This window comes from Nostoc sp. (assembly GCF_036919595.1).
In the GTDB taxonomy this organism is placed as follows: Bacteria; Cyanobacteriota; Cyanobacteriia; order Cyanobacteriales; family Nostocaceae; genus Nostoc.
This window is the reverse complement of record NZ_JBALCO010000141.1, coordinates 1-115,343: the sequence shown is the minus strand read 5'-3', so window position 1 is coordinate 115,343 and position 115,343 is coordinate 1. Positions and strand designations below refer to the sequence as shown.

Sequence of the window (115,343 nt, the reverse complement as noted above, 5' to 3'; positions counted from 1 at the left end):
GGGGATCAAACTAACTAACGATCGGGATAGTATGCGTCCGAATATTGTTGGATTTAGATCAAACAACTTTGAATTTCCTTCTACTGTGGTAGTGATTTATATTACACCTGACTATTTGCTGGTCAAGAGTTAGAGCTAGCTTAACCCATAATTGGACGTTATTTACAATACTTCGTTAGGCATACTTTTATAATCGGATTTTTTCTAATTCATCAAAAAATGGGTGAGCTGAGGGTTACAAACAAAGGCAGAGCGATCGCTTTCACAAATCGAAAAGTCTTCAAGTCGAACGGTGCTTATATTACCACAACCTAGTCATTCAACCATTGTGCAGAGGGTCTTCACAGCATTCCTTCCTGGTCAAAAAGCTAAATTTATCCTTGACAAACGCAACACTAAAGGCTAAGTTTTTCTCAAAAAATTGATTGAAGCAGGTAAAATTCGTGCAGTGATTGCACATATCCCTAACTAGAACTAGCGGCGTCATGGTTATAGCGTGAGCGTGCTGTGGGGATTGCGTTGGCGCAGCCCGTCGTAGACATCGCAGTTTTCAGTTGATTTGAAAAACCAACGCGAAACCTAACCCCCTTCCCGACGTGGGAAGGGTGGAAAATTCAAAGTCTCTCTCCTTTTAGGAGAGAGATTTAGAGAGAGGTTTTCCAGATTTCCTGAAATTCGGAAACATTACTCAAGCTAATGTATATACTCATAATCAAACTCTCAGTAAAAGCGAGTATTATGCCAAACAGTCGCAGTCGGCTTTGATGGAGGTAAGAATATTAAAGGACGTAAGCGATTTATGACAGTTGATACTTTAGGATTGGTTTTGCGAGTCTTGAGTGGTTGTAAACTATCAATACGTCCATAACTTGCGGCTTCTGTCAGTTGGGCGCGAGAAAAATTGGAAACACCAATCGCCCGAGTTTTCCCTTGCTCTTTAAGTAGATTTAGAGCGCTCATAGTCTCTTCAATAAATACTATTTCATTATCGAAAGCGCCGGAAGGCTAATGAATTTGGTAAAGGTCGATGTAGTCAGTTTTTATATTTTTTAGAGAGCGATCGCAAGCTTCAAATACTATCAAAGTCTCCGACGAAATTATAGAGTTTATTGCTGCTATAACTATTCCCCAAAGCGTTATCGATTTCAAACTCTCGGATGCAGCTAAAGACCGTTTAGAGGATCGGGTTTATCGGGCAAAAACTGAAGGTCTTACAGGAAATGATCAGCGAGAGTTAGATTATTTCCTTTAGCCGATTGTATTGCGTGCGTTACGCAACGCTTTCACACCCTACTAAACTAAAAATTATCAGAAAATGTGCGATCGCATCCACCAATGGGAATTCTATACTTGGCAACTATTGCTACTTCACCATTAGAACTCCCAAGGTAAATATACAATGTCCTATCAAAATATTGCAGCCACCCTTTCGCCACAAGATATCCAAGAAATTAAAGCCGCGCTACAGACAGTCCAAAAAAAGCTGCCCTTTCTGATTACTCTCAGCACTGAAGAACGGCGTAAGTTAGTAAAAATGGGCGATAAAAGCCTAGCCTTTGTGAACAATAGCATTACTGCTGCTCAATCTAACCGCGAAATTTTTCCAGCCATTTTTGACGTTGAAGAACTGGTTCAAGATTATCAATTAGCTGCTACCCTTAGCGAACTTTTAATCTCAATGCAGCAACTCACCGAACAGGTAGATGATACCCTAATGGCTGTCGGTAGTGAAGCGATGACTAGCAGTTTGACAGTTTATGATTACGTGAAGACTGCATCGAAAAAGACTCCAGGGTTAAAAACTGTTGCTGAACAGTTGGGCGAACGTTTTAAAGCTATTGGTAAAGGCAAATCTGCTAAAACTCCCGTCTCTTGATAATTTAATACTCTTCGGCAAACTGTAGGGGCGTACATTTGTACGCCCCTATTCTGTTTATCCACCTTTGAACTCCGTTAACGAGTCTTTGAACTGGATGAATCCACCTTTGAACTCTGTTAACGAGTCTTTGAATTGGATGAATCCACCTTTGAACTCCGTTAACGAGTCTTTGAACTGGATGAATCCACCTTTGAACTCCGTTAACGAGTATTTGAACTGGATGAATCCACCTTTGAACTCCGTTAACGAGTCTTTGAACTGGATGAATCCACCTTTTATCTCCGTCAACGAGTCTTTGAACCAATACAGTTCAGTTAAGCATCTCTTTCTTCTCTCTGCGTACTCTGCGCCTTGGCGGTTCGTTAAAAAATTGACTTTGGTAACAGACTTTTAGCCTTAACTGAACCGTATTAGTCTTTGAACTTCATTAATCAGTCTCGAAAATCGAAATGTTCAGCTTTGGCGAAGGTCATTCGCGCACCGCCAAGCCTTTTGCCATCTGGGCTATATTTGGTTTTGTTGATTTCTAGCCAGTTGCAGAGCGGGAACTGAACTCTGTTGAGCGCTGTATAAATTATGTAGAGCTATTCTACAGCACTCATTTGACAACTGGCATAGCTGGGACACCAGAAGCGGGAAGTTTTGCCTTATCCCTCGTACAACTTCTTCACTGTCCCATTGTGTTGATATCTCCATTTAAACTGCAACTTGAAGTCATGAAATGCCAAATTGCCAAAATCGCTTAGGGCGGTATCTCATCCCCATATTCTTTTCGTAGAACAGCTAATCTTCGCCCAAGATTTGCTACTACACGGCACTCATTACTCTAATAGCCCCTTGTACCATCGCTTGACTAATGCTGTGGATACCTGAAGTTACAGAGATGTCACAGAAGGGTGTTGCACGCTATTGTTAACAGTTTTTGCTTCTACAATAGGTTCTCGACCTGTAATCAATCTAGAGCGACGATTACGAGTGATGTAATTCCACGCCCACTGAAATACTACTAGGAATTTAGTGTCAAACTCGATTAAGAAGTAGATGTGAACTAATAGCCAAAATGCCCAAGCAAGGAAACCTGTGAGTTTGATTAAGCCTAAATCTACAACAGCTAAATTTTGCCCAATCATCGCCAAACTACCCACATCGTTGTAATGAAATTGTGGCAAAGTATGACCTTTAAGCCGTCGTTGAATTAGTTTACCTACATACTCTCCTTGTTGTTTAGCTACAGGTGCAACACCAGGTAAGACTTTACTATCTTGGTGGGAGAAGTTAGCTAAATCTCCAATTACGAAAATGTTGTCATAACCCTCGATAGACAAGTCAGGTTCTACAATTACACGCCCAGAGTAATCGCACTCTACACCTGTACTTTCTGCTAAGACTTTCCCCATTGGGGAACCTTGGACACCTGCTGCCCACAATATAGTTTTTGAGGTAATTTCTGTAAATTCATTGCCTTTCTTGAAAGTAACGATATCACTTTCAATATTTGTCACCCTGGTGTGAGTGTGGAGTTCGACACCCAACTTTTGCAAAGCTACTGCTCCTGATTTCGATAACTCTGGCGCAATGTGTGGAAGGATGCGAGGGCCCCCTTGTAATAGTAAAATTTTCGTTTCTGAAGTGTTGATGCTGCGGAAATCTTCTTTGAGAGTTTTGTGTGCCAACTCGGCGATCGCACCTGCTAATTCTACACCAGTCGGGCCACCCCCCACAATTACAAAAGTCAAGAAAGCACGGCGAATTTCTGGATTAGTTTCTTTTTCTGCTGCTTCAAATGCGCCAAATATCCGGCGACGCATTTCTATCGCATCTTCCACACTTTTCAAACCAGGAGCAACTTTTTCCCAGTTCTCCTTACCAAAATAGGAATGGTTAGCACCTGTGGCGACAATTAATGTATCATAAGGTACTACTTCATCACCCAAAAAAACTTGTTGCGCTTTTGGATCAATATTATTTACTTCTCCCAACAACACCTTTGTATTCTTGCTTTTCTTAAATACAGATCGCAATGGTGCAGAAATATCAGAAGGTGATAGGGTACCTGTGGCAACTTGATATAAAAGCGGCTGAAATAGGTGAAAGTTACGTTTATCAATGAGAGTAACATTTACATTCGCTGCATTCAGACCCTTTGCTGCATACAATCCACCAAAGCCACCACCAACGATAACTACCTGATGCGGTGTATTATTATTAAGCGCAACTACCATAAAAATATTTCCTTGTGTTAATAAGCTGTAACTATTCTTAACAAAAATCTAACAGCATTATGATAAAGGTTGCTGTTTATTTAGAACAATTGAAAAAATAATAAAAGTAGTAAAAGTTAGTTTTTAGCCCTCAGTTTCGGATTGCCCTCAGCAATAATTTGGCACACTTCGCCAATTTGGTAAGTAGATTTCTCCATTATATAATTTGCTGCACAAAGAAAAACTCTGTTGCTTTACTCAAAGTTTTATTTTCTGACTCAATACGCCAAACTAATTCAAAAACCTTTGAGTTCGCATTGCTGATAGTTGGAAGCAACTCGGCAACCAGGTATATTTGCACTTATTGAAATGCTTTCTTTCAACATATCTATATAATAAGATATTCACTATGAGCTATAACTATATTTTGAAACGTATATATACATACAGACAGCAAAACCTAAAAAAAAATAAAGAAACCTGTTGTTCGCCTAACCAAATAATAAGATACTAATAGTAATAGTATATACAAAAAATTGAGTTTTCTTCTCATCTAACTAATATTTGAGTGCATCTGAGTACAGCTTAATAGATTGCAAAATATCTTGATTAAATGTTTGCAAAGGCTTACAGGTAAAGTTTATTGTAGCGATTACAGAAATTCTTCAACCCTATCCCAAAAAAACTAGTACCCCCATTATTAAATACTAGCGCCCCTACCCCAAGACATATTTTAAGTCTATCTGAAGTCGGGGTTTTGGCGTTTGAGTACAACCTTAATCAATCCAATAAATCCAATCAGCATTGGGTTTCCTATCGAGTTGGAAGTCGCCTGATATAAGCATGAAAATAGCACAAGGCTCTTTCAACCAGATAGACAGTACCGATGCAACAGTCTTTAGACAATATCAAGAATCCCCAGACTATCAAAACGCAGGATTCTGCACATACATCCCTGCTGAAAAATCTCTACTCTGGCGTTTTTTTTGAGCCATTATTGAGTGATTTTCGCATTATCTTTGAGCGCGATCCAGCAGCATGTAATTGGCTAGAAGTGGTGTTTTGCTATCCTGGATTGCACGCACTCTGTTTGCATCGTCTTGCTCACTGGTTACATGGTCGAGGAGTGGGTTTTATCCCCCGCTTAATTTCTCATTTGGGGCGATTTTTGAGCGGAATTGAAATTCACCCAGGCGCAGAGATTGGTCAGGGCGTGTTTATCGACCACGGAATGGGTGTTGTGATTGGCGAAACTGCGATCGTCGGCGACTATACACTGATTTACCAGGGTGTCACCCTTGGGGGGACTGGTAAACAAAGCGGTAAGCGTCATCCCACAGTGGGTAAAAATGCAGTGATTGGGGCGGGTGCGAAAGTTTTGGGTAATCTTGAAATTGGCGATCGCGTCCGTATTGGTGCAGGTTCGATTGTCTTACGGAATATCCCCAGCGATTGCACAGTCGTGGGAGTTCCGGGCCGAATTATTTCTCGAAATGAAAACGCCAGCCTTTCTCCTTTAGAACATGGAAAGCTACCCGATGTGGAAGCAACCGTGATTTATTCTTTACTCTCACGCATTGAGCAACTCGAAAAACAACTGCAAACTTTAGAAGTCAGCAAACAGCAGGCTGGAGTTAGTAGTAAGTAATTATTTTCCTTTATCCCCGTCATCTTCCCCACTTTGCCAATATGAGAGAATTAAATGCCTCACAACTCAGTTCTGAGCCTTTAAGCGATCAAGTTTTGCAAATTCCTTTGAGCGATCGCTGGCGAATCTATCACCGTTTGCAAGAGTTAAAAATTAATAGTTCTTGTCCCCCGGATGGTTCTTTACGAGTGCAAGTGAACAATTTGCTAGAAATAATTCTAATTCGCAGTACGGTTATGCAATTTCTTGCTTGTCGTCAGGAATTATTGGAGTGGCTAGAGCGTTGCTGGCATTACAATGATGAAAAATGAAGTGTTTTTGTTAAACCTAATTCAGAGACTATTAATCTTGAATTCATGACGCAAGCACTGCACTTCATACTTTTTGTTCATAGATGCACAAATCTATTCGATATTTAGAAGTTGAAGCTACTGTACGCTAGCAGATTTTGTTGCAGACTGAGAAGGATTAACCGAGTTTTAGATTTTGTTTAGTCTACTAAATCTGAAATTTTCCTGACATTTAGCAACAATTACAAGAGCGAAATTACCAAACAAGACTGGAAATTTTTGATTTTTAATTCTTTCCCAAATTAATAACTTGAAAGTTAAATCAATTATGCCTACTCGGAACAGAGATATAAAACTCCTCAATTTTTTGCACAAGGAACTTGAACTTTCAAATGCGGATATTGCTGTAGCTCTGCGACACCGTGAGTCAGAAAATGGCCCGTTAGCGATGCTCCTCTGGCAGTATGGTTTAGTTAACTTGGAGCAGCTAGAAAAGATTTTTGACTGGTTAGCAGAACACAGTTAGCTAATTTGTACCCATCATCTGCCTAAATTACACCCCAATGCTCTAGAAAATCTGAGGTTACCAAGATGATTACATCCTTAATTGCTGGATTCTGTGTCTTACTTTGTTCCGGATTTGCTAATAGCTATATTAGTTCATTGCTACTCGAACAAACTTCAACTGACATCGGTAAAAACGATTAGTAAAATATACATGGTTTTAGTTCCCTGTCATACAGATGTAATGCTGATAATCGGTCAATAATTAAGGATCATGTATCCTACATTATGAATTGTGATATTTTTAGCATTTACCATCGCTGGGGATTGTAGAGAGAAAGGATATTAAGAATACTTCCAAGAGAGGGATATTTGCAATGAATCAAATCATAATTAATGACACTACATTGCGTGATGGCGAACAAGCAGCAGGTGTTGCTTTTAACCTAGAAGAAAAAGTAGCGATCGCTAAATTTCTCGATGCCATTGGTATTCCCGAATTAGAAGTTGGTATACCAGCAATGGGTAACGAAGAAATACGAGCGATCACAGCAATTTCTAAGTTAGGTTTACAAGCAAAACTCCTGGGCTGGAACCGTGCTGTCATCTCAGATATTAAGGCTTCTATCGCTTGCGGTCTTAACCGGGTGCATATCGCCATTCCCGTCTCTGGTATCCAGATCGCCGCCAAATTCCACGGTCAATGGCGAGTAAGTTTGCAAAAACTCAAAGACTGTATCAGCTTCGCCGTCGATCAAGGTCTTTGGGTAGCAGTCGGTGGAGAAGATTCTTCTAGGGCTGATGAAAACTTTCTTTTAGATGTAGCACTTTATGCTCAAGAATGGGGTGCATCCCGGTTCCGCTTTTGCGATACCGTAGGAGTTCTAGACCCTTTCACGACCTACACAAAGGTCAAACGGCTGGTTTCAGCTTTGATGATTCCCCTAGAAATCCATACCCACAATGATTTTGGTCTGGCAACAGCCAACGCCCTTGCGGGTATCAAAGCTGGAGCCTTATCAGTGAATACCACAGTTAACGGATTGGGTGAAAGGGCGGGAAATGCAGCGTTAGAAGAAGTTGTGATGGCGATCAAACGCATCTATGGCGTTGATTTGGACATCAACACTCGTAGTTTCTTGGAACTGTCTCAACTAGTTACTGCTGCATCAGGTGCTAGCGTACCACCCTGGAAAGCGATCGTTGGCGAAAATACCTTTGCTCACGAATCTGGCATCCATGCTCACGGGGTATTACAAAACCCCATCACCTACGAACCATTTGCTCCCGAAGAAGTGGGTTGGGAACGGCGTTTAGTAATAGGCAAACATTCTGGACGGCATTTAGTTTCAAACTTGCTAGAGCAGCATGGAATTTTCTTGAACTCCCAAGAAACCCAATCTGTTTTAGACGCAGTGCGCCATCAATCGGTACAGAAAAAACGCAGCCTGACGACAGAAGAACTATTGAATTTGGTCATAAAACAGAGATACTCTCATGCAACGCGATGAATTAGAACTAAATTTGCCACCTGCTTTTGAAATTGGTGAAAAAGTTAGAGTTCGCAAACTGCTCAAAAACGATGGTACTTTTCCTGGTAAGGAAGTCGGGCAAGTTTTAGTGAAAAAAGGAGATATCGGTTACATCGCAAGTATAGGCACATATTTGCAGAGTTCATATATTTATGCTGTGCATTTCTTAGAAACAGGGTTCGTCGTCGGCTGTAAGAAAAATGAACTAGAATCTGTTGAGAAATCTCATGAAAGTAATGCTACGCATGAATGACGCCGGTACCTTAGTAGTCTACGTTGCTAAAAAAGACCTTGAGGAAGAAGTAGTCAAACAAACCGATGGAAATGATGGGAAGATTCTCACTCTAGCAAATGGTTGGGAATTGGAATTTCGTGATTTGCCAGACGCAGCAAATTTACCCCAAACTGTAGAAGCTAAACGCCTCTCATAAAAAAGTTAGGAGTGATGAGTTATGAATGATAATTTATGATTATTAACTCCTAACTTTTAACTCCTAACTCTAAACTCTAAACTCCTCACTCCTAACTTTTTATCAATCATGGGTAACAAGTATTTGACGTTATCAGAATTGAATCTTGAGGGACAGTTACTAGGTTTTGTTGGTGGTGATCCAGGAAAATATAAATACTTGCAATTGGCAGTTCCATCTGGAAATGTGGAAATTAAACTGCCTAAAGAGTTACGCCGTTCTCTAAGTTTATCCTTAGTTCTTGGCCAGCAAATTCGCGTTTGTGGTCATAGTAAGGTAGACTCACGCACAAGTAAAATAAAAATCAAAGCCTATCGGGTGACACCAATCGATGCGTGTCCAAATCAAGATTTACCGCCTGTAACCAAAGCGAGGATTATGGTATGTCAAAAGTCAGGTTGTCTCAAACGTGGTGGTAAAGGGTTTTTATCAGAATTAGAAAAAACTTTGAGCGATCGCGGTTTGTTAGACAAAGTTACCATTGAACAAACTGGTTGCCAAAAATGCTGTAGCAGCGCCCCCAACTGTGTTTTAGAACTTGGTAAAAAGAAATACAAGAATATTCAACCTGAAGCGATCGCATCTTTGCTAGAAAGTCACTTAACTCAAGAGTAATAACCTTCTCTAGCTATTCTTAAAATAATACACAACTTTGTAGGGGTAAAATTTTACCCCTATTTATTGGTATCGTCTGTGTAGCACCCTTGTCAATTAGGATAAAAATAACTCTGCATTTTCGTAGTTGTTATGAGCCTTACCACTGCTAAACGCTTTACTATAGGTGAATATCACCGTCTAGCTGAACTCGGCTTCTTTGAGGAGGATGAGCGAGTTGAGCTAATTAAGGGTGAAATAATCCAGATGGCAGCAAAAGGTACACCGCATTCTGTTTGTGAAACACGCCTAGAGCAAGAGTTATATAAACTAGTAGGCGATCGCGCAACCCTGCGAGGACAACAACCAATTACTTTGTCTAACAACAGTGAGCCTGAACCACATAGAGGAATTGCAAAAAATAGAGATAATGACTCATATTTTTCAGATTGTTTTTTTAGACTATATTTGATGTCATCATCAAAATTAGATAACGAATATTATGAGCTTTACCAAGATTGTTTGGATAATTACCTGAGTAGTTTTTGTATTTGATAACCATCTTAGAGAAAAAATGCCCTTACTTTCTAGTAAGAGCATTTAAATTTACTTATTTAATGTTTAGTGGGGAAATCTATACAGCTTGGGATACTTTTCGCTTAAGCTTTATCCAAACTTCCATTACTCCAGCTATTATTTTTCCTGAGGAAAATGTAGTCTTTTCTCTTGTCCATAATCACTGAAGATAAATCAAGCTGTATTGCGAATAGTCCTTACCCAATTGCTACAATAGACCTTTTGCGCCGTTTGCTGCCAGCTAAGGCCAGACCGACGATTCCTAAACCAGTGAGACTAGCAGGCTCAGGAGTCGATTGGACAATACCAGATTTCTTGAATTCAAATGCAATGGTTTGTGTGCCGTTGAATTTGTTGGCATCATAGCCAGTAGTTAGCAACTGCTGCGTTACATCACCCTGTGCTAGAAACGAGATTCCATTAAGATATTTTCCAGAGTCAATGACATTGAGATTAAATGTATTGTCATTGCCGTTATTAGTAAAGTAACTACTGGTCAAATCACCATAACCGACAACACCACCACCTTGTTTTACCTGACTTTCGTAAGAATTCCCTCCTCCTGTCAAACCACCATATGTAGCAACAGTGTAGCCTTCTTTGATATCAGTAACTGTCTTTGCCTGAACACCACTATAAACACCTAGTTGTTGTACCCCTGAAGCATTCACTGAGGAGAAGTGAATACCAAACAAATCCCCGCTGCTCATTGCATTATCAAAGGTCTTACCGGCCATGTTAAAAAACAAATCACCATATCCAATCTGACCACCTGCTGCACCCTGTTCAGCCTCTCCTGTTAACTTCATATTGCCATTGATTGCCACAATGACGCTGGTAGCAGTTTCTTTGATAGCCATACCAGAGATATCGTAGGGATTTACTGTCCCTGGTGCAGCACCAACCCAGTAATTCCCGTTCATCCCATCTTTGTTTGAATCAAATGCATACTGCCAACCGCTAGCATCATTGGGGTTTTGACCCACCAAAAGACCGGTAGTGTCGTTCAAACACTCCAAAGATATGCTAAATGCTGTTCCCTTTAAGTCGGAGGCATATGCTCCTTGACCAGCCACGAAGAAGATTCCAAAAGTGGTAATGCCAATCTTCAGTAAATTGAATAAGCTGTGAGTTTTCATTATTTATAACCTGATTGATTTAGGGAATCACAATTTCCTGGACTTATCTATTTGTAATTGGAATTACAAAAACAAAAAAGCGTGATTCTTCTGAAAATATAATTGGGAAAAATTAACGGTAATTTTATAAAAATCAAATAACCAATTACATATTTAGTTGAAATTACTTTGATTTTACCTAATTGTCTTCAATGTGAAATAGGAGTAAAGCCAAGTAGGCCTAGTTGCCTAAGGTTTTTTGCACCCTTTTACTTAGATAGTTTTGAAAAATTTTTGGGTTTGTGTAAACTTAATAAACCATATCGTGCCAGCATCTCCGTACAGGGCATCTAAACCCGCGCTCGCTAGAAATTTGTTGTCTGCATTGATCTACTTTAGAAAGTAATATGCGCTTACCCTGCCACTTGGGCATTTACATTGCACTCTTGCTAGTTAAAAGAGTCAGGAGCCAAGGGGTCGAAATCAATAAGCCTGCTGACGAGTGACACCTTTATTCTGCTTTTTAGCTAAAGATGCAACTCTCCTAATCAAATCAATCCTTCCAACGCGTGTTGCAAATCATTCGTCACTTCAGCAACAGCTTGCCTAGCACCCAAACGATTTTCTTTATAGGCTGGATAGTGCTGAGAAACAGATATCGGTTCACCCACAGTAATTTTGACTTTTTGCTTACCCAATTGCGGACGCTGGATAGCTTTATCACCTTTGATTTTAGCGATCATCTGCCATAAAATTAAAGTTGTCTCAGCAAACCTTTCTACCGTAGGATTTTCACGAATATAATTACCAGAAACTGCCACAAAACTTTCTACTAAACGCATATGCCACATTCGCGCATTCGCTTCTTCCGCAACGCGATCGCCTAAAGCTTTCTCTACAGCGGATATTCCTTTTACATCCTTAAAATCTTCTCTAAATATATAATTCCAACCTGCTTGTTCTACCCGCCGACAGCGGTCACTCAAAGTACCTTTTGACTGCAAATCAAAATAGTGTTCTGATATTAGTAACGCTGCATTTAACAAGGCTTGTAAACGAACTGCTAGCACTTCATTTCTATCTTCAATTTCTCCTACTACTGTTTTGGCATCCGGCAGCTTGAGATGATAAAACCGTGTGTAAAATTGTTCCATCAGCGAAAGTAAATGTTCTGCCAAAGTCAACAACCGGGGATAAAGCGACTCCACAGAAGCATGTTCCGATGGATTCACAGGTAAACCACTAGCCGCTTCCAATTCACTTAAAAGATTTGCGATCGCATTCCAAGGAGCATCAACGTAACTATATTTAATCCCAACTGGTACAATTAAAACCTGTTGGTCGCGTCCAGCTTTGTGCAAATCTTCAGCACACCAAAAGCCTAATTGGGCGATACCAGGTTCTAGGGGGCTAATATTCTCTGATAAACCATTGGTAGCACCTTCTGGCGCAGCAGCCATCGGGAATTTCCCATTGGCAAACAACTCACGCGCCGAACGTAACCCCGTCCAGTCAGCCTTACCCCGCTGAATCGGAGTACCACCTAAATGAGACATAATCCAGCCAACGTGGGCACCTGCCCATAGAGGAATGCCGCGATCATAGATAAAATGAGCGTGAATCGGAAATTCTAGCGCTGTACCTTGCGATCGTGCTACCTTTGGCACCAGTTGAGACAGCAAGTAGCCCAAACAAAGTGGATCATCTGTTTTAGGATGGCGAAATGCCAGCATAAAACGGATCTTACCTTCCTGAAACTGGCGATAGACATCTACCAGAACCTCTACATTGTCTGCTTCAATTTGGGTAATAGCTGTTTGCCAGTTTATCCAACTGGGTAGCAATAGATGGACAACTCGTAGTAATAAGGGGTTAAACGCCGGCGGAATAAATTCTAAGGGTGCTTGTGCTTGATAAATTACATCTGCCAAGGTAGTTCTCTCCTAAAGTTGTGATCAAAAAAGGCGGAAAGCTATAAATAAAAATGAAAAAGAAATAACACTGTATACTTTGTACTTCATCCTTAATACTTCATACTTTAGTTGACATAGAAATTAGTGAGCAAAGAAAGGCTAGAAACGATGCGACTGTCACAAATGTTATTCGTTACACTCCGGGATGATCCAGCTGATGCTGAGATTCCTAGCCATAAATTATTACTCCGTGCAGGTTACATTCGTCGCATCGGAAGCGGTATCTATGCTTATCTCCCACTGATGTGGCGGGTACTGCAAAAAGTTTCCCAGATTGTGCGGGAAGAAATGAACGCTACAGGCGCACAAGAATGTCTTTTACCGCAATTACAACCTGCTGATTTATGGAAGGAATCGGAACGCTGGGACACTTACACCAAAGCTGAGGGGATTATGTTCTCCCTAATTGACCGCCGTGAGCAACAATTAGGATTAGGCCCAACTCATGAGGAAGTAATCACAACGATCGCTCGTGATATGATTCGCTCTTATCGCCAACTACCACTGCACCTCTACCAAATTCAAACTAAATTCCGCGATGAAATTCGTCCCCGCTTTGGTTTGATGCGTGGACGAGAATTTATTATGAAGGATGGCTACTCCTTCCATGCCGATGAAGCCAGCCTCAAAGAAACTTACCAGGATATGTATAAAGCGTACAGCAATATCCTGCGACGTTCTGGTTTAGCTTTTCGGGCAGTGGAAGCCGACTCTGGGGCAATTGGTGGTTCTGGTTCCACAGAATTTATGATTTTGGCGGAAGCTGGTGAAGATGAAGTTCTTTACACTGAGGATGGCAAATACGCCGCTAACGTAGAAAAGGCTGTTTCTTTACCAATTGATGCTGAAACCTCACGGTTTACAACCTACGAGAAACGCGATACACCTGGAACAGAAACGATTGACAAGCTCTGTCAACTCCTCAACTGTTCTCCCACTCAATTAGTGAAAAACGTCCTTTATCAGACAGTTTATGATAATGGGATAACGGTGTTGGTTCTGGTGAACATCCGAGGCGATCAGGAAGTTAATGAGGTCAAATTGCAAAATGAATTGACCAAATTAGCTTTTAAGTATGGTGCTAAAACTATTATTAGTTTGAATGTACCAAATGTTGAAGCGCAGCAAACATGGACAGCTAAATCTCTACCTTTAGGATACATTGCGCCAGACATCGCAGATGAGTATATTACTGCCAGTAAACAGATTCATCCCAAGTTTTTGCGCTTGGTGGATCAAACAGTCGTTGATTTAAAAAACTTTGTTACAGGTGCGAATGAAGCTGGCTATCACGTAGTTGGTGCTAATTGGGGTGAGCAATTTAATTTACCAGAGAAAGCAGTAGATGTGCGGAAGGCAAGACCAGGCGATCGCGCCATCCATAACCCAGAACAAACCCTTGCAAGCGCCCGTGGAATTGAAGCAGGTCACATCTTCCAATTAGGTACTAAATATTCCGAAGCGATGGGAGCAACTTATACCAATGAACAGGGTGAAGAAAAGCCGCTAGTTATGGGTTGTTTTGGCGTAGGTGTGTCACGACTAGCACAAGCCGCCGTAGAGCAATCTTACGATAAAGATGGGATTATTTGGCCAGTAGCGATCGCACCTTATCAGGCGATCATCACAATTCCTAACATTAAGGATGCTCAACAAGTTGAAATCGCCCAAAAACTTTACACAGAAATGAATCAAGCGGGAATTGAAACCCTACTAGATGACCGCGATGAACGGGCGGGAGTGAAATTTAAAGATGCTGATTTGATTGGCATCCCTTATCGGATTGTAACCGGGCGTGCGATCGCTAATGGCAAAGTCGAAGTTGTAGAAAGAGCCACCCGTAAATCTCAAGAAATTGTCATTGATGAAGTTACAACTACACTTCATAAGTGGATTACCGCAGCGATAGAGGGTAAAAATTAAACGTATAGGTGCTTCACCTTCCGGCAGGGTAAGGGTGCAAAGGTTTACGCAGAGGAATAAATACTTTACTTTACGTTCCTCTGTGTTTTCCAGCCTGCGGCAAGCCGCGAAAGCGTCTACAGCGTTCCTTTGCTTTGTAAATAAAATTATCAATCATCTCCAGGAAGAATCAGATTTACATAATCTGGAGGTAACGGATTAGAAGTAAAAATTCTAGAATTGAATAAGGGACTTGCAGAATTAAAAATAATTGTATTTTGATGCATCAAGCCTCCTCCAAGTTGTGGGAAACTCTCCACTTATAAGTATCGTCTTTAACCAGGCTGCTCCTCACATAACTCCCATATCAGCCCTCAGTCAGGAAGGTTTTGAACATGAAAGACCAACAAGGATCTAATCGTATTTCTTCAGGCGCAATTGCAGCCGTGTCAGCAGTGGTTGTAGCGGTGGGTGGCGGCGTAGCTTGGTTTACTTCCCACTCCAGTAATACTCCCATACCGTCAAACCCCTCTCAACAGATCGCTCAACCAGTACAGCCATCAACTAGGCAGCCAGTTAATGAGCAAACGCCTAACGTTTATTGGCTAAGACCAAAGGAGAAAAATATTGCTTTGGTTCCCCAGCCTGTTCAAGTGGCTTCTGTACTACCCAACCAGCCTTTAAAAGCAGCTTTTCAAAGTTTGTTAGCAGGCCCACCAACAGGAGGGACAGATTCAACAACAATCCCTAAATCAACCAAACTCTTGGGTTTGAAGTCAGAAAATAACGAGGTTCACGTTAATTTATCTGAAGATTTTACCAGCGGTGGTGGTAGCACCTCAATGATCGGTCGCGTGGGACAAGTTGTTTATACTGCGACAACTTTAAATCCTAAAGCCAAGGTGTACATTGACGTGAACGGCAAACCGTTGGATGTTTTAGGTGGTGAGGGTCTAGAGTTAGAACAGCCATTAACTCGTGAAAGCTTTCAGAAAAATTATCCGCTTTAGAAAAGTTAGGAGTAGAGACGCGATTAATCGCGTCTGTGCAGGAGTGAGGAGTTTTAACTCATAACTCATAACTCTTATTAAGCTTACCGATTACCATTTAACACACGAAAATTACGGGCTTGCTGTTCTAACCTTGTGGCGAGGCGATCGCAAACCCGATTACACAAATCAAAAATCATTTGATCTTCCACCCGGTAATAGGCGCAAGTTCCTTCACTGCGGCGGCTAAGGATACCTGCTTGCCACATTACCTTCAGGTGTTTTGACACATTTGCCTGAGAAGTCTGGGTTGCCTCTACCAATTCTTGCACGCATTTTTCTTCATCCCGTAATAAGTGGAGCAGCCGCAGGCGCATCGGCTCACTTAACAGGCTGAAGTATTCAGCTACTTGTTGCACCACTTCTGGCGGTAAAGGCAACGTTTGTTTCATCAGGATTAACCCGCAAGGACTGAAAGTTTTAACGATGACTCATTTGAGATGACTCATTTCATATATAGATTAATACTTAATCAGGGTTAATTCGCATCAAAGGTTGACCATATTCTACAGCGTCACCATTTTGGAGGAGAATTTCCATCACCTGTCCAGAGACTTCGGCTTCGATTTCATTCATCAGCTTCATAGCCTCAATGATACAGACTGTTTGACCCTTGCGGATGCGATCGCCCACTTCCACAAATGCCGCTTCCCCCGGTGCTGGAGCGCGATAAAACGTTCCCACCATTGGGGAAGGCACTTCTACTAATCTCTGGTCAATGATTGAGGGAAGATTTACTGACAGATGTAATTGTGTCCCAGTTCCAGTATTCTCAAATACGCGACCTGTGGCCACCTCCGTTACCGGACTCGTGGTGACCTGATTTGCCCCAGATGAACCCGATGTCAATCCCGAACCTACCACACCGCCTAAAGTCGCTTGACCTGCCGACAACACCTGATTGCTGACACTCACAGCCTTACGGACTGTTAGTTCAAAGTTATCGCTTTTGAGTGTAACTTCTACAATATCTGTTTGTGCGATAGTTGCCAGTAGTTGGCGGATTTCATTAAAGTCCAATGGCACAGTTTTTATTACCTCGACCTATCCGTAAATGAGCATCTTAAGTGTGGCAGGGATTTAATCCCTATGTAGGGATTTAAATCAGCAGCAAGCATCTCGTGGAGATGAAAGTTATTCCCTGCCTAAGTATTTATCCTCACGCGTATCAATCTTGATGCGTTCTCCTTGGGTGATAAACAAGGGAACCATCACAGTTGCCCCAGTTTCCACAATTGCTGGTTTTGTACCACCTGTAGCCGTGTCACCTTTAACACCTGGGTCTGTTTGCACTATTTCTAGAACCACAGAATTGGGCAGTTCCACTTCAAGCACTTGCTCGCCCCAACGGATGACGCTGACTTCCATACCTTCTTTGAGGTATTTTATGCGATCGCCAATCTGCGTTACGCTCAATCTGCCTTCTTCGTATGTTTCCATATCCATAAAGACAAACTCATCGCCCTCTTTATAGGTATGCTGCATTGTGCTTTTTTCCAGAGTAGCTTGCGGCAATGTTTCACCTGCTCGGAACGTTTTTTCCATCACGTTCCCACTCTGAACATTTCTCAGTTTGGTACGTACAAAGGCAGAACCTTTGCCTGGCTTAACGTGGAGGAATTCGAGCACTCGCCATACAGACCCGTCTAATACAATTGAAACACCAGGTCGAAAATCGTTACTGGAGATCATGAAACTTTCAAATTTTGGAAGACAATCGGCATTTATTGTACCCTTCAAGCGGGGTAATTAGTTATTATTTAGTCATTGGGTATTGGGCATTGGCGTGGGTTATTCTTTTTGTCCCCCTTGTCTTGCTACTCCCTACTCCCCACTCTTTCTTAGCTTCCCATCTGCTAATCTAGCTCTTTGCATTTAATTTTGACTCAGCACCCAGCACAGGCTAAACGCCCCGTTATCGCTAACAGCACTCTTACTGTGGGAAGATGATTGATGGGTTACGTCCAGTCAACAATTTAATGCTGCATTTGAGTTATCCCATGTCTAACCTATTAAAATCCTGGCTGAAGAACAGCCTAATGGCAATATTGCTGGTAACAATATTTTTAGGCATAACTACAGCTGGGTGGACTCCCTCCAGTAGCGCCGCGTTGCCAGCCGGCAACGCAATTACCGATGGCAAGGCTCTGTTGCGGTATGCACTCCCGATAGATAACAAACCTGTACGGGAACTACAAGCCAGTCTAGAGGACATCTCTGCCCAACTGCGGGCGAATCGGCGGTGGGGTGCTATTTCTAAAGACATCAGCAAAGCATCCCGCATTCTCGATAAACCCTCTCAAATATTAACAAGCGTTCCCGAAGAACGCCAACCCCAAGCTGAAGCTTGGATTACCGAATTAAAATCTGGGGTGGGTAAATTGCAACAATTGGCAGACAGCAAAGATAAAGAACAAATTCTGCAAGACAGAGGCAAACTTCTGAATCTTATAACTGGGTTAGAAGAGTCAATGGTGAAAGAATTCCCCTTTGAAGTACCTGCCCAGTACAGTAACCTACCACAACTTAAAGGTCGTGCTACTGTAGAATTCAAAACCAATAAAGGCGATTTGACCCTCGTAGTGGACGGTTATAGCGCCCCTGTCACTGCTGGTAATTTTGTAGATTTGGTGCAGAGGGGTTTTTATAATGGTTTAGAGTTTACCCGTTCTGAAGAATCTTACTTTCTGCAAACTGGAGATCCAGCCGGCAAAGACGTGGGTTTCATTGATCCAAACACGGGCAAATATCGCGCCATTCCCTTAGAAGTCTTAGTTCAGGGTGATAGAGCACCTACCTATGGTATTACACTAGAAGAAGCTGGTCGTTATATCGATATGCCAGTTTTGCCTTTCTCTGCTTTTGGTGCAGTGGTGATGGCTCGTCCCGAAAGTGAAGTAAATGGTGGTTCATCACAATTTTTCTTTTTTCTGTTTGAACCAGAACTCACCCCCGCCGGACGCAACCTATTGGATGGCCGTTATGCCGTTTTTGGCTATCTCACCGAAGGCAGAGAAATTTTAGATAAACTGAAGGCGGGTGACAAAATTGAATCGGCAACTGTGGTTCAGGGAATAGAAAATCTGGTTGAGCCGCAAGCAGCATAAGAGAAGAGCAGGGGAAATAGGAGATTAGGCAGATGAGGGAGAATAATTACTAACTCTTAATTTCTAACTCCTAACTCCCCTGACTCAGATTCCCAGAGGTGAACACCTGATCAACTGCGATCACTAATTCTGGAAAAGTCCGTGCTCCAATTTGCTCATTGGCAGTAAAAATTGTTTTTTCATAAAATCCGTCTTCCAGTAGTAATACTGAAACTTTGGCTTCTAAAGGGTCTACAATCCAATATTCAGGAACCTCTAAGGCTGCATATTCGGAGCGTTTATGACGATAATCCCGTTTCAGCGATTCTGGACTGACCACCTCGACAATTAGTAACGGAGGTGACTCAAATACTGCTGAGGCATTCAACAATTCTCTAGCTTGCTCCAGTGTCACTACACACAAATCAGTTAACCTAGATTTATTTCTACCCGTTCTCACCCCGCTTTCCCGAAAACACAGCCAAGTAGAGTTACAACGTTTGATTTCTGCTTTCAGGGCAGTATCCAAAAAATCCACAATCAGGAAATGTTGAATAGTCAGTGGGTTTATTAGCTCCAGCTTGCCATCCACCAGTTCATAATGAAAATCGTTACCATCATCATAGGTTAAGTATTCCTCAAATGTGATGCTGGTTACTGGTGTTGTTACCATCCCAACTGACTCCTATACGATACTTTTATATTAAACAGTAAAGCAAATCATCAGTTTTCTTAGTAATTTTGCAACACGGAAAACCGATTGTGAACAGTGAATTATCTTCCCTACAAGTACAAGATATTGGAGAACAAGGTCTTTTAGAAAGATTGCAGCGCTTCTGTGCTTCAGAAATTATTGGAGATGATGCAGCAGTACTTGTGACTGCACCAGAGCAATCTTTGATGGTGACTACAGATGTGCTGGTTGATGGCGTGCATTTTAGCAATGTCACCACTTCCCCGGAAGATGCTGGTTGGCGAGCTGCTGCTGCCAATTTATCAGATTTAGCAGCAATGGGTGCTTCCCCGTTGGGAATCACCGTCGGGTTGGGACTCCCCGGTGAAGTTAGGGTGAGTTGGGTTGAGCGACTATACCAGGGAATGACAGAATGCCTGCAAAAATACAATACCTCAATTGTCGGGGGTGATATTGTGCGATCGCCTGTAATTACTCTGGCAATTACCGCTTTTGGTCAAGTTAACCCAAGTCAAATTATCCGCCGTTCTGCTGCTGTTGTCGGGGATGCGATCGTCGTTACAGGTGTTCATGGAGCCTCCCACGCTGGCTTAGAATTACTCTTACATCCCGAATTGGGACAAAACCTCAACAACGAAGAAAAGACGGCTCTAATCCGCGCACACCAACGCCCACAGCCACGGTTAGATGTCTTACCAATCCTCTGGAAAATCTTAGCATCCCCATGCCCGATGCCCATTGCTGGTATGGATAGCAGCGATGGTTTGGCGGATGCGATTATCCAAATTTGCCGTGCCAGTGGCGTTGGCGCTGTGCTAGAACGCAGACAAATTTCCTTCCCAGCAGCTTTTGACCATTGGCTGACACCAGAGCAAGCGCTAAAATATACTTTATACGGTGGCGAAGACTTTGAATTAGTGCTGTGTTTGCCACAAGAGCCAGCATTAGCCTTGGTGCAACATCTTGGTGAGAGGGCTGCGATCGTGGGCAAGATTACGCCCGGATCAACAGTACTATTTCACGACGAAGAAAAAAAATTCCCTGACCAAGTTCTAAGTCTTAGCCAGGGATTTCAACACTTCAAAAGTTATGAGTTATGAGCTTTAACTCCTCACTCCTAACTCTTTAATTAAACCCACTTCTGGGCTACCAATTCTGCCAAATCCAAGACTCGTTGGCTGTAACCCCACTCGTTGTCATACCACGCCATAACTTTTACTAAGTCATTGCCCATAACTAAAGTCAAGCTGGCATCAACAATCGAAGAAGCATCACTACCTTGATAATCGGAAGATACCAGTTCTAGATCGCTATAGTCCAAAATACCTTTGAATGAACCTTCGGCAGCATCTTTGAAAGCTTGGTTAACTTCTTCAGTAATAGTACGCTTCTCAACCTGAACTACGAAATCTACCATTGAGACGTTCGGGGTAGGTACACGTAAGGCAACACCATTTAGCTTGCCTTTGAGGTCTGGGATAACCAGTGCCACTGCTTTTGCTGCACCAGTGGAGGTAGGTACAATATTGATCGCTGCTGCCCTCGCCCGTCGCAAATCCCGGTGAGAAGCGTCTAGCAAGCGTTGGTCACCTGTATAGCTATGGGTGGTGGTCATCGTACCTTTGATGATGCCGAACTTATCGTTCAACACCTTGGCGATCGGCGCCAAGCAATTGGTAGTACAGCTAGCGTTACTGATAATGTTGTGTATGTTGTGATCATAGTCGTGATGATTCACACCAATCACAAAAGTGCCATCCTCGTTTTTACCAGGAGCGGTAATCAGAACTTTCTTAGCTCCAGCATTCACATGCTTCAGCGCTCCTTCTTTACTAGTAAACACCCCCGTTGCTTCGATAATTAGGTCAATTCCCCAATCTTTCCAAGGCAACTTTTCTGGGTTGCGATCGGATACGCACTTAATGGTCTTACCGTTAACGATGATAGAGTTATCATCGGCACTAATCTCAGCATCCTTGATCTTCCCTAGCATCGAGTCATACTTCAGCAGATGAGCATTGGTTCTAGGGTCTGACGTGTCATTAATAGCCACAAGGTCGATTTTACTATTCTCTCTACCCACCCAGCAGCGCGCAAAGTTACGTCCAATCCGCCCGAAACCGTTGATTGCAACTCTAATCACAGTGTCTTGCCCTCTGTATTTATGCTTATATGTTGATATCGTTGACCCCAATCATATCGCAAAGGGGGGGAGCAATAATAACCATAAACTGTTAGATCAATAAAAAAAAACATAATTTATTCAGATTTATTCGAGTAGAGATTGTTGTTAGTGATATATGATCTGACCGATTCTGGGACTAAATAACGAATTGACTGGTGTTTGCGGCAAAGTTTGCGAATTAGACTTGACGAAACTCCTACTAAAGGTATATTTAAGAGTTGCCAGTGAATGGTGAAAGACTGCTCCCTGAGTTGTTGCTCCACTTGCTTGCAGATTAATTTGCTTTGAGTTATAGTCTCACCACCTAGCAGTCGGGGTGCGATTAACCAATCACACATTTGTGCTAGTTCGTGTCCACGGTACCAACGGGGTAAGGTTTGGAAAGTATCCAAGCCTACAATCCAGTACCAGTGAGTATTTAGGTAAGAAGCAGATAAGTCGATCAGGGTGTTAATGGCATAGGAAGTCCCAGAGCGATTTGCCTCCACTAGTGAGACAGTAAACGCTAGGTTGTCTTTTATGGCTAATTGCAGCATTTCCACACGATGCTCAAACAAAGCTGCTTCTTTATGAGGAGGATTTAGGGATGGCACCCAAATTACCTTTTCAAGGGATACTTCTTGTATTGCTGTCTCAGCTACGAGCAGGTGTCCCCAATGAATTGGATCAAATGTGCCACCAAAAATTGCTAGTTGCTGCATCCAGTTATGCTTGGGTTTTATGCAATTGAAAAATAGTTTCATTACCAATGTACTATTGTAGTCAATTCACGCCTAGACTTGACGCAATTTAAAATCAGTTTCACTAAACAATGTATTATGTAGCCAATTCCAGTAAGGTAGCCAAAAATATGTATTTGACATTACAAGAATTTCTTTCCCGATGTGACCAAAATTTTGAGAATAATCTTAAGAACAATTCAGAAATAGCAAAAACCTCCAACCAAGGTAAAATCATTCTCAACCAGCAAAACCAGAGTACAAAGGTAATCTGGGCATTAAACATGAACATAAGATAGGAGCAGTTACGGTAAAAATCAAATTCCTGTTATGATACGCGTGTCATTTGTGATTATGGTGTGGTGTGGTGTAAGAGGAGCAATAAATGACTAATTCTGTAGATTTTAGTGGTAGACCATTTCATTTCATTGGCATCGGCGGCATAGGTATGTCTGCTCTGGCATACGTTCTTACCAAGCGTCAATTTCCAGTATCAGGTTCGGATCTTCGTCCCAATCACATTACGCACAAATTGGAATCTATTGGTGCTCATATTTTTGGTAGACAAGAGGCAAGCAATCTCGAATTATTTCGCCCTCAGGTATTGGCGAATGCAGTAGTATTAAATTCACAAGAACAATTACCTACTGCCACTAAGTCAAAACTACCTCAAGTCATTTGTTCAACAGCAATTAACACGAATAATTTAGAATACAAAGCAGCGCTGGAATTAGGTTGTCCAATTTTACATCGTTCAGATGTACTAGCCGCCTTAATTTCCGATTACTACAGTATTGCAGTGGCAGGAACACACGGCAAAACTACAACCAGTAGCATGATTGGCTATATGCTTCTGGAAGCAGGTCTAGATCCAACAATTTTAGTGGGTGGCGAAGTCAATGCTTGGGAAGGTAATGCTCGATTAGGACAAAGCCAATATTTAGTGGCCGAAGCAGATGAATCTGATGGTTCTTTGGTAAAACACGCTCCCGAAATTGGCATCATCACCAATATTGAACTCGATCATCCTGACCATTACGATACATTAGAAGAAGTCATTGACATCTTCCAGACATTTGCTAAGGGTTGTAAAACGTTAATAGGTAGCATTGACTGTGCTACAGTGCGCGATCGCTTGCAACCCACAATTACCTACAGCTTACACTCAGATACAGACGCCGATTACACCGTTACCAATATTGATTATCGTGCTGATGGTACCACGGCTTTAGTTTGGGAAAGAGGCAAAGCTTTGGGCGTGTTGACGTTGCGGTTGCTCAGTCGGCACAATCTCAGCAATGCCCTAGCCGCAGTAGCTGTTGGTCGCGCCTTGGGCTTAGAATTTGGAGCAATTGCCAAAGGTATCGCCACCTTTGAAGGAGCAAGACGACGCTTTGAGTTCCGAGGTGAAGTTGATGGTATTACCTTCATCGATGACTATGCTCATCACCCCAGCGAGATTCGTGCTACTCTGGCTGCTGCACGCTTACAGGCAAGACCAGGGCAAAGAGTGGTTGCCATCTTCCAACCCCATCGCTATAGCCGGACACTGACCTTTTTAGAAGAATTTGCCGAGTCCTTTACCTATGCTGATTTGGTTGTGCTGACTGATATTTACAGTGCAGGCGAACCCAATTTAGGGCAAATTAGTGGTGAACATCTAGCGGCGGAAATCGCTAAACAGCATTCGCAGGTAGTTTATCAACCAACTTTACTTGCAGTGTGTGAGTACTTGCTACAAACACTACGCCCAGGAGACTTGGCGCTGTTTTTGGGAGCTGGAAATTTGAACCAGGTAATTCCTGAAGTGATTACGACACTCTGTGAACCGGCTAAAGCCACATCCTACTAAGTGGATACTTTGCGAAGTTTTATTTCCAAACAAAGTGCCCCTCTAGCAACGGTTTCATCTGTGAATTATATTACCGTGTCTTGGCGGTAAATTAATGTAAAAATTTTACCAAAACAAAGTAAAGATGACCATTTCCCAGGCAGCTGGAAACGTCTGTACAGTTCCTGCTTTGAATACAAAGAAACATCAAACAGCTAATTCAGTGGAGAGCGAAGTAATTTACTTACCCAGTACTGATTGTGCGATCAAGTCCCAGGCTTCTTTGTCAGGATTCACTTCCTATAGAGTTGGAGGAGCAGCTGATTTATACGTTGCCCCCCGAAACTTAGAAGCACTGCAAGCAAGTCTTAAATACGCAAAAGAACGTAATTTAAAGGTGACAACACTGGGAGCAGGTTCTAACTTGCTGGTAAGCGATGGTGGTATATCAGGCTTAGTCATTGCTACTCGTCATCTCCGCTTCAGCCACTTTGACCCAGAGACAGGTCAATTAACCGTTGCTGCCGGAGAATCAATTCCCAGCCTAGCATTGGCGGCAGCAGAATTAGGGTGGCAAGGATTGGAGTGGGCTGTTGGCATCCCTGGAACAGTCGGAGGTGCCGTGGTGATGAATGCAGGGGCACATAATAGCTGTATCGCAGATATGTTAGTTAGTGCCCAGGTACTTTCACCCGATGGGACGCTAGAAACTATTACCCCGGAACAGTTAAGTTATAGTTACCGGACTTCATTATTGCAAGGTGGCGATCGCATAGTCACCCAAGCCACCTTACAACTCGCGCCAGGTGCGGAGCCAGCAAAAGTTGTAGCAATCACCAAACAACACAAAAAGCATCGGTTGAACACCCAACCATACAACTTCCCCAGTTGTGGCAGTGTGTTCCGCAATCCAAAACCTTACACCGCAGGCTGGTTAATTGAACAAACTGGTCTCAAAGGCTACCAAATTGGCGGAGCTCAAGTAGCACTACTCCATGCTAATTTTATCGTTAATCGTGGTGGGGCAAAAGCTAGTGACATCTTCTGTCTCATTAGTCACATCCAACATCAGGTACAAGAACGTTGGTCTATTCGGTTAGAGCCAGAAGTCAAAATGCTTGGAGAGTTTCAAGCAGCTTGAAACTTTGAATCTCGGAAATGGAGCGTTGGGGATTTGGAACTGGAAAGATGAGGGAGATGAGGTGTAACCAATGCCCAATGCCCAATGCTAGAATGCATTAATTATTGGTAAAAAAAGAGGCAAATTACTTACCGCATCTATAATTGAATTTGATTTGTTATTCAACGTATAAGCGTACAACTAATTATGACAGGAAAAGGACAGGGATTCGGCTTTGGCTTAGGAAAAATGAAGGAACTGGCCGAAGCTTTTAAGAAAGCCCAACAAGTTCAAGAAGGCGCAAAGCGACTTCAAGAAGAATTGGAGCAAATGGAGATTCAAGGAGAATCTGGCGGTGGTCTGGTGAAGGTGATTGTCAGTGGTAACCAAGAACCCAAGCGGGTGGAAATTTCTCCAGATGCTTTAGCCGAAGGTGCAGAAGTACTTTCTGATCTGGTGACAGTGGCAATGAAAGAAGCCTATACCAAATCCACTGCAACAATGCGGGAACGTATGGAAGAATTGACCAGTGGACTGGAACTTCCTGGATTTTAGTCAAAAGTCATTGGTCATTGGTCTAATGACTTTTGACTTTTGACAAAAGGCAAAAAATATCTATGGCTTACAAGTTGCTATTTGTCTGCTTAGGTAACATCTGCCGATCGCCATCGGCAGAAAACATCATGAATCATCTAATTGAGCAGGCTGGCTTGAGCGATAGCTGTGTCGATCCCAAAGGTGTCCGCATCCTTTGTGACTCTGCTGGTACATCTAGTTATCACATTGGTAGCCCACCTGACAGACGCATGAGTGCTGCGGCTGCTACAAAGTTGGGAATTAAACTGCGTGGTCGAGCCCGCCAGTTTCAAGAGTCAGATTTTCAAGACTTTGATTTGATTTTGGCGATGGATCAAGAAAATTATGAGAACATCCTCAGTCTTGATCAAACTAAACAATATCAGTATAAAGTGCGTTTGATGTGCGAGTTTTGCTCTCGACACACTTTAAAGGAAGTTCCAGATCCCTATTACGGTGGTCAACAGGGATTTAATCAAGTTATTGATTTACTGATCGATGCTTGTGAAGGTCTGCTTACAAAAGTTATGAGTTATGAGTTATGAGTTAGGAATTAGGAGTTAGGAGTTTTAATTCCTGACTCATAACTTCTAACTCCTCACTTTTTTTATTCCACCAGACCATGCTTAATTGCAAAACGTACTAATTCCGCTCGGTTGCTAGTTGAAGTTTTTCTCAATAAACTGCTAACATACTTTTCCACTGTTCGAGGACTCAGATATAGCTGATGACCTATATCGGCATTAGAAAGACCATGAGTCAATAACTCTAAGACTTGCTGTTCTCTATGAGTTAGGGATGAGTGCAAGTGGGATTTCTGAATTTGAGTGGACAAAGAATTATGGGCGTCCACTGCTTTTGTCGAGGTGGAAAGACCCAAACTATCTTTATGAGAAAAGCGGTACTCTGATTGAATGATTTGCGATCGCTCCAAAAGATTACGGATTGCTGCTGCTAACTCTTCCAGTTCAAAAGGTTTAGGTAAGTATAAATCGCACCCTGACTGGTAGCCCATAATTCTTTCCTGGGTCTTAATTCGGGCTGTTAATAAAATTACAGGCAATAACCGAAATACTGGTTTTTGACGCACCCGACGCACTAGTTCGTAGCCATTCATCTGTGGCATGGCGATATCCGTGACAATCAAATCCGGATGATACTCATCCACCATAACCAAAGCCTCTTGACCGTCATTAGCCGTAATCACCGAGTAGCCAGACAGTTCAAGATAGTCGCTAACATACAGACGAGTGCCCAAATCATCATCCACTACAAGGATCGTCAAGGGCATAGACAATACACCCCTAGCATTTTTTTACTTGTAAATTTATTTTCTTCTACGTACTCCATCAGTGAACACAGGCAAGAATAGTGTTCTTATGTTTCATCCTATGACAGGATTATTAGCTAATGAATGCCTTCAGAGTTGATTTATAAAGGAAATCTAAATCTTCATGAAGGGTTAGCGATTTTAACTCACCTTTCACTTACTGTGCTGGGGAGGCACAGAAAGCTTTGTAATTTGTAACAATTCATCAATAAGGCAGAGCAAATACTCACTATAGTGTAAATTAATATTGACATAATTAATAATTTTCTCAAAGCGAAGTAAGAATAAATATCTTTTATCTTTTATCCTTTATGATTAGTTTTTAGCTAATCACTAATGATTATTGGCTCCAGGTAAATTAAAGTTGCCAAAAAACTTTTAATTACGAACTTAGAAAAGTTAAATTAGTGATATACAGTTCAGCATTTATAGCAGTTATAAGATATACCCTATATTTTAGAAGCCAATCCAAATATTTTTTTATAATATTTTTGGGAACTCTGCTATAATTACCCTCTGTCTAAAATGCCAACAGGGCCTAAAAACAAAAGCTAGGATGTTACTGAATTACCAGTATCGCGCTTACTGGAATACCAATCAAAAACTAGAACTGAATAGTTAGTTGTAAGTTTGCCGATACTAGTACAACAATAAACTAGGTGATAAATTTAATTGGTGGAGAAATAACTGCAAGAGTGTCAATGCTTGTCGCCTTGTTTGCTCTTACCAGAACTGAGGAATAATCCCAATTTCTCCTCTCAGAAAAAACAGCTTCCTATTATTAAGGAGGACTTGGCTTATATTGAATATTCTAGTGAATCGTTAAAAGAAGTGTAGGTAGTTCACGTACATTTAAAGCACAAAAAATTATCAATGAGCGACAAAAACGAAGGTTACAAAGTTATTAGCGACAACCGCCAAGCCCGTTATTTGTATGAAATTCTGGAAACTTACGAAGCTGGAATTGAATTGACAGGAACTGAGGTGAAGTCGATTCGTGCGGGTAAAGTCAATCTTCAAGATGGCTATGCTTTACTTCGCAATGGTGAAGCATGGTTGATCAATGTGCATATCTCACCTTACAACGCTAGTGGACAATATTTTAATCATGAACCACGCCGTACACGCAAGCTGCTACTGCATCGCCAAGAACTCCGCAAGCTAATTGGTAAAGTAGAACAACAGGGTTTAACTTTAATCCCTTTGAAAATGTATCTCAAACGAGGCTGGGTAAAAGTGAGTATAGCCCTTGGCAAAGGTAAAAAGCTCCACGATAAGCGAGAAGACCTGAAACGACGCCAAGACCAGCGTGACATTCAACGGGCTATGAAAAGCTATTGAGGATCGGTTTGCTAAACTACCATAGTAAGAGTGAGAAACTGATTGCTGTGAAAATTATGTTGTATGTCTACAGCGTGAGTTCTGAAAATGCCTAGTTTATAGCCGCAGATTGATTCTGTTAAGGTTGAGACTCGATACAGTGGTGAGTAACTTCGGATGGCATCAGGAATTTTCAGATTTATGAAAAGTAATTTCATTACATTTGTTGGAGCTGGCGTTCTCAGCTTGAGTATGGGAATTTTACCCTTAACTCTATCTGCACAAGCTCAGACAACTAATGACTCTGGGGCCACTACTGCTCCAACAACAACCACTAATGAGCGCAACGATTTTAATTGGGGTTGGTTAGGATTGATTGGTTTATTTGGTCTAGCTGGGTTGGCTGGCAAAAAGCGCGATCCTCAACCGACTGCTTATCGCGACCCTAATGCCCCAAGTGCCACTACCTACAGAGATTAGACAATTAGACAATTCAAAATTTAAAAGTTGTCAGTTGTTCAGTAAGACAACAACTGACAACTTATTGATGTTAGTTTATTGCTGGTTCTGAGTTAGTTGAACTTATCTGGTTTTGAGCTAAAGGTGTCCAATAGCTGGCAATCAAGGCAACGATGAGCCACCAAAGAGTATTGACCTCAGGACGATACCAAACAGTATCTACGGTGCCGTGAGCTAGCATACCCAACAAAATAGCGATCGCCCCAATTAACCAAAACCCCTCTCCACTTCTCAATCGTCGCAATCGTCGCACTTGTAGTAATGCCGTATTAAATGTGACAATTATTAGCCAGAGGAAGCAAGCTAAACCAACAAAGCCAGTTTCTACAGTCACTTCAAACAAAATTGAATAGGCACTTAAAGCAGTGTAACGAGGGCGTTGGTAGAGGGGATAAACTTGATTAAAAGAGTTGTGACCAGGGCCAATGCCGAAAATCGGGCGATTGCGAATCATCTCAAAGACAGCATCCCACACATTTCGGCGAAAATTATTACTGCTATCTTGACGGTCGGCAAAAATACTGAATACTCGCAGGCGGACTGGCTCTACAAATATCACTGCTAGTATTAATACCCCGATCAAACTCCCCAAGACAATCGGTAGTGACCAAGTACGCCAAAAACGAGGCATTTGGTCGCTTTTCCAATAAATTAGCAAAGCCATCACAGCTAAAACTGACACCACTAGTCCAATCCAACCGCCACGACTAAAAGTCAGAATTAGGCAGGAACTATTGACAATTAGCATCGTTAACCCAAGAGCTTTTTTAGGCCAGCTTTGCCATGCAAAAATTGCCACTAAGCTAAAAATTACTGCTGGTAAGAGGTATCCAGCCAATAAGTTGGGATTGCCTAAATAACTGTAGACTCTTGTAGTCTTAGAAAGAGGAGATTCTGGATCGACCCAAGTCGCCAGTGCTGTGGCTCCAAAAAACCATTGCCGCAACCCATATACACTAACAATTAACGATACGTGTAGATAAAGGATGATAATCCAAGAACGGAGGCGAGGTAACCTTAATACCCTGGCACAAAGGACGAATAGTAGCAAATACAAGGTCAAGGTTCCCAAGCCGTTAAGTGCCGCTTTTTTCACTGGTGATGATGCTGTTGCGACTGCGGCAACTCCCCAGTAAAGCAATATCAGCAAGTGAATGGGAGTGACTGACGAGACATTTGCTGGTGTTGCTTCATCAGATAAAGTCAACAACAGCCAAAATACCACACAAGCCATTAGCAACAAGCCTACTAATGTACTCGAAGCAAAAGGTGCAAGCGCATATACTAAACTGAGTAAAGCCGCTGCGATCGCATCTCCCCACTGAATCAAGACGCTGGTTTGCCGCCAAGAACTTAACAGTCCCACCAAAGAACGGTGTACGTAACTGCTAGCAAGATATTCTTTGAGCGGTAAAGATGATAAAGTAAATCGTTGCCAGACTAAATTCATAAAAAACATTGCGATCAATTAGCCTGCCGACGCAGAACTTGGAATTGATCATAATGCGTATGGCTATAAAAAGGTAATAATCTAGATTGCAATTTAGTGATGATGCTCTTACTTATGGGTATCAGCCTACCACCTATAATCTAAAGCTCCCTGCTTTTCTCTAATGCGAAAGTGAATAAATGTCAGTAATTGTTAGCTTTTTAACTACTGTTGATTAACCCTTCACGTACTTAGTACACAACTCAAGTATGAATTTATCTTTTCCTATCCCCTATCACCTGTAAGATGTTCCCTACTGGCTGCAATCAGACATCGCTAATTGCTTGTGAGGAAGTCGCCAGCTGCAATGGTAAACAAAGCACATAACGATATCCTGATTCTGGTGAACCTTGAATTAAAATATGTCCACTATGCAATTCTGCCAGTTGACAACTTAGCAATAGACCCAAGCTTTCACGAGTAAGGCTTCCGTGTGATTTAGCTAAATTTATACCTGAACTAGCAGCAAATAAATTTGCGTGGGAATCACTCAAGTTTTTTGAATTGTCCACTTCTACTGATGAAATATCTGGTTGCTCCTGGCTTTGTGCACGAGTATTGTAACTTGCTACTTCACCTGTCAATTCCAGCAACGACAAAGAATTGAGACGGAAGTAGGGATCAACCTCAGTGATCCCGTCCCCTAGCCAGGGATGGGAAACCCAAATAGTAATGTTGAGCGTATCTTCCTTGTAAGAGACATGAATGCGAACAATACTACCTGTAGCCGAAAGTTGAATTACACTGAAAACCAGGTGGTAAAGGATTTGCCGCACCTTGTCTTTATCTAAAGGCAAAATGCGATTGCGTCCCGGTTCTATAGAGAGGCGAATATCTTGCTCACGGCGATTAGCCGCTTCTTCTAGGGTATTGATAGCTTGTTGACACAGCATTTCGATATCCACAGGAGCTAGATTCAGCACAGTTGAGTTTTCATCCATAGCTCCTAGTTCGGTAATTTCGTTTACTAAAGAAAGTAAGTAGCGACCACTGTGTTGGATAATTTCTAAATATTCTCTCTGTTTAGGCATTAAAGGCCCATAAATCTCACGTCCTAAAACACTAGCCATACCAAGTACAGATGTTAAGGGTGTGCGTAACTCCTGAGTTAGTTGAGCCAAAAGTTCCAGTTTCAGCTGCTTGGTAGAAATAGAGTCGCTATCTTTAGTGCGTGGGGTGATTTTAATCTCAGCGTTACGTTCGTCATTGAGTGAAAATATTGGAGCGCTCTTGGAAGTGCTTGATTCGAGTTTCCTTTGCAGGAGTCGGTTACGTTCAAATTCACTCATGCTCCAACGAGCTATGATTTGTAAAAACTCAATGTCTCGGTTTGTAAAATTGCGCGGCACTAAATCCATCACCTCTAATGCACCCAAACAATGTCCCTCAGCATCAATCAGTGGCACTCCTAAGTAAGCACGAATACCATAATCCTGCACCAACTTACTGCTAGCAAGTGCTGGATCTATAATGTTATGTGTATCATTAATTACAAACGTTTGGAAACTTTCTACTACCTGAGTACAAAAGGATTCCCGAGGTGACAGTTGGCGGCTTTGTGCCAAATGGTTCATTAGTCCCAGCCTAGATAAGCCCACTGCCGACTTAAACCAGTGGCGTTCTTGATCTATAAATCCCAATATGGAAATTGGTGCTTCCAAAAAGTGGGCAGCAGTCTGTGTGGCTTCTTCAAAAACCGGAATCGTTTCTGGTTGTCGCAAACCTAAATCTGACAAAGCTTTGAGGCGTTGTTGTTCTCTTGATTCATGAGAATCCCAACCATCCTTTAGGGCAAATAATTTGTTTTCAGGCTCTATCATTGCCACTGCTACCTTAATAATTTCTCGATACTGTAATTGATATAAGCCCTATTTCTGGGTTATCAATTGCTATTTTTAAGCATTCCCTAATTTTGCCTGTGACAAACAAATTTGGGGCAAAAATTTTTTATCCGTTCCATTAAGTCGGTAACGTGGTATCTACAACTTCTTAGCTACTGATGCTGAATGTTCTTTATTTAGCACTAGTGTAGTCTTTAATGCTTGAGATTTTGCAATCAGACTGCGTTAGATTTGGATTCAGCTAGGGTAACCTAATGCTAAGGATACAATACAAAGGGGCTGTCATTTTTTATGTCCAGAAGAAAAATTTCTGACTGGCATATTGGAAGTAAATTTACTTATAAAAAATATGTTTATGTAATTTCTGTAGCCATTTTTACTGATAACAGTTAGCACCGATGGTTGACAATCCTAGATAGTTAATATAAGTCTCTATCGAATAGATTAAACCTCTTACAATTTCATCCTGAAAACTGTGCAGCTTTTTCTATTTTTTCCATGTAAGGAATATTTTTTTAAGGACAACTGGTAATGAATAAAATGACTATTAGAGTTCCTTTTGTAAACCTAAAGTTACAACATGAACCAATTCAAACGCAATTGCAATATGCAATTAAATCTGTACTGGAACAGGGAGATTTTATTTTAGGGCAAGCCCTCTCAGATTTTGAAGCAGCATTTGCGGCAGTGTCTGGGGCAGAATATGGAGTTGGTGTTGCATCAGGAACAGATGCGATCGCTCTCGGATTGCAAGCGTGTAATATTGGTGCTGGTGATGAAGTGATTTTACCAGCAAACACTTTTATAGCAACCTTGATTGGGGTACAACGGGCTGGTGCGAAGCCAATTTTAGTAGATTGCGATCGCCAAACAGCTTTAATTGACTTAAGAAAAGCAGCAAAGGCAATTACGCCTCATACCAAAGCAATTATCCCTGTGCATCTCTATGGTCAGATGGTATCACCACGCGAATTATTAAACTTTGCCGATACGTATAAACTACTAATTTTTGAAGATGCAGCACAAGCACACCTCGCCGAAAGAGATGGATATCAGGCTGGTTCAGTAGGAATAGCAGCAGCTTTTAGTTTCTATCCCAGCAAAAATTTGGGAGCATTTGGGGATGGGGGAATGCTGCTGACACGAAATTCAGATGTAGCCGAAAAGATGAGGCGCTTACGAAATTATGGGGCATCGCAAAAGTATTTTCATACTGAAGCAGGTACAAATAGCCGTCTGGATACTTTACAAGCAGCGGTATTGCACGAGAAACTACCATATTTGCCACAGTGGAATCGCGATCGCCTGACTGTTGCCCAGCAGTATGATCAGGAACTAGCACCCTTAGCAACTGCTGGCATTATCCCTATGGAAAACCAAAGTGCTACAGGACACGTTTATCATCTTTATGTGATTAAAATTGATGATTCTTGCCCAATAGAACGCCAGCTACTCCAGGAAAAATTAACAGCAGTAGGAATTCAAACTGGCATTCACTACCCAATTCCTTGTCATCTCCAGCCAGCATTCACCAACTTAGGCTATCAGCCTGGAGATTTTCCTTCTTCAGAAAAACTGTCGAAGCAAATATTATCATTACCGATGTATCCTGGTTTAAGCAGTAGCCAAGTAAAAGAAGTTGTTACAGCGATCGCCAATGCAGTATCAGCAAGTTCTAAGGCAGATAATTCATGCCCTGCTGACCTTGGCAGCGTGGTAGCCTAAAGTTAATTCAATGGCAAAAAATCTGACCACTGACTACTGACAGTTTTTGAATTACTGAAAATCATGGCACTCCAGCAACAGGTTAAAAACAGAAACGCGTCAGGCTTGTTAAATCTAGCTATTTTAGGCGTTTTGCTGCTGCTTTATGCTCCTATATTGCTTCACTGGTTGGATGGTTGGCTGCACAAAAATATCAGTACGGAACACGAATATTTCAGCCACGGGATCATTGGTTTACCATTTGCTGCTTATCTGGGCTGGATGAACCGGAAAAAGTGGACACGTTTACCAGATACCATCCATCCTTTGGGCGCTGTTTTATTGTTATTAGGGGCAGTCTTTTATCTGAGCGGTGTTACAGAGTGGGTTAACCTTTCCTTGCCCGTTATACTGGCAGGATTATGCTTGTGGTTTAAGGGAATACCAGGTTTGCGATTGCAAGGATTCCCCTTGCTACTAGTATTTTTGGCAACTCCAACAGCAGTGCCCTATCTCATTGCTCCCTATAGTATGCCTCTCCAAAGCTTCATCGCTGGTACGGCAGGCTTCATACTGAATCAATTTGGTATGCAAGTAACCGTAGATGAGATAAATCTCTACGTGGGAGGACGGATTGTGGAAGTTGCCCCCTATTGTGCAGGGCTGAAAATGTTGTTTACTACTCTCTACGTAGGCTTGATGCTGCTTTATTGGACAGACGCTTTGTCTTCACGTCGCACAACTATATCGTTTTTATCTATTGCTGCGATCGTTAGTACTACTGCCAATATCATTCGTAACACTTTACTGACTTTCTTTCACGGCACAGGTCAAGAAGCGGCTTTTAGATGGCTGCATGAGGGTTGGGGTGGTGACCTCTACTCTGCTTGTATGCTGGTGTCACTAGTGCCCTTACTGAATGGGATTAATAGCTATTTTTCAACATCTCTAGAAACTCAGCAAGAAGGAGAAAGTTAGAAGCATTGGGTATTGGGCACTTGTACTGAGCGGCGTCGTTGGCGCAGCCTCTCGTAGAGAAGTATTAGGCATGGGTTAATAATCAATAGTTCTTCTTCCTCTGCTCCCCTGCTTCTTCTCTGCTCATAAATATTACTGAACTCACGGTGTGATTTTATGAAGTAAAATTTTGCCTAAATATTATAAATTTTACTGATGATTTCCTTCTCTAAGTTTTTCAAAGAAAACCAATTGAGTCAGGTAGCTGCACTTTTATTATTGCTACTGCTGCTGGCAATGGGAGGGGTTCCCGGATACGTGACAGGACACTGGCAATGGAAACAACCGCCACCTGTTAGTACCCTCAACGAGTTAAAACACATCCGCAAGACTGGGTTAGCCCTTCCTGGTTGGCAAACTATTGAACAAGCAGAACAGCTAATTGGCGAACATAAATGGTCTTTGCAGGTAATTAAAAAAGAAGGTTCCCAATCTCAGGCAATCCTGCTTTTGCTGCCGCAAAATGGACCTATGGATCAACCAGAGGTAGAGTGGACAGATGTTAACGGCTGGGGAAGATCACGCTGGGGAAAGTGGGATGTAGCTCAATCTCGTTCTGCGAAATTTACTGTCAAACCGCCTACAAAGTTGGCTTCTAATCTGGAAACTCAAGTAGAAGCTAGGTTCTTTCGCGCCTCCACACCACAGCAAACCTTCGCTGTCTTACAATGGTACGCTATGCCAGACGGCGGAAATCCATCACCTTTACACTGGTTTTTAGAGGATCAATTGGCACAGTGGCGTAAGCAACGCACTCCTTGGGTAGGCGTGAGCATTCTGATTCCAATAGAACCTTTAGGGCAGGTAGAAACATCTTGGTCTTTAGCCCAGTCTATTGGAGAAACAGTGCAAGCTGTATTGATGGCAGGCCCTTTGTAAAGTATGTTACACCATATTTGCGGTGACGACGCTGCGGTTCCGGGTTTTAATAAAGCAAGTATAATGCTGAATCACAAAGCAACTTGGAGATTAAATGTAAATTACGATATCGAACATCAGCTGTTTGTGGTTTTTGAGTTGTCGTTTTGGAAGACAACAACTCTACTACATCAGCCCTATATCTTCATACTCTTTTTTTGGCGAAGGTATTGTCATGAGTACCTTTATAATTGCTTTCAGCCTGAAACTCGGCTAAAATATGAAGCAAACATTAAAATCTGCAAAATTTTCCTCTTATTGATTGGTAAATTCTTGCAGACACAAAAGACATTTAGAACATTCATAGAGTAAAATAACCACTCGGCGCGACTAATTCCTATATCAGTATTTCCTGCACCAATGTCCATAGATCCTAGTTCTTATATGCGTGCATTCAGCGCCCTGTGTTTTGTCAGTCTTCAAGTAGGAGTTTTTTTAACAACACCTATCCAACTTGTTGTTGCCCAGCCTTTTCCATCTCAAAGACAATCACCAAGACAACCCCCCCCGCCTGTGCCGGGTACTGAGGTTGTACCTCCAGGTGCAAATGACGAAATTTCGCCACAACTCAGCCGCTACCTCTTAGGACCAGGAGATACAATTAGTGTTGTGCTTCAGCGTCCTCCTGGGCCATACCGCTTAGGAATAGGAGATGGAATTAGCGTTTCGGTTCAGCGCTTTCCAGATTTGAGCTTTCAAGCTTTAATCAACCCAGAAGGTAACATTGTGGTGCCGCTACTGGGAAAAGTTTCCTTACAAGGTTTAACTTTGGAAGAAGCTCAAGACAAAATTCGCTTGGGTTTAAATCGTTATGTAGTTGATCCAGTAATAGTTTTAGCCTTAGCAACGCAGCGTCAAGACTTAAGTTTTCAAGCTGTAATTAGTCCAGAAGGTAACATCGTAGTGCCGCAAGTGGGAACGGTATCATTACAAGGTTTAACCTTGGAAGAAGCTCAAGAAAAAATTCGCTTAGGTTTAAGTCGCATTGTACCAGATCCAATCGTAGTTGTATCCTTGGCAGGAACGCGACCAGTTCAAGTTACCATTAGCGGGGAAATATTTCGACCAGGAATTTATCCGATTAATTCATCAACACCCCGCGTTGCTGATGCCTTGCTAATATCTGGTGGTTCAACGTTGAATGCAGACCTGCGACAAATACAAGTCCGCCGCAAGTTAATCGATGGTTCTGTGATTTCACAAACTATTGACTTATATGCAGCACTGCAAAATGGCGGTTCAATTCCTAATTTACGCTTACAAGACGGAGATGCGATACTTATCCCCCGTCGTGAAGTTGGTAATGATGACGGTTATGATCGCAATTTAGTAGCACGTTCATCCTTAGCAGTACCACAGATTAAAGTCCGGGTTTTAAACTACGCAGCAGGAGGTCTTTCCATTCAAGCACTGCCTAACGGCAGTACATTTGTAGATGCTTTGGGAGGAGTAAATCTTGATACTGCTAATCTCCGGGATATCGCTCTGGTTCGCTTTGATCCGGAACGAGGTAAAGCTGTTACCCAGAAACTTGATGCAAAAAAAGCTCTAGGAGGCGATGCGTCTCAAAATGTGGCGCTTCAAGATAATGATGTTCTTGTTGTTGGTCGGAACCTCATCGGTAAAATTACTAATTTCCTGACTACCATTACCCAACCTTTCTTCAATGTTCAATCCTTTCTCCGGTTTTTTGACGATTTCGGTGGCAATCGATAAAATTAGTGACTCTCACCTTTTCACCGATTGTTGCCAGGTGTGAGAGAAGAGGAGATGAGGGTGACAAATAAAAACTGATAACTGATAACTGATTCTATATTCTCCTGCCATGACCCCACCAATTGTTAAGCGCTATCTTATTGCTTTTGATAAGTATAAGTGGATTGGACTAGCTAGTTTTGCTCTAATTGTAGCAGGGTCAACTGTGGTGGCTATGCAGCCAGAGCCACCTACTAGCTACATAGCATCTGCCGCACTTACCTATAGTGGTCCACCAGTTTCTTTCTCGGCAACTGGTAGTCAAATCCAACAGCAAGGAAAAGAACTAAATGAGGAAGTTTTACTATCAAACGAGATAATTGCAGCAGTGGCAGAGAAAGTCGATGTCAAACCGAATAAGCTCGGTACTAATGTCGTTCTTTCTATACCTAAAAAAAACCCCAAGACTGGAGAATTGGAATCTAGTATTTTGCAATTGAAATATGTAGATAGTGACGCCAAACGAGCTGTACAGGTCTTGGCGGAATTGATGCAAGCAATGATTAAGTTGAGCAGTGATATCAATACTGGGCGATTACAAGCAATTATTCGAAAGATTAACGATCGCACACCACAAGCTAAACGGGAATTGCAAATTGCTGAAAAGAAGTTAGAACAGTACGATCGCATAGAGCGAACGGCAATATTGGCAGCAGAGAATGGCAGTTTGTTAAGCGCCATTACTGCTAGCCAAAATCTCCAACGGCAAATTCAATTAACTATTTCTGGGGTTGATGGTCAAGTTCGCAGTATACAAAATAAGTTAGGCTTAACAGTTGGACAAGCTTATATTTCTTCTGCTTTGAGTGCCGATCCAATTATTGGTAATTTACGAGCGCAAATTTATCAAAGTGAATCGCAAATCGCCCTACTCAGAAAAGATTTGCGACCAGAACACCCAACAATGATTCAATTGTTGCGTCAGAAACAAGCTGCTGAGGAATTGCTGCAACAACGTGCCACTGAGGTGTTAGGTGGTGATGGTACGGCGGCTCCACTTCAGGGTAGCGTTGCAGGTATTCGCACCCAAAGTAGCTTAGATCCAGCCCGGCAGCAATTGGCAAACCAGATGGTGGCGTTGCAAACGCAGGGGGAGACGCTTCAACAACAACTAGCTCAAGAAATTCAACAAGAAGCACTACTACGTCGAGAGTATTCTCTTATACCCAATAAGCAATTAGAGCGATCGCGTTTAGAACAAGAGGTTGGACTCAAAAAAGCCATCTATGACCAAATGCAGGCGAAGCTAACTGATGCTAAAACCGCAGAGGCAGAAACTACCAGCAGCCTTAGCATTGCCAGACGCCCCACAGTCGTTGTCGATGTCAAACCACCCAAGAGTGTACCTATTACCCTTGCTGTGGGTGGTTTATTAGGTGTGTTGGTTGGTGGCGGGGTGATATTTTTACTGGGAGCGCTGGAAGGAACTTTCAAAACCAGGGAGGATATCCGCGAGAGCCTCAAGCAACGGGAAGTGGCACTGTTGGGAGAATTGCCTTTAATGACAGTTGATGATTTGGATAAAGAAGCAGTGCCAGTGGTACTTTCTGCGGATTCTCCTTATTTAGAATTTTATGAGAAATTCCGCAGTAATCTGCGTCGGATTGGTGGCAAAACCTTAAAGGTAGTGTTGATTACTAGTACCAGTAGCCTAGAAGGTAAGACGGCAAGTGCTTATAACTTGGGTATCGCTTCTGCCCGTGCTGGTAAAAGAACCTTGATTATCGAAACAGATTTGCGATCGCCTTCCCGTTGTACATCCCTAAAAGTAATTCCTGACCCCGACGCTAGTATTGAACCCCTGCGTTATTACGCTAACTTAAGTGAATGTATTCGTTTAGTTCCTGATGTTCAAAATTTATACATTCTTCCCAGCCCTGGCCCTGTGCGGCAATCCGCTGCTATTCTTGAATCCAGCGAAATGCGGCGGCTGATGGAAGATGTCCGCGAACGCTTTGATTTAGTTATTTTAGATACAAGCTGCCTCAGTATATCCAATGACCCTTTGTTAATTCAACCTTACAGCGATGGTATTGTACTTGTGGCGCGACCACACTATACACAAGAGAACATGCTAGGTGAAGCTATTGATCAATTGGTTGAATCGGAACTGGGGTTATTAGGAGTAATTATCAATGGTACTGATATCATCGTTTCTGTACCTGAACAAGTCGTACAATCATCAAGATTTGCATCTGAGGTACAAGAATCAGAAGAAGTTTCAGCGGGTGCTAGGAAAAACTAATAATTTCCCAAATATTCCAAAGGTAGATGGCGAATTGGTAATTGTTTTTCCGGCGTTGCACAGTGAAAATTTTAATTTTGAATTACTTAGTCGCGCCTAAACAACCCAAATAAAGGAGCAAGAATTATCCCAAAAACAAAACCACCAATGTGGGCCCAGTAGGCAACTCCACCAGTTTGCACAGTCATATGAGCGGCTGTTTGCAGGGTAGCAAGACCGGATATCACATTTTGCACAATAAACAGTCCAATTATTACTAGTGCTGGAACTCTGATTGTGGTGATGAAAATCCCCAAAAATATTAAGGTCATGACTTTAGCCTGGGGAAAGCGGATAATGTACGCACCCAAAACCCCAGAAATTGCACCACTTGCCCCCAAGGAAGGAATCTCAGAATTCATGCCAATGAACCATTGGCACAAAGCAGCTAAAGCACCACACACCAAATAAAAAATTAGATATTTGGCATGACCTAATCGATCTTCAATATTGTTGCCAAAAATCCAGAGAAACAACATATTAGAGATTAAGTGCCACCAACCGCCGTGTAAGAATTGCGATGTAAATAACGTTATCCACTCTCCACTCAAATTGGTGGTTAACTCTTGAGGTATTACTGCATACTGACTTAAAAACTGATTCAATTGTGCATGTGATAGGCTCGCCTCGTGAATAAAAACTAAAGTATTCATGCCAATTAACCCGTAGGTGAAATACGGGGTGATTCGCGTCGGATTTTCGTCGTAGAGGGGAAACACAGGTGTTTTTCCTAAATTATTAATTAACTGCAATATAGCTTGTAAGGCTAGTAGTTGCGAAGGTTAAGCAATTTCACCTACTAAATCAATCAGGATAATTGAGGGTCACTACGATACTATGAAGAATTAGTTATACCAGGATTCTTCCTGGGATTTATCGTTAAATAAACCCAAGAGTGGGCCGAGAATTGCCCCAAAGATAAACCCGCCTGCATGGGCCCAGTAGGCAATACCGCCGCTTTCCATACCGATGTTGGTAGGTGTTTCGAGGCTAGCAAATCCGTAGAAGGCTTGTTCGAGAAACCAGAATCCCAAAAAGAAATATGCCGGGACACGGAAAGTTGGGAAGAAAAACCCTAAAGGGACTATGCCGAGAACTTCGGCGTTGGGAAAGCGGAGAATGTACGCTCCCAGAATGCCTGCGATCGCACCACTTGCACCCAAAGAAGGAATGCTAGAATCTTGAGCGAAGAACCACTGGGTTAAGGATGCCAAAACACCGCAAGATAAGTAAAACAGTAAATATTTGGCATGACCTAATTTATCTTCAACGTTGTTACCAAAAATCCAGAGAAACAGCATATTGCCAGCTAAGTGCAAGAAACCACCGTGCAAAAATTGTGAGGTAATCAAAGTTGCCCACTCTGGCACTGGTTGATGTAGAGAAGTACCAGCAAAGCTTAAAGTGAGTTCTCGTGGAACTACAGCCGCAAGGTGTAAAAACCCATTTAATGCTTGTGGGGGAAGATTTGCTTCATAAAGAAAAGCAAGGACATTGGCAGCAATCAGTCCATAAGTCACATAAGGCGTGATTTTTGTAGGATTATTATCTCTAATGGGAACCACGGGCGTTTTTTCCTGATTTTAAGACACAAACTCTACAATACTGAATTCTGTAAGTAGTTTCTTCTACCTCATGGATGGATCTCACTTTTACAAAGGAAACAGCAGTTCTTGAGTTAGAACAATAATGACAGCGCTATCAAGATTTGTTGGCAAAATTGCAAGCTAGCGCAATTGATCTAGAAAATCTGTGAAGCAGTAGTCATGTGATAAATTTCCACGTAGAGAAGAAAGCGTTTGACATGAAACAGTTTTTTAAAGTTAACGCTTCAGAAAATCAGCAACACCTAATATTTGGAAGATTGAAAAAGGGATTGACGTACTCTCCCGAAAGCTGAAAATATGCTAGTTAATCTTCCATATAGGCTTGGCAACTCATGTTTTTCTCAAATTCTCTGGAAAATCAACTCCAGCGCTGGAACGAAACCATTCGCAATCAGCCGAAAAATCATAATGCTTACATTCGCCGAGGCATGGTTAACTTTCAGCTAGCCAAGATTGATGAATCTATTCAAGATTTTGATATGGCAGAGCAATTGGATATCCGTATCAAAGCCTACCTCTGGCAACGTGGATTATCGTACTATTATGCAGAAAGATTTGCTGAGGGCGCTCAACAATTTGAAATAGATTTGACAGTGAATGCTCAAGATGTAGAAGAAACAGTATGGCGATATCTCTGCATAGCTCGTTCGTTAGGTGTTGAAGAGGCACGTAATTCTTTATTAACTGTGAAAAATGACCCTCGACGTATTATGCAGCGTGTATATGATTTGTATGCGGGAGATTGTACCCCAGATGATGTTTTAACTGTTGGTCAATCACAAGGAGAGAGCGGCAAATTTTATAGTCATCTTTACTTGGGATTATATTACGAACCTCAGAATAATCTTGATTTAGCTCAGGATTATATAGTTAAAGCTGCTGATAATTACAAAATTGATGACTATATGTGGAACCTGGCGCAGGTACACAAAAAATTGCGAAGCTGGATATAGTTGAGTATTAATGTCCTAAAGGATGCCTTTTTGAATTGAGGATATTATTGATACAAATTACTCACAATTATAGAAAGCATTTGGAGTTGCCTTGCTGTTACTTGCTAAAACTCAGCCCCCAATTCTATATGTACGCACAATCTACGACCATCCTCGTTATGTTGATAGACTTTTTAGAGACTGGTATGACATTACGCAACTTTCTAAAGACGACTTAAAAGTTACAGTTAATTTTAACTATTGCGAATTTCTGGGACATATCGGTGTTGCATTTCTAGGGGGAATGGTTCGCCTGCTTGAAGCTAATGGTAGTCATGTGACTTTCGACTGGAATACACTTACCGATAAAAAAATTCATACTAACTTAGCTCAGAATGGTTTTTTATGCGATTTTGGCTATAATTGGGAACCTTGGGATGGTAACTCTATCCCCTTTAGGAGCGATCGCCAGCATGACCCTATAGCTATAGCTGATTACCTACGATACAAGTGGCTAGGCAAAGGTTGGGTCAATATCAGTCCTGGATTACAGGAAGCAATTACAGGAAAAGTCGTAGAAATATATTTCAATGCCTTTGAGCATAGCCAGTCTGCAATAGGCGTGTTTAGCTGCGGTCAAAACTATCCCGAAGCAGGTACGCTCCAGTTAACGGTTATCGACTTTGGTATTGGTATCCCTAATAGAGTTCGCACTTTACCCGAAAACTCAGCCATGACTGCTACTGAGGCTCTAGAGTGGGCATTCCAGCCGGGAAATAGCACAAAGCAGAATGGTGTTCGACAGGGTGAAGGTTTACATTTACTACAAGAATTTGTCAAAAAAAATCATGGAAACTTGATGATTTTCAGTAATGACGGGTATGTCACTATAAGGGATAATGGAATCATATATGAAAACAAATGTACTAGTTTTTCGGGGACGCTAGTTAATATTGCCCTTCGATGTGATGAGTCCTACTACTGTCTAGCTTCTGAAGTTCCTCAACTCAGGAAGCGAATATTCTAGAGAGCGGGAGATAGAGAAATGGTATACAAAATTTACGATATTGTTGGAGAATATGCCATCACTGCTGATGGCGGACAGAAACTATATGACCAGATTCATCCACTTTTGCTAGCTGGCGAACCTGTAGAGTTGGATTTTACAGGCGTGAAAGTTTTTGCGTCTCCATTCGTGAACTTCGCCTTTGGTCAATTGTTGAAGGACATTCCAGCAGACAAACTGAACCAGCTAGTTGAATTCACTTCTCTCAACGCTGATGGGTGGGATGTTCTGGAACATGTAATGGCTAATGCCAAACGATATTACTCTGATGAGAAATATCGGACTGCTGTGGATACAGTGATCACAAATATAGCTGTAACTCCTTGAGGTATGGCGATTAACCTCAAGATCCAAGCTGATGTCATCAACATCAAAACTGATACTTCACAGCAAGGTGATATTTTCTTCGTAGATACAAACGTCTGGTTTTGGTACGCTTATGTAAATGCTGGGTTTAGCGCTAAATCTTACCAACTCAACAATTATCCCAACTATCTCAATCAAGCACTTTCAAACGGAGCTACTCTAACCTACTCTGGGCTTACTTTAGCAGAGCTTGCTCATATCATTGAGAAGACCGAATATGAGATTTATATCCAATCTTATGGATGGCTACCAATCAAAGAATATCGTCATAATGACCCAATAGAACGGGCGAATGTCGTTGCTGAAGTTCAGTTTACTTGGCGTCGGGTTAAGGCGATCGCTGTTCCTATTGATCTAACAGTAGATGATGCAACAACTGATGCAGCCATCAACCGATTCAAAACTCAAGCTGTTGATGGCTATGACCTACTGCTCTTAGAAGCGATTAGTAGAGCAGGAGCAGGACAAATTAAAATTATCACAGATGACATTGATTATAGTGTTGTTCCTGGTATTCAGGTCTTTACAAGCAACAAGTATGCAATTCAGGAAGCTGCTTCACAGAATAAGTTAATGGTGCGCTAATAAAGTTTAGCGTCCCAGCATTTTATCTGGCAGATGTTGAATGCGATCGCCTCGAAAAGAAAACTTCCCGGTCGTGCCTCCACAGATAACCTAAGTTACCTAACGCCCAAGATGAGCGGCAGTAGGTAACCTTTCCTTCACCACCAAAATATCTCAATTGTCCGCTCCATCGACTTGTTAGCTGGCTAGGCAACACCAAATTATTGGTCATCAATCCAATCGCTACACAGTTCACAAAACGAATCAGCTTCATTATCTACAGAATTTACCCAATTACGATAGCTAGAAATATTAACTTCATATCACACTAAGCAATTCAGGTAAGGATTTGAGAAATGCGATCATCTATTCAATTGTCCGTTGCTTCGGTTTCAAATTGCACTTGGCGGTACAAATGAGCGATCGCTATTTCCACATCCACCGATTCCAGTCGCAATTTATCGCCCAAATTATACTCCGACAGCACCCATTTCCCCTGTTCGTTACGCCGAAACACTTCCACAACAGGTTGAGCTACTTGTACTAAGACATATTCTTGCAAGGTTGGAGATTGGCGATATTTGGCAAACTTTTTCCCTCTATCGGCTGCTTCCGTTGAAGGTGATAGTACTTCGATAATTAAGCAGGGAAATTGTACCAATTGTGGATCGCGATCGCGTTCATCACAAGTCACGACCACATCTGGATAAAAATACTTTTGCCTTGGTTCTACCTGCACTTTTACATCTACAATGTAAACTTCACAGGTGCCATCGGCTAGAGCATCATCTAGAAGCTTCGAGAAATTCAGAGAAATCCGATTATGGTTGCGTGTACCACCACTCATCATTACAACTTCACCATCCCAATATTCGTAGCGTTCCTCTTGGGTGGGTTCCCAAACCAGATATTCCTCTGCACTCATCAAAATGCGATCGGGTAAAGCAAGCATCGGCGCAATCTCTTAATGATTCACTTTATTTAAGATAGCCAAAAAAGCGCATTTTCTTTATTGCTACCCTGACCAAGCAATAAGTGTCCCAGCATTTTATCTAACAGATGCTTTCTGGCGATCGCCTCCTAGATTTTTCGCAATAATTCCTGAATTGCGATCGCACAATCACCGAAAGCTATCTTCAGGATAAAAAATACCTATTTCCGCCATTTTGTGATATTATTGAACACTAATTAGGCGAATATTGGTCAGCATAAGATTCACGTTAACGTCCTAACATTTTATCCCGCAGATGTTTAATGCGATCGCGCAATTTTGCCGCTTCTTCAAATTCCAGTTTCTTCGCTGCCTCTTTCATCTGCGCTTCTAACAAAGTAATCAACCCCGGAATCTGTTCTAATGGCAGTTCATCTATATGTTCATCTACAACTTTTAAGTCAGTTGCATTTAACCGCCGAGATACATCTAAAAAAGCCAAAATCGCATTACTTGATTTTTTCACAATCGGTTGTGGTGTAATCCCATGCAGCCGATTATGTGCCGTTTGAATACCACGCCGCCTGTCTGTTTCATCAATGGCTTTAATCATACTACCTGTTAGGTTATCGGCATACAAAATCGCTTGTCCCTGGACGTGACGCGCGGCTCTACCAATAGTTTGAATTAAGGAACGCTCGGTTCGCAAAAACCCTTCTTTATCTGCATCCATAATTGCTACTAAGGAAACTTCTGGTAAATCTAAGCCTTCGCGCAGCAAGTTTACTCCAACTAATACATCAAATGTACCTTCGCGCAAGTTCTGCAAAATTTCAATGCGCTCAATAGAAGTAATCTCAGAATGTAAATACCGTACCCGAATACTGTGGTCTTGCAAATACTCGGTTAAATCTTCCGCCATCCGCTTGGTTAATGTGGTAATTAACACTCGTTCATGGCGATCGGCTCTATCTTTAATTTCTCCCAACAAATCATCAATTTGTCCTTCTGTAGGACGCACAGAAATTTGTGGATCAACTACCCCAGTTGGTCGAATTACTTGCTCAACTACATGAGCTTCAGAAACTTCTAATTCCCAATTTCCGGGAGTTGCTGAAACAAAAATACACTGATTCACCTTTTGCCAAAATTCTTCGGCTTTCAAAGGACGGTTATCAGCAGCACTAGGAAGGCGAAATCCATGTTCAATTAAAACTTTTTTTCTCGCCTGGTCACCGTTATACATGCCGCGAATTTGTGGCACAGTAACGTGAGATTCATCGATAACTAGTAACCAATCTTTGGGAAAATAATCAATTAAACATTCTGGTGCTTCTCCAGCTTGTCTTCCTGCTAAGTGACGCGAATAGTTTTCGACGCCGTTGCAATAACCTACTTCGCGCAGCATTTCTAGGTCATAGCGTGTACGTTGATCTATGCGTTGCGCTTCTAATAGTTTCCCAGCTTCTTCTAAGTCTAGTTTTTGCTGTTTTAACTCGGCTGCAATGTCGTGACAAGCTACTTCTAACCTTTCTTCTGGGGTGACAAAGTGACGTGCAGGGTAGACATTCACCGCTTCCAAACTCTTGAGAATTTCACCTGTTACTGGATCAATATAGCGAATCGCGTCAATTTCATCACCAAAAAATTCGACACGAATAATCCGGTCTTCATAAGCTGGGCCAATTTCTAAGACATCACCTCGGACGCGAAACTTTCCCCGACCCATTTCTATGTCATTGCGACTATATTGAACATTTGCCAAATCTCGTAAAATTTGGCGTTGATTTACTTCCATACCTATTTTAAGGGGGATGGCAGCTTTCAGATATTCTGCTGGCATTCCCAAACCATAGATGCAACTGATGGAAGCAACGACGATGACATCACGGCGTTCAAAAAGCGATCGCGTCGCTGAATGCCGCAACATATCAATTTCATCATTAATCGCTGCCGTTTTTTCAATATAAGTATCGGTAACGGGAATATACGCTTCTGGCTGATAATAATCGTAGTAGCTGACGAAATACTCGACTGCGTTGTTGGGAAAAAAATCTCGCAACTCATTACAAAGTTGTGCAGCAAGAGTTTTGTTATGCGCCAGAACTAAGGTAGGCTTGCCAATTTTCTCAATCACTGCTGCTATTGAAAATGTCTTGCCAGTTCCAGTGGCTCCTAGTAAAGTTTGGTAACGATTACCAGATTGGATACTAGCGGTCAGTTGGGCGATCGCTTGTGGTTGATCGCCTGTGGGACTAAAGGGAGCTTGAAGACAAAATTCTGTCATACAGTTTTGCTGGAAATACCCGATCTCATGGTGACGATTTCGCCCTGTATCCATTGTAGCTGGCTTATTAAACTAAATAAATGGTAATATTTTTTTACAAAATGTAATACTTTAGTTTTACTTATGTATCAGTTTGAAAGATTCTTATATCTATATGAGGTTTTTTAAGGTTAAACTCTAAGATATATAGGAAAAAATTTCATCTTTCCTTAATTATTGTAAAATTCAATTAACAAATCAGAGGTGTTCGTTTATGACTAATAGCAACACTGGCAAAGCAACCAGTTCTCGGCAAAAGCATGCCAAGTCTCTAGAGGAAACTATAGAGGAAGTTGAAAATCAACATGACAAGAACTTGGATGCAGATAAAGTCGAGGAAGTCAATGAACTGCCAGTAGGAGCTTCTGGAACACTGGCCATTTCTGGAATTCGTCCCATAGGCGCTAGCGACTTAGAAGTTGCTGAAAAACTCTCAATTGCTGGGGTACGTCCTGTTAGCACCAGTCACTTGGAAGTCGTTGAAACCTATAATGCAATGGGTATTCGTCCAATTGGTGCTAATACACTTCAAGTGGTTGAAAGTATTAATCTCTCTGGGATTCGTCCAATTGGCTCAAGTTTATTGGTAATTGATGAAAGCTATTCAACATTCGGGAACCGTCCGATAGCATCAAATGAGATTGACAATCCTGAAAGCCTGATGGGTTTTCTAGATTAGATAAAAAATGTCCTCATAACTTTATTAACCCAGCTTCTGTACGGAACTGGGTTTTTTTATTTAAACAGTCAAAAGCAGAGATGGCAATATTTGCACTTTTTCTATGTCTTTTAGCATAGGTAACTAAACTGGTATTGCTTTCTTTTATATTCAACCAACAGCCAGAACGCTTACTAATACTAACTTTCTGAATTACAAATTCAGAATTATTGAATATGCCTTGTGGTGGAAGGCTTTAGCAAAAAATCTAAGCTATTATGTAAAAGTAATAACAAAAAGATTTCAAAGTTAATTTATAGCTTTGAGATATTTTTTTAATTAAATCAGGAGTACAAAATGAGCATCGAAGATCGCGCAAAAGCAGCTGCTAAAAATGTTGAAGGTAAAGCCCAAGAAGCATTAGGAAATATCACTGGAGATCCAGAAGATAAAGCAAAAGGTAAAGCAAAACAAGCTGAAAGCGAAGTCCGTCACGGGATTGAAGACGTAAAAGATGGCGTAAAGAAAAATATTGACTAATAATTCAAAAACTTTTTGCAGAAACATGAGGGATATCAATGGGATGGATTCCCTTTTTGCAAAAAAGTATGTATGAAGGTTTCAAAATTCACTGCCATACATCTTTCTTCTACTCTTAGCAAGCGTTGAAAGATAAAGGGTTCGCTTGATTGGTATAACTTTTGTAGAGACGTAATAAATTACGTCTCTACATTAAAAAATGAATTTATAAATGTAGGGTAATAACCTCTATAAATTCCAAATATATGATAAAAGCAAGTAATTATTTTAAATATACAGCTAATTCTATCTGCTGTTTAAAATGTCTTTTTCTGAAGTAAAAAAATGATTCTTTTTCAGTAAAGTCGCCAATCTTTGGCGACTTTTGTCTTAATTGGAGTATTGATGATAACTACCGCCTGTGGTGGTGGTACGGTGTCACAAATTGACCGCTCAACTATCCCCTCAGCAATTGGCCGAGATGTAACTTATACAGAGTTAGAGCGAGGCAATACCCCAGGAGGACAAACCTTTGGTAACTGCGTTGTGCAAACATCTCAGAGATTAGTTCAGGACGCTTACATTCGTAATAACAATAAACTAGGTATTGTTGTTTTTCCTAAAGTTCGTCCTAACGAAGTATGACCATTAGCAAAATCCCTGGCTCAAAGTTTTTATAAGAACTTCCCCAATCAGGACTTAAAGGTTTTGATTTATGCGTCTGATAAGAAATTGATTTTGACTACTGAATATCACACTCAGACTAATCAAGTTAAATATAGCTAATGGCTGTATTTGCAGTGAAAACTTGATGAGAGTTTGATTAATCGGGATTTAAAATTATGGTTAAAAAACGTCCAGCGCGAAAAGGAAACACAACAGACGCAGCTGCGGTAACTTTGCTCAATCTCAAAATCACTCCTAATCTCAAAAAAATGTAGTAATATACCACAGGCATTAACTATCTTCAGCTATATCTGATTGTTAGCGCTCTTAAATTCACAATACATGAGAATATACAGTGAGCCTAACTATTTATTTCCTCCGTCACGGACAGACAGAATGCAGTCGCAATAATTCCTTTTGCGGTTCTATAGACTCACAACTTACTCCAGAAGGCTTGGAGATGGCAAAGGCTTTTGCAGAGGCATATAGTTCTATGGATTGGACAGCAATATTTTGTAGTCCAATGCGCCGAACTGTATTGACAGCAAAACCCTTATCTGAAGCGATAAGGATGGAACCACAACTTAGAGATGGTTTGAAGGAAATTAATTATGGCTTGTGGGAAGGAAAAACGCCAGAAGTAATTAGCCGTGAATATCACGATGATTATATTCGCTGGTCAGCCGATCCAGCTTGGTATGCGCCAAATGGTGGAGAAATGGCAGTTACAATTGCTTCTCGCGCTATACAGGTAATTGAAGAAATCAAGAGTCTTTACAGCAGTGGGAATGTGTTAGTGGTTTCTCACAAGGCAACTATCAGAATTATTCTGTGTAATTTATTGGGGATTGATGTCGGACGCTTCCGTTTTCGTTTGGGATGCCCTGTTGCTTCGGTGAGTATTGTAGAATTTACTTCACATGGGCCGCTGTTGAAGGCTTTGGCAGACCGGACTCATTTGGATCAGCGGTTGCGAAATTTACCGGGGACATGAGGGGGGTTAGGAGAGACGCGATTAATCGCGTCTGTACAGGAGTTAGGAGTTATTATTTTTAACTTGCTTTCCCTCGCTATTTGGCTCAGTATATTTGCAGAGAACATTTATCCCAATTTTTCAAATATATAATATGACAATTGTGGCGATGTCTACAACGGGCTACGCCTACGCACCATCAATCGGTATGCCATGTGCAGCAGCTACAATCACCAGTGAACCAATAACACTATTAAACAAACAAGCACTACCAGGGTTTTTGGTATAATTCCGTGATTTTGCCCCTTAAACCATCATCACCGCAAATTTCAGTGCGTATTTCATCGAGAGTTAGCTGTAATAGCGATTTACCCTTGCCATAATCTGTTTTGCCGAACTTTTCTTGCCAAAGTGCATCAAAACTCGCTTCCAAATCACCGTTATATTGTTGCAGAGTAGTCAGCGCTGGTTGCGTTGAAGTATCGCCTTGAAGAAGTTGCTGAATTTCTTGAATTTCGACAGAGGTTAATTGGGGATTCATGCTATTTACGATAATCGATATCTCCTAGAAAATCACCAGGGCAAACGCATCTAAAGTACTCTTGATCAAGACCAAGATTAAGACCCAACGAAAAATCAGTATTTCTGGCTTTATTTATTTTCCAAGGCTCAAAGCAATCGCTAAAATGTTTATCAATAAGTAGGGCTTAATGAGATTATTCTTGAGTCTATTGAGAATAGAATAGTCTTATTGACATGATGCGGCCGCCCTGAGAAAATCACCTAGAGAGAATTTATTAATTCTTGAATTAACGATCGCAGTTATAAGTAAATGTCTTGTCGTCACCAACATTACAAGATTAAGTCTTAAGGTTACGACATTAAGCCTTAAAGTTACGAGATTAAGACTTAAAGTTACGAGATTAAGACTTAAGGTTACGACATTAAGCCTTACAGTTACGAGATTAAGACTTAAGGTTATAGCAATAAGCCTTACAGTTACAACATTTTGGCAAAAGTTTATGCGATCGCTCTTTAGGGTAGTGCGCTTTGCGCGATCGCAACCAATGCTTAAACAAAACTTATTTGAAGGGCTGCGAGATCCTCAACTTCTTGAAGAAGTCAGGGATCTGAATCAACATAGTACAGATCGGCAAAAATAAACCTACCTTTTAAAACAGCCAGAAAGCCTAAAATTAAAGCATTTTGACTTTTAAATGTGTGACTTCCGCCTTGTGGTACTAGCCCATCCCACACTAAACTCTCATCAAATATGTCAAACCCTTATTGCTAGGTTAATCGAAGACACATTATAGTCCGCTGTCAAAAGCCTTGTCTACACTGAGTTGTAAATTTCCGGCTAAGTCTAAAGATATATATTTTCTATAGCTAAAGACAGATTGTATTAAGTCCTGAACTAGTGGTAATTATACTTAGAGAAAGTAATCAAATTTTCTTTCCTTGTAAGGTGCATAGGTCATTTCCAGATTATGGAAATGCCTATCAGCCTGTTAGATGATCTACAAGTACAGCACGGCGTAAATTCAGATATTACCTCAATATAACAATGTAATAAGCCTTGGGGCAAAATCCCCTTGCTGAAGGTAAGCAAACTGACGCCGACCTGTACTAGTTGAACGCAGAAAAATATCATATTTCTGCGATGTCTGCGGTGGTCACTGAGCTTCATGTACTGAGCGCAGTCGAAGTATGTCGGGCATTGCATAAATGCAGGATGAATCGGCGCTTGAAACCATTGATAATTCGTTCCAAATTGGGCGAAATCATTCGATGATTCAGCAACGCCGTATGTCGTACCACTTCCCTGCGGGACGCTACGCGAACGTGGAAGCAAGCTACGCGCAGCGTCTCGTAGAGAAGTGCGGGCTACGCCTACGCATCTACTGTTGGGTGCGTTTAATGCCCTGAAATTCTGATTATTTTGTTGGAACAACATTGGTTTAACTGACTTCTCCAAGAGCTATTTAATGATTGAATAGCCCTTAAAGAAAGGATTCTGGGAATTTGTTTGAGAAACTGATTATTTGAATCAGCTTTCACTACCGTACTAATCTAATTAAGAGGATTTTGCTCATGCCTAGACTAAACGTTCCACCCAATTTCATTGGCACCGGGGGTGCGGATACTTTAATCGGAGAACAGTTAAATGCATCACCGGCAATTGGTATTGATATTTTAACTGGAGGTTCCATTCGTACACTTTCAGGAATAGACACGATCACTGGCATCGCTACTGGTGATGACGGCCCTGAACAGAGCAGCGACGGTGCTTCTGGGACAGGCATCGCTAACAGTGGTGGTATTGATGCAGGAGATGCAAACGACGCGATCGCTGGCACAGGCAACGGCGGCAGTGGCAGTGGCGGCCCCAATAACAGCGGCAATGGTGCTTTTGGGACAGGCATCGTTAACAGTGGCGGTATTAATGCAGGAAATGGAAACGACACGATCACCGGCACCGCTACTGGCGGTACAGGTGGTAGCGGTTACCAGGGCGGCGATGGTGGTACTGGAATCGGCATCGCTAACAGTGGCAGTATTAATGCAGGAGATGGAAACGACGCGATCGCCGGCACCGCTACTGGTGGCGGCAGTGGTGGGGGTTACATAGGCGGCAATGGTGGTATTGGGACAGGCATCGCTAACAGTGGCAGTATTAATACAGGAGATGGAAACGACACGATCACTGGCATAGGAAAGGGCAGCGACGGCGGCAATGACGGCGGCGGTGGCGGTACTGGAACTGGTATCACTAACAGTAAGAAACTGGATACCGGAGACGGAGAAGACACGATCACTGGCACAGGTACTGGCGGCAGCGGTGCCGCCGGCGAGGGCGGCAGGAATGGCGCTACTGGAATCGGCATCGCTAACAGTGGCAGTATTAATACAGGCTCAGGAAAAGACACGATCACTGGCACAGGTACTGGCGGCAACGGCGGCAGGGGGTTTTCCAACGGCGGTGATGGCGGTACTGGAACTGGTATCACTAACAGTAAGGAACTGGATACCGGAGACGGAGAAGACACGATCACTGGCACAGGTACTGGCGGCAACGGTGGCGAAAAGGACAGCACAGACCAAAACGGCAAGGGCGCCAACGGTGCTACTGGGACAGGCATCGCCAATAGTGGCAGTTTGAACACAGGGGACGCAAACGACACGATCATTGGCACAGGGAACAGCGGCAACAGTGGCACCAGTCCTGACGGCATCGGCGATAGCGGTACTGGAATCGGCATCCAAAACACTAAAAACGCCACTATTACAACAGGGTGGGGCAACGACACGATTACCGGTTATGGGAACAGTTCTGAAAAAAACGCCACCAGCTATGGCATCTTCAACGATGGAGTCATTGATACGGGCGAGGGTTCTGACAAACTTACCGGACAGGCATCTTCAACAATTGGTGCTACTGCCTATGGCATTTATGGACAAGGAATCATCAAGACTGGCGATGGGAATGACTCTGTGATCGCCACCAGTATCCTAGATGGAGTTCAACAAAAAGTCTCTATCGGTGGCGGGATCAAGATTGATCTGGGCACTGGGAATGACTACTTCAAAGGATTTGGGGAAGCGAGTGTTAATGGCGGCGACGGTTTTGACACCTTGGATTTGGGCGCTTTCAAACGCTCCCAAGTGATTGTATCTGGTGTTATTTCTGGCAACACTCTTGAAAATGCCAACATCAGTTTCAACAACAATGGAAACACCATTAGTTTCTCTACGACTGGCTTTGAGAAATTTATCTTTGCAGATAGCTCTTTTTGCTACGGTACTTTGGCAAACGGGGCATGAGTTTGTTAATTCCTCTATCTCCTGTTTTAACCCCTGAGTGTTTAATTGAGTTTACGTCCCCTTCCAGTTAAGTTGATCTGAACTTTCTGACTTTTTGCTTCGCTTGTCATTCTTTATGTCTCAATTTCTCTTGTTTGACTAACAAGAGAAATTGAGCATAGCTAATTCCCAATATTTATTTAGTCTGGTGGGGATATATGTAAATATAGGGTGGGTTACACCTTCGTCATAACCCACCATTGCTATTAAAGACTCTCGGCATAGATAATTTGGTGCATTAGCCTACCCTTCTCTTATCGCAGATGCTACGCGTAGCTTGCTTAAGAGCAAGGGTACGGGAACGCTAAAAGCGAACGGCATAACACACTCTACAAAGATACTTGGTATGATTTGGGTTTACGTGGCTTTTAATTCGGTACAGATACAGCCATAATTTACTCAAATTATCACTGAATTCTTTTATGCTGCCAGTTATTGAAAGTATTGTATTACGTCAAATGGCTTCGGGCGATCGCCTCTACTTACAAGTTTACAAATTCATCGGCGCTCAACCTGGTAAAAAGGTTTACATTCAATCTAATCTGCACGGTGCAGAAATTGCTGGCAATGCCGTTATTCACCAGTTAATTGAGTTTTTATTAACAATAAATAATACAGATTTAAATGGAGAAATTTGGCTGGTTCCCGTTTGTAATCCAATGGGGACGAATGAACGCGCTCATCATTTTTCCCCTGGACGATATTGCGTTTACGAAGCCAAAGACTGGAATCGCATATTTTGGGACTACGAGAAAGAAGCTCATGATTTAGTAGCTTTTACTAAATCTCAACTTCATATTGATGTAGAGGTCGTTCGACAAAATTATCTAACTATAATTAAGCAACAATTCGCAAAAATTTTAGAAAAAATTAATTCTCCTAGTGCAGTACCGTACACTGAGCTTTTTGGCTACAAACTACAAAATTTGAGTTTAGATGCAGACTACTTAATTGACTTACATAGTTCTACAAATCAAGCGTTAGACTACATTTATTACTTCCGAAATCGAGAAGACAGTGCAAAATACTTCCTGCTTGATTTTGGGATCTTACTTGATAAATACGATGGTGATGCTTTTGATGAAGCTTTTATCAAACCTTGGTTAGCACTGGAAGCTTGTTTTAAAGAGTTGGGTAGAGAAATCAAGTTTGATGTGGAAGCTTGGACACTAGAATTAGGAACAGGAATGCAAATGAACCCTGATTCAGTTGCCAAAGGTGTACGGGGTGTGAAAAACTATTTAGTACAAAAAGATGTACTACAAATTCCTGATTTATTGGATGACATAAAAACTCATAATATGACTTTTACATCTAGCAGCAACAGGAAAAAATATTATGCGATCGCAGGTGGCATGATTCAATCCAGAATAAAATTAGGTAGTTCAGTAAAAGCTGGAGAAAAACTGTATCAAATTCTCAGTTTTAATAAAGAAGGTAAGTTACCCAGTGTAATTGATGTCTGCGCTCAACAGGATGGATTGGTTTATGATGTCGCAACCAATCAAGCTGTGAATGAAGGCGAGTTCGTATTAGGAATTATTAGTTAGTTATCAGTCATTAGTCATTTGGAGTTAATAGTTAGGAATTAGGAGTTTTTAACTCTTTACTCCTCACTCTTGACTCCTCACGGGCTAAACTCTAGCTATCCGCTAACAGCACTAAATTTAGTCGCCTAAATAAATGCCCATACTACGAGCGGTTTTAACTAAAGTACCATTCGGATCGACGGCGCTATATTGAGCGATCGCTTCTGTAATTGGTACACTTAATACTTGGCGATTTTGCCAAATCACCATGTGATCGTATTTATTCTCTGCAATTAGATTAACCGCCGCAACGCCAAAAACAGTTGCAACTAATCTATCTAGTGGTGAAGCAGTTCCACCCCGTTGAATGTGTCCTAAAACTGTGACTCGCGTTTCTACACCAATGTGCTGAATAATCTTATCTGCTAAATATTCGCCAATTCCACCGTATCGAGATTGACCTAACCGATTTGTAATCGTCACATTTTCCCCATCTTGGGTACGAACTGCTTCCGAAACAATAATCAAACAATAGTTTTTGCCTTTATCTTGGCGTTCTTTGATTTTGTGGCAAATGTGATCAACTGTGTAAGGGATTTCGGGAATTAAAATTACATTTGCTCCCCCCGCAATTCCCGCAGCTATTGCTATGTGTCCGGCATCACGCCCCATTACTTCTAGAATCATGACTCGGCTATGACTTGCAGCAGTAAAATGTAACCGATCTAGTGCTTCCGTGGCAATATTGACTGCTGTATCAAAACCGATGGCATGTTCAGTAATGCCAATATCGTTATCAATCGTTTTGGGAATACCAACTAGATTAATACCGCCTTGTTGGGCGAGGCGGCGGAGAATTGCCAAGCTACCATCGCCGCCAATCCCAATCAAAGCGTCTAAACCTAGTTCATGATAACCTGCAATAATTTCTTCGGAGTGATCGCATAAACTTCCATCCGCCATTGGAAAAGCAAAAGGGTCGCCTTTATTAGTTGTCCCCAACATTGTGCCACCCGCAGTTAATAGCGAGTCAACTTGATCAACTTCCAGCTTGGTGAATTGTGGCGGACGCGCCATTAATCCTAGAGTCGCTTGACGAATTCCCAAAACCTCCCAGCCGTAGGTATTCACAGCACAATTTACTACAGCCCTAATCACAGCATTTAAGCCAGAACAATCACCTCCACTGGTAAGAATTCCTATGCGTTTGCCTTCTCTGATATCTTTTATTGACATTTTGATCCAAATATATTGAGTAGTCGATGAAACTTAAGCCAAAGTTAGCAGCAGATTAAACTGATTCAAAAATCTTCTCTGTAAATGCCAAAGTAATTTTATGTTTGTTTTGTATCTAAAAACAAAACAAAGTTATCTCAGCTGTAAAATATTAAGTGTAGAGCCAGTAGTAGATTAAACCTCGGCAAAAACAGTCCCTAAAAATGCCAGGGTAATTTTATGCTTGTTTTGTGTCTAAGGAAAAATCAAGTTATCCCAGCTGTAAAATATGAGGGTGGAGCCAAAGGTGACTAGTATTGATAATTACAACTTCTCTTTTTCAGGAGAAGTAACAATCCCAGAGGCTCCTCCTGAATTTAAATCAGGTTTTATCGGCATTGTTGGTCGTCCTAATGTCGGTAAATCTACTTTAATGAATCAATTAGTAGGACAAAAAATTGCCATTACATCACCAGTAGCGCAAACAACACGTAATCGTTTGCGCGGTATATTAACTACACCAGAGGCTCAGTTAATTTTTGTAGATACGCCAGGAATTCATAAGCCCCATCATCAATTGGGGGAAGTGTTGGTGCAAAATGCCAAAATTGCGATTGAATCGGTAGATGTAGTTTTGTTTGTGGTAGATGGAGCAGTGGCATGTGGTGCAGGCGATCGCTATATTGCCGATTTGCTCAGTCGCAGCAAAACACCGGTAATTGTAGGTGCGAACAAAATCGATCAACAACCCGCGGATTCTCAGTTTCTAGATGATAGTTACGCCCAGATGGCCAAGTCCCATGAATGGGGAATCGTGAAATTTTCAGCCAAGACTAGTGCAGGATTACCGCAACTTCAAGAATTATTAATTGAACATTTAGAAATTGGGCCATTATATTATCCCCCAGACTTGGTAACAGACCAGCCAGAGCGCTTTATTATGGGCGAATTGATCCGAGAACAAATTTTATTATTGACTCGTGAAGAAGTACCCCATTCAGTAGCGATCGCCATTGACTTAGTAGAAGAAACTCCCAGCATTACCCGTGTACTTGCTACCATCAACGTTGAGCGCGATTCCCAAAAAGGCATACTCATTGGCAAAGGCGGAGCAATGCTCAAAGCAATTGGTAGTGAAGCTCGTGAACAAATCCAAAAGTTAATCTCTGGTAAAGTTTACTTAGAATTGTTTGTCAAAGTCCAGCCGAAATGGCGACAGTCGCGGAGCAGTTTAGCAGAGTTAGGCTATCGCGTAGAAGAATAGAAAAGTTAGGAGTTAAGAGTTATGGGTTTTGAACTAAAAACTTATGAATAACTTTTAACTCCCAACTTGGGCAATTTTAGATTTTAAATTTTTCCTTCAATCTAAAATCAAAAACCAAAAATCAAAAATTGAATTACTCTTAACTCCTAACTAATAAAAATGTCTTTAGATACTCGTTATCCCTTAAATTTACCAATCAATGCTCCGCCGTTGCACGTGTTAATTGTCGAAGATGATCCGATGATGCAACTGGGATTAGAGCAATCGTTAATGGCTCATCCTCAGTTGGAGATTGTTGGACAAGTAGAAGATGGTTATTTGGGAGTCCAAGCAGCACTGCAACTAAAACCTGATTTGGTAGTTATGGATATTGGGTTGCCGCGATTGGATGGCATTGCAGCGACACAGCAAATTAAGGCGGCGCTGCCAGCAACTCATGTGGTGATGCTGACATCTCATCAAACGGAGACAGAAATTATTGCTGCCCTCTCTAGCGGTGCAGATGCATATTGCATCAAAGGTGCAAGTGTGGAACGATTGTTAAGTGCGATCGCAGCCGCAGTTGATGGTGCAGCCTATCTCGATCCCCAAATTGCGCGGCGAGTAATTGATAATCTCAAACCGCCCTCACCCACCAGCAACAACGCCAACTTATCTGGGCGCGAGTTAGAAGTGTTGAAACTCATGGTAGACGGCTTAAGTAACCCAGAGATTGCCGAAAAACTGTATCTCAGTCCTAACACCATAAAAACTCATGTCCGGGGGATTATGAATAAATTAGCAGTAGACGATCGCGTGCAAGCAGCAGTTGTGGCACTCCGTTCTGGGTTAGTTTGATTATCTGTATAATTACAGCTATCAAAATCCCTTGGCGCTGGTGAATACCTGCATTGGCTACGAAGTCAAAAATTACAGTATTTACTTTTTTGTTAACAATATCTTTGATGAGATATATGTCAGTACAGACTTAAGACCAGCTGACACACTTGTATCTCATGGCGATCACCTTTAGCTTTCAAGTTCGCACGAATTTTTAATCCCATTTTACAAGTAGAGGCGTACATATATATGTACGCCTCTCTAGCCGATTCATTTGTTGCCAATATTTTTGAAAAATAGTCTACCTCAATCCATTTTAGTTAAAAGAGTTTGAGAATTCATTCGGGTCTAGATCAGCAGGAAATAATAAAATTTCCTTGCCTTCTAGCTTTGCCTTCTGGTGAAGCACAATTGCCTTCTCCAAAAAACAATATTTAATTGGAATCCACCCATCGTTATAAAAGTAGACAGTCACTCGGCTCATTACATACTCTTTCAACGGCATTGGAAGATACCAGAACGAGTTCACAATTAGAACCTTACCTGTCGAGTCCATGCTTTGAACCTCAGTTACTAAGTATATTTCCTCTCACTTATCACTCTTACTAGTTTCACTCATCCAGGTGAGTTTTAGTAACTATCATAAGTAATAAGTTAATGAGCCTTTAAGTTAGATATTTAGGTAGTAAGTTCAGAAGTCAACGATTTTTTAATTGGGATTGAGCTTTAGTAGTTGGTAAGGAATTTTCGGGCAAAGTTTGACAGGTTGTCTTTTGACACAATTATTCTTTTAAAATTATCGTTCATAAAGACTGGTGGAAAAATAACATCAAAAATCTTTGAATTTTCCTTTAATTGCCTTTCCCCAGTCAACCTGGTCTACTTCGCTTACTCTTATAAACTCTATGTTCCACTTTACTTTAGAGAAGAATTTGGGATGGCTATTATTAATTTCGGTTCTGATTGCCACACCTGTTAATGCCCACACCGAAAAGGTATCAAAAGACGTAGGCGGGATGCTGCATATTGAACCCAATGACAATCCTCAAGCTGGCAAAACCGCTCATGCTTGGATTGTCCTCACCCGTAAAGGCGGGCAAGTAATCCCTTTGACACAATGTAACTGTCAGTTGGCTGTCTACCCTCAACCTCACAGCGAAACTGATACCCCATTACTGAAGCCAAGTTTACATAATGTATTAACCAAGCAATATAAAAACATTCCCGGAGCCGAGATCGTATTTCCCAAAGTAGGAGCTTATGAATTGGAGTTAAGCGGTACTCCCAAATCTGGAGCTAATTTCAAGCCCTTTGTGTTGTCTTACACCGTCACTGTCGGTTCATAAAAGCTGAACTGGTAAGATGTGATGCCGTAGCAAAATCTCGTAGGGTTCAGAAATTATGGTGCGATCGCCTCCATTGCGGTAGCGATCGTATAACCTAGTTTTATCAAGAAATCTTTTGTGTCCTTGAGAACCGCCTGTAAAAGTTTGAATGCCGTCGTTTTGCCTCTCTTCTTAAGATTCTGAATCATTGTTCACGAGTATCAAAGACTCGTTAACGGAGTTCAAAGACTCATTCACGAGTATCAAAGACTCGTTAACGGAGTTCAAACACTCATTCATGAGTATCAAAGACTTGTTAACGAAGTTCAAAAACTCGTTCACGGAGTTCAAATACTCATTCACGGAGTTAAAACACTCATTCACGAGTATCAAAGACTCATTCACGGAGTTCAAAGACTCGTTCACGGAGTTAAAATACTCATTCACGAGTATCAAAGACTCATTAGAATTTTCTCAGGACTCAAAACTCACTACTCAGTATAAGCTTTCTTCCCTTCTGCCTCCTGCCTCCTGCCTTCTTACACTAGTGTTGACTATTGCCAAGAATATTTCCACGCTTCGCCCCATACCCCCGCCCCTAGACATAATCACCCCAACATCGTGAAGAATAAATGGGCACAGGGGCACAGAGGCAGAGGAGAATAATTAAACAGCGTCCACCTTGAAAACTGTAGTTCTTTCCGTATGAAAAGAAAAAACCCTCATCCCCCAGCCCCTTCTCCCAATATTGGGACAAGGGGAGCCGGAAAGAAGTCCCTCTTCCCCTACTTGGGAGAGGGATTTAGGGTGAGGGCAAAAACTACGGTTCTCAATATAGATGAGGTTTAATAACCAGTGCCCCATGACGACAGTCGCCTCAAGTCGGGAAACCCGCCCACGGCGCTGGCTCCCCAATGCTCTATGCCCAACTCGCAATACCCATAAATTAAAATCCTGCCAAACGATCTGAAGGTATCAAACTCAGGGATGATGAGTAATTAGCAATTAAATTGACAAAATCACACTATAAAGAGTGATATTAAGCGATAGATAGCGCTTATATAAGGATTAACGGTCATGATTAAATCTTGGATGGTGATTGGGGGTGTGGCTTTCTTGGTTGCCTTAGCAGCTAACGTGATTACGCCTAGCGATCGCCAATGGTTCAAGCGCTTACAACGACCGAGATGGCTAACTTTTGAGGGTGCAATTCCAATTATTTGGACTGTAATATTTATTTGCGGTGCTTGGTCAGCTTATATTATCTGGGAAAAAGACCCAGGAAGCACCCCAACCTGGTTAATCATGGGTTTATACTTGCTTTTAGAAATTGTGACCATTGCCTATACGCCTGTAATGTTTAAGCTTCGCAGTCTAAAAGTGGGTACAGTTCTTGGCGGCACAGGTTTTCTCATTTGTGTTTTATTGATACTTGCAGCCTTAAGTATTTCTAGTTGGGCAGCACTGTTACTAGTTCCTTATTTGCTCTGGAGTCCCATTGGTACTTATACCACTTGGCAGATGGTCAGTCTCAATCCTCAAGATGCCTAAGAATCGCACCAGCGAATGATTCAACCTACGCCCTAAATTGTCAAACTTGCAGTATATGACTTGACAAAATACACAAAACCTAAGTGCATTATGATTCCATCTTGGATAATAATTGGGGCTGTAACTTTCTTCGTTGCCCTTGGTAGTTTCTTAATCACGCCACGTGATGTCAAATGGTTTGCACAGTTACGTCGCCCTCGCTGGCTAGTTTTTGAGCCGTTGATTCCGCTGATCTGGACTGTGATTTTTATTTGCGGTGCAGCTTCAGCTTATATTGTCTGGGAAAAAAGCCCAGGAAGCCTAATTACTTGGCTACTAATGGCTTTGTACGTCTTAGTGGAAATTATCACCGTCGCCTACATACCTGTAATGCTGAGGTTTCGCAGTCTCAAAATTGGGGAAATTCTTGGGCTAACAGGTTTAATTTCAGCCGTTATCCTTGCAATCTGCGTTTTGCTAATTTCTGGACTAGCGGCGTTATTACTCCTTCCTTATCTAGTTTGGACTCCCATTGGTACTTACACCACGGACGAGTTAAAGGAGCAAAATCCTCAAAATGCATAACGCATCTGTGCAAGACGCCCATAACGTGCTGTGACAGGATTGGCTGGATTGGATTGATTATTCAGCCAAGCCCACATTTGATCGCCAACAGAAAAATGCCACCACTCTCTGGGATTACGTTGAAAGCCGGCTTTTAACATTACATCTCGCAACAGCTGACGGTGAGCATGATACTTTTGCGCTTGTGCCTGTTCACTATTGGCATAATAATCGGGATGCGATCGCTCGGACATTTCATCAATCGGCGAACCCATATTTACTATTTGCCCTGCATGATCTACTAGCGTCACATCCACCGCCGCACCTGTACTGTGAGGAGGGGGAGTTTTTTCATCCAAACTCGGTACAGCCCAAATTTCATAAACCGCTTCCCAAATCTCTTGGCGTTGGTTTGGCGATAACTCCACCTTAGTCAGTCCCCTTTCCCTAACTGCTTGCGCGAAGCTGTAATCTACCATAAACTGCTGGACTGCGATCGGGCGATAGGCATCAAAGATTTGGATACGCCACAAGTGATGCAGCAGTTCAAGAGAATTTTGCGCTTGGATCAAATTTTCAATAACGCTTTGACGGAGATAATAAGGGGAATGTTCACCATAAGGCGCACCTAACTTTTCATAAGGATGGGGAGATTCCACCGCAAACAATTCTAAAGGAATCTTCACTAGCGGTTCACCACACTCAAAGATCGGGATTTGACGATAAGGCCTCATCTAGTTAGCCACGCAGGACTTACGAATTTTAACGCAAGCATAGCATTCAGGTAAAAATTTAGGCAATTGCCAAATCATAATGTAAAACTAAGATTTCATCTGCTCTTAAAGCCGCTATTGCATATTCAGAGCCTTGAGTATCAGCAAGTTTCCCACTCGGATGTTCTGAATTTAGACAATAACCTATGAGCTTTTGCACAGAAATCTCTGCTTGTTCGCCGTTGGGTAATTTCATGGTATATGAATATGCCCTAACAGATTTCAAATTTTATCATTAACGGTTTATTTTATTTAAATGCTCAATCAAAACCAAACACCCTTATTAGATGCTTTAAAAGCCAATTCAGCAAGATACCATGCGCCTTTTTACACCCCAGGACATAAACAAGGTGAGGGAATTTCTCAACCCTTGGCTGACTTACTTGGCAAAGCCGTCTTTCGCGCTGATTTAACCGAATTAGCAGATTTAGATAATCTCTTTGCACCCCAAGGCGTTATTCAAGAAGCACAACAACTAGCGGCTGAGGCATTTGGTGCTTTGCAAACATGGTTTCTTGTCAATGGTTCTACTTGTGGGATTGAAGCGGCAATTCTCGCTACATGTGGCACAGGTGATAAAATCATTCTGCCTCGCAATGTACATTCTTCTGCGATCGCTGGTTTAATTCTCTCTGGTGCAATACCAATTTTTCTCAATCCTGAATACGATCCAGTTTTAGATATTGCCCATAGCATCACGCCCAATACCCTACAATCTGCACTCCAACAACATCCAGACGCTAAAGCAGTGTTGACAGTTTACCCAACATATTACGGCGTTTGCGGAGATTTGAGTGCGATCACCAACATCACACATCAATATAATATCCCTCTACTTGTAGATGAGGCACACGGCGCCCACTTTGCCTTTCATCCAGAATTACCCACTTCAGCCTTAGCCGCAGGTGCTGATTTAACTGTACAATCCATCCACAAAGTACTCGGTGCGATGACACAGGCATCGATGTTGCACGTTCAAGGTAATAGGATAGATTGCGATCGCATCAGTAAAGCTTTGCAATTGGTACAATCTACCAGTCCTAGTTATTTACTTTTAGCTTCTTTAGATGCAGCGCGTCAGCAAATGGCACTCTACGGAAAAATGCTGATGTCTCGCACTTTACAACTTGCAGATGAAGCTAGAACAAAAATCAGTCAAATTCCTGGATTATCTATCTTAGAGATTCCTAGCCCTGCTTATAAAGGGGAGGACAGTACCGTGCAGAGGTTTTCGCCATTGAGGCGACTGTCCGTAGGGCTGGAGGGATCTCCCGGCTTTGTGGCTTTAGATAAAACGCGACTAACTGTCACTGTTTCTAGTTTAGGCTTGACCGGATTTGAAGCAGATGAAATTCTCGATGAAAAATTTGCTGTCATTGCTGAATTCGCCTCACTGCAACATCTTACTTTAATCATTAGTTTAGGCAACATCCCAGCTGATATTGAGCAATTAGTGCAAGGTTTTACCACTCTTGCCAAAGAATATCGCCGAACTAACTTGAATGTTAAAAGCCATCTTTGGCAGGATTTTGTTAGTACACTAAGTCCGGCATTACATTTCTCTCCTCGCGAAGCTTTTTTTGCTGTCAGTGAAATACTACCTTTGATACAGACAAGCGATCGCATCTGTGCAGAAATCATCTGTCCCTATCCCCCAGGAATTCCTGTGTTAATGCCGGGAGAAATAATCACTAAACCTGTCCTTGATTACCTACAACAAATCCAGGCAATGGGGGGATTTATCAGTGGTTCTGCTGATACTAGCCTCAAAACTTTGAAAGTTGTGAAATAACGTCCTAACTCATAATTACTGAGTTCTTGTTGATAAAAAATTAATTGATATAGTCAACAGTAAATGTGCGGCTAAATGGTTAATTAAGGTAAAAATATACACGAATTATATCCAGGATAAAAATTCAATGAAAATAGCTAGCAGACTAATGCCATCTTTAATTTATACCCATAGGATGATGTTGATAAATCATAAATCAGAACATGAAATTAAAAACTTATTATGTTTGGGGAGTAGTAGCAGCTCCAATTTTAGTCACACTAGCGCTGGGTTTCTCAGCAAGAGCGAATGCAGTTGAGTTAGGCGCTGCCTCTGATTACAATGTATTTGTCTTAGGAGATATCTCTCAACAATATACAGATATTGAAGGAAAACTTGCTGCTGGCGGTAACGTGAATTTCGTCGGCGGACTCGGAAGCAAACTTTCTGGCAATAGCGGCAACGTAGTAGTAGCTGGACAAAACTTAACTCTGAGCAGCGGCCAAGTCTACCACGGTAATGCTATTTACGGAGGTACCGCCAATGTATCCAGCAATGAGGGAATTCCACAGGGAACTCTCAGCAAGGGTAAACCCATCGACTTCAATGAAGCAGGGAAACAATTGGGAGGGCTATCTCAATATTTGGCAACCTTAACTCCTACTGGTAAAACAACAGTTCAATCTTGGGGTGCTATTAACCTTAGTGGCAGTGGTACTGCCTTCAATGTTTTTAATGTTGCCGGATCATCTGTCTCCAAGACAAACTCTTTTGGAATCAGTGCGGATGCAAATTCGACTGTTGTAGTCAATATCAGCGGTAAGGATGTGTCGCTGCAAAACTTTGGGTTCAATATCGCTGGCACAGATCAACAAAAGGTGATCTACAACTTCTATGAAGCGACAAACATAACTGCCAGTGGGATTAGCATACTGGGTAGTATTCTTGCTCCTTTAGCTAATTTCAATTTTAATAATGGTCAAGTTAACGGCAACGTGGTGGTAGCTTCTTTGACAGGAAATGGGGAGTCTCACAACTATCTGTTTAATGGCGATCTGCCGGATGTCCCAGCTAAGTACTACACTCCGCCTGCCATCCGGACTCAAGTTCCAGAGCCTGCAAATCTTCCAGGTTTAGGATTATTTGCTGTAGTATTTGGTTTATTTCGCCACAAACGCAATCAAGCAACTTGCCCAGAATAATCATAACTTTCTGGCAGCATAGCGCATGAGACGAACTTGTTTACATATATTTCGCTCATGCGCTATTTACTTGCTCCCTACCTTCTACAATAAAGATAGACTTTATTGAGATTTGTATAGTTGGGGATAAGCTGTCATGGCTCCCGCCGTTTTAATTCAAAATCTGCAAAAACGCTACGGTACAGTGGTCGCCGTCCAGGATGTTTCCTTTCAGGTAGAATCAGGAGAAATCTTTGGTTTACTTGGCCCTAACGGTGCTGGTAAAACTACTACCTTGCGTGCTTTGTGTACACTTACCACACCGGATGCTGGCAAAATCGAAGTATCTGGCATCTCTGTGTTAGATAATCCGAGAGTGGCAAGACAACGACTAGGCTATGTAGCTCAGGAAGTCGCTATAGATAAGGTGTTGACTGGAAAAGAACTGCTGCAATTGCAAGCAGCACTTTATCACCTTTCAGGCGCGATCGCCAAACAGCGCATTGAGACGGTATTAGATTTACTCGGTTTACAAGAATACGCTAATAAAAAAACAGGAACCTACTCTGGCGGTTTACGCAAGCGCCTAGACTTGGCTGCTGGATTGCTCCATGCACCCGATGTTTTGGTGTTGGATGAGCCAACTGTGGGACTTGACATAGAAACTCGTTTTGTGGTGTGGGATTTCCTGCGAAAATTACGCGCCTCTGGGACAACGGTAGTAATTACCAGCCATTATCTAGAAGAAATTGACGCCCTAGCCGATCGCGTGGCAATTATAGATCGGGGCGTTGTGATCGCCGCTGGTACACCTTCACAATTAAAAGATAAAGTAGGGGGCGATCGCATCACCTTGCGAATCCGCGAGTTTTCCCCCATTCAGGAAGCCGAAATTGCTAGAAACCTCTTGCAACCCTTGCCATTTGTGCAAGAAGTCATCATCAACAGCGCTCAAGGTAATTCTCTCAACTTGGTGGTGACACCACAGAATGATGTTCTGATTAACATACAGCAAGCGCTGAATACCGCTGGCTTGCCAATTTTTGGCATTGCCCAATCTCGCCCCAGCCTCGATGACGTTTACCTCGCCGCTACAGGACGTACACTGATGGATGCAGAACTCGCAGCAGTTGCCACCCGCGATCCTAAGGCTGAGAAAAAGCAGAATATGAGATAGGGGCTGGGGACTAGGGACTGGGGACTGGGTATTGGGAAAGAGTTTTGCTGATCCCCAATCCCCAATCTCCAATCCCCAATCCCCAATCCAAAATCCCCAATCCAAAATCCAAAATTGCTATGAGCGTTACTCCTAAATCTGATCTAAATTGGCAGCCGCTAGCATCGCCGCAAGTTGAGGCTAATGCTGCACCTAACTTTTTCGGTGAATTGATACAAGAGACGTTGGCTTTAACTCGTCGCTTGTTTATTCAGTTGCAACGCCGTCCCTCTACATTGGTTGCCGGAATTATTCAGCCAGTAATGTGGTTATTGCTATTTGGTGCTTTATTCCAAAATGCTCCTAAAGGTATATTTGGCAATACAACAAATTATGGTCAATTTTTGGCTGCCGGCATAATTGTGTTTACAGCCTTTGCTGGGGCGCTGAATGCTGGTTTACCCGTGATGTTTGACCGCGAGTTTGGCTTTTTGAATCGTTTACTGGTAGCACCGTTAGCATCGCGGTTTTCCATTGTCTTTGCTTCGGCAATATTTATCATCAGCCAAAGTTTGCTGCAAGCAGCGGTGATTGTAGCGGCAGCAGCGTTTTTGGGCGCTGGACTACCAAATATAATTGGTTTAAGTGCGATCGCTTTAATTGTCTTGCTCTTAGCTTTGGGTGTGACAGCCATCTCACTTGGTTTAGCTTTTGCTCTACCCGGACACATTGAATTGATTGCAGTGATTTTTGTCACTAACCTTCCATTATTGTTTGCTAGTACTGCTTTGGCTCCTCTATCCTTCATGCCTCAATGGTTGCAGGTTGTGGCTACTCTGAATCCTCTCAGCTATGCGATCGAACCAATTCGCTATCTATATCTCCACAGTAATTGGGGACTAGGTAGTGTAGTCATGCAGGCTCCTTGGGGCGATGTTACCTTTGGGGGAGCGTTACTGGTGTTGTTTGGCTTTGCCGTAGTCGCCTTAGTGAGTATTCAACCCCAACTGCGTCGGACTCTTGCTTAAGATAAAATAGAGAAATTTTAGGGTAAAAACCCCATGAAAAAACCATTTTTACAAATTCCTAGACTCTTTGTGGCTACTGCGGCAGGAATTAGCTTTGCTTCCTTGCTGATGGCTCAACCAAGTTCGGCTCAAATCAGCAGCCCAACGGATGCTTTTCCCAGTACTACTACAACAGACCAAAATACCGATCCGTTCTCCCGTTCAAACTCAGACAATTTCAACATGTTTGACCTGATTCATCGGGCAAATTTCGGGACTCTCAATTGGGATTCTAACCAACAGAACGAACAACTAAACTCAGCCGCAGCAGCCTTTAAAGCAAGGCAACAAAGACTAATTCAAGGTCAACAACAAGCAACCCCCGGTTTGCCAGCGGTTACACAACCAGTGATTACACCACGATCAGTTACACCACCATCAGGTAACTGAATTCAAACAAAGAACCCCAAGCTTTAAAAGCTTGGGGCTGAAACTATTTAAAAAATCCTTAGTTATCAGGTAAAAAAACTACAGCCCAAGTGCAGCTAAAATATCGCTAGCATGGGTGGTGGTATTTACATTAGCGTCAACATGGGTAATTTTGCCGCTGGGGTCAATTACGTAAGTGACGCGCTTGGCATAACCGCCACCATCCACATCGAAAGCTTTGATGAGAGATTTGTCGCTGTCAGCTAGTAGGGGAAAATTCAAATTATATTTTTGGGTGAATGCCTGATGGGAGACTTCATCATCAGCACTTACTCCCAAAATTACAACATCTTTACCTTGATATTGAGATTGGGCATCCCGAAAACTACAGGCTTGTTTGGTGCAGCCGGGCGTGTCATCTTTGGGGTAAAAATATAAAACGACCGTCTTGCCGGTGAAATCAGATGACGAGACTGTGTTGCCGTTTGTATCTTTGGCGGTAAATGCAGGTGCATCCGTACCAACTGCTAGAGGCATAATTAACCTTTCCTGTTTCAGATTGTTGATGCACTTGAAATTTTACATTAATTTATAATGATTAAATATAATTACTGAAAAATAGCATAACTATACTTGAGAAAACTAATTTTGGTTAAATCAGGTAGCTGATACAAGAAAAAATATATTCTGAAATTAATCTTTCTTAGAAGAAAAATTTCTCCCCATACACAATGCCTGCTGTTGATTCCCAAAACCCAAATATTTTTGTCTATCCTCGAAGCACAGTAGAAAGAGCCGAGCGATCGCTAGTGTGTTCACCTTTTAATCTATCTTTATTTGAAGTGATGGTACACCAGAGTGTGTCAGTAGCCGCGATCGCTCTAGAAAATGGACTAAAGCAAGGTTATACTAAGCGCCCTTTGTCAGAATTAGCATGTGACAACGCCTTGGGCTGGCTGATCCAAGTGGGTGTATTGCGGCGAGAAGTCGATGGTCAGGGGATTACAGATAGTTTTCGCCTGACTCCTTTGGGTCGCCAGTTAGTAGAACAATACCAGGGAAAAAATTGGCGGATTCCTTCATGGGGCGATCGTTTATCCGATGCTGTGATTCGTTGGTTACGGATACCCTTTTAGAATAAAAAACCAAAGAGTTAGGATTAGGGAATCAAAGGGAACAATATATACGGAAACATCACACCGATTCATGAAGTCTTTACCATAATCATCTAATTGAAATTTGTGATCGGGCTGATAGGGAGTAAAAAAGCGAGACAGAGAGAGGAAGAGACGCTCTGACGCCAATAAATTATCAAATTCTCTCTCCGTGTCCGCGTTTCCTTGTGTCTTCTTCCCTCCTAAAAGTTAGCCCTGTATCTTTAAAAACTAAGTGATAGCAATTATGAAATCAATTATGGTGGTGGGGACAACATCCCATGCAGGGAAATCACTTTTAACTACAGCTATTTGTCGCATTCTGTCGCGGCGTGGCTGGCGGGTGACTCCTTTTAAAGGTCAAAATATGGCTTTAAATGCTTATGTCACTGCTAGTGGTGGAGAAATTGGCTATGCCCAAGCAGTACAAGCTTGGGCGGCGGGAGTTGTGCCTTGGGTAGAAATGAACCCAATTTTACTCAAACCTCAAGGGGATATGACTTCCCAAGTAATTATCAAAGGTAGGTCTGTAGGTAAAGTGAGTGCCTCAGATTACTACGAGCAATATTTTGACCTGGGGTGGCGGACAATTGAAGAATCGCTACAGCATTTAGGAACAGAATTTGACTTGGTGGTTTGTGAAGGCGCTGGTAGCCCAGCAGAGATTAACCTTAAGCACCGAGACTTAACTAATATGCGGGTAGCAAAATATTTGAATGCGCCAACCATGTTAGTAGTTGATATTGATCGGGGTGGTGCTTTTGCCCATGTAATAGGAACCCTAGAGTTATTGGAACCGGATGAACGCGCCTTAATTAAGGGTGTAGTAATTAACAAGTTTCGAGGACAGCGATCGCTTTTAGATCCGGGGATAAAATGGTTAGAAGAACGTACAGGTATCCCTGTTATCGGTGTTATACCCTACTTACAAGAAGTGTTTCCAGCAGAAGACTCTCTTGATTTGCTAGAACGTGAATCGCATAAAGCCCAAGCTGACCTTAACATTGCCGTCATCCGCTTACCAAGAATTGCCAACTTCACCGACTTTGACCCTCTGGAATCAGAAAGCACAGTTTCAGTAAAATACCTCAGTCCTAAGCAAGATTTAGGACATCCAGATGCCGTGATTCTCCCAGGTACAAAAACCACAATTGCTGATTTGCTACTGCTGCAAAAAAGCGGTATGGCAGAGGCTATCCAACACTATGCCGCCTCTGGAGGAACAGTTTTAGGTATCTGCGGCGGCTATCAAATGCTCGGTCAAATCATCGCTGATCCAGAAGGGATAGAGGGGCAAGCTGGGAGGTATCAGGGGTTAAATCTTTTACCAATCAGAACAGTAATTACAGGACAAAAAATCGCCCGCCAGCGCCAAGTTAGCTCAAATTATCCACAACAGGGCTTGCCAGTCAATGGCTTTGAAATTCACCAAGGGCGATCGCGCATCGAACAGCAAGGGATAGATCCCCAATCCTACCATGCCCTATTTGACGATATTAATTTAGGGTTAGTGGATAGTTGTCAATCGGTGTGGGGAAGTTACCTCCACGGGCTTTTTGACAATGGCCCTTGGCGACGGGCTTGGTTAAATCGCCTCCGTCAACAACGGGGTTTAAAATCTTTGCCTACCGGTGTTGCTAACTATCGGGAACAGCGAGAGCAGATTTTGGATTCCTTAGCTACTGAAGTTGAAAGCCATTTAGACTTAACTCCATTTTTGTCTTAAGCTAAGGTGCATAAAAATTGCACATTTTTTCATTAAACTCGTTATTTGTCATTTGTCTTTATAAAAAACTAATGACCAATGACAAAAAACAATCTTTACGAGTTAAAACTAAATTAAATGCGTAACATTGATGATTGTTCGTGTCCGTTTTTTACCAGATGATGTCACAGTAGATGCCGAGGTGGGAGAAGCCCTCTTAGATGTAGCAGACCGGGCTGGGGTATTTATTCCCATTGGTTGTCTCATGGGGTCTTGTCACGCTTGTACTGTGGAATTAGAGGATGGAGAGGTTATTCGCGCTTGTATCACCGCAGTACCCCCACGAGAGGAATTGACGATTAATTTGTTTAGCGATCCAACTTGGTAGTTGTTTAACCCTCTAAGTTCAAAAGGTAAGATAAACAAGTAGAAAAGAAGAAACAAGATGAGTAAGCTTAAATACCAAATGGTAATTCAGTGGTCTGAGGAAGATGATTGCTTCTTAGTAGGATTCCCTGATTTTCCAGGACAACGCTCGCGGACTCATGGGGATACTTACGAGTTGGCTGTGGCAAATGGAATTGAAGCCTTAGACTCTCTAATTATTGCTTACGAAGCTGTAGGTGATCCACTTCCAGAACCAACAGTAAGTAGGGTGCGTTAACGCAATTTACTAGGTGAGAACTAATGCTGCACCTAACGCACCTTAGTAGCTGGTGACTAATGCTGTACAATTTGCACGCTGGGAGTTTATTTAGATTTCAATAAAATTTTTAGGTGTTATTACTGTTGTTTTAAATTTAGAGAATTTTTATAGTTAAAGACTAAAAATTTTTTAGTAAGCAGAGGCAATAGTTAATATGTCAAATCCAAGAGTTGCAAACATTATAAGACCTAGAATTGCAAGAACTAGATTATCAAGAAATATACAGCAATATCAAGACTTTGTAAATGATGGCTACAACTACATCCTCAATCCAGTAAGCGGGGAATTACATCTCGTTGGTCTAAGTAATTTCCGTGGGCCTCACAACCTTGCATACGCAAATTTAGAAGAGTTCTGGGGTATTTATAATTTAGACGATGATAGCCCAATTTACCATTGTCTCGACGGTACAGAAATCCCGCTCTACTGGCATGACACCAATGAATTTATTGGAAATTATACACTCAATAAATGTAAACACTGTTTTCCAGTGTAGTATTAACCATTAAAAGTATTCAGACCCTTAACAAATCCATATATATTTTCCCATCAGACAGCAAGAAACTTTTACAGATTGTTTCCTACTGCCTGTTTTTGCTATATATATCAATTAGCTTTAATATTCAGCGCGTATTCTTTAAACCTTTCCAAATCAGCTTGAATCGTTGATTCAACTATCCGCCCCAAAAATAAGTTATCCATAATTTTGCCAATTATGCCGGGGATAGCGTAGGAAATGGTCATTTTGACAATGCTACTATTCTGGCGATCGTAAAAGCGAATCGCTCCCTGATTCGGCAAACCATCAATAGATTCCCATTGGATAATTTGGTTGGGAATAACTTTGAGAATTCGGGATTTCCAAGTAAATTCTAAACTGCCCGTCTTTAATTTCCAAAGAGATATATCTGGATTATCTGGCGGAATTTTCACCGAATCAATCCACTTCATCCACCGGGGCATTTGCTCCAAATCAGACCAGAGGCTCCATACTAAATCTATAGGAACTTCCACCTCTACCTGTACAGTATGCTCTAACCAATCTGACATTTTCTCTTCTTCCTTTGCGTCTTTTGCGGTTAGTTATTTCTTCAAACTTTCCAAAATCACTTTTGCCGCCCGCCGTCCAGAAATAGTAGCACCTTCCATGCTGTCGATATAGTCTTGCTGAGTATAACTCCCTGCAAGGAAGAAATTATCTACTGGTGTTTTTTGGTTAGGACGGTACGCATCCATCCCTGGCGCTTCTCGGTAGAGAGACTGAGCAAGTTTTACCACACTATACCAAGTCATATTTAGCTCCCGCGACGAGGGAAACAGTTCATGGACTTGCTTGAGGACATGATGTGCGATCGCTTCATTACTTTGTGCAATAAACGGATCTCCCGGTGTCAGCACTAGCTGTAACAAAGATCCCTGTCCTGGGCGATAATAATCCGCAGGGCTAGTCAAAGCTAAATCAGCAAAACAAGAAAAATCAGCATCGGCTGTGTACAGTAAATTATCTATTCCAGCCGCGTGCAAAAGCTGTTTACGTTGCTCTCCATCATTCAGTTCTGTTACCCAACCATCAAAGCGTAACTGCACTGTTGCCACTGGCACTGCATCCAGTCTGTAAATATTGTCAAATTCTGACCACTTACGCCACTCGTGGGGTAGAATGCGTTGAATTCCTGGAACATCACAGGCAAAAACGTAAGCATCAGCAGTAATAGTCTCTACTCTATCACCTTGGGCAACTACTATACCAGTGACGCGGGTTTGTTCCTCTAACTCAGTAAACTGAATTTCCCGAACTTGCCGACGCGTGTAAACTTTGGTGCCTCTAACTTCTAAATACTCCAGAATGGGCTTGTGCAAATACTCATGCGGAGAACCTTCCAGCATTCGCAAAACTGAAGCTTCAGTTCTGACTGCAAATAGCTGGAATATCGTTAACATACAACGGGCAGACATATTTTCGCAATCAATAAATCCCAATGCATAAGCAATGGGGTTCCACATACGTTTGATGCTGCCATTACTCCCACCGTGACTACGGAACCAGTCGGCAAAGCTAATTTTATCTAATTTGCGGATGGTTTTCATCGCTCCGTTAAAGTCTACCAATCCGCGAACTATGGGACTAGTACCCAAAGCGATCGCATTTTGCAATTTATCCTGCAACGATAGTTGAGAAGTAGTGAAAAATGCCTTTAAGCCATTGAAAGGCGCACCTGTAAGGAAACGAAAATCCAAAGCACCAGTGCGCCCCCCTTTGTTAATAAAAGTGTGGGTATGTTCCTTGAGGCGTAAGTTTTCTAACACCCCCACTTTCTTCATCAAGTCAAATAGTTGGTAGTAGCAGCCGAAAAATACATGCAACCCCATTTCTAGATGGTTGCCTTCTCCATCAACCCAACTGCCAACTTTACCACCCACAAACGGACGAGACTCAAAAATCTCTACTTCACAACCAGCATCCGCTAGATATACTGCGGTTGCTAGCCCAGCCAGTCCCGCACCTACGATTGCAACGCGCATTCCGTCGTTCCTTTTCAGTTTCTTTACAGATTGTAACTGGGTTGGTGTCGGAATTTGCTACTTAATATCAACTCCACCAGTCTATCAAGGCATGGCAACATCGATACTAAAACCTCTTTGATCACTCCTGTTTAATCCCCGTAAATGACTAGACGCGAGAAAAATCGCGTCTGTATCGGCTAGACAAACCTTGTCCATCATGGCAAACTCAAAAAAGTATCATAGCTATTTTTTTGTGGTAAAGCAGTTATCTGGTAAATCGTAAAAGCATCTTCTTACCTGTTTACATCTTTGTTATCGTCGGAGATCGGCAAACTTCTAATCAGTTCGCGAATCACATCGGTTGCAGGTCTACCTGTTTGTTGACAATATTTATCTAGTTTTTCGGCTTCCTGTGTTGCGAGATTGACTGTTATGCGTTTTACGGCCCATTTTTTATTTGTCATTGTCATGCTGCTATCTGCTGTATCTATTTAGTATTTTCGGAAGAGTCCAAGTAATGAGGGAACCGATAACAATATCAGAGTTTGTCGCCGGAAACAAGTAATACCATTAATATTAAAAATGTTCGTTTTGTCAAAGTATTCATCATTTCCTAAAAAAATCAAAAAACTACACTTTCTTTGTTACTATTTTGACAAGATAAACAGCACATAGCTGCTTTTGAAGCTGATAATCCCAATAACAGCATAAGTAAAGCCTGACAAAGAAATTTTATAAATGAATTTGAGACATCTACTTTTGACTCAATCAAGATTTACAAAATTATTCTTTATCGAAAGCATTTGACCTTCTGTGTTAACCAAGTTTGCCAAACCTGCTTTGAGGGAACATCTGGTATGACACCAGAAAATAAAGCTGTAGAATTACGATCATGCTGAAATGCTGGCTTACAGGCGGGTTTTAATGGTCTATAGAGGTCGCAAATAATCACTTAAAAGTAGGCAGATAAGCGATCGCTTTATAACAAATACCCATCTGCCCCATTAATGTAACCAAGAAATTCAAAGCCACGTGAACGGTTATAAATTTTGGCTCCCCTCGATCAAGCTGATTGCTTTTCCGTGCCAATATAGTAGGCACAAAAAAGGGGACAAGACTCAGTTTACTGGGTGTAAATAGCCAAATTTTATGATAAAATTTAACAGCATTATCTGTAATTTTACACAGACGAATGACCTCAAAATAAATATGATGTTATTTGAATGTTGCTGAGAAGAATATTTTAGTTTTATTTCATGCGTTTACACTAACTCATTGTAGAGAAATGATGAAATTTTAGATGTGTTTTCTCCTGCATCAAACTATATAGTTTATGTTAAATTCAGCAATGTTTTTGGCATTTAGAATATTGATTTATCAGCAGGTTATCCGAATCATTTTTTCCGATTAATGTGATAAAGATTCAACAGTTAACAGCTTTTTCATATCTTAAACCAAGAAAAAACTCCTACCAAAAAAGTTTTAAATTTCTACCATTACTTTTTAGTAATTATCCTTGTAAAAACAATGGTCTATTTGAATATTTTTGGGTAGTCTATTTATTATAGCTATGATTTCTATGCTTTAAATAAACTTTATTTAGATACTAAATGAGATAAATTTTACGCTTTATAAAAAAATTACAAAGAAAAATCTCTTACCTGAGCTTTTGCTTAATGATATTGATACATAACAAGATCCTAAGCTCAAAAACTTGTTAAAAAAAAGATTTTGATATTGAAGTGTATCGGCTAGGTTTGATTAAACTGGATTTCGTAAATAATTATCTGGTAATTTGTACTGATTTATACTAAAAAATCTCAAATTAAATTACTGGAAAACTATGAGAATACAGATACTTCATGAAATTTAAGTAAAGTTAACTTTTAATCATTAGTCATCTATTGGCGTTGACATATACATGAATGTGGATAGCAAAGTGCCGCGCTTTAAGAGGTACGCGGATAAATAAAGATAAAAAGTGCTGAGTTGTGAGTAAAGTCGGAGACCTTTCGGTCAGCTCCAGTTAAAAGACTGCCGTGCAGAGCATGTATTAAAACACCAATTCAGAAATCCTGGAAGAACCTCTTCCCCAACCCCTCGATCTTGGCGTCAGCCTGCCGTTAGGCAAGCAAAGAGGGGAGTTTAGCTCCCCCAACCCTACAAGGGGCTGGGGGGTCAGGTTTTTGATTACTAAATCTATCCTCTAGGTGCAACAGTACTAAGTATTCAGTTTACTGACGACACAGTAATGCCACTTGCTCCTCAGTACTGAGTTTGCTCAATATACAAATGAAATGCACATCAACTTAGTTTCTCATAACCACAATTTGAGATTCAAGATTGCGGCAATTCATGCAACTATTCAAATTTAAGTTGGGGCATGAGTTGGAGAGTGCCAATACCTAAATCTTTAGGTGAAAGCGATCGCGCTTCAAACAAAGCCATCATATCTCGTAATTGAGGATTGCCACGAGAAGCTCCTGTTAGTCCTTTGGCAATGATTAAGCCACAGTAGCCCAAAGTATTTTTACACCGCTGATTCCATTTTTCCCGGGCTTCTACATGAATAGGATCTTCATCTAAAAATTCACCGAATAGGAATAATTCGCCATTTTTAGTTTGCAATAAACCGAGGTCGTAGCGATCACCATCGAAGGAGTCGGCACCTGGATTAAAGCAAATTGCTGTTAGTCCACCTGTTGCTTCAATCCTTTCAATTACAATTTTAGCCTTGGGGCGAGAAGTTTGAATTAAAATCACTGGTAAACCATCACCCACTTGTTTGATTTCACCAGCCTTATGGTAGCTGACCCCCTTTCGCAGGTACTCCAACATTTCCCAGGACACTACACCTAAGCTGAGGAAAGAATCTTCCGGTATCAAGTCATCTTGCAATGATTGGAAAGTCGGGGAACCTTGGTTCCCAATCTCCTGTTCTTCGACATCAAAGCCAGCCATTTCCTCTAATTCTGCTGCTAACTGCGGCATGGTAGAGACTGTAACAGCCACTGATTTAATTGATTCTTCCGACTGCGGCAGAGAAATGCGATAGCGACGGCTGAGGGTGGGGAAGGTTTCTCCATGAAGTTGGCGACGGTGATCGCGAATAAAGCGGCTTAGGCTTTCGATCGCAACGAAGATTACAAGTGCTTCTTCCTCATACAAAACAGACCGTAGTCCTTCTAAAGGGTGGATATTACCAAAAGTGGGGTCAATTTCTGATAATGGCAGATCCGCCAAATCAGCTTCTTCGTCTTCGTCTTCGTCTTCATCTTCATCAGTTTCGTCAGTACTCTCAAAGGTGAGAAACAGGCAATCTTGCTTGAGGAATGCTTCTTCTAGATGATCCGTTGATTCTTCATCTTTTAAGACTGCGGCGCGAAACTGTTTTAAAGACTCTTCTGAGCGATAAAACAAAATGCCATACTCCATTCCCAGCATTCCCATGACTGAGGCGTAGAGTGTACCAATATCCCACTTATTAATCTCAATTGATAAAATTTGTTGTTCTTCCAAAAATTCCCAAGGTGCTGCTTGCCAAATTGCAAATGCTTTCTCGCGCAAGATTTGGGCATACTGTGGGGGTAAGTCAGGGGTTTGACTGTCAAGGATGTCGGCGAACCCGCGAAACAGTTCGTCAATTAAAGGCAGTTCTGGTGCGTAGTCAATGGCAATATCTAAATCTTGCAGCACCCCCCGCAGGTAAAATTGGATCTCACGATCTTTGACTACAATCCTTTGGGGTCTAGCAGGTCTTGCCGGACTGTGGGGATGCTCCATTGCTCGCATTAAGGTACGAACTATTGCTTCTGGTCCAACATCTGAAGCTACCACGTCCATTCCTCGAACCACACCTTGGGAGTAATCTACCCAAAGAATGCATTCTCCCTTTTCCTCGGAGTCTGAGTGCTGGTTTGGTGATGACAACGGACGGCGATCGCCCTCCCATACAGAAGGAATTTGAGTTAATTTCTTCAAGCGACGACTGGTAGAGCGATTAAAGCTGGTCATAGAATAAGTTAATCAAAAGAAGCAATTTGGAAGTAAACTTTGGGGATAGCTAGCCTCGGATTAAATTTTTATGGCTGCACCTGAAAGATAGTTGCTTCTCAGGCTGCCGCAAAACTTGAACTTCAGAAATACCGAATGTATAAATACACTGAATCTCTCAATTCTAGAATAGAAATCTTTGGCTGCTTTTGACGGAGTGTTTACAATTTGGCATCTAACGACATCTAAGCCGCTAGAATGAATACAAAAACACCAAGGCCAACCCACAGGCATTAACAAGCCGATACAGGGTAACGCTTAGACTAATTAAGGAGTTAAAAAAGCAGATGACACAAGCTATTCAGGCTCAACAACGCGGAATTCTGTTGAGCGAAGCCGCATTGCACCAGGTAAAATCCCTCCGGGACAAGCAAGGCACAGACTTCTGCTTACGGGTAGGAGTTCGTCAGGGTGGCTGTTCTGGGATGTCTTACATGATGGACTTTGAAGACACTAGCAAGATCACCCCTCAGGATGAAGTCTTTGACTATGATGGCTTCAAAATTGTCAGCGATCGCAAGAGTCTATTATATCTCTACGGCCTAATGCTCGATTACAGTGATGCTATGATTGGTGGTGGTTTCCAATTTACTAACCCCAATGCTAACCAAACTTGCGGTTGCGGCAAGTCATTTGGGGTTTAGTTAAGACCAAAGCCGGAGACTCCGAAAGCTCCGGTCAATAAAGGCATAGTCAAGAGTAGAGGTTTTTTAACTATTGACTATTAAGCCGTGACTAATGACTATTAACTAATGACTATTGATTAATTTACTATGACTCAAACAGTTGAATCCCTGTTTGATACAGGTTTAGAGCGCTATAAAGCTGGAGTTGCAGTAGATTCTTTAATCCCTGTATTTAAAGAAGTGTGCGATCGCGCTCCTAAAACTAGTTCTGCTTGGATTTGTTTAGCGTGGTTATATCTACTCGATAACAAACCCAATTTGGCTTACAAAGCTGCACAGAAGGGAGTCAAATTAAATCCACAAGACCCACAGGCTAGAGTAAATATCGCCTTAGCAATGCTGGAAACAGGTCAAAAAGGTTTACGAGAACACATTGACTTAGCACAACAGCTAATTTTTGTCAACCCAGAATGGCGCGATGAAATAAAAAGCAGTATTGAAGACGGTTTAAGTAGAAAACCAGATTGGCAGAGTTTGATAAAAGTCAAAAATTGGCTGTTGGAGGAGTGAGGAGTTAGGAGCGGAGCCGGAGACGCTCCGCCTCCGGTTAGGAGTTAAATTCAAGTCGGTAATCCTCACTTCTAACTTACCCGTCACTTAGTTAGCAGTCGTAAAATTTAGGGCAATTAGACAAAAGGATAGATGAAAGATAAATTGTTGAATTGGCTAAACATGGTTTTAGTCGCAGATGTTTTTTTGGTTTTATTTGGCTTTGTCTGGTTAGCGATCGCTGCGATCGGTGATGCTGTAGGAGTCAACCTGGGTTTGGATTTATGGCATAAACTGTGGCAACCCGTGTTTAACCCAGCGATTGGCATCCTTATGGGCGGTGCCATTCTCAGCGGTATTATCAGTTGGGTTTCAAGAAGATTTCTCTCTAGTCAATAGTTCAGGGATTGGGCATGGGGCATGGGGCATGGAGCATTGTTAGCTTTCTAACTCCCCTGCTTCTTCCAGTCCCCAGTACCTAATACCTGATACCCAGTCTCTTTGAACTGTGACTTTTGACTCTATGTAAGAATTTGTATTAATGCTGATTGTAAATTCGGGTATTTGTACTCAAAGCCTGTTTCTTCGGTGCGCTTGGGTAGAACTTGCTGACCTTCTAAAACTACTATCGCTCCGTCTCCTAAAAGAGCTTCGATCGCAAAAGCAGGAACAGGTAACCAAGAAGGGCGATTCATCACTCGTCCCAAAGTTTGGCTTAAATCTGCCATTCGGACTGGGTTAGGGGCAGTGGCATTATATACACCTTCTATTTCCGGTTTAGTTAAAGCTTGCAGAATCAGGTTAACTAAATCGTCTACGTGAATCCAAGAGAACCACTGCCGGCCACTGCCAATGGGGCCACCAGCGAAGAGTTTGAAAGGCGGAATCATTTTACCTAAAGCACCACCATTGCCCAGAACAATCCCAAGACGCAGAATTACCAACCGTACACCAGCATCTTTTACCTTTCTCGCTTCTGTTTCCCAGGCTTGGCAGACTTGGGCGAGAAAATCGTTACCAGATAGACTTGTTTCATCAAAGGTTGCGCTTTCACTAGTGCCGTAGTAGCCAATAGCCGAAGCGTTAACTAATACTGTTGGTTTGGGGTTAGCGTTGGCTATTGCTTCAACTAATTTTTGTGTACCTAACTTCCGGCTATTGAGAATTTCTTGTTTGCGTTCCGGTGTCCAACGTCCTTCAGCAATAGGTTCTCCTGCCAAATTAACTACGCCATCACAACTAGCAATGACACTTTGCCAAGAACCAGATGCATTTGGTGTATAGGCAACGATTTCTAGATTGGGAAAAGCCTCGGATGGAAAAACCTTTTGAGCAAAGGCGGTGTTCCGAGCTAATACTACTATTTGATCACCTTTTGCGTGCAGTCGTTGTACTAAACGACTACCAACAAATCCTGTTGCTCCAGTAATTGCGACTTTCATTTTCTACCTCAGCCAAACCTTTATTGTAAAGTTTTTGATCAAACTTTCAGCTTACGGTACTTTCCTTCTCAATAGAAGAGATATGACTGTATATCTGGTAATGCCTGATCTTAAAACTCAAAAACTTTGCTTTTTAATCACTTTCCGTTTAGATGCTTCGGTATTATAGGATGGACGGAGTGTTGCAAGGCGTGGGGCTATTATGGCTCGCTATACCTGTTCATTTATTGTTTCTGTTCCTAGTGACCATCTCCAGCCATTACTTGTAGAACTTCTACAGGACTGTCAGTTGGATATTCAATACCACATGGGTGATTACATTATCGCTCGGGAAGTTCCCGGCAATGTTCCTTTTCCTAAATTGGTCACAGTAGAAGTACTGATTGATAAATCAAAATCTACTGAAACAGAAACCCGGATGAGTATTGTGATTAAAAATGAAGAACTACCACTCCAACTAGATAATTACTGCCGACAAATGTTTGAATTCATCAAGCAGGCTATTGAAAGTAGCCGCCATTGGCATTTGATTGAAAGTCTTGCAGGATAGCTTTAGTAAGTCATTGAATTGACACTCCCACGACTTTAAGCCGTGAGAGTCTCAGACTGTGATTGGTATTTTAGAATTTAATCTCCCACATCTTCTAAATCCTCGGCCATACCGGGGTTTATTAGTGTAATGTCGTACTCGCTCGAATCGGTTTGTCCCAAACGCTGAGTGTTTTTTAAAAGGTAATAAATGGCACGGACTTGAGGGCCAAAAACGATCTCGTCTTCATTTCTGAGATCGTGGGCTGGTATCTTACGTCCATTAATCATCAAACCGTTGGAACTAGGCTTACCTTTGGCATCGCCATCTACAATTCGGTAATAGTAGCTATGACTATTATGCTCTCGTGGCAATCTCACTAATGTGGCATGGCGGCGGGAGACAAACTGCGACATCAAACGGATATTACATTCGCGGTCTCTACCGATAGAGTAGACGGGTTGCTCCAGAGAAAATTCTTTGCGACCTTGATCGTCTTCAATAATTAGTAGATGGTTTTCATTAGTTTCTGCTGCCATTGACAAATTGGTGGAACTGTAATTAATCAAGATTTGTTTAGTATCGTATCCTGCGATTCTCGCGCACCATAAGTCTGTGGTGCTGATCTAAATAAGCTTTAAAATTGCATAATACCTTGAAAGAGTAGAACATGGCCGTTCTACTCCAGTAGCTATGATAGCTTTGGGAAGTGTCTCAAGGGCTTTGTGGGCTGCGTAAAACCCTGACAGGGCGACTCAGTTTAACTTGAGATGGGAATAACCTAGATTTGTGCTGGGAAATTTCACGTGCAAAAGAGTATTCTACGGGTGATGAGCTAATCGCCGTAATAATATTGAGTTTGTGACGACACTAACGGAGCTAAAAGCCATTAAGGCAGCAGCACCAGATGGGTTAAGGACAAAACCCAAACTAGGGAACAAAACACCGGCTGCTAAAGGAATGCCAACTGTATTATATGCAAAAGCCCAGAATAAATTTTGGCGGATTTTGTTGAAAGTGGCGCGACTAAGCTGAATAGATTCGACGACATCGTTTAAGCGATCGCGCATTAGGACAATTTCAGCAGTTTCCATTGCCACATCTGTCCCAGAGTGTAAAGCAATTCCTACATCTGCTTGGGATAAAGCTGGAGCATCGTTGATTCCATCTCCTACCATTGCGACTACTGAGTGCTGAGTTTGGAGTGAGGAATTAGGATTTGCTTTTGTCCCTGCTTGTTGTAGAGACTGGATTGCAGCTGCTTTTTTAGCTGGGGGGACACCCGCTATTACATCAGCACCAGCTAATCCTAGTTGTTTGGCTATGGCGCTAGCTGCTTCTAGGCGATCGCCACTGAGCAGCATTACCCGTAAGCCCATCTCACGCAACTTGTCTACAGTAGATTGGGCATCTGGTCTGAGGGGATCAGAAACAGCAATTAATCCGGCTAAAGTTCCCCCAACTGCTACGCAAACGACTGTTTTACCATCTGTTGCCAAATCCTGTGCTACCTGTTGTGCAGTTTCGCTAATCGCAATGCCGTGCCAACTCAACCAGTCCCAGTTACCCAATAGTACAACTGTGCCCTCTACCAGAGCAGACACCCCTAGTCCCGGTTCCGTGTGAAAGTCCACAGCTTCTGGAATAGATAACTGTTGCTGCTGTGCTTCTTGCTGAATCGCTTTTGCTAGGGGGTGGTGAGTACCGCTTTCTACGGCTGCTGCTATTTGGATCAGGGAGTAGGGATTCCCACTGCCCATTTCTGAAATTAACAGACAATCTGTGACTATAGGATTACCCGTGGTCAGAGTGCCAGTTTTATCAAAGACTACAGTATTTAACTGGTGTACTCTTTCCAAAACATCGCCGCCTTTAATTAACAGACCGCGTTCTGCGCCCATAGCAGTCCCAACAAGAATGGCTGTTGGTGTGGCAAGTCCCAAAGCACAGGGACAGGCGACTACCATAACTGCGATCGCTAGTTTTAAGCTGATTAATAGGGGGGAGTGGGGAGTTGGGAGTGGGGAGTGGTCAGCGTGGCTGATCATTTCCATACCACCAGACATACTGACATCAGTCCAGATGTGAGTACCGAAAAAGTACCAAAAGACAAATGTTAATACAGATGCTGTCAGCACCCCGTAGGTAAAGTAACCAGCTACTGTATCTGCTAATTTCTGTACCGGGGCTTTCCGAGTTTGGGCGGTTTCTACTAAAGCGACAATTTGAGCTAGAGTTGTATCACTTCCAATCCGCGTTGCCTGAATAGCGATCGCTCCTGACTGGTTTAGTGTCCCTCCGGTCACAGGATCTCCCGGTTGCTTGATCGCTGGCACGGCTTCCCCAGTCAGCATTGACTCATCGACCGTTGTTTGACCAACTACCACTTCACCATCGACAGGGATTTTATCACCTGGCAGCACTTGTAACCATTCACCAACCCGCACCTGTTCAGCAGGAATCTCTACACTAGAAGATCCCACTCCGACTTTCTCTGGGTTGGCAATCAATCGCGCTAAGAGTGGCTGGAGTGCTAGCAATTTCCTAAATGCAGCAGCGGCGCGACCTCTAGCTTGTTGCTCTAATGTCCTTCCCAAAAGAATAAAGCCCAGCATCATTACTGGTTCGTCAAAGAAGCATTCCCAACCCATTTGGGGAAAGAGCAGGGCTATTAAACTAGCAATGTAAGCTGTCAGCGTTCCTAATCCCACCAGGGTGTTCATGTTAGGCGCATTTCGCCGCCAGCCCAGCCAGCCATCTACTAAAATCGAGCGACCAGGAATTAATAGCGCCACTGTTGCCAGTCCACAATGAAACCAGATGTTATTTAGCAGTGGCAGCACTGAGCTACCAAGATTACCAAAATGGCCACTTCCCGACAATAACAGCAACATTGCTGCGATCGCCAACTGCCTAACAGAAGAGCGCATTTCTCGGCGTTGTCGTTCTGCTGGGTCTGGTAAGGTAGATATCTCGCCTGCGACTGTGCCCTTAGCTTTTCGGGGTTGAGTCGGGAATCCAACGGCTGTTAATCGTTGTGCTAGTGCATCTGCATCTACCGCACCAGTTTCTGACTCTACAACTGCTACTTCTGTGGCCAGGTTCACACAGGCACTCTTGACTCCTGGATGTTGGGTTAGCTGTCGCTCTACTGCATTCACACACCCAGCACACTTCATGCCCCCAACATCGAGAATAATTTTCTCTAGGATTGGGTCAAATTCTGGGGCTAGCTTAGTTTTCGGAACAAGTTGCATGGCTTGTGTTTAGATTCGCTACAGAAATTCAACGCCTGACTAAAAGCGTCTCTAATTTGAGCGTAGGCGAAATATGGAACTACGACTGTATGTCAACCCTATTAAATTTATTAATTTATCGGATCTCGCTGAGGGTCAATGACGGCTCCAGCGGAGAGAAGTCACATAGATAATAGCTACCACTTGCATTGGCATGAGGACAATCAGGCTTTTCCAAAAATTGTGAATTTCCAAATTAGACATGGCGCTGAAATAGCCAAAGCCCAACAAAAAGAAGAGTATCCATATCAGCTGTTTACGTTTGATAGTTAGCATACCAGTAGAATTCAGAATTTTTTAGCCAAAATATCTATTTATACCTATAAGTCTGTACAGAATACACAATAACTTTAATTAATAGTTACTCAAGAAAGAAGTTTACCCAAGGAGAGTTAATAAAATAAAGATATATTTCTCCAGTTTGTAATAGGTTATACAAACGGAGAATATAGTAGGTCATGATGTAATGTCCGACTAATTAGTTGTCATTACAAATGACAAATTTTTTTCAAATATCCACTCAAGATATATAACTTTACAGAGTAACCCAAGTGTGAGATATAAGTTTTCAGAACCAGCCCTGCTTATTTACAAAGTAGGTATTTACAAATTCTTCAGGGGACTTATTCAAATAGATCATGCCTTCAATTAAACCTACAAGTAACATAATTAAAAAGGCAACCCCGTAGCTAAAAGAACCCCCGACTACTGAAATCACTAACATGATAAAGCCTTGTGGAGCATATCCTAGAATAAATTTATGAACCCCAAATGCTCCAAGAATAATGCCACAGTAACCAGCTAGAAGTTGTTTGGTAGGGTGACTGGGGTTAATATTTGCCATATAAGTACTGCTCCTTGATAAGTCAGATATAAAAATAAAGTCTTTATTGTAATGAAAGCAAGTAACTGTATTTGCTGAATAAATAAATTTTTAATTTTTTCAGTAAAAGTAAGCCTCAAGACAAATAACCAAAATTAGCGTGCTTCTATTTTAGAGAAGACGCTAAAACGTCTTGCGGCATAGCCGGAAAATCTGGCGCTCCTTAATAATTTTTGGTGGATTTGATGAGCACAAACCCTGGTGCGGCAGTTTTGCAGATTTTCAGGTAAAACATTGCTCTTGAGAAGAATGAACCTCAAGAATTAACAAAAACTGCTACACCACTTTTTACAAGTCCATCAGTATTATTTCCGGATTTTTTTCCGATAGCTTCCAGTGGGCGTGAAAGACAATCACACCAATCACTAGACCCGTTATTGGCTAAAATCAGCCGGATGATAATAAATTTAACTAGATAGTTTGTTGTTTATGTTAACAGCATTCTGTGATTTACTTTTGCCATTATATTAATTGGGTTTTCAGCTAGTATTTATGCTTATAACCAATTATTACTAGTAAATTGTTCTTACCTATGGAGATAAAAGCAGATATTTTTGTTTTAAACAACAGTAATTAAAAGGTATTAATTACTACCTAAAACAAATAAACTTAATAATGTACCACTATTCCAGAGGCTGTGGAGGAGCATAGGAGCGAAGAGGTTACGCGATCGCGTGTAGACTACCCCCAACACAATCCCCAATGCGGTCAGTGGCAGAATTTCCGACAAGCTGAGGTGAGCGATCGCAAACAACAAACTGCTGATCAGAATCGATCCCCACACGGGTAAGTAACGAGTTAGAGAGGGTAACAAAAAGCCGCGAAATAGGATTTCTTCAAAAAATGGAGCTGCGATCGCTGCTGTGAAAAAAAATATACCAAGTGCTACACCATCTCGGCTTTCCAACGCTAGTTGCAACAGGGGATTACTACCACCCTGTCCTTGCCATAGCTGTTGATTAATCAAAGATACTACCACAACTATAGGTAAAGCCGCGCAATAGCCTCCCAGTCCCCACAAAAACCAGTTATCTTGAAAACGAAAGCGAAACCAAAATTCAGGTAGTGGAAAAAAGCGCTTGAGAGAGAAATACATTACTAACAGCGCACCTGATGCTACCAGTAAGTAACTAATTAAAACAGAAAAAGCCTGAAGTCGCACATCAATGATGGGACGCGGGATAGGGAGCAGCGATAGCACTAAAGGTACAAAAATTTGCCCCATGAAGAAAAAGCCGATGACAAAAACCTGCAAAACCGTTTCACCATCCCAAGGTGTTGACCAAAGGACATCAGCATTTTGAGCTAGTAACGAGGCTTTTCCTTTCAACAAGCGTTGAGCAAATAATAAAATCAGTAGTATTAGACCAATTAAAGCTGCTAAGGTGGGAATAGTGCCAATAACCGCTAATTTAACTACCGCTTGACTTGCAGATTCTTGTTGTGCAGCTTTAACTGCTGATAAAGCGTCTTGTCGTTGCTGGAGTTGGTATAGCTGAACCAAAGCAGTAGAGCGAAACCAACCTTCTAAATTCTTTTGAATTGGTTGTTCAGCATTTGGGAGCAGACGGGAAGGATTGCTCCACAGTCCACTCAATACAGTGGCGGTTTCTCCAAATTCTGGATTGATATTTGAGCGTTGTTCTAATTTGCTCCAAGTCTTAAGGGCTGTATCCGTCTGTCCTTGCTGTGCTTGTAAAATTCCCAGGCGCAGGTCTAATTCGGCCAGTAATTTTTGTAATTGCTTGAGGGACTGCTGTAACTGTTGCTGTCCCTGTTTAGAGGTTTTAGTAGTGGGAGGAACCTCAGGTAGAGGTTTCGGAGGTATGGGAGTTATTTCAGGTTGAGAGCGTAATTGTGCAAGTTTGTTACTAACTTTGTCCAAATTAACTTGAACTGATTGACGCGCCTCCTCATACTGGTTTGTGGCGCCCTCCAGGGGTTGCTCACCAAGTATCGCTTCCCGAATCGCTTTGAGATTGTCATCGTTGCTATCTTCTAATTGCCAAGCTTGGGCTTGTAGAGCAATATTGGTTTGGTATAGTTCTAGGCGACTTTGGAACTGAGGTTCTTGCCAACTACCGAATAAAGCCGAAACTGCCAACAGAACTGCTATCGGCGTTAGTACAAAAATTAAAACCAACCGCTTGAGTGTCATCTATCCCCCTTTAACTTACCAGTGGAGAGCGCGTCCCCCTTGGGAATTATCGCAAGAAAAAGTCAGAGGTGGATAGATATCATCAATATTATAAGTTTGCGATATCTACAACGGGCTACGCCGAAGCACCCACCATGTTAAATTACAACCCATTGCACTGCTTACCCTCCGCGAAGGATCTGCCCGATTCGGACTATACACCTGTGGACAATGAACTACAAGATTTAATTCCCAGTTTACTCAAAGCCATCCTTGCTTGGTTATGGACAAGCCGGATGGATTGGTTTTTTGGGGTTGATATGGGGATATATAGCAAGGGACTGGGGACTAGGGACTGGGGAATGGGTGAAAAGCCTTTTTGTGTCTAAGTTTTATCATTTGTTAACTTTGAGTTGATTTTGTGGGGTGCGATCGCGTTTTAGTTGTATTTTTGTGAAAGTGATCCGATCGTCTGTATTGCGTGCTATTTTATACTTGGCTAATTCAACCATTTTTATTTGAGGAACTTACGTATGACTATTAGTATTTATGCCTTCTACAACAATAAAGGCGGTGTTGGGAAAACAACGCTTTGTTCTAACGCTGCAACACTTTATGCTGAAAAAAACCCAAAAACCCAAGTTTTAGTTATTGATATGTGTCCTCAAGCAAATATCTCTCAATTTTTGCTTGGAGGTGGTAAAAAAGGATACCAAATCAATCAGAGGCTACAATCTTCAGCTACTAGAAAAAATATAGTTGGGTTTATAGATTGGCTTTTAAAGGGAAACTCAAACTTCCGAAAACCTAATACTTCATATCAAGTTCCTGTGTACCGTTACAATCCAAATATCTCAGAAAATTTATATTTAATAGCTGGTGATTCTTTTTTAGAGTCTCTTTCATTAGCTTTAAACTATGCAGTTATTAATCCGGCAAATATAAAAGCATGGTCAGAATACATGACCGCTATAAAAGGTTATGTGAATATGAGTATAATAGTGAAACTTATAAGGACATGGTTGTTTTTATAGATTGCAATCCCAGCTTTTCTATATATACACAAATGGCTCTAGTTTCTTCAGATAAAATTGTGGTTCCAATGATGGCAGATTTTAGCTCTCTTGAAGGGATAAAAAGTCTTTTCATGCTACTTTTTGGTAAATATCCTTCTGCCGCTTTAAAACAGTATGCTGATGGAATCATTACTTTTAATAATCAAGTAGAACACTTTCAACTTAAATTGCCAGTAATTTACGAGTTTGTTTTTAATAACTATACAATTAAGGATGGAGTTGCAACAGCATTTGATTCTATAAGAACAGAACTAATTGATTTTTGTTACGAGCAATTTAATAAATTTCCTTCATTATTTGCACCTTGTCAACACACCCCAACTTCTAGCAAAGAATGGGAAAACTATTATTTTTCAGGTATAAAAGATTTTCACACATCAGGTAAAGTATCATCCTCTCTTGGAATTCCTATGTCTATGCTTCCCAAACAATCTACATATAGAATGCCAGATGGCAGTGATATTAGACTTCCTATTAATAACTATTCAAAAGCTTTAGAAGAGATAGAATTATTTGTGGACAAGATACACTAAGTTATTCCTAAAAAAGGTTGAATTGCCCACCCCATTATCCTAACTTATCCCGCACCCAAATACGAAATGATTGAAGCAAAGCAATTTCCCCAATACTTTTACTCTGTTCAATAAAACTGCTTATCTCACTGACTGAAACTATTGGAAAGGCAATACTAAACTTACACTCGACATATTGCCCATCTACCAACTGATAAAATTTTAAATTTTGCCCGTCATATCTCCAAAGTTCAGTTACACCCAACGCTGAATAAATCCCCAATTTGTTAACTGAACTGCTGGTAATGTCAATCTCAATTGCTAAGTCAGGCGGCGGATCATTTTCTAAATTTAAAGTTTGCTTACCCCTAATAGCTTGTTTATTCTGGATATAATAGCAAGTATCTGGTTCTATTCCCCGCTTTGATATTTTTCGCTTCAATGTTGTTGAGCCAGCACTTATAATTTCAATTCCTAATTCTTCAGCTAAGACTATAATAAATCGGTCAAACTGAATTTTGGGGTTTTCATGTTCAAAAAGTGGAGTCATGATTTCTAAAACACCGCAGTCATAAGCAAATCTTGAGCCTCTGTCCTCACCTGTATCTCTCAGCAAGGCTTCAAAGGTTTCCCAGCTAATGTTCTGTAGCACTGTTCTTTGTTCCGCAGGCGTTGACTTGACAAGCATATTACAATACTTCTTCTGTCACGATATTAGATAAAATCCCAATAATTTTACCTATGTCATTAATATAATACTCGCTCAAGTCGATTTCAATCACTTGCCCAATGAGCTTTAAAAACTTCCAGTTAGTTCCAGTGGTGACAGTTCCATAAATTGCCTGAATGTTATTACCCTCACGTTCATTAAACAATTTAGCTGCTAACATTTCTGCTACACACTGACCTAATCCTGCATTGATATTTTCTTTCTTAGCTTCTACAATTGTGACAACTGGTGCGTTAAGAATTAGTAACTCTGGTGAACGGCTAATAATAAAATCGCAATTTCCATTTAAACCTTGTGCTGAATCAACAGTAAAATCGATACCAGAAAATAAACTTATTTGATTATTTAAATATTTTCTTACAGCAATTAAAATTGGTGCAATAATCATCTCAGAACGAGATTTTTCAGTATTACTTGCAAGAGCTAAAGGTACATTTTCCCGCAAGACTTCTGCAAGTAATGGTGGACACTCTACTTCATGTACACATGCAAATATATCAATTTGATCAGAAATAGTTAAGCCAAAGGTTTTCCTAACTCTGTCTAAAGTAAAGTCACTGTATGACACTTTAGTTTCTCCTGTAAATAATCCAGATAATTAAATTGTGCCAACTATTAGCAAGATATGTTGCTGATATTTGGCACAATCACTATCTGAATATTTTGTAACTTTAAGCAAGGAAACCCTCAAAAAAGTCCAGAGTTTCTTTCAGTGCTTTGATGAAAATATCAATTTCCTCGCGGGTGTTGTAGAAAGATAGACTTGCTCGTGCGGTTGCAGCAAGACCTAAGTAACGGTGTAATGGTTGAGTGCAGTGGTGTCCAGAACGAATGGCAACGCCTTCTTGATCTAATAATGTAGATAAGTCGTTAGCGTGGACTTCCCCGGCGGTGAATGACGCAAGTGCAGCCCTACCTTCACCTTTAGCATTTGGTTTAGGGCCGTAAATTCTAATTTGGGGAATTTGCTCTAATTGTTGGAACAAATAAGCTGTTAATTCTGCTTCATAGGCGTGGATTTTATCCATGCCGATACTGCTAAGATAATCTATCGCAGCCCCAAGCGCGATCGCTTCTCCAATTGCAGGTGTACCAGCTTCAAATTTATGCGGTAATTCTGCATAAGTGGAATGGTCTAAATATACCTCTGCAATCATCTCACCACCACCAAAAAATGGCGGCATTGATTCTAACAATTCCAACTTGCCATACAAAAATCCTATCCCAGTTGGGGCGCACATTTTATGACCGGATGCTACCAACCAATCACAATCTATCTGCTGCACATCGACAGGGTAGTGGGGAACACTTTGGCAAGCATCAACTAAGAATTTAGCACCGAATTTGTGAGCGATCGCACCAATTTCTTCTACTGGGTTAATACAACCCAAAGTATTGGAAATATGTACCACCGAAACCAATTTTGTTTTGTCAGAAATCAGCTTTTTAAACTGTTCCAAATCAAACGTTTCTTCTGGTGTTAGTTCTACAAATTTAAGTATTGCACCCGTTTTTTGCGCCACCAATTGCCAAGGCACAATATTACTATGGTGTTCCATCACCGAGAGAATAATCTCATCTCCCGGCTGCAAATTGTTCATTCCCCAGCTGTAGGCTACTAAGTTAATCGCCTCACTTGCGTTGCGGGTATAAACGATTTCTTGACGTGATGCAGCATTAATGAATTTAGCAACTTTGTCTCGCGCCCCTTCATAAGCATCGGTAGCTTTAGCACTCAGGGAATGGGCACCACGATGCACGTTAGCATTATATTGCTCGTAATAATCCCGCAGGGTATTTAATACGAACAAAGGCTTTTGCGATGTCGCAGCATTATCGAGATAAACCAAAGGTTTATCGTTAACTTCCTGATGCAAAATCGGGAAGTCAGCACGAACTTGATCAGTAAGGGTTTTGGTAGGAGTGAAAGTCATTGGTAGATTAGTCAAACAATTTGGGATTTGAGACTTCGCCTACGCTCAGTCGAACGATTTTAGATTTTAGATTGACTCCACAGAATTTTGGATTGAAGATTCAAAATCCAAAATTTAAAATCTAAAATTTTCTCAAGAGTCAGGCGATGTGAACTTAAGATTATTAACTATGTTTAAAAGGATTTCTCGCAGAGAGGGAATCGGTATTTTATTGATGACTTCAGCAGCGAAGGCGTTAACTAACAACTTCCGAGCGTCGTTTTCATCAATTCCCCGACTTTGCAGATAAAATATTTCGTCATCTTCCAATTGGCTAACGGTAGCACCGTGAGCGCATTTGACATTATCGGCTGTAATTTCCAATTGGGGTTTGGTATCAACCCTGGCTTTCGATGACAGTAGCAAATTCCGATTCAACTGGGTTGCATTTGTCAACTGCGCTGGTTTGGGTACAAAAACTTTACCATTGAATACCGCATGAGCGCGATCGCCTACAATACACTTATGCAATTGATCGCTTGTACCGTGAGGATAATTTAGGGCGATCGCACTGTGAGTATCAGACAACTGCTTACCAGAAATCATCGTCAACCCATTAAGAGTAGTTTCTGTCTGTTCACCAGTTTGCAAAATTTCTAAATTGTGCCGCGACAACTTCGCACCTAAATTTATGGCATGACAAGTATATCGACTATTCCGAGCTTGGGAGACAGATGTTTTACCAATATGAAAACCCTCTGCACTATCACCTTGGATTCGAGTATGGTTAACCTGGGCATTTTCCTCAATCCAGATTTCTGTAACTGCGTTAGTAAAGTGAACTACTTCCCCAAGTTCTATTTGATCTGGATCTTCTATGTCTGTTGGTTGATACAGATAATCTTCAATGAGCGTAACACTACTACCAGATTCAGCCACTACTAAAGAACGAGGTTGTGATAGTATCGGTGAATCACCAGGAATAGACAGGAATAGTAAATGAATTGGCGTTTCTACGATAACATTTTTTCCCACCCATACTACAGATGCATTTGTGAAAGCAGCAGTATTCAATGCAGTGAAGACTTCTTGTGTACCCGGTTCTTGGACTGAATAATAATTCTCTAGGCGAGAGCGATATTCTAAAGGAAATCCAGCTAAATCTTCCACCCATATACCTTCTGGCAAATCTGCAACAGATGACAGATCCGGCGAAAAAACTCCGTTGACAAACACCAACCTACTATCAACAGCTTCTGGTAAAGTCAGTCGTGTGATATCAAATTTTATAGACCAAAACCCTCGTGTCTCTACATTGAATTTTACTTGTCGTAGAGACGACAGATCAGTAAATCGCCATTCTTCCTCACGGGTAGTGGGGATAGTTGAGTTACGGACAAAATTAGCAGCGCGATCGCGCACTTGTTGTAACCAAGCAAATGTTTCTGGCTGAGGAACTTCCTCGAAAATCAATCCCTGAAATTGATTTAACAACTCACTCAGGTAAGGATCTCTATCTACCAAGGTGTTGGAAGCCTGACTTTGAGATACTTCAATAGACATTACACACCCACCTCAGCTGCAAACTCTTCCAGCACCCAATCATAACCGCGAGACTCCAATTTCAGTGCCAGTTCCTTACCACCACTTGTAATAATCTGCCCGTTTGCCATTACATGCACAAAATCTGGCACAATATAATCGAGTAATCGTTGGTAGTGGGTAATTAAAATTGTGGCATTTTCCGGACTTGCCAGTTGATTTACTCCATTCGCCACAATCCTAAGTGCGTCAATATCCAAACCCGAATCAGTCTCATCCAAAATTCCCAACTTTGGTTCCAGCAAGGCCATTTGCAGAATTTCATTCCGCTTCTTCTCACCACCAGAAAACCCTTCATTCAAACTTCGACTGAGAAAACTGGGATTCATCTTCACCACATCCAGCTTTTCCTCAATCAAATCGTCAAAATCAAAAGCGTCTATTTCCTCTAAACCTTGCGCCTTGCGACGGGAATTGTACGCCACCCGCAAAAAATCCAAATTGCTCACACCCGGAATTTCTAACGGATACTGAAACGCCAAAAATACACCACTTCTGGCCCGTTCCTCCGGTTCCAACTCCAGTAAATTTTGCCCCTGAAAAATCACCTCACCGCCAGTCACCTCATACGCCGGATGTCCAGCCAACACCTTAGAAAAGGTACTCTTACCAGAACCATTCGGCCCCATAATCGCGTGGATTTCACCCGATCGCACCTCCAGATTCACACCCTTAAGAATCGGTGTCCCATCAACATTAGCCGTCAGATCCCTTACTGACAGCACAACTTCACTATTTTCAAAAATCATCTTCTCTCCCTTCTCCTTCTCTGCGCTCTTGGCGTCTTGGCGGTTCGTCATTCTTCCAGATAAACACAGAACACCGATGTATCTGTATTTATCCTTGCTTCCATTTATCCAACACTGCCTTCCAACTTCAAACTCAACAACTTATCAGCTTCGACTGCAAACTCCATTGGTAGCTGATTAAAAACATCCTTACAGAAGCCGCTAATCATCATCGAAATAGCATCTTCAGAAGAAATACCCCGTTGAGCGAAGTAAAATAACTGATCTTCCCCAATCTTAGAAGTAGAAGCTTCATGCTCCACCTTCCCAGTGTTATTTTGCACCTGAATATAAGGGAAAGTGTTCGCATGGGCATTATCCCCAATCAGCATCGAGTCGCACTGAGAATAATTTCTTGCCCCTTTCGCTGTCGGGTTAACTTTCACCAAACCCCGATAGCTATTACTAGAATTACCTGCGGAGATTCCTTTAGAAATAATTGTACTGCGGGTATTCTTACCTACGTGAATCATTTTTGTACCCGTATCAGCTTGCTGCATATTATTTGTCAGCGCCACCGAGTAAAACTCACCCACAGAGTTATCACCCACCAACACACAGCTAGGATATTTCCAAGTAATTGCCGAACCTGTTTCTACTTGAGTCCAGGAAATCTTGGAATTTACGCCCTGACACAAACCGCGCTTGGTGACGAAGTTGTAAATACCGCCTTTACCGTTGGCATCTCCAGCGTACCAGTTTTGCACAGTGGAGTATTTAATTTCGGCGTTGTCAAGGGCGACGAGTTCCACAACGGCGGCGTGCAGCTGGTTGCTGTCATACATCGGTGCGGTGCAACCTTCAAGGTAAGAAACATAACTACCTTCTTCGGCGACAATCAAAGTCCGCTCAAATTGTCCCGTATCACCAGAGTTGATGCGGAAGTAGGTAGACAGTTCCATTGGGCATTTCACGCCTTTAGGAATGTAGACAAAGGAACCATCGCTAAATACGGCGGCGTTCAAGGCGGCAAAGTAGTTGTCAGCTATAGGAACAACGCTACCCAGGTATTTTTTGATTAGTTCTGGGTGTTCTTGCAACGCTTCCGAAATCGAGCAGAAAATAACGCCATCTTCCGCTAGCTTTTCTTTAAATGTGGTGGCGACAGAAACGCTATCGAAAATTGCATCGACGGCGACATTTGCCAGTCGCTTCTGTTCAGATAGAGAAATGCCTAACTTCTCAAAGGTTTCTAAAAGGGTTGGATCAACTTCGTCCAAACTGTTTAGTTTTTCTTTCTTGCGTTTTGGCGCTGAGTAATAAATGATATCCTGATAATTGATTGGCGGATACTTGACATTTGGCCAAGTTGGTTCCGTCATTTTTTGCCACTGGCGATAAGCCCGGAGGCGAAAGTCCAGCATGAACTGCGGCTCGTTCTTCTTAGAGGAGATTAAGCGAACAACGTCCTCGTCTAGTCCACGCGGAATAGTGTCGGCTTCAATATCGGTAACAAAGCCGTACTTGTAGGGTTGGTTGACTAAGGTTTTGACAGTGGCACTCATCAGTAATAATCTCTCGTATTCAGAACTCTTTTAGGATGGGAGGTGGGCTATGGCTAACCGATTCCCATATCAGGTTACGGAATGGTTACACGGCTGCTAGAATATAGATGGAGACTAAAACAACTTCATTGTTGTTTAAACTATTTTCATTTTACGCTAGATTAACAACAACAATGTTGTCAAAGTCAAATTTTCCAAGAAATTTTTGGGACGTTAGTTGAACGTCTCGCACCAGAAGATGGCGACTACCCACCAGTCCTCAACCAAGCAAGATATCCTAGAATATCTGCACAAACACTCACAAGCAACGGCTTTTGAGTTAGCTGAAGTTATAGAAGTTACCCCTCAAGCGATTCGTCGTCATCTCAAAGATTTGGAGACGGAGGAGCTAGTTTTGTATTCGTTACCAGTACAGGCGGCGGGGATGGGGCGTCCGCAGCATCTTTATCAACTGAGTCCTCAGGGACGCGATCGCTTGCATCGAACAATGAGCGATCGCTTTGGTGATGGCCACGGCAATTTTGCGGTTTCGCTGCTAGACACCTTAGCCGAAACGGTAGGACACGACCAATTTAAATCGATTTTACAGAAACAGTGGGAGCGCAAAGCACAAGAATACCGCGATCGCGTGGGTAGCGGTTCACTGCGAGAACGTGTAGCTAAGTTAGTAGAGTTGAGAAAAGCGGAAGGCTTCATGGCGGAGTATCACCCTGTTGATGCGAATGACTGCTTTGAAAGCGATCGCTTTATGTTAATGGAACATAACTGCGCTATTTCCAACGTTGCCGAGTCTTTCCCCAGCATCTGTGGTCACGAATTAGAAATGTTTGCTGCCGTCTTACTTGATTGTACCGTAGAACGCACCCACTGGATTATCAACGGCGAACATCGTTGTGGCTATTTGGTACAAGTTCGCCAGCAAAAGTCTCATGAATAAGCTCGGTTTTACATCTATCTTCGGTAATCGATAATACCTGAATCGCAACTACCCATTATCAATAATCAACTAAGTTTGAGATAGCGTTTATGGACGTATTACCACAGCAACCATCAGCACAATTTTTAACCCTGGAAGAGTCGGCAAAAGTAGACGCGGCTTTGTTGTCTTCCCCAGAAAAGTTTTTAACAAGATTGACAATTTCATCACTTAAGCTTTTGAAGTATATTGCTCAAGAGTACGGTGTTGCTATTGAAGATTTGACAGCACAACAACTAATTTTCTGGTTTGAAAAAGATGGCAAAATTCGACGTGAACAGGGAATTGAAGCTTCATACTTAAAATGGTGAATTGTGGTAGTAAAGTTTTCGTTTCATTGACTTTGAAAAAATAGCTATCCATGTAAAATATCCCGCTTATAAAAAACATTTCTGTTGCTTAGAAGCGGGATATTAATAGATAAGATATATTCACAATTTTGCCTCAAGTCAATATTGGAGCGAGAACCTTTTAAGTCCCTGACGACGATGAGCAGCAATTGATAGTCATATTTTAGCAACGGTAGAATTAATTGGACGTTACAAACACCAGCCTTAAATAATAAACAAAAAGCACCTTTTTCAAGATGCTTTTAAAGTTGATAATATTTTGTTTGTCAAACAATTTTTTAAGGATTGTAATTGTTAGCCCGAGGACTACGAGATCCAGTCACGGCTCCAATCATTGAGGCTATTAAACCCAACAAAGAACCAAACACAAACCACCACAATCCCGAACGTAAATTACCTGCCGCTTCACGAGCTTGTTGGGCACTTATATTCGCTTGTGGTACATTAACACCACCTTGCTGTTGTACCTGGTTTATGACTGCCCCAGCGTTGGAAGCAGCAACACCAAAAGCACCAGATACTCCACTTGCTAACAGCCATGAGCTAACTGCCAAAGTTGTTGCCCAAAGAATTGCGCCGTTAAGGAGAGCTGTATTGCGGTTCATCGGCCCACAAGCACGGGCTGTAACCCAACCACCAGTAAATAGGGAAATTAATAAAGCGATAGTTGACCAAAGCCCCGCATTACCCGCAGCGTTAGAGGCAATTGATCTCGGTGCACCTGAACCTTCAACTGTGCCTGCTGCAAACGCACCTATTATAGCGCTCAAAATTAATTGGGTAGCTAAGGAAACCAACAAACCAGAAATAATCGGCCCCCAGCGAACAAGATCATGATATTCACTTACTCGGCCTGCTACCACAGGTCCAGTAGGAATAGTGTCATCACCTGTCCGATTTACGTATGACATAGCTTATGTTCTCCAGTGCTGTTTCAGCAAAGTTGCTGCTCAGGTATATTCATGTTTGTACTTAAAATTAAATAGCTAAATCATCTGCTTTTATATCTATCAATAGAAATATTTAATAAGTCTATCTTTAGTGAGAAAAAACAGACTTATTTAACAAATTTTAATAAAACTTAGGATTTATTTATTACATATTAATCGTTTTTTCCAGATTTTCCATATAAAATAAATAAAAACGTTAAATTACAATACAGTTATTAGCTGCTATCGTAACCTAGCTTTTATTTTATAGGAAATTCAACTTCATACACAAGTTTGTAAACCTGATTAAAAGATACTAAAAAAACTAATTAGACAACTATTAAAATATTAACGCATCTTGACTGCGGTGCCTGTAGCAGTAATCAGTAATAGGACTCCTGACTGGTCAATATTGATTGTGCCAGTATCAATTTCAATCCCAATCACAGCATTTGCTCCTAAACGTTGTGCTCGTTGTTCTAATTCTTCTAATGCCTTGCGTTGACCCTGCTCAAATAAACGCTCATAGCTACCAGTGCGTCCACCAATAATATCTCGAATACCAGCCAAAAAATCCCGTAAGAGATTGCTGCCGTAAACTACTTCTGCTGTCACAATGCCTAAATATGACTCAATAGCGGCTCCTTGAATCACATCAGTGGTAGTTATAATCATAAATTAGCCTCCCAGATAGTATATAGGTTAATATTCATTATTAAAATACTTCAACAAGTGTAAACTTATACACATATAATTATTTTCGTTGAGATAGGTTTGATAAACATACTCTCACACAATTTTAAACAGCGATCGCTTTCAGTAGGTACAAAGTGCCATTGCAACTGCGCTTTCACTTGTAGTATTGTCCTAAAAATGAATTAGGATTTGAAGGAGCATTTTGCTTTTTGAATTTATCTTATCGTGTAATGACCATAAAAGGATGTAGACAATCGATAGATAACGACTGCTTGCAAAATATGCGGCTTCGCTAAAGATAGTATAAAGAAAATAAAATTGGATACACACTTAGTAAGTTGTTAAGTTAAATACTCAATAGGAATTAATATTCAATAATTTATCGGATTGGCGTATCACCTATTGCTTTTTGAAGATTTACACGTATAACTACTGATAAGAAAGAGTGTAATTTTGGTGTTATTCTGAATTTATATATAGAGTAACATCATTTCAGCATTTATACTTCGCATTTCATCTTTCAGTAAAAACTCTGTGATATAGCACTGATTATAATGAATGAACTATGAATATCTTAATTCATACGAATAAATACAGTTTTCAAAAGTCCATATTTTTGTTTTAATGTACAAGAAAAAAAGTCCTCTAAAATTTCAGGAATTTTACTGTGTACAAGCCAACATCATTTGTGTTTAGTGTGGTGTTACTAGGATGTTTTGCCTTCAGCATACCTTCAGTGGCTCAGGCTCAGGTATTAGTGGCGCAAGGCAAAAACCCACAATTAAAGCAACTACTAGAAGACGGACGGAGGTTAGTGGATACCGGCGATTATGGTGGTGCGATCGCTGTTTATCAGCAAGCAGCTAGCCTAGATCCCAAGAATGCTAAAATTCATTCAGGTATTGGCTACTTGTACGCTCAACAGGGAAATTACCAGGCGGCATTAACAGCTTATCGTCGGGCGATCGCCATCAACCCTAACAATAGTGATTTTTATTACGCTGTGGGTTACATCAAAGCGAATTTGGGCGACACGCCTGGGGCAAAGGAAGGCTACCGTCGTGCCATACAGCTGAACCGTAACAATGTTAACGCTTATTTAGGATTGGCTGTGACGCAATCTCGTATGGGAGACTATAGTGCCGCTACCTGGGCATACGAGCAAGCAATCGGCTTGGATAAGAATAATGCCCAGACTTATGAATTGATGGGTTCGATGTATAAACAGCGACGACAAGCTAAACAAGCAAACAGCTTGCTTCAGAAAGCCCGTGACTTGTATAAGCGGCGCAATGACTCCGAAGGTGTGAACAGGGTAGAAGCCATGCTACGACAGTTAGGAGGATAAGGTTAATCTAACTGGCGTCTCATTAATTCCACAAAAATATCTTCCAGGTTAGAGGGACGCACGATCATTTTGGTTTTATCGGGCTGTTCATTCAAGTAGACATTTGCTGCTTTCAGGGATGGGAAAAACAAATATTCCCAGCGACGAGCGCCATCACTTCCCACTTCAGACACATCCAATTCCTTCTCACCAAACCTTCACTGTGAATTGATTAATCAGTAGTTGTCACTGCGGGTTGCTAATATGATGTAGCCTCCCGTGCAGTTCCATATTTTCAACTCAGATGATGTCGTTATCAGTCTAATTCCTGACGAAATTAGAATTTTGCAGTGCGGATACTCAGGTATTTAGTTTTTAAGTTTTTAAGTACACAAGTTTTCAGCTAAATTCAATAATTTGATATTAGCTGATACCGATTACCTGTGAGGTTGATCCAAAACTTGGGGCTTAAGCCCCAAGTTTGACCAAGGTTGATTTTATGCAGTTTTATATACAAAGAATTGGTATGAAGTCGTCATCCACCAGAGACGTACTTAATTATTCCTGAACAACAAGATTCCCAACTTATGTAAAAAATTGGGAATCTGAGGCTTCAATTTGAACGAAATCAAATAGGATTCATCTAGCGATTTTGATAGTAAGCCAAAATTTGGTTAACTCGTTGCCGACTTTCTAAACCAGAGTTTGCTGTCCACGAGATGGACAAGCCACCAATTTGACTTTGATTGTAATCAAACTGTTGGGATGACTGGGGAATTAAATCCACTTCTACCCCTTCAACTTGACGTAAATGAGCTGCTATTTCTCTATAGACAGCTAAAGGCAAACCAGGAAACTCAATTTTTTCCTTAATCTCCATCTTTATGAAGCTCCAACATTAAAAGAATTTAAGGGGGGCGTTGTCACTGAAATAGGATTGCCAGTAGCAGATGCAGCTGACGATGTTGAATTGACAGCCCCTTCCCCTACCATTTTGGCAACTTCAATACCATATTGTTCCAGAATCACAATGGGGTTGTAGCCCTGATTCATTTCAATACGTTTAACCAGTACGCCATTTGCTAATCGCTGTCCCGCCTGCACATAGCGACTTGTCGGCTCATCCGGCACTTTGATAATTGCCTGGGGTTCCTTACTAATTAGAACTACACCAGTCACAATAACTGCCCTTGCTAAGTTAGGTTGTGCTGGTGGTGGCAATACAGATACTAAAGTGGGGTTGGGGATAACTTGAGGTAAAACTTTAGGCAAGACTGAAGTCAAGGTAGGATTGATTTTTTTAGCTATGCTGCGTGTTGGAAGTTTTCGTCTTGCTGGTGATGCAGTAGGTAGCTTAGGCGATACGGGAACAGGTCTGGTTAAAGCTATGGTGCGTGTTGGAAGTTTTCGTCTTGCTAGTGATGCAGTAGGTAGCTTAGGCAATACGGGAACAGGTCTTCCAGATGTTTTAGGCATTCCGGCAACCGCCTGCCCAAAAATTTGTGCAAACGGGTCACTTCGGTCTTTTGATAGCACAACTAGCCGTGCCCGCTCTGTAGCATTAGTGGATTGAATCAAGTTAACAGATGCAGGAGTAACTAGTGAAACCTGTTTGGCAGGTATCACTGGATTGTTAAAGGATTGAGCCGCTGGGGGCGACTTTGCTGCTATTTTGGGAATCGGCACAGGATTGGTGGCTTGTTGTGTATCTTCAGAAGCACATCCAGCGATCGCCAAAGTTAAAATAGCTACAATTGTAATTTTTAAATTTCTGCCCATGAGCTGTTCTCAAAAGCCATTGGAAAATCGAAAAGTGGAAATCAACATGCCTGAAATTTGGATCAAAGGCAAAGTCTGTTCCCTTTATAACCTAATTTTTTACATTTCAAGGGTTATTTTTAGCACTGCCTACTCAGCATAACTGCGGCTTGGTGTTGATTTGCAGTTAATCCTCTGCTACACCCATAAGCTCTTTCATCAAATCCAGACCTTTCTTGACTCTACGGGAAACTGTTACGACACTGATTCCTAGATGTTCTGCAACTTGTTTTTGTGTCAAATCTTGTAAAAACACACATTCCAACACATCGCGGGTGCGTTGTTCAAGCTGAACCAATGCTTGTTGCAATCGAAGTTGGTCTTCTTGTGCCAATTGAAAGCTGCGATAGTGAGGATCTGGAACCAATTCTCCCAAACAGGTAGAGCCTTCTTCTCCATCTTGGATTGGTACATCAAGACTCAAGGGAGCACGATTTACCCATGCTAATTTAATTTCTTGCCATTCGTTTGGAGAAATTTCCAGTGCTGTTGCTAGTTCGGAGTCTGTTGGTTGGCGATTATGCTTTTCACGCCAAGAACGTGACACTCCTATTGCTTGCTGTTGTAGTGCTAACCACTTCCGAGGAATTCGCACCGTGACACCTTTATCTCGGAGATAGTGTTGAATTTCACCCCGAATATAGGGAAGAGCGTAGGAACTAAAGGCATGTCCTTTGGAAAGTTCAAATTTTTCAATAGCTCTGATTAAACCCAAACACCCAACCTGAAGCAAATCATCGTAGGTTTCATGACATTGATTCGTCCAGTAGTGAGCTTCTTTTCTCACAAGTCCAAAGTTGAGTTTTACCAGTTGATTGCGAACATTTTCTGACCGAGATTGCTGATATTCTCGCAACAACTGCCAAATTTCATGTTTTAGTTCATTGGTGACTGTGGTAGGCATAGCACCGTGTTTATTGAGTAAATTAACCCACATTCCGCACTTTTAAACTTAGCTGCGATCGCACGATATTAAAGAGAATATCGGACTATATGTCATCACAAAATTCTATGGAAAATAACAAAGTTTTCCTAGAAAAAATTCCATATAGTTGCTTGACAATCGAGCAAAATTTAAATGGGCGAAATCGTTATTTATCTTTGATCCGCTCTGTAGCTGTTTTTAGAACTACATAGAAATAAAATATAAAATTAATTACTAGATATCAAACCGAGATTTTACTTAACTTTAATTAATTAATGCTCAAGCTAAGTTTATAGAAACAAAACAACATTGGTCACGATGTTTGTGGATAAGGAAAACTTTTTTCACAGTATAATTACGTGTCTCTTAAACTGAAACTTATCCAATAATTTAAAATTACTAATAATATTTATAAATAGTATGTATATTCACGTAACTCAATAAAATAAAGGGCAACATGCCCTTTGTTGTACTTAAGTTTATAGTTTTTTAATGAAAGGGAAAAGGTTAAAGGGTACGGGGTAAAGGGATAAATCAAGTCGCCCATAAGAACAAGGTATCAACCTTTTCCCAATTGCAATGATTATTTAATTCACAATTTTGCTCGGCTTTAACCTTTCCCCCTCAAAAAAGGCAGGGCTGTTTCATTCTTTCAAAGCCTCTTGAAAAGCTGGGACAAGGGAAGGAAGAATTTTTCTCTTGTCTCCCCTTGAAACTTTGTCTCTTTTCGTCTCTGTAAGGCTTATATAGGAATGAAACAGCCCTGAAAATGGGGGCAAAGAAGTTAACTTTGGTGATGAAACCTGATGCTTACAGAATTGTAATTCTGAATGCTACTCAGTTACCTAACTCCAGAGAATTTAGCCACGAGTCGGTTCAACCCGCGCAAAAAATAGACCGCGTATCTTGACTTCTTTCGGTTCGCCAGCACCTAAATCTGTATCAGATGGCTGTTCGCTCTCGAAAGTACCAGCAATTTCACCACTAGAGCTATCGATTTTAGCGATTTGCAGAGAAATCTTGCCATTAAGATTTTCAGCACGCTTAACGTTAGTGCGGGTAAGTTCTTCATCATCCGCTTGGGCGGGGAGAGCCACAGCATTATCGTAGCCACTGACGACACCGCGACCCTTGGGATCTAGGAAGGCAGCACCACGATAGGAAGGAACTTTGAAGGTGCCTTCAAAGTCCGTGGAGGTGTTAATAGTAGTCAAACCGGATTGGGTTTGAGCAACCAAGTTTTTGATGGTGAACAGGAAAGGTACTCGCTCACCACCAGGAAGTTGCACAGTGATGGCTTGGAAGTCAAGACCATCAGTTTCCACAAAGGTCAGGCTCTTATCTGAGTTTATTTTGAGGTTGCCTTGCACCTGGTCAATGGTGGAAGTGTATCTGGTCAACAATTTGCCAGCAACAAATTCTGCTTCTTGCCGTTTATTAGCAGGTTCTTCTTTGATAAAGAAGCTAGTTGGTTCTAAGCAAAGTTCTTTAATGGCATAGGACTGGCTAGAATCAATGGGAATAGAGCCACGCCTTGTTTCTGCTAGTTGGGGGCATTTGTTCGCCAAGCCAGTGCCACGAATTTGATCGTAAGTTAGTACATCTCTACTACTAGTAGCAGGAGCATCACTACAAGCAGTTATTAGCCCCAGGCACAAAGCCAAGAATGCAACAATTAAAGCGCGATACCTCATGGTTAACCTCAATCTCAAAAATTAATATCTAAGTTGTAAAACTGCATCGAAGCTTTGATCTTTGACGAGAAGCCATCCTCGTCCGGACGCTGCGTTGCTCTGATTGCAAGAGTTGAAACAACTGTCCGGGCGTATTAGATTGGAAGTCGCCGCTCAAACTTTTCTCTGCTAAACGTACTTAAACGTTTCGCTCTCTTGAGCTTGGGGTGTCAGAAGCCCCAGACTAAGTAGCACACTGCATCCATTTTGGATGTGTGTAACTAGGGGAGCAAAAAACCAGCAGTTTGACTGTTGGTAGCATTTGTTAGGGTTGAGCGCGTGGATGGGTAAGCCCTACACAGAGTGGCATAAGTGCTTGCCTCAAAGAGCACGAAGAGAGGAGTCTACTTCATACTTCGCTCTTGCCTGTGGCAAAAGCGGCGTCGCCCAAGTGTTTCTGTATTATGTATGTGACGCCACTACATACAGCCCATTGTTTGATGGGGAAATCAGCCAGATCATACGATTTTTTTTAACTCAAAATCAAAGTACTCAAAATCCAAGAAAGTCTCGTCCTGATCACATCTAGCTGCCGTGGAGGCTATGTTAAACTTTACCGCTCCCTTTTAGGAGTGATCGCAATTGTCTTTAATAAAGATACAAATCTAGTTATATTCACCGCTCGGAGAAATCTGCACAAAGCTACCTAAAAGTACTCATTGCCGAGACTTCCACGTTGGTAATTTTAGTTCAAATGCCTAAAACTACGGGGATAAACGGCAATCCATGCCAGTCACCTTAACTCTTGGAACCCTTGCACAGCGCTGGCTCCGCTTTTCCCTTAAAAACATTGGGAATTACTTCTTAACACTTCGGCTTCGCTCAGTAATTCAACTTGTGGAAGTTGTCTTGGCTAGCAAATAGATAAAGTACTGCTTACCATCCGATTTGACGGCGGCTTTAATCTCTAAAAATTTTAGCAGAATATTAAGATTATTTTCTTTTTCTGATTCTGAGGCTATTACAGCTACTCAAAATGGGTAGTAGCTACCCTGCCGCAGAGTTTCTGGTGTCAAGTAACAGCTAATCAACAGTGGCAAACTAGGGAAAATTAAAAATCTCCGGTAAATTTGAGTTGACCTCATTTATACGGAAAGGGTGGAATGAACGATCAGAAAAATCTTTGCTCAGGGGAGTTGTCCTGTAAACTGCAAGCGATCGCAACTGTGGTGCATGATGCAGTTCAGGGTTGTGAAGACGATACTGTAGCTCTTTTGGCAATGCTTAGGCAATTGGAGCAGTTACATCGAGAGATCCGGGATGGGGTTTTTCAAGAGAGTTTGCCTGTTAACCGTCAGCAACTCTACTCACTGTTGAAAGATATTGAGTCTGAGGGAGGTTGGCCTTATATTGAGCGCATGAGACTACAAGCCTTTTTGGCGAATTTGCCCCAAGAGGCTCCTCCAGAAAATAGCCATGAAGTTTTGGAGAGCGATCGCTCCTTTAGCTGATTATCTCGAAAATTATTTTATAGCTTTGAATTAACAACTCTGATCGCCTCATCAACCGCTAAACCAAGAGCGGTTGCTGATTGAGGCTTCAACTTAATTCATAATTATTAATTTATAATTATTCATAAATTAAAAAGGGTTTGTACTGGTTATGCCATCACAAAGAAGGCGATCGCGTTCTTCAAGATTGCGGTTGTGCTTGAGGTAATCACCCACCCAATCGCAACCACGAACAAGCAGATCATCAAGATGTAAATTCCACAGAATTATCGTGTTGTCATCACTAGCTGATGCTAACGTTTGACCATCTGGGCTAAAACTGACACTTAACACTGGGGCGCGATGCCCATTGAGACTTTTAATTAATTTGCCTTCCCGACTCCAGAGCTTCACTGTACTATCCCAACTGGCTGCGGCGAGGAATTCACCATTGGGACTGAAAGTTACAGCATTGACGCTATCGCTGTACCCTTTTAATAAGGTTTTTAACAACGTACCATCCCGTCGCCATAGTTTCACGGTGTTATCCCAACTGGCAGAAGCCAGCAACTCATCAGTGGGACTGAAGCTGACACTTAACACCCAGCTGTCATGGGGCGAGAAAGTTTTGAGCAAAGTACCATCTCGCCCCCAGAGTTTCACAGTTTGGTCATCACTGGCAGAGGCTAGAACCTGACTATCAGGACTAAAATTCACGCTATTTACCCAACCCTGATGCCCTACTAAGGTTTTGAGCAACTTGCCCTCACGGTTCCAAAGTTTCACCGTTTTATCTTTGCTAGCTGATGCCAAAAACTGACCATCAGGGCTGAAATTCACGCTCATCACACTATCAGTATGCCCGTGGAGAGTCATAATTAAAGTACCGTCAAGCCGCCAAAGTTTCACAGTTTTGTCATAACTTCCTGAAGCCAGCATTTTACCTTTGGGGTCAAAACTGACACTAGGAACTTTATCTGTGTGCCCTACCAAAGTTTTGTAAAGTCGGGTTTTGACCTCGCCACTACTGGTGTATCGTCGCCAAAGTTTGACAGTGCGATCGCTACTACCAGAAGCTAGCATCTGACCATCAGGACTCCAAGCAACGCTCAAAACTCGCTTCTGATGCCCTCGAAGAATAGACGGTGTTGGGGCATCTAAACTCCATAGTTTTACGCTTTTGTCATAACTTCCTGAAGCCAGTAATTTATTATTTGGACTGAAAGCTAAACTGACAACAGCATCACTGTGTCCTTTGAAGGTTTCGAGTAAGTTACCAGTGATACTCCAGAGGTTTATGGTATTGTCTTCACCCGCAGAAGCTAACTTTTTACTATCAGAACTAAAGCTTAAACTCCACACTGTACTGCTATGTTGCCGTAAAGTTTTGTAAGGAAGAAAGTCAAAACCGTCTTTGGTGCTGTTACTTTTTTGCAGCCAAAGTTTCACTGTCTTATCTCGACCTGTTGACGCCAACAGTTTGCCGTCGGGGCTGAAAACAGCTACAGTCACACCCTGCTGATGTCCCTGTAAAGTTGTGACGAGGCTACCGTCCCGTCGCCAGATTTTCACTGTCTTGTCGTCGCTGGCTGAGGCGATGAATTGACCATCAGGACTAAAGTTTACCCAGTTGACCCACCCTCGATGTCCTCTCAGTATTTTTACTAAGCTACCGTCTTTGCGCCAGAGTTTTACGGTTGTATCCTTACTGCCAGTAGCTAACAACTCACCATCAGGACTGAAATTAACGCTGTAAACCCAATCTTTATGTCCTTTCAGGGTTTTATATGGCTTGGGGTCAAATTCACCCGTAATCGGGTTTTTGTGCCAGATTTGCACTGTTTTGTCAAGGCTGGCGGAGGCTAGGGTTTGACCATCTGGGCTGAAACTTACACAGGTGACAGCATCAGTGTGTCCTTTGAGGGTTTGGAGTAAGGTACCGTCAGGACGCCAAATTTTCACCGTCTGATCTCGGCTGCCTGACGCTAGGGTTTGACCATCTGGGCTGAAAGTTACTCCCCAGACAATATCACTATGCCCTTCCAGGCGGTTAGCTTCCGTTACCCCATAAACTGCCTGTTGCAGGGCTGTCACCACCCGCATTCGGGTATCTGGCTGCACTCCATCTGCCTGTTTTAGTCCTCTCCAAGCCCGCAAACTTTCTAATAAAGCATCAAACTCTTTATTAGAGGCAAAAAGAGCTTCGCTAGCAGCAGTGATTCCACTAATCCTCAAGTTGGTTTCACTGCGTTCAGCTCGTACAGTTTGGCGGATTGCTACTCTTTTTTGCAAGTCGGCTTGCCACCATAATGCTGCTATTGTTCCCCCCATGATTGCCAGCACTGCGCCTGCTATCCGTGCTTCCCGCAGTCGCCGTTGTAATACCAAATTGAGTTGCTTTTGACTAAGTTTTTGAGCCACTTCAGCTCTAGTTTTTTCTAGTTTGACTTTTTCTAATTCGGCAACTATGCCATAGTTATTTTTTTGGCGAATTGGTTCAACTAAATAATCGTGAACTAGCTGGTAGCGATCGCCTAATTCATCTCTGATTAACAACACCAACCCCGAACCCACCAATATTTCTAAAATCAGTTCCCCAACTGTGTCAAAGCTTGATATTGTATCTATATCCTGATTATTAACTAATGCAGCCGCTAAATCAGCTTTAGTTTTTAATGGTCGCGTCCCCTTTTCATCAGTTAATTCAAATAATAATTTCCAGCTTAATTCTTCATTTTGCTGACCGCAGTCTTTGATAACTTCTCCAAGCCAGCGTTCCACCAATTTTGCCGAGCCACCGCAAAGCTTGTATTGTCCGAGTGTGGTAATGCTTTCTATTTGTAGTTGAGCACCTACTATTTGTAATTCAATTGGATGTACTTCGTCTAGTTCTCCTGTCAAATCCTGGACTAATCGGTTAATTAATTCATCACTCAGTTCATAATGGGAACGTTGAGTAAGACTGTGAATTATGGCTTTAGCATCTTGACTAGAGAATTTCCCTAAATAGTAGCGAATGTCCTTATCGAGAATATTTTTATTAATTATACCTAAATCATATAGTCCAATACTATTTTTTTGGCTCAACCGTTCAAATTCTAATAAATGATGTAAATAATCTTCTCTTAAGGAAAGAATAATTTTTACAAATGAGATATTTAAACATTCACTAAAAAATTTGTAAAATTCTATTCTTTGGGCGCGAGGATTACTAACAAAAAAAAACTCTTCAAACTGATCTAATACGATAATTATTGTATAATTGCGCTCAGATGCGAACCGAATTTTTTCGAGCAGTATAGTAGGTTTAGAATTCAGATTAACCGATATTTCTGTGTGGGAAAAGGCTTGGTTTATACTGCTTGTCAAGACTGTAATCCAATCAGTGTAAACAGACAAAACAATAGGTATAGGAATGCGTTCACCAATAACTTTTCCTTTCAAAGCTGGTACTAAACCAGCTTTGAGAATTGAACTTTTACCTACACCCGATGGTCCATAAATTACTGTGAGTTTGTAGTCAGCACGAGTAATTCTTTCAATCAAACGATTGACATCTTGCTGTCGTCCAGAAGCAGATATTTCTTGGGCAACCCCCTCAGGAATAAATGGTATTTTTTGAGGATCTAATGCTGGGTTAATTTTAGAGCGTTGCGGCTGTAACTGACTTGCTCCAATGAAAGCACGAAAGCCATACTGATGTTCTATTTGAATTTTTTCTTGCTTCAGCTTAAAAGCTTCTGTATAGTCATGACGCTCAAAAAAGTAAAGCGATCGCAATTCCTCTAAAATCTCTAGATAAAGTGATGGTTGATGTTGTAACTCACAAACTACCCTCGCCCATTCTAAATTATTGATAGCTTCCTCCGACTCACCTAAATGCCGCTGTGTACGTGCTAGTAAGAGAAGATACCAACTTTCTTGTCCTCGTGTTTGCAAAGCATCTCGCAGAGAAACTTCTGTTGCTTCTTCGGAGATAGAAAGTGCTGTATTCGCTAATTCATGAGCCAGTACCCAATTCGACTCCGAAGCTGCCACATTTGCCAAAAAACCATAATTTTGAGCAACTTGTGCAGGACTTCCATAAGTTTTATGTAGATGCAATGACTTTTGAGCTAATTTTTTTAAGTCATCCCAAGCTTGTAAACGTTGCAGCATTTCACAAGCAGGTAAAATAAATTTAGCCACTAAGTCTTCTCTTTGTACTTCCTCCAATACTTCCAAGCATTGTTTAAACCACAAGAGAGCATGTTCGCAATAGCTACTATTATTATTCTGGTGTAAGTCTGCCATTCGGTAATAACACAGCCCCAGATGGAATAATACTATTGCTTGCTTGAGTAAAGATGAAGGGGGTATAGGATGAGGATATGAGGTGGGTAAAGAAGAATTATTCTCCCACTCTGCTATTATCCTGATTTCCTGCTGCCATAATGCTAGGCTTCTTTGATAATTGGCTAAAGCACCATTAATTTGATCGTTGGCGTATTTATCTCGCCCCAATACAAATTCCAAACTAGCTTCTAATCCTGGTGTTAATTGAAAGCCATAGAGGCGCAGCAAATCATTACGGGCTGATTCTATTTCGTGGCGGTGTTGGGACTTAGGATCTAAATTTAGGGAGGCATTAGATAAAAATGTTTCAGCACCTGCTTCTAAAACTTTGGCAAATAGAGATTCTTCCTCTTGATGGATCAAATCAATTAGATCTGCTTTTGCCATTTCAAATTTAATAGTGGTTGCAGCCCAACTTTTGAAATCAGGCGCTAATCTGGACAGTAATGATGCCACTTCATCTTGTAGCCACAATATCACTGGAAATGGAAAAGTTGCGGCATAGATATCTCGTGCTTGGTTGATACCTGTAAGTAAGTTTTCCAGGTCAATGGCTGACTCAATACCGAAAACCATAACAGCAGATGGCAAAGAGTCTGTAACGACGGCAGGATTATCTAGAAATAGTTCTGAGACTATTGTGCTGTGTAAGGAAGTAGTTGGTGGATTGAGAACGATTTCTTTGATATTGATGTCTTTAGTGATAGAGCGAATATTTTCTAACATTTGCTCACGTAATTGCTCATAGTTACACCGAACTAAAATCAGGGCAAATTGACCTTCGGAAAGTGCGATCACTCTAATCAGTCTTTGCAAAGTATACTGATTTTCTTTTGTGTAAATGTGTACCTGCTTATCATTAATCATTGGTTATTAAACATTGGGCATTGGTTATTGGACATTGGGCATTAGTTATTAGTTATTAGTCCAATGGCAAACGACAAAGGACTAATGACAATTGACTTACCCAATACTGTTACTTATTTTGTTGCCAAGCAAGGACTTTTTCTGTTTCTGCTAAGGCTGGACTGATGCCAAACCAGCGCCCCAGAGGATCACGATATTCAAACAGATACATGCTTCGTAGTAAGCTCTGGTAGTCAGACTCACCTTTAACTCTCTGCTGCTGCACTACTTCAAACAATAATTCCCACTGGGATTCATCAATAGCTAATAGCAGATCGTCGCGGTAGTCCTTAATCACGGCTTCTAAGCAGTCCCTAGAAAAAGGTGGATCTTGTCGTTGCAGGCAGCTATAAAGTAAACCCAATAAATTACGAATATGGCCACCGCTAACGCGACATAGACGATCTAAGGTTTGAGAGTGATCGAATAATTCTGTAATTAATAAAAGCCTTCCATTCAAAGGAACTTCTGGAAAAGCTCTTGCTAAGACTAACTGGCGCACTAGTAACATCCCTGGTTCGTAATCACTGCCATCTCTTTGTCGCACTAATACCATCGGCAGCACTTTTGGCGCAATCCCTCCCCCCAGGCGATTTTTTAGTGTCTCGTACTCATTGGAGAAAATTAACGTCAGGGGAATGGTGTAAACTAGGTGGCATTTGAGTCGGCGTAACTGTTCACCTCGGTCGATGAAGAGATATTCGGGTTGCGATCGCCCCGATGCTAAAGGACGCATATCCACTCGATCCAAATTATCCACAATCACTACCAGTCCTTTTTGACCCCGTAGCTTTAGCTGTTCAATAGCCTTTTCTAAAATTTCTTCGTTAATCGCTTGCAAAATACTACTGGTACGTGGTTCCAGATATTGCCTCAGTTGATTCCGCATCTGGCTGCTATCTTTGGTTTTGGCGGTAATTTTGGCAATACCCAAGGACAATTCTGCTTGTCCAGAAAGCTCTATGGGGCTTTGCAAAAAATCGCCTACTTCTTTAAACAAATTGGTAAAATAACCAGGTTTGAGTTTGATGTTAATCCCTTCTAAACTGGCACTGACTTGACGGGCTACACTCAGCAAAATATCGCTGACATCAATATCTGCCATGTCTAAGTCTTGACTGGACTCAAAATAAACCACATGAAATCCCGCCAATTCTAGTTCTGTCTTCAGGCGCTGCAATTCCGTTGACTTACCGCAGCCAATGTGACCCGTAAATAACTGGCAGGTTGGCTCATCAGGAGAAATCCGGCAGATAGTCCGCTGCAATTCTTCGACAATTTTGCAACCACGGACATCAGCAAAATCTATGTAATACTGCCGATCAAGTACGTTACTTATATTGAGCGTGTAGCTGGGGTTACATGCTTTATAAAAACGTGACAAATTTAATGTCGTTTTCATGTATGTAGATGTGTGTGTAGATGCAGTTTAATTCATATTTTTTATACAAAAAATCTCTAGCCGAGATGTAGGCACACGATTAACTCGCAAGTTGGTAGTGTCTTGCAAGGGACAGTACTTGGTGCAGGATCGCTGTCAGTAGTATAGTAGAGATTTAATTGACCCTAATAACCTTAAACATATCTGTCCTTTTTACACCTGCTATTGAGGTTTTGACAATCTCTAACTTTTGTTTGACCTGGCACAAACCTTTATAGTTGAGTAAATCAGTAAAAAAGCTACTAGACTAGATGGTTCTCAGTTTGTATAGCTGATCAGGTAGAACTGGTATTAATTATAGCAAGCTATACAGAGGTTATGAAATACCTACATATCATTTCACATTCTATTTGTCAACAAAACAAAATTATAAATATCTAAATTAATATTTTGTAATCTTTAGAGAAAAAATATTTGATGATCACTTGTCAAAAAGACAACAGTCGGTTAAGACTAGACACCGGAAACTTTAATCGGAATGATGACTAGCGCCACGATCTTTGTGTTGTTACTGTAAAGTGTTACTAAAAATAAAAAAAGTCTGGAGGAGAGTGGCTAATAGATGCCAACAGTGTTTACTGAAATTAATAATGATACAAGCGCATGAAGGAATTTGGACTGCAACCAGAAAGGGGTTTGAATGGCTGGCATAATATCAGTTTCCCGCACGGATTTAGCCCAGCGTCGTCAGAAATTACGTCGGCGGCGGCAGATGAGAATTATTCAGGCTATTTGGCGAACCTTTGCCATTATCGGTTTGGCGGGTGGATTGCTGTGGGTAGCAGTCCAACCAGTGTGGATGCTAAAAACTCCCAAACAAATAGTGATGAAATCAGGCAATCAATTATTGTCGGATGAGACAACTCAGTCACTGTTGGTGCTATCTTACCCCCAGTCTTTGTGGCGGATTGAACCGGGAGCGATCGCTAATTCTTTGAAAAAACAACCAACTATTGCCCAAGCGATCGTTAGACGCCGCCTCTTTCCTCCTGGATTAATCATCGAAATCCAAGAACGAGTCCCTGTAGCGGTGACTCAAACACCAAATGTGCAAAATCAGGGTACTAGCAACAAAAAAGTCATAATCGGCTTACTAGATGCAAGTGGAGTCTGGATGCCTTTAGAAAAATACACATCACTGAATCCCACAAGGAAATTACCCAATCTCAGAGTAATTGGATTACCAAAACAATACTGTCTCTACTGGACTCAGCTTCATCAAGCTGTCAGCCAAAGTCCTGTGAAAGTGATGGAAATTGATTGCCAAAATCCAACGAATTTAATTTTGAAAACAGAACTAGGAAATGTGCATCTCGGCGTTCCAGGCCCCCAGTTGTCTGAACAAATTAAGGTACTTGCCCAAATGCGGCATTTAACAGCAAAACTCAATTCTGGTCAAATAGAGTATATTGATCTGAAAAATCCGGAATTACCATTAGTACAGATGAACCAAAAAGACCAAAAATTAACTCCTAAAATCCCTAAAAACATCTAGCATGTTTAATGTATTGAAACGCCTTATGTGAGTGAGAAGGGGTAGCAAAAAAGAAAGGGAAACCACAAGATAAAGGTAACGAAACCAAAGCTTGAGGTCTCCCAATGAATAT

At 41.7% G+C, this 115,343-nt stretch carries 111 protein-coding genes and 5 pseudogenes (1 of these 116 running past the window's edge); 65 read left to right on the top strand and 51 right to left on the bottom strand.

Annotation, left to right across the window (positions count from 1 at the left end; all coding sequences use genetic code 11):
- Positions 1-66, bottom strand: partial view of a PQQ-dependent sugar dehydrogenase gene (locus V7K21_RS21435; protein WP_335177234.1) — the 5' end (the start) only. The gene continues 1,302 nt to the left of window position 1, outside the view; only the first 66 of its 1,368 coding nucleotides appear in the window; the start codon lies at positions 64-66; its stop codon lies beyond the left edge, outside the window.
- A gap of 685 nt (positions 67-751) precedes the next feature.
- On the opposite strand from V7K21_RS21435, the pseudogene V7K21_RS21430 reads away from it, so the two are divergent.
- A pseudogene (locus V7K21_RS21430) lies at positions 752-838 on the top strand (IS5/IS1182 family transposase); the annotation flags it as partial.
- 2 nt (positions 839-840) lie between these two features.
- Here the strand turns inward: V7K21_RS21430 and V7K21_RS21425 are convergent.
- A pseudogene (locus V7K21_RS21425) lies at positions 841-1,077 on the bottom strand (aldo/keto reductase); the annotation flags it as partial.
- A gap of 322 nt (positions 1,078-1,399) precedes the next feature.
- Between V7K21_RS21425 and V7K21_RS21420 the strand changes: the two are divergent.
- Complete coding sequence (locus V7K21_RS21420) at positions 1,400-1,876, top strand: hypothetical protein (protein WP_335177233.1); 477 nt, start codon at positions 1,400-1,402, stop codon at positions 1,874-1,876.
- Positions 1,877-1,943: 67 nt separating this feature from the next.
- Positions 1,944-2,273: a hypothetical protein gene (locus tag V7K21_RS21415; RefSeq protein WP_335177232.1), complete on the top strand. Its 330-nt coding sequence runs from the start codon at positions 1,944-1,946 to the stop codon at positions 2,271-2,273.
- Between the two features lie 481 nt (positions 2,274-2,754).
- Here V7K21_RS21415 and V7K21_RS21410 read toward each other — a convergent pair whose 3' ends face one another.
- Positions 2,755-4,101 (bottom strand): NAD(P)/FAD-dependent oxidoreductase, encoded by a 1,347-nt coding sequence (locus V7K21_RS21410; RefSeq protein ID WP_335177231.1) that lies wholly within the window; start codon positions 4,099-4,101, stop codon positions 2,755-2,757.
- A gap of 865 nt (positions 4,102-4,966) precedes the next feature.
- Between V7K21_RS21410 and cysE the strand changes: the two genes are divergently transcribed.
- From cysE to V7K21_RS21370, 8 genes and pseudogenes are all read left to right on the top strand, one after another.
- On the top strand, positions 4,967-5,728 hold the full coding sequence (gene cysE, locus V7K21_RS21405) for a serine O-acetyltransferase (protein ID WP_335177230.1): 762 nt from the start codon (positions 4,967-4,969) through the stop codon (positions 5,726-5,728).
- A gap of 41 nt (positions 5,729-5,769) precedes the next feature.
- The gene (locus V7K21_RS21400) at positions 5,770-6,039 is read left to right on the top strand and encodes an Asr1405/Asl0597 family protein (protein ID WP_335177229.1); all 270 of its coding nucleotides are present in this window, start codon (positions 5,770-5,772) and stop codon (positions 6,037-6,039) included.
- A 307-nt stretch (positions 6,040-6,346) separates the two neighbouring features.
- Entirely contained in the window at positions 6,347-6,544 is a 198-nt protein-coding gene (locus tag V7K21_RS21395; RefSeq protein WP_335072657.1) for a DUF2949 domain-containing protein, read from the top strand.
- Positions 6,545-6,899: 355 nt separating this feature from the next.
- Positions 6,900-8,033: a homocitrate synthase gene (gene nifV / locus V7K21_RS21390; RefSeq protein ID WP_335177228.1), complete on the top strand. Its 1,134-nt coding sequence runs from the start codon at positions 6,900-6,902 to the stop codon at positions 8,031-8,033.
- Complete coding sequence (locus tag V7K21_RS21385) at positions 8,020-8,307, top strand: nitrogen fixation protein NifZ (protein WP_335177227.1); 288 nt, start codon at positions 8,020-8,022, stop codon at positions 8,305-8,307. Before nifV ends, V7K21_RS21385 begins: the two co-directional genes overlap by 14 nt.
- Complete coding sequence (nifT, locus tag V7K21_RS21380) at positions 8,282-8,485, top strand: putative nitrogen fixation protein NifT (RefSeq protein ID WP_273768323.1); 204 nt, start codon at positions 8,282-8,284, stop codon at positions 8,483-8,485. The genes V7K21_RS21385 and nifT overlap by 26 nt, the downstream gene beginning before the upstream one ends.
- A 108-nt stretch (positions 8,486-8,593) precedes the next feature.
- Positions 8,594-9,139 carry a (2Fe-2S) ferredoxin domain-containing protein gene (locus tag V7K21_RS21375; RefSeq protein WP_335177226.1) on the top strand — a complete coding sequence of 182 codons (546 nt, stop codon included), beginning with the start codon at positions 8,594-8,596 and terminating at the stop codon, positions 9,137-9,139.
- A gap of 132 nt (positions 9,140-9,271) precedes the next feature.
- A pseudogene (locus V7K21_RS21370) lies at positions 9,272-9,553 on the top strand (Uma2 family endonuclease); the annotation flags it as partial.
- A gap of 338 nt (positions 9,554-9,891) precedes the next feature.
- Here V7K21_RS21370 and V7K21_RS21365 read toward each other — a convergent pair.
- Together V7K21_RS21365 and V7K21_RS21360 are read right to left on the bottom strand one after the other, a co-directional pair.
- Positions 9,892-10,833, bottom strand: coding sequence for an XDD3 family exosortase-dependent surface protein (locus tag V7K21_RS21365; protein WP_335177225.1), 942 nt, complete (start codon positions 10,831-10,833; stop codon positions 9,892-9,894).
- Between the two features lie 527 nt (positions 10,834-11,360).
- Positions 11,361-12,743, bottom strand: coding sequence for a 1-acyl-sn-glycerol-3-phosphate acyltransferase (locus tag V7K21_RS21360; RefSeq protein WP_335177224.1), 1,383 nt, complete (start codon positions 12,741-12,743; stop codon positions 11,361-11,363).
- A 150-nt stretch (positions 12,744-12,893) separates the two neighbouring features.
- Here V7K21_RS21360 and V7K21_RS21355 point away from each other — a divergent pair, with 150 nt between their 5' ends.
- Positions 12,894-14,708 carry a proline--tRNA ligase gene (locus V7K21_RS21355; RefSeq protein WP_335177223.1) on the top strand — a complete coding sequence of 605 codons (1,815 nt, stop codon included), beginning with the start codon at positions 12,894-12,896 and terminating at the stop codon, positions 14,706-14,708.
- Between the two features lie 374 nt (positions 14,709-15,082).
- Positions 15,083-15,697: a GerMN domain-containing protein gene (locus V7K21_RS21350; RefSeq protein ID WP_335177222.1), complete on the top strand. Its 615-nt coding sequence runs from the start codon at positions 15,083-15,085 to the stop codon at positions 15,695-15,697.
- Positions 15,698-15,780: 83 nt separating this feature from the next.
- Here the strand turns inward: V7K21_RS21350 and V7K21_RS21345 are convergent, their stop codons facing one another.
- From V7K21_RS21345 to efp, 3 genes are all read right to left on the bottom strand, one after another.
- Positions 15,781-16,128: an ArsR/SmtB family transcription factor gene (locus tag V7K21_RS21345; RefSeq protein ID WP_273768314.1), complete on the bottom strand. Its 348-nt coding sequence runs from the start codon at positions 16,126-16,128 to the stop codon at positions 15,781-15,783.
- A 76-nt stretch (positions 16,129-16,204) separates the two neighbouring features.
- Complete coding sequence (accB, locus tag V7K21_RS21340; RefSeq protein ID WP_335177221.1) at positions 16,205-16,762, bottom strand: acetyl-CoA carboxylase biotin carboxyl carrier protein; 558 nt, start codon at positions 16,760-16,762, stop codon at positions 16,205-16,207.
- Positions 16,763-16,870: 108 nt separating this feature from the next.
- Complete coding sequence (efp, locus tag V7K21_RS21335; protein ID WP_273768312.1) at positions 16,871-17,428, bottom strand: elongation factor P; 558 nt, start codon at positions 17,426-17,428, stop codon at positions 16,871-16,873.
- A 308-nt stretch (positions 17,429-17,736) separates the two neighbouring features.
- Between efp and V7K21_RS21330 the strand changes: the two genes are divergently transcribed.
- Positions 17,737-18,843 carry a peptidylprolyl isomerase gene (locus tag V7K21_RS21330; protein ID WP_335177220.1) on the top strand — a complete coding sequence of 369 codons (1,107 nt, stop codon included), beginning with the start codon at positions 17,737-17,739 and terminating at the stop codon, positions 18,841-18,843.
- Positions 18,844-18,913: 70 nt separating this feature from the next.
- Here the strand turns inward: V7K21_RS21330 and V7K21_RS21325 are convergent, their stop codons facing one another.
- Positions 18,914-19,495, bottom strand: a complete 582-nt coding sequence (locus V7K21_RS21325) for a Uma2 family endonuclease (protein ID WP_335177219.1) — start codon at positions 19,493-19,495, stop codon at positions 18,914-18,916.
- Positions 19,496-19,584: 89 nt separating this feature from the next.
- Between V7K21_RS21325 and thiL the strand changes: the two genes are divergently transcribed.
- The gene (gene thiL / locus V7K21_RS21320) at positions 19,585-20,616 is read left to right on the top strand and encodes a thiamine-phosphate kinase (protein ID WP_335177218.1); all 1,032 of its coding nucleotides are present in this window, start codon (positions 19,585-19,587) and stop codon (positions 20,614-20,616) included.
- A gap of 29 nt (positions 20,617-20,645) precedes the next feature.
- On the opposite strand, the gene V7K21_RS21315 is transcribed toward thiL, so the two are convergent.
- Both V7K21_RS21315 and nadD read right to left on the bottom strand, forming a co-directional pair.
- A complete protein-coding gene (locus V7K21_RS21315) occupies positions 20,646-21,659 on the bottom strand; it encodes a type I glyceraldehyde-3-phosphate dehydrogenase (protein ID WP_335177217.1) in 1,014 nt (337 codons plus the stop codon).
- A 116-nt stretch (positions 21,660-21,775) separates the two neighbouring features.
- The gene (nadD, locus tag V7K21_RS21310) at positions 21,776-22,402 is read right to left on the bottom strand and encodes a nicotinate (nicotinamide) nucleotide adenylyltransferase (protein ID WP_335177216.1); all 627 of its coding nucleotides are present in this window, start codon (positions 22,400-22,402) and stop codon (positions 21,776-21,778) included.
- A 403-nt stretch (positions 22,403-22,805) separates the two neighbouring features.
- Here nadD and murC point away from each other — a divergent pair, with 403 nt between their 5' ends.
- The 4 genes from murC to V7K21_RS21290 all read left to right on the top strand — a co-directional run bounded on the left by murC (position 22,806) and on the right by V7K21_RS21290 (position 26,492).
- The gene (gene murC / locus V7K21_RS21305; RefSeq protein WP_335177215.1) at positions 22,806-24,272 is read left to right on the top strand and encodes a UDP-N-acetylmuramate--L-alanine ligase; all 1,467 of its coding nucleotides are present in this window, start codon (positions 22,806-22,808) and stop codon (positions 24,270-24,272) included.
- Positions 24,273-24,396: 124 nt separating this feature from the next.
- Positions 24,397-25,392, top strand: coding sequence for a UDP-N-acetylmuramate dehydrogenase (gene murB, locus V7K21_RS21300; RefSeq protein WP_335177214.1), 996 nt, complete (start codon positions 24,397-24,399; stop codon positions 25,390-25,392).
- Positions 25,393-25,578: 186 nt separating this feature from the next.
- Positions 25,579-25,926: a YbaB/EbfC family nucleoid-associated protein gene (locus V7K21_RS21295; protein ID WP_273768304.1), complete on the top strand. Its 348-nt coding sequence runs from the start codon at positions 25,579-25,581 to the stop codon at positions 25,924-25,926.
- Between the two features lie 62 nt (positions 25,927-25,988).
- Positions 25,989-26,492 (top strand): low molecular weight protein-tyrosine-phosphatase, encoded by a 504-nt coding sequence (locus V7K21_RS21290; protein WP_335177213.1) that lies wholly within the window; start codon positions 25,989-25,991, stop codon positions 26,490-26,492.
- Between the two features lie 62 nt (positions 26,493-26,554).
- Here V7K21_RS21290 and V7K21_RS21285 read toward each other — a convergent pair whose 3' ends face one another.
- Positions 26,555-27,238, bottom strand: coding sequence for a response regulator transcription factor (locus V7K21_RS21285; RefSeq protein WP_335177212.1), 684 nt, complete (start codon positions 27,236-27,238; stop codon positions 26,555-26,557).
- 912 nt (positions 27,239-28,150) lie between these two features.
- Between V7K21_RS21285 and smpB the strand changes: the two genes are divergently transcribed.
- Together smpB and V7K21_RS21275 are read left to right on the top strand one after the other, a co-directional pair.
- A complete protein-coding gene (smpB, locus tag V7K21_RS21280; RefSeq protein ID WP_334998573.1) occupies positions 28,151-28,618 on the top strand; it encodes an SsrA-binding protein SmpB in 468 nt (155 codons plus the stop codon).
- A gap of 180 nt (positions 28,619-28,798) precedes the next feature.
- Complete coding sequence (locus V7K21_RS21275; protein WP_273768299.1) at positions 28,799-29,077, top strand: WGxxGxxG family protein; 279 nt, start codon at positions 28,799-28,801, stop codon at positions 29,075-29,077.
- Between the two features lie 70 nt (positions 29,078-29,147).
- Here V7K21_RS21275 and V7K21_RS21270 read toward each other — a convergent pair whose 3' ends face one another.
- Entirely contained in the window at positions 29,148-30,566 is a 1,419-nt protein-coding gene (locus V7K21_RS21270) for an IctB family putative bicarbonate transporter (RefSeq protein ID WP_335177211.1), read from the bottom strand.
- Positions 30,567-30,871: 305 nt separating this feature from the next.
- Entirely contained in the window at positions 30,872-32,425 is a 1,554-nt protein-coding gene (locus tag V7K21_RS21265; RefSeq protein ID WP_335177210.1) for a GAF domain-containing sensor histidine kinase, read from the bottom strand.
- A gap of 552 nt (positions 32,426-32,977) precedes the next feature.
- Here V7K21_RS21265 and V7K21_RS21260 point away from each other — a divergent pair.
- The 5 genes from V7K21_RS21260 (at position 32,978) to V7K21_RS21240 (ending at position 40,085) form a co-directional block, all read left to right on the top strand.
- Positions 32,978-34,171, top strand: coding sequence for a DegT/DnrJ/EryC1/StrS family aminotransferase (locus tag V7K21_RS21260; protein WP_335177209.1), 1,194 nt, complete (start codon positions 32,978-32,980; stop codon positions 34,169-34,171).
- Positions 34,172-34,234: 63 nt separating this feature from the next.
- Positions 34,235-35,128, top strand: a complete 894-nt coding sequence (gene crtB, locus V7K21_RS21255) for a cyanoexosortase B (RefSeq protein ID WP_335177208.1) — start codon at positions 34,235-34,237, stop codon at positions 35,126-35,128.
- A gap of 195 nt (positions 35,129-35,323) precedes the next feature.
- Positions 35,324-36,046 (top strand): cyanoexosortase B system-associated protein, encoded by a 723-nt coding sequence (locus V7K21_RS21250; RefSeq protein ID WP_335177207.1) that lies wholly within the window; start codon positions 35,324-35,326, stop codon positions 36,044-36,046.
- 399 nt (positions 36,047-36,445) lie between these two features.
- On the top strand, positions 36,446-37,801 hold the full coding sequence (locus V7K21_RS21245) for a polysaccharide biosynthesis/export family protein (RefSeq protein WP_335177206.1): 1,356 nt from the start codon (positions 36,446-36,448) through the stop codon (positions 37,799-37,801).
- Positions 37,802-37,910: 109 nt separating this feature from the next.
- Positions 37,911-40,085 carry a GumC family protein gene (locus tag V7K21_RS21240; RefSeq protein WP_335177205.1) on the top strand — a complete coding sequence of 725 codons (2,175 nt, stop codon included), beginning with the start codon at positions 37,911-37,913 and terminating at the stop codon, positions 40,083-40,085.
- Positions 40,086-40,171: 86 nt separating this feature from the next.
- Here V7K21_RS21240 and V7K21_RS21235 read toward each other — a convergent pair whose 3' ends face one another.
- Together V7K21_RS21235 and V7K21_RS21230 are read right to left on the bottom strand one after the other, a co-directional pair.
- A complete protein-coding gene (locus V7K21_RS21235; RefSeq protein WP_335177256.1) occupies positions 40,172-40,843 on the bottom strand; it encodes a rhomboid family intramembrane serine protease in 672 nt (223 codons plus the stop codon).
- A 126-nt stretch (positions 40,844-40,969) separates the two neighbouring features.
- Positions 40,970-41,689: a rhomboid family intramembrane serine protease gene (locus V7K21_RS21230; RefSeq protein ID WP_334970782.1), complete on the bottom strand. Its 720-nt coding sequence runs from the start codon at positions 41,687-41,689 to the stop codon at positions 40,970-40,972.
- Positions 41,690-42,063: 374 nt separating this feature from the next.
- Between V7K21_RS21230 and V7K21_RS21225 the strand changes: the two genes are divergently transcribed.
- The 4 genes from V7K21_RS21225 to V7K21_RS21210 all read left to right on the top strand — a co-directional run bounded on the left by V7K21_RS21225 (position 42,064) and on the right by V7K21_RS21210 (position 44,680).
- Positions 42,064-42,684 (top strand): tetratricopeptide repeat protein, encoded by a 621-nt coding sequence (locus V7K21_RS21225; RefSeq protein ID WP_335177204.1) that lies wholly within the window; start codon positions 42,064-42,066, stop codon positions 42,682-42,684.
- A gap of 91 nt (positions 42,685-42,775) precedes the next feature.
- The gene (locus V7K21_RS21220) at positions 42,776-43,690 is read left to right on the top strand and encodes a hypothetical protein (protein WP_335177203.1); all 915 of its coding nucleotides are present in this window, start codon (positions 42,776-42,778) and stop codon (positions 43,688-43,690) included.
- A gap of 18 nt (positions 43,691-43,708) precedes the next feature.
- On the top strand, positions 43,709-44,056 hold the full coding sequence (locus tag V7K21_RS21215; protein ID WP_335177202.1) for an STAS-like domain-containing protein: 348 nt from the start codon (positions 43,709-43,711) through the stop codon (positions 44,054-44,056).
- Between the two features lie 3 nt (positions 44,057-44,059).
- A complete protein-coding gene (locus tag V7K21_RS21210) occupies positions 44,060-44,680 on the top strand; it encodes a hypothetical protein (RefSeq protein WP_335177201.1) in 621 nt (206 codons plus the stop codon).
- A gap of 22 nt (positions 44,681-44,702) precedes the next feature.
- Here V7K21_RS21210 and V7K21_RS21205 read toward each other — a convergent pair whose 3' ends face one another.
- The 3 genes from V7K21_RS21205 to uvrB all read right to left on the bottom strand — a co-directional run bounded on the left by V7K21_RS21205 (position 44,703) and on the right by uvrB (position 47,877).
- Positions 44,703-44,933, bottom strand: a complete 231-nt coding sequence (locus tag V7K21_RS21205) for a hypothetical protein (protein ID WP_335177200.1) — start codon at positions 44,931-44,933, stop codon at positions 44,703-44,705.
- A 96-nt stretch (positions 44,934-45,029) separates the two neighbouring features.
- Entirely contained in the window at positions 45,030-45,611 is a 582-nt protein-coding gene (locus tag V7K21_RS21200; RefSeq protein ID WP_335177199.1) for a Uma2 family endonuclease, read from the bottom strand.
- Positions 45,612-45,879: 268 nt separating this feature from the next.
- The gene (gene uvrB, locus V7K21_RS21195; protein WP_335177198.1) at positions 45,880-47,877 is read right to left on the bottom strand and encodes an excinuclease ABC subunit UvrB; all 1,998 of its coding nucleotides are present in this window, start codon (positions 47,875-47,877) and stop codon (positions 45,880-45,882) included.
- A 253-nt stretch (positions 47,878-48,130) separates the two neighbouring features.
- Here uvrB and V7K21_RS21190 point away from each other — a divergent pair, with 253 nt between their 5' ends.
- The 5 genes and pseudogenes from V7K21_RS21190 (at position 48,131) to V7K21_RS21170 (ending at position 51,021) form a co-directional block, all read left to right on the top strand.
- Positions 48,131-48,595 carry a hypothetical protein gene (locus V7K21_RS21190; RefSeq protein ID WP_335177197.1) on the top strand — a complete coding sequence of 155 codons (465 nt, stop codon included), beginning with the start codon at positions 48,131-48,133 and terminating at the stop codon, positions 48,593-48,595.
- Between the two features lie 336 nt (positions 48,596-48,931).
- Positions 48,932-49,114, top strand: coding sequence for a CsbD family protein (locus V7K21_RS21185; protein ID WP_273768282.1), 183 nt, complete (start codon positions 48,932-48,934; stop codon positions 49,112-49,114).
- A gap of 384 nt (positions 49,115-49,498) precedes the next feature.
- Positions 49,499-49,879: pseudogene (locus V7K21_RS21180) on the top strand (hypothetical protein).
- 235 nt (positions 49,880-50,114) lie between these two features.
- Positions 50,115-50,753 carry a histidine phosphatase family protein gene (locus tag V7K21_RS21175; RefSeq protein WP_335177196.1) on the top strand — a complete coding sequence of 213 codons (639 nt, stop codon included), beginning with the start codon at positions 50,115-50,117 and terminating at the stop codon, positions 50,751-50,753.
- A 133-nt stretch (positions 50,754-50,886) separates the two neighbouring features.
- The gene (locus V7K21_RS21170; protein ID WP_335177195.1) at positions 50,887-51,021 is read left to right on the top strand and encodes a hypothetical protein; all 135 of its coding nucleotides are present in this window, start codon (positions 50,887-50,889) and stop codon (positions 51,019-51,021) included.
- On the opposite strand, the gene V7K21_RS21165 is transcribed toward V7K21_RS21170, so the two are convergent.
- Positions 51,001-51,273: a hypothetical protein gene (locus V7K21_RS21165; protein WP_335177194.1), complete on the bottom strand. Its 273-nt coding sequence runs from the start codon at positions 51,271-51,273 to the stop codon at positions 51,001-51,003. The genes V7K21_RS21170 and V7K21_RS21165 overlap by 21 nt on opposite strands.
- A 481-nt stretch (positions 51,274-51,754) precedes the next feature.
- Here V7K21_RS21165 and V7K21_RS21160 point away from each other — a divergent pair, with 481 nt between their 5' ends.
- The 3 genes from V7K21_RS21160 (at position 51,755) to V7K21_RS21150 (ending at position 56,146) form a co-directional block, all read left to right on the top strand.
- Positions 51,755-51,895 (top strand): hypothetical protein, encoded by a 141-nt coding sequence (locus V7K21_RS21160; protein WP_335177193.1) that lies wholly within the window; start codon positions 51,755-51,757, stop codon positions 51,893-51,895.
- 931 nt (positions 51,896-52,826) lie between these two features.
- Positions 52,827-54,557: a beta strand repeat-containing protein gene (locus tag V7K21_RS21155; RefSeq protein WP_335177192.1), complete on the top strand. Its 1,731-nt coding sequence runs from the start codon at positions 52,827-52,829 to the stop codon at positions 54,555-54,557.
- A gap of 461 nt (positions 54,558-55,018) precedes the next feature.
- The gene (locus V7K21_RS21150) at positions 55,019-56,146 is read left to right on the top strand and encodes a succinylglutamate desuccinylase/aspartoacylase family protein (protein WP_335177191.1); all 1,128 of its coding nucleotides are present in this window, start codon (positions 55,019-55,021) and stop codon (positions 56,144-56,146) included.
- A 117-nt stretch (positions 56,147-56,263) separates the two neighbouring features.
- On the opposite strand, the gene V7K21_RS21145 is transcribed toward V7K21_RS21150, so the two are convergent.
- Complete coding sequence (locus V7K21_RS21145; RefSeq protein ID WP_335177255.1) at positions 56,264-57,346, bottom strand: ATP-dependent 6-phosphofructokinase; 1,083 nt, start codon at positions 57,344-57,346, stop codon at positions 56,264-56,266.
- 283 nt (positions 57,347-57,629) lie between these two features.
- Here V7K21_RS21145 and era point away from each other — a divergent pair, with 283 nt between their 5' ends.
- The 3 genes from era (at position 57,630) to V7K21_RS21130 (ending at position 60,769) form a co-directional block, all read left to right on the top strand.
- Complete coding sequence (gene era, locus V7K21_RS21140) at positions 57,630-58,604, top strand: GTPase Era (RefSeq protein WP_335177190.1); 975 nt, start codon at positions 57,630-57,632, stop codon at positions 58,602-58,604.
- 159 nt (positions 58,605-58,763) lie between these two features.
- Positions 58,764-59,441 carry a response regulator transcription factor gene (locus V7K21_RS21135; protein ID WP_335177189.1) on the top strand — a complete coding sequence of 226 codons (678 nt, stop codon included), beginning with the start codon at positions 58,764-58,766 and terminating at the stop codon, positions 59,439-59,441.
- A gap of 887 nt (positions 59,442-60,328) precedes the next feature.
- A complete protein-coding gene (locus tag V7K21_RS21130; RefSeq protein ID WP_335177188.1) occupies positions 60,329-60,769 on the top strand; it encodes a hypothetical protein in 441 nt (146 codons plus the stop codon).
- A gap of 53 nt (positions 60,770-60,822) precedes the next feature.
- Here V7K21_RS21130 and V7K21_RS21125 read toward each other — a convergent pair whose 3' ends face one another.
- Positions 60,823-60,957 carry a hypothetical protein gene (locus V7K21_RS21125; RefSeq protein WP_335177187.1) on the bottom strand — a complete coding sequence of 45 codons (135 nt, stop codon included), beginning with the start codon at positions 60,955-60,957 and terminating at the stop codon, positions 60,823-60,825.
- Entirely contained in the window at positions 60,941-61,195 is a 255-nt protein-coding gene (locus V7K21_RS21120; protein ID WP_335177186.1) for a hypothetical protein, read from the bottom strand. Before V7K21_RS21120 ends, V7K21_RS21125 begins: the two co-directional genes overlap by 17 nt.
- Before the next feature lie 630 nt (positions 61,196-61,825).
- Between V7K21_RS21120 and V7K21_RS21115 the strand changes: the two genes are divergently transcribed.
- Together V7K21_RS21115 and V7K21_RS21110 are read left to right on the top strand one after the other, a co-directional pair.
- Positions 61,826-62,299, top strand: coding sequence for a TspO/MBR family protein (locus V7K21_RS21115; protein WP_335177185.1), 474 nt, complete (start codon positions 61,826-61,828; stop codon positions 62,297-62,299).
- A gap of 90 nt (positions 62,300-62,389) precedes the next feature.
- Positions 62,390-62,863, top strand: a complete 474-nt coding sequence (locus V7K21_RS21110; RefSeq protein ID WP_335177184.1) for a TspO/MBR family protein — start codon at positions 62,390-62,392, stop codon at positions 62,861-62,863.
- On the opposite strand, the gene V7K21_RS21105 is transcribed toward V7K21_RS21110, so the two are convergent.
- Positions 62,851-63,576 (bottom strand): M15 family metallopeptidase, encoded by a 726-nt coding sequence (locus V7K21_RS21105; protein WP_335177183.1) that lies wholly within the window; start codon positions 63,574-63,576, stop codon positions 62,851-62,853. The two genes, V7K21_RS21110 and V7K21_RS21105, sit on opposite strands and share 13 nt — an antisense overlap.
- A gap of 58 nt (positions 63,577-63,634) precedes the next feature.
- The gene (locus V7K21_RS21100; RefSeq protein ID WP_335177182.1) at positions 63,635-63,811 is read right to left on the bottom strand and encodes a hypothetical protein; all 177 of its coding nucleotides are present in this window, start codon (positions 63,809-63,811) and stop codon (positions 63,635-63,637) included.
- A gap of 60 nt (positions 63,812-63,871) precedes the next feature.
- On the opposite strand from V7K21_RS21100, the gene V7K21_RS21095 reads away from it, so the two are divergent.
- The 5 genes from V7K21_RS21095 to V7K21_RS21075 all read left to right on the top strand — a co-directional run bounded on the left by V7K21_RS21095 (position 63,872) and on the right by V7K21_RS21075 (position 69,180).
- Entirely contained in the window at positions 63,872-65,407 is a 1,536-nt protein-coding gene (locus V7K21_RS21095; RefSeq protein ID WP_335177181.1) for an aminotransferase class I/II-fold pyridoxal phosphate-dependent enzyme, read from the top strand.
- Between the two features lie 203 nt (positions 65,408-65,610).
- Positions 65,611-66,588 (top strand): choice-of-anchor A family protein, encoded by a 978-nt coding sequence (locus V7K21_RS21090; RefSeq protein ID WP_335177180.1) that lies wholly within the window; start codon positions 65,611-65,613, stop codon positions 66,586-66,588.
- A gap of 136 nt (positions 66,589-66,724) precedes the next feature.
- Positions 66,725-67,744, top strand: a complete 1,020-nt coding sequence (locus tag V7K21_RS21085) for an ABC transporter ATP-binding protein (protein ID WP_335177179.1) — start codon at positions 66,725-66,727, stop codon at positions 67,742-67,744.
- 119 nt (positions 67,745-67,863) lie between these two features.
- The gene (locus V7K21_RS21080; protein WP_335177178.1) at positions 67,864-68,751 is read left to right on the top strand and encodes an ABC transporter permease; all 888 of its coding nucleotides are present in this window, start codon (positions 67,864-67,866) and stop codon (positions 68,749-68,751) included.
- Positions 68,752-68,784: 33 nt separating this feature from the next.
- The gene (locus tag V7K21_RS21075; RefSeq protein WP_335177177.1) at positions 68,785-69,180 is read left to right on the top strand and encodes a hypothetical protein; all 396 of its coding nucleotides are present in this window, start codon (positions 68,785-68,787) and stop codon (positions 69,178-69,180) included.
- A gap of 78 nt (positions 69,181-69,258) precedes the next feature.
- Here the strand turns inward: V7K21_RS21075 and V7K21_RS21070 are convergent, their stop codons facing one another.
- Positions 69,259-69,696: a peroxiredoxin gene (locus V7K21_RS21070; RefSeq protein ID WP_335177176.1), complete on the bottom strand. Its 438-nt coding sequence runs from the start codon at positions 69,694-69,696 to the stop codon at positions 69,259-69,261.
- A 194-nt stretch (positions 69,697-69,890) separates the two neighbouring features.
- On the opposite strand from V7K21_RS21070, the gene V7K21_RS21065 reads away from it, so the two are divergent.
- From V7K21_RS21065 to V7K21_RS21045, 5 genes are all read left to right on the top strand, one after another.
- On the top strand, positions 69,891-70,295 hold the full coding sequence (locus tag V7K21_RS21065; RefSeq protein ID WP_335177175.1) for an Npun_F0494 family protein: 405 nt from the start codon (positions 69,891-69,893) through the stop codon (positions 70,293-70,295).
- Positions 70,296-70,560: 265 nt separating this feature from the next.
- A complete protein-coding gene (cobQ, locus tag V7K21_RS21060; RefSeq protein WP_335177174.1) occupies positions 70,561-72,039 on the top strand; it encodes a cobyric acid synthase CobQ in 1,479 nt (492 codons plus the stop codon).
- A 130-nt stretch (positions 72,040-72,169) separates the two neighbouring features.
- Positions 72,170-72,406 (top strand): 2Fe-2S iron-sulfur cluster-binding protein, encoded by a 237-nt coding sequence (locus tag V7K21_RS21055; protein WP_335177173.1) that lies wholly within the window; start codon positions 72,170-72,172, stop codon positions 72,404-72,406.
- A 57-nt stretch (positions 72,407-72,463) separates the two neighbouring features.
- Positions 72,464-72,682 (top strand): type II toxin-antitoxin system HicB family antitoxin, encoded by a 219-nt coding sequence (locus V7K21_RS21050; RefSeq protein WP_335177172.1) that lies wholly within the window; start codon positions 72,464-72,466, stop codon positions 72,680-72,682.
- A 196-nt stretch (positions 72,683-72,878) separates the two neighbouring features.
- Positions 72,879-73,220 (top strand): hypothetical protein, encoded by a 342-nt coding sequence (locus V7K21_RS21045; protein ID WP_335177171.1) that lies wholly within the window; start codon positions 72,879-72,881, stop codon positions 73,218-73,220.
- 110 nt (positions 73,221-73,330) lie between these two features.
- On the opposite strand, the gene V7K21_RS21040 is transcribed toward V7K21_RS21045, so the two are convergent.
- The 4 genes from V7K21_RS21040 to V7K21_RS21025 all read right to left on the bottom strand — a co-directional run bounded on the left by V7K21_RS21040 (position 73,331) and on the right by V7K21_RS21025 (position 79,243).
- Entirely contained in the window at positions 73,331-73,774 is a 444-nt protein-coding gene (locus tag V7K21_RS21040) for an SRPBCC family protein (RefSeq protein ID WP_335177170.1), read from the bottom strand.
- Positions 73,775-73,807: 33 nt separating this feature from the next.
- Positions 73,808-75,247, bottom strand: a complete 1,440-nt coding sequence (gene zds / locus V7K21_RS21035) for a 9,9'-di-cis-zeta-carotene desaturase (protein WP_335177169.1) — start codon at positions 75,245-75,247, stop codon at positions 73,808-73,810.
- Positions 75,248-75,522: 275 nt separating this feature from the next.
- Positions 75,523-75,699: a CopG family transcriptional regulator gene (locus V7K21_RS21030; protein ID WP_273768255.1), complete on the bottom strand. Its 177-nt coding sequence runs from the start codon at positions 75,697-75,699 to the stop codon at positions 75,523-75,525.
- Positions 75,700-77,590: 1,891 nt separating this feature from the next.
- On the bottom strand, positions 77,591-79,243 hold the full coding sequence (locus V7K21_RS21025; RefSeq protein WP_335177168.1) for a DUF6930 domain-containing protein: 1,653 nt from the start codon (positions 79,241-79,243) through the stop codon (positions 77,591-77,593).
- 326 nt (positions 79,244-79,569) lie between these two features.
- On the opposite strand from V7K21_RS21025, the gene V7K21_RS21020 reads away from it, so the two are divergent.
- The 3 genes from V7K21_RS21020 to V7K21_RS21010 all read left to right on the top strand — a co-directional run bounded on the left by V7K21_RS21020 (position 79,570) and on the right by V7K21_RS21010 (position 80,856).
- Complete coding sequence (locus V7K21_RS21020; protein WP_179069217.1) at positions 79,570-79,926, top strand: iron-sulfur cluster assembly accessory protein; 357 nt, start codon at positions 79,570-79,572, stop codon at positions 79,924-79,926.
- 129 nt (positions 79,927-80,055) lie between these two features.
- On the top strand, positions 80,056-80,478 hold the full coding sequence (locus tag V7K21_RS21015; protein WP_335177167.1) for a tetratricopeptide repeat protein: 423 nt from the start codon (positions 80,056-80,058) through the stop codon (positions 80,476-80,478).
- A 132-nt stretch (positions 80,479-80,610) separates the two neighbouring features.
- Entirely contained in the window at positions 80,611-80,856 is a 246-nt protein-coding gene (locus V7K21_RS21010) for a hypothetical protein (protein ID WP_334797802.1), read from the top strand.
- Positions 80,857-80,978: 122 nt separating this feature from the next.
- Here the strand turns inward: V7K21_RS21010 and thyD are convergent, their stop codons facing one another.
- Positions 80,979-81,899, bottom strand: a complete 921-nt coding sequence (gene thyD / locus V7K21_RS21005; RefSeq protein WP_335177166.1) for a thylakoid membrane protein ThyD — start codon at positions 81,897-81,899, stop codon at positions 80,979-80,981.
- 202 nt (positions 81,900-82,101) lie between these two features.
- Here thyD and V7K21_RS21000 point away from each other — a divergent pair, with 202 nt between their 5' ends.
- Positions 82,102-82,449, top strand: coding sequence for a hypothetical protein (locus tag V7K21_RS21000; protein WP_298921314.1), 348 nt, complete (start codon positions 82,102-82,104; stop codon positions 82,447-82,449).
- A gap of 77 nt (positions 82,450-82,526) precedes the next feature.
- On the opposite strand, the gene V7K21_RS20995 is transcribed toward V7K21_RS21000, so the two are convergent.
- The 5 genes from V7K21_RS20995 to V7K21_RS20975 form a co-directional block, all read right to left on the bottom strand.
- A complete protein-coding gene (locus V7K21_RS20995) occupies positions 82,527-83,024 on the bottom strand; it encodes an FHA domain-containing protein (protein ID WP_335112347.1) in 498 nt (165 codons plus the stop codon).
- Between the two features lie 225 nt (positions 83,025-83,249).
- Positions 83,250-85,685: a heavy metal translocating P-type ATPase gene (locus tag V7K21_RS20990; protein ID WP_335177165.1), complete on the bottom strand. Its 2,436-nt coding sequence runs from the start codon at positions 85,683-85,685 to the stop codon at positions 83,250-83,252.
- A 135-nt stretch (positions 85,686-85,820) separates the two neighbouring features.
- Complete coding sequence (locus V7K21_RS20985; RefSeq protein ID WP_335177164.1) at positions 85,821-86,000, bottom strand: hypothetical protein; 180 nt, start codon at positions 85,998-86,000, stop codon at positions 85,821-85,823.
- A 292-nt stretch (positions 86,001-86,292) separates the two neighbouring features.
- Positions 86,293-86,568, bottom strand: coding sequence for a TM2 domain-containing protein (locus V7K21_RS20980; protein WP_273768245.1), 276 nt, complete (start codon positions 86,566-86,568; stop codon positions 86,293-86,295).
- 622 nt (positions 86,569-87,190) lie between these two features.
- A complete protein-coding gene (locus V7K21_RS20975) occupies positions 87,191-88,765 on the bottom strand; it encodes a CPBP family intramembrane glutamic endopeptidase (RefSeq protein WP_335177163.1) in 1,575 nt (524 codons plus the stop codon).
- Between the two features lie 68 nt (positions 88,766-88,833).
- Here V7K21_RS20975 and V7K21_RS20970 point away from each other — a divergent pair, with 68 nt between their 5' ends.
- From V7K21_RS20970 to V7K21_RS20960, 3 genes are all read left to right on the top strand, one after another.
- Positions 88,834-89,133: a hypothetical protein gene (locus V7K21_RS20970; protein WP_335177260.1), complete on the top strand. Its 300-nt coding sequence runs from the start codon at positions 88,834-88,836 to the stop codon at positions 89,131-89,133.
- Positions 89,134-89,277: 144 nt separating this feature from the next.
- Positions 89,278-89,778, top strand: coding sequence for a ParA family protein (locus tag V7K21_RS20965; protein WP_335177162.1), 501 nt, complete (start codon positions 89,278-89,280; stop codon positions 89,776-89,778).
- A gap of 32 nt (positions 89,779-89,810) precedes the next feature.
- Positions 89,811-90,353, top strand: a complete 543-nt coding sequence (locus V7K21_RS20960) for a ParA family protein (RefSeq protein ID WP_335177161.1) — start codon at positions 89,811-89,813, stop codon at positions 90,351-90,353.
- A 34-nt stretch (positions 90,354-90,387) separates the two neighbouring features.
- Here the strand turns inward: V7K21_RS20960 and V7K21_RS20955 are convergent, their stop codons facing one another.
- The 6 genes from V7K21_RS20955 to sufB all read right to left on the bottom strand — a co-directional run bounded on the left by V7K21_RS20955 (position 90,388) and on the right by sufB (position 96,870).
- Positions 90,388-91,020, bottom strand: coding sequence for a Uma2 family endonuclease (locus tag V7K21_RS20955; RefSeq protein WP_335177160.1), 633 nt, complete (start codon positions 91,018-91,020; stop codon positions 90,388-90,390).
- 1 nt (position 91,021) lies between these two features.
- Positions 91,022-91,630: a hypothetical protein gene (locus V7K21_RS20950; protein ID WP_335177159.1), complete on the bottom strand. Its 609-nt coding sequence runs from the start codon at positions 91,628-91,630 to the stop codon at positions 91,022-91,024.
- A gap of 103 nt (positions 91,631-91,733) precedes the next feature.
- Positions 91,734-92,996, bottom strand: coding sequence for a cysteine desulfurase (locus tag V7K21_RS20945; protein ID WP_335177158.1), 1,263 nt, complete (start codon positions 92,994-92,996; stop codon positions 91,734-91,736).
- A gap of 132 nt (positions 92,997-93,128) precedes the next feature.
- The gene (sufD, locus tag V7K21_RS20940) at positions 93,129-94,538 is read right to left on the bottom strand and encodes a Fe-S cluster assembly protein SufD (protein WP_335177157.1); all 1,410 of its coding nucleotides are present in this window, start codon (positions 94,536-94,538) and stop codon (positions 93,129-93,131) included.
- Positions 94,538-95,326: a Fe-S cluster assembly ATPase SufC gene (gene sufC / locus V7K21_RS20935; protein WP_335177254.1), complete on the bottom strand. Its 789-nt coding sequence runs from the start codon at positions 95,324-95,326 to the stop codon at positions 94,538-94,540. The genes sufD and sufC overlap by 1 nt, the downstream gene beginning before the upstream one ends.
- Positions 95,327-95,430: 104 nt before the next feature.
- Entirely contained in the window at positions 95,431-96,870 is a 1,440-nt protein-coding gene (gene sufB, locus V7K21_RS20930) for a Fe-S cluster assembly protein SufB (protein WP_335177156.1), read from the bottom strand.
- Positions 96,871-97,108: 238 nt separating this feature from the next.
- Here sufB and sufR point away from each other — a divergent pair, with 238 nt between their 5' ends.
- The gene (sufR, locus tag V7K21_RS20925; RefSeq protein ID WP_335177155.1) at positions 97,109-97,807 is read left to right on the top strand and encodes an iron-sulfur cluster biosynthesis transcriptional regulator SufR; all 699 of its coding nucleotides are present in this window, start codon (positions 97,109-97,111) and stop codon (positions 97,805-97,807) included.
- A gap of 89 nt (positions 97,808-97,896) precedes the next feature.
- Positions 97,897-98,157: a hypothetical protein gene (locus tag V7K21_RS20920; protein WP_335177154.1), complete on the top strand. Its 261-nt coding sequence runs from the start codon at positions 97,897-97,899 to the stop codon at positions 98,155-98,157.
- 317 nt (positions 98,158-98,474) lie between these two features.
- On the opposite strand, the gene V7K21_RS20915 is transcribed toward V7K21_RS20920, so the two are convergent.
- Both V7K21_RS20915 and V7K21_RS20910 read right to left on the bottom strand, forming a co-directional pair.
- Positions 98,475-99,107, bottom strand: coding sequence for a hypothetical protein (locus tag V7K21_RS20915; RefSeq protein ID WP_335177153.1), 633 nt, complete (start codon positions 99,105-99,107; stop codon positions 98,475-98,477).
- Positions 99,108-99,473: 366 nt separating this feature from the next.
- A complete protein-coding gene (locus tag V7K21_RS20910) occupies positions 99,474-99,800 on the bottom strand; it encodes a YbjQ family protein (RefSeq protein WP_335177152.1) in 327 nt (108 codons plus the stop codon).
- A 688-nt stretch (positions 99,801-100,488) separates the two neighbouring features.
- Between V7K21_RS20910 and V7K21_RS20905 the strand changes: the two genes are divergently transcribed.
- The gene (locus tag V7K21_RS20905; protein WP_335177151.1) at positions 100,489-101,169 is read left to right on the top strand and encodes a tetratricopeptide repeat protein; all 681 of its coding nucleotides are present in this window, start codon (positions 100,489-100,491) and stop codon (positions 101,167-101,169) included.
- 2 nt (positions 101,170-101,171) lie between these two features.
- Here V7K21_RS20905 and V7K21_RS20900 read toward each other — a convergent pair.
- The 5 genes and pseudogenes from V7K21_RS20900 to V7K21_RS20880 all read right to left on the bottom strand — a co-directional run.
- Positions 101,172-101,312, bottom strand: a pseudogene (locus V7K21_RS20900) (ABC transporter ATP-binding protein); the annotation flags it as partial.
- A 479-nt stretch (positions 101,313-101,791) separates the two neighbouring features.
- Positions 101,792-102,028, bottom strand: a complete 237-nt coding sequence (locus V7K21_RS20895) for a hypothetical protein (RefSeq protein ID WP_298910653.1) — start codon at positions 102,026-102,028, stop codon at positions 101,792-101,794.
- 2 nt (positions 102,029-102,030) lie between these two features.
- A complete protein-coding gene (locus V7K21_RS20890; RefSeq protein WP_335177150.1) occupies positions 102,031-102,927 on the bottom strand; it encodes a hypothetical protein in 897 nt (298 codons plus the stop codon).
- A 166-nt stretch (positions 102,928-103,093) separates the two neighbouring features.
- Complete coding sequence (locus V7K21_RS20885; RefSeq protein WP_298910737.1) at positions 103,094-103,870, bottom strand: RNA polymerase sigma factor SigF; 777 nt, start codon at positions 103,868-103,870, stop codon at positions 103,094-103,096.
- Between the two features lie 881 nt (positions 103,871-104,751).
- A complete protein-coding gene (locus V7K21_RS20880; RefSeq protein WP_335177149.1) occupies positions 104,752-105,585 on the bottom strand; it encodes a photosystem II manganese-stabilizing polypeptide in 834 nt (277 codons plus the stop codon).
- A gap of 1,142 nt (positions 105,586-106,727) precedes the next feature.
- Between V7K21_RS20880 and V7K21_RS20875 the strand changes: the two genes are divergently transcribed.
- Complete coding sequence (locus tag V7K21_RS20875; protein ID WP_335177148.1) at positions 106,728-107,075, top strand: hypothetical protein; 348 nt, start codon at positions 106,728-106,730, stop codon at positions 107,073-107,075.
- A 129-nt stretch (positions 107,076-107,204) separates the two neighbouring features.
- Here the strand turns inward: V7K21_RS20875 and V7K21_RS20870 are convergent, their stop codons facing one another.
- On the bottom strand, positions 107,205-112,256 hold the full coding sequence (locus V7K21_RS20870; RefSeq protein ID WP_335177147.1) for an nSTAND1 domain-containing NTPase: 5,052 nt from the start codon (positions 112,254-112,256) through the stop codon (positions 107,205-107,207).
- A 109-nt stretch (positions 112,257-112,365) separates the two neighbouring features.
- Complete coding sequence (locus V7K21_RS20865; RefSeq protein ID WP_335177146.1) at positions 112,366-113,697, bottom strand: P-loop NTPase fold protein; 1,332 nt, start codon at positions 113,695-113,697, stop codon at positions 112,366-112,368.
- A gap of 679 nt (positions 113,698-114,376) precedes the next feature.
- Between V7K21_RS20865 and V7K21_RS20860 the strand changes: the two genes are divergently transcribed.
- Positions 114,377-115,231, top strand: a complete 855-nt coding sequence (locus tag V7K21_RS20860; protein WP_335177145.1) for a cell division protein FtsQ/DivIB — start codon at positions 114,377-114,379, stop codon at positions 115,229-115,231.
- Positions 115,232-115,343: the final 112 nt, after the last annotated feature.

What these genes read in the sequence shown, in the direction of transcription:
- V7K21_RS21420 (WP_335177233.1), top strand. Translation starts at nt 1,400, where the DNA reads ATGTCCTATCAAAATATTGCAGCCACCCTTTCGCCACAAGATATCCAA.
- V7K21_RS21410 (WP_335177231.1), bottom strand. Translation starts at nt 4,101, where the DNA reads ATGGTAGTTGCGCTTAATAATAATACACCGCATCAGGTAGTTATCGTT.
- cysE (WP_335177230.1), top strand. Translation starts at nt 4,967, where the DNA reads ATGCAACAGTCTTTAGACAATATCAAGAATCCCCAGACTATCAAAACG.
- V7K21_RS21400 (WP_335177229.1), top strand. Translation starts at nt 5,770, where the DNA reads ATGAGAGAATTAAATGCCTCACAACTCAGTTCTGAGCCTTTAAGCGAT.
- V7K21_RS21395 (WP_335072657.1), top strand. Translation starts at nt 6,347, where the DNA reads ATGCCTACTCGGAACAGAGATATAAAACTCCTCAATTTTTTGCACAAG.
- nifV (WP_335177228.1), top strand. Translation starts at nt 6,900, where the DNA reads ATGAATCAAATCATAATTAATGACACTACATTGCGTGATGGCGAACAA.
- V7K21_RS21385 (WP_335177227.1), top strand. Translation starts at nt 8,020, where the DNA reads ATGCAACGCGATGAATTAGAACTAAATTTGCCACCTGCTTTTGAAATT.
- nifT (WP_273768323.1), top strand. Translation starts at nt 8,282, where the DNA reads ATGAAAGTAATGCTACGCATGAATGACGCCGGTACCTTAGTAGTCTAC.
- V7K21_RS21375 (WP_335177226.1), top strand. Translation starts at nt 8,594, where the DNA reads ATGGGTAACAAGTATTTGACGTTATCAGAATTGAATCTTGAGGGACAG.
- V7K21_RS21365 (WP_335177225.1), bottom strand. Translation starts at nt 10,833, where the DNA reads ATGAAAACTCACAGCTTATTCAATTTACTGAAGATTGGCATTACCACT.
- V7K21_RS21355 (WP_335177223.1), top strand. Translation starts at nt 12,894, where the DNA reads ATGCGACTGTCACAAATGTTATTCGTTACACTCCGGGATGATCCAGCT.
- V7K21_RS21350 (WP_335177222.1), top strand. Translation starts at nt 15,083, where the DNA reads ATGAAAGACCAACAAGGATCTAATCGTATTTCTTCAGGCGCAATTGCA.
- V7K21_RS21345 (WP_273768314.1), bottom strand. Translation starts at nt 16,128, where the DNA reads ATGAAACAAACGTTGCCTTTACCGCCAGAAGTGGTGCAACAAGTAGCT.
- efp (WP_273768312.1), bottom strand. Translation starts at nt 17,428, where the DNA reads ATGATCTCCAGTAACGATTTTCGACCTGGTGTTTCAATTGTATTAGAC.
- V7K21_RS21330 (WP_335177220.1), top strand. Translation starts at nt 17,737, where the DNA reads ATGTCTAACCTATTAAAATCCTGGCTGAAGAACAGCCTAATGGCAATA.
- V7K21_RS21325 (WP_335177219.1), bottom strand. Translation starts at nt 19,495, where the DNA reads ATGGTAACAACACCAGTAACCAGCATCACATTTGAGGAATACTTAACC.
- nadD (WP_335177216.1), bottom strand. Translation starts at nt 22,402, where the DNA reads ATGCAGCAACTAGCAATTTTTGGTGGCACATTTGATCCAATTCATTGG.
- murC (WP_335177215.1), top strand. Translation starts at nt 22,806, where the DNA reads ATGACTAATTCTGTAGATTTTAGTGGTAGACCATTTCATTTCATTGGC.
- murB (WP_335177214.1), top strand. Translation starts at nt 24,397, where the DNA reads ATGACCATTTCCCAGGCAGCTGGAAACGTCTGTACAGTTCCTGCTTTG.
- V7K21_RS21295 (WP_273768304.1), top strand. Translation starts at nt 25,579, where the DNA reads ATGACAGGAAAAGGACAGGGATTCGGCTTTGGCTTAGGAAAAATGAAG.
- V7K21_RS21290 (WP_335177213.1), top strand. Translation starts at nt 25,989, where the DNA reads ATGGCTTACAAGTTGCTATTTGTCTGCTTAGGTAACATCTGCCGATCG.
- V7K21_RS21285 (WP_335177212.1), bottom strand. Translation starts at nt 27,238, where the DNA reads ATGCCCTTGACGATCCTTGTAGTGGATGATGATTTGGGCACTCGTCTG.
- smpB (WP_334998573.1), top strand. Translation starts at nt 28,151, where the DNA reads ATGAGCGACAAAAACGAAGGTTACAAAGTTATTAGCGACAACCGCCAA.
- V7K21_RS21275 (WP_273768299.1), top strand. Translation starts at nt 28,799, where the DNA reads ATGAAAAGTAATTTCATTACATTTGTTGGAGCTGGCGTTCTCAGCTTG.
- V7K21_RS21270 (WP_335177211.1), bottom strand. Translation starts at nt 30,566, where the DNA reads ATGAATTTAGTCTGGCAACGATTTACTTTATCATCTTTACCGCTCAAA.
- V7K21_RS21265 (WP_335177210.1), bottom strand. Translation starts at nt 32,425, where the DNA reads ATGATAGAGCCTGAAAACAAATTATTTGCCCTAAAGGATGGTTGGGAT.
- V7K21_RS21260 (WP_335177209.1), top strand. Translation starts at nt 32,978, where the DNA reads ATGAATAAAATGACTATTAGAGTTCCTTTTGTAAACCTAAAGTTACAA.
- crtB (WP_335177208.1), top strand. Translation starts at nt 34,235, where the DNA reads ATGGCACTCCAGCAACAGGTTAAAAACAGAAACGCGTCAGGCTTGTTA.
- V7K21_RS21250 (WP_335177207.1), top strand. Translation starts at nt 35,324, where the DNA reads ATGATTTCCTTCTCTAAGTTTTTCAAAGAAAACCAATTGAGTCAGGTA.
- V7K21_RS21245 (WP_335177206.1), top strand. Translation starts at nt 36,446, where the DNA reads ATGTCCATAGATCCTAGTTCTTATATGCGTGCATTCAGCGCCCTGTGT.
- V7K21_RS21240 (WP_335177205.1), top strand. Translation starts at nt 37,911, where the DNA reads ATGACCCCACCAATTGTTAAGCGCTATCTTATTGCTTTTGATAAGTAT.
- V7K21_RS21225 (WP_335177204.1), top strand. Translation starts at nt 42,064, where the DNA reads ATGTTTTTCTCAAATTCTCTGGAAAATCAACTCCAGCGCTGGAACGAA.
- V7K21_RS21215 (WP_335177202.1), top strand. Translation starts at nt 43,709, where the DNA reads ATGGTATACAAAATTTACGATATTGTTGGAGAATATGCCATCACTGCT.
- V7K21_RS21210 (WP_335177201.1), top strand. Translation starts at nt 44,060, where the DNA reads ATGGCGATTAACCTCAAGATCCAAGCTGATGTCATCAACATCAAAACT.
- V7K21_RS21205 (WP_335177200.1), bottom strand. Translation starts at nt 44,933, where the DNA reads ATGAAGCTGATTCGTTTTGTGAACTGTGTAGCGATTGGATTGATGACC.
- V7K21_RS21200 (WP_335177199.1), bottom strand. Translation starts at nt 45,611, where the DNA reads ATGCTTGCTTTACCCGATCGCATTTTGATGAGTGCAGAGGAATATCTG.
- uvrB (WP_335177198.1), bottom strand. Translation starts at nt 47,877, where the DNA reads ATGACAGAATTTTGTCTTCAAGCTCCCTTTAGTCCCACAGGCGATCAA.
- V7K21_RS21190 (WP_335177197.1), top strand. Translation starts at nt 48,131, where the DNA reads ATGACTAATAGCAACACTGGCAAAGCAACCAGTTCTCGGCAAAAGCAT.
- V7K21_RS21185 (WP_273768282.1), top strand. Translation starts at nt 48,932, where the DNA reads ATGAGCATCGAAGATCGCGCAAAAGCAGCTGCTAAAAATGTTGAAGGT.
- V7K21_RS21170 (WP_335177195.1), top strand. Translation starts at nt 50,887, where the DNA reads ATGACAATTGTGGCGATGTCTACAACGGGCTACGCCTACGCACCATCA.
- V7K21_RS21165 (WP_335177194.1), bottom strand. Translation starts at nt 51,273, where the DNA reads ATGAATCCCCAATTAACCTCTGTCGAAATTCAAGAAATTCAGCAACTT.
- V7K21_RS21160 (WP_335177193.1), top strand. Translation starts at nt 51,755, where the DNA reads ATGCGATCGCTCTTTAGGGTAGTGCGCTTTGCGCGATCGCAACCAATG.
- V7K21_RS21155 (WP_335177192.1), top strand. Translation starts at nt 52,827, where the DNA reads ATGCCTAGACTAAACGTTCCACCCAATTTCATTGGCACCGGGGGTGCG.
- V7K21_RS21150 (WP_335177191.1), top strand. Translation starts at nt 55,019, where the DNA reads ATGCTGCCAGTTATTGAAAGTATTGTATTACGTCAAATGGCTTCGGGC.
- era (WP_335177190.1), top strand. Translation starts at nt 57,630, where the DNA reads ATGAGGGTGGAGCCAAAGGTGACTAGTATTGATAATTACAACTTCTCT.
- V7K21_RS21135 (WP_335177189.1), top strand. Translation starts at nt 58,764, where the DNA reads ATGTCTTTAGATACTCGTTATCCCTTAAATTTACCAATCAATGCTCCG.
- V7K21_RS21130 (WP_335177188.1), top strand. Translation starts at nt 60,329, where the DNA reads ATGTTCCACTTTACTTTAGAGAAGAATTTGGGATGGCTATTATTAATT.
- V7K21_RS21125 (WP_335177187.1), bottom strand. Translation starts at nt 60,957, where the DNA reads ATGATTCAGAATCTTAAGAAGAGAGGCAAAACGACGGCATTCAAACTT.
- V7K21_RS21115 (WP_335177185.1), top strand. Translation starts at nt 61,826, where the DNA reads ATGATTAAATCTTGGATGGTGATTGGGGGTGTGGCTTTCTTGGTTGCC.
- V7K21_RS21110 (WP_335177184.1), top strand. Translation starts at nt 62,390, where the DNA reads ATGATTCCATCTTGGATAATAATTGGGGCTGTAACTTTCTTCGTTGCC.
- V7K21_RS21105 (WP_335177183.1), bottom strand. Translation starts at nt 63,576, where the DNA reads ATGAGGCCTTATCGTCAAATCCCGATCTTTGAGTGTGGTGAACCGCTA.
- V7K21_RS21100 (WP_335177182.1), bottom strand. Translation starts at nt 63,811, where the DNA reads ATGAAATTACCCAACGGCGAACAAGCAGAGATTTCTGTGCAAAAGCTC.
- V7K21_RS21095 (WP_335177181.1), top strand. Translation starts at nt 63,872, where the DNA reads ATGCTCAATCAAAACCAAACACCCTTATTAGATGCTTTAAAAGCCAAT.
- V7K21_RS21090 (WP_335177180.1), top strand. Translation starts at nt 65,611, where the DNA reads ATGAAATTAAAAACTTATTATGTTTGGGGAGTAGTAGCAGCTCCAATT.
- V7K21_RS21085 (WP_335177179.1), top strand. Translation starts at nt 66,725, where the DNA reads ATGGCTCCCGCCGTTTTAATTCAAAATCTGCAAAAACGCTACGGTACA.
- V7K21_RS21080 (WP_335177178.1), top strand. Translation starts at nt 67,864, where the DNA reads ATGAGCGTTACTCCTAAATCTGATCTAAATTGGCAGCCGCTAGCATCG.
- V7K21_RS21075 (WP_335177177.1), top strand. Translation starts at nt 68,785, where the DNA reads ATGAAAAAACCATTTTTACAAATTCCTAGACTCTTTGTGGCTACTGCG.
- V7K21_RS21070 (WP_335177176.1), bottom strand. Translation starts at nt 69,696, where the DNA reads ATGCCTCTAGCAGTTGGTACGGATGCACCTGCATTTACCGCCAAAGAT.
- V7K21_RS21065 (WP_335177175.1), top strand. Translation starts at nt 69,891, where the DNA reads ATGCCTGCTGTTGATTCCCAAAACCCAAATATTTTTGTCTATCCTCGA.
- cobQ (WP_335177174.1), top strand. Translation starts at nt 70,561, where the DNA reads ATGAAATCAATTATGGTGGTGGGGACAACATCCCATGCAGGGAAATCA.
- V7K21_RS21055 (WP_335177173.1), top strand. Translation starts at nt 72,170, where the DNA reads ATGATTGTTCGTGTCCGTTTTTTACCAGATGATGTCACAGTAGATGCC.
- V7K21_RS21050 (WP_335177172.1), top strand. Translation starts at nt 72,464, where the DNA reads ATGAGTAAGCTTAAATACCAAATGGTAATTCAGTGGTCTGAGGAAGAT.
- V7K21_RS21045 (WP_335177171.1), top strand. Translation starts at nt 72,879, where the DNA reads ATGTCAAATCCAAGAGTTGCAAACATTATAAGACCTAGAATTGCAAGA.
- V7K21_RS21040 (WP_335177170.1), bottom strand. Translation starts at nt 73,774, where the DNA reads ATGTCAGATTGGTTAGAGCATACTGTACAGGTAGAGGTGGAAGTTCCT.
- zds (WP_335177169.1), bottom strand. Translation starts at nt 75,247, where the DNA reads ATGCGCGTTGCAATCGTAGGTGCGGGACTGGCTGGGCTAGCAACCGCA.
- V7K21_RS21030 (WP_273768255.1), bottom strand. Translation starts at nt 75,699, where the DNA reads ATGACAATGACAAATAAAAAATGGGCCGTAAAACGCATAACAGTCAAT.
- V7K21_RS21025 (WP_335177168.1), bottom strand. Translation starts at nt 79,243, where the DNA reads ATGACCAGCTTTAATCGCTCTACCAGTCGTCGCTTGAAGAAATTAACT.
- V7K21_RS21020 (WP_179069217.1), top strand. Translation starts at nt 79,570, where the DNA reads ATGACACAAGCTATTCAGGCTCAACAACGCGGAATTCTGTTGAGCGAA.
- V7K21_RS21015 (WP_335177167.1), top strand. Translation starts at nt 80,056, where the DNA reads ATGACTCAAACAGTTGAATCCCTGTTTGATACAGGTTTAGAGCGCTAT.
- V7K21_RS21010 (WP_334797802.1), top strand. Translation starts at nt 80,611, where the DNA reads ATGAAAGATAAATTGTTGAATTGGCTAAACATGGTTTTAGTCGCAGAT.
- thyD (WP_335177166.1), bottom strand. Translation starts at nt 81,899, where the DNA reads ATGAAAGTCGCAATTACTGGAGCAACAGGATTTGTTGGTAGTCGTTTA.
- V7K21_RS21000 (WP_298921314.1), top strand. Translation starts at nt 82,102, where the DNA reads ATGGCTCGCTATACCTGTTCATTTATTGTTTCTGTTCCTAGTGACCAT.
- V7K21_RS20990 (WP_335177165.1), bottom strand. Translation starts at nt 85,685, where the DNA reads ATGCAACTTGTTCCGAAAACTAAGCTAGCCCCAGAATTTGACCCAATC.
- V7K21_RS20985 (WP_335177164.1), bottom strand. Translation starts at nt 86,000, where the DNA reads ATGCTAACTATCAAACGTAAACAGCTGATATGGATACTCTTCTTTTTG.
- V7K21_RS20980 (WP_273768245.1), bottom strand. Translation starts at nt 86,568, where the DNA reads ATGGCAAATATTAACCCCAGTCACCCTACCAAACAACTTCTAGCTGGT.
- V7K21_RS20975 (WP_335177163.1), bottom strand. Translation starts at nt 88,765, where the DNA reads ATGACACTCAAGCGGTTGGTTTTAATTTTTGTACTAACGCCGATAGCA.
- V7K21_RS20965 (WP_335177162.1), top strand. Translation starts at nt 89,278, where the DNA reads ATGACTATTAGTATTTATGCCTTCTACAACAATAAAGGCGGTGTTGGG.
- V7K21_RS20960 (WP_335177161.1), top strand. Translation starts at nt 89,811, where the DNA reads ATGGCTCTAGTTTCTTCAGATAAAATTGTGGTTCCAATGATGGCAGAT.
- V7K21_RS20955 (WP_335177160.1), bottom strand. Translation starts at nt 91,020, where the DNA reads ATGCTTGTCAAGTCAACGCCTGCGGAACAAAGAACAGTGCTACAGAAC.
- V7K21_RS20945 (WP_335177158.1), bottom strand. Translation starts at nt 92,996, where the DNA reads ATGACTTTCACTCCTACCAAAACCCTTACTGATCAAGTTCGTGCTGAC.
- sufD (WP_335177157.1), bottom strand. Translation starts at nt 94,538, where the DNA reads ATGTCTATTGAAGTATCTCAAAGTCAGGCTTCCAACACCTTGGTAGAT.
- sufC (WP_335177254.1), bottom strand. Translation starts at nt 95,326, where the DNA reads ATGATTTTTGAAAATAGTGAAGTTGTGCTGTCAGTAAGGGATCTGACG.
- sufB (WP_335177156.1), bottom strand. Translation starts at nt 96,870, where the DNA reads ATGAGTGCCACTGTCAAAACCTTAGTCAACCAACCCTACAAGTACGGC.
- sufR (WP_335177155.1), top strand. Translation starts at nt 97,109, where the DNA reads ATGGCGACTACCCACCAGTCCTCAACCAAGCAAGATATCCTAGAATAT.
- V7K21_RS20920 (WP_335177154.1), top strand. Translation starts at nt 97,897, where the DNA reads ATGGACGTATTACCACAGCAACCATCAGCACAATTTTTAACCCTGGAA.
- V7K21_RS20915 (WP_335177153.1), bottom strand. Translation starts at nt 99,107, where the DNA reads ATGTCATACGTAAATCGGACAGGTGATGACACTATTCCTACTGGACCT.
- V7K21_RS20910 (WP_335177152.1), bottom strand. Translation starts at nt 99,800, where the DNA reads ATGATTATAACTACCACTGATGTGATTCAAGGAGCCGCTATTGAGTCA.
- V7K21_RS20895 (WP_298910653.1), bottom strand. Translation starts at nt 102,028, where the DNA reads ATGGAGATTAAGGAAAAAATTGAGTTTCCTGGTTTGCCTTTAGCTGTC.
- V7K21_RS20890 (WP_335177150.1), bottom strand. Translation starts at nt 102,927, where the DNA reads ATGGGCAGAAATTTAAAAATTACAATTGTAGCTATTTTAACTTTGGCG.
- V7K21_RS20885 (WP_298910737.1), bottom strand. Translation starts at nt 103,870, where the DNA reads ATGCCTACCACAGTCACCAATGAACTAAAACATGAAATTTGGCAGTTG.
- V7K21_RS20880 (WP_335177149.1), bottom strand. Translation starts at nt 105,585, where the DNA reads ATGAGGTATCGCGCTTTAATTGTTGCATTCTTGGCTTTGTGCCTGGGG.
- V7K21_RS20875 (WP_335177148.1), top strand. Translation starts at nt 106,728, where the DNA reads ATGAACGATCAGAAAAATCTTTGCTCAGGGGAGTTGTCCTGTAAACTG.
- V7K21_RS20870 (WP_335177147.1), bottom strand. Translation starts at nt 112,256, where the DNA reads ATGATTAATGATAAGCAGGTACACATTTACACAAAAGAAAATCAGTAT.
- V7K21_RS20865 (WP_335177146.1), bottom strand. Translation starts at nt 113,697, where the DNA reads ATGAAAACGACATTAAATTTGTCACGTTTTTATAAAGCATGTAACCCC.
- V7K21_RS20860 (WP_335177145.1), top strand. Translation starts at nt 114,377, where the DNA reads ATGGCTGGCATAATATCAGTTTCCCGCACGGATTTAGCCCAGCGTCGT.